Here is a 111,582-nt window from a genome sequence, read left to right as displayed (position 1 = left end):
CTGGGCTTCGAGGACCTGGGCATGCACCGGATTGAAGCCCGGCTGGATGAGCTCAACGCGGCCTCAGCGTCGTTGTGCACCCGGCTGGGCATGCGTCTGGAGGCGCGGCACATCGACAAGTGGCACTACAAAGGGCAGTGGGCCACCGAACTGGTCTACGCCGTCCTTGCCGATGAGTGGCGGATCGGGTCCTGCAGCCAGCCTTAAGCGCGGCCCTTGAGGATCAGGTTCCAGTAGATCTTGGGAAACAGGTCCCGGTCCACCACCCAGGACAGCTTGCTTTCGTTCCAGGTGGGCACGCGCGGGATGGTGGGCATGGGCCGGTAGCGGTCATCGAATTCTGCGAACACCACCGTGTCCCGGGAGACTGTGAACGGGCACACCGAGTAGCCGTTGTACTTGGCGCGCAGCGGCTTGCCCTTGCGGGCTGCCACCAGGTTCTTCGCCACCACCTTGGTCTGCTTGCGCAGCGCGCCGCCGGACTTGGAGTTGGTGGTGCCGGCGGCGTCGCCCAGGGACCATACGTTGGGATACCGGAGGTGCCGCAGCGTCTGCCTGTCCACCTCCACGAACCCGCCCGCGTCCCCGGTGGCCGGCAGGTCGGTGGCCTTGAGCCAGTCCGGTGCGGACTGGGGCGGAACAGCGTTCAGGACGTCGTACGTCAGGTCCTCAATGGTGTTCGCGGCGTTGTCCCGGATGGTGGCCCGCCGTCCGGAGGGGCTGACCGCCACCAGTTCGCTGTTGGTGCGCAGTTCGATGCCATACTCGGCGATTTTGCGGTCCAGTTCCCGGTCCACCTCAGGAACACCGAAGACGGTGGGGTACGGCTGGACCATCACCACCCGGATCTTGTCCAGGACCCCGCGGGCGCGCTAGTAGTCGCAGGCAAGGTACATGGGTTTCTGCGCGGCGCCGCCGCACTTGATGGGGCCGGCCGGCATGGTGAAGATGGCCGTGCCGGAGGTCAGGCCGCTGAGCAGGGTCCACGCCTTGGGGGCAAGGTCGAACTCGTAGTGGGACGCCCCGTAGGCGGAATGTACGGCGTCGGCGAGGCCGGGCACCGCGTTCCAGTCGTACTGCAGCCCCGGGCATACCACCAGCTGGCCGTAGCCCACCCGGGTCCCGGACGCCAGCGTGACCGTGTTGGCATTGGCGTCGATATCAACGGCGGCATCCCGGATCCAGGTGACGCCGTTTGGGGTTACCGATTCCTGCGGACGGATGGCTTCCTGGGCCTGCGCCCGGCCGCCGGCGATGTGCGAGAACAAGGGCTGGTACAGGTGGTGGTCCTTTGGCTCGATCAGCGCAACGTCCTTGACCCCATACCGCTCCAGCCGTGCCGCCAGCGACACCCCTGCGTTGCCGCCGCCAATGATCACCACCTCATGCTGGGCAGCCATGGCGCTACTTCTTCTCGGTCAGCGCGGACGCCTTGTGCGCTGCACGCGCCCCGGTCTTTCCCGATTCCACCACGTACTGCGGCTCATCCTCGCTCGCCCGGTGCGTATTGCCGTCAAGTTCGAAGTCGCTGGTCTTCTTTTCCACAATCCTGCCGTGCGTCCTGCCCTGCGAAGTGTTCCACTCCACGCGGGTTCCCTTGCTCAGTGACATGCCTGCTCCTCTGGTATTCCTGCGGAAAACAAGTGCCCAACAATAGTAAGCATGGTTAGCTTTTCCGGGTACGGCGATGGGTTACTTCACGCCCGCTCCCGGGAGCAGTTCGGTGGCGCCCAGCGCATCGGCGATGAATGCGTAGTCCCAGGCCCGTTCACGCCACTGCACGTAGCGGCCGGACGCGCCCCCGTGGCCGCCGTCCATCTCGATCTTCATCACGATGGGTTCGGACCCCGTGGTCTTGTTCCTCAGCTCCTGCACCCACTTCGCCGGTTCCACGTACAGCACCCGGGTGTCGTTGAAGGACGTGACCGCGGCAATCTTGGGGTAGGCCACCTCCCGCACGTTCTCGTAGGGGGAGTAGGACTTCATGTAGGCGTAGGCCTGGGGGTCCGTAATGGGGTTGCCCCACTCCTCCCACTCCAGCGCGGACAGCGGCAGGTCCGGGTCCAGGATGCTGGTGAGCGGATCCACGAACGGGACCTGCGCCACGATGGCAGCGTACTTCTCCGGCGCCATGTTGGCCACGGCGCCCATCAGCAGGCCGCCGGCCGAACCGCCCAGGGCCGCGATCCGTGACGGGTCCACCCAGCCGGAGGCTGCAAGCCAGTCGGTGGCGTCCACGAAGTCGGTGAAGGTGTTCTTCTTGGTGAGCTTCTTGCCGTCCTCATACCAGTGCCGGCCCAGCTCGCCGCCGCCGCGGATGTGGGCAATCACGAACACCACACCGCGGTCCAGCAGGGAGAGGCGGGCAATGCCGAATCCCGGATCCATGCTCATCTCGTAGGAACCGTACCCGTACACCAGGCCGGCCGCCGTCGAATCCTGTTTGACGGCCTTGTGCCGGAGGACGGAGAGCGGGATGCGCGTGCCGTCACCGGCAGTCGCCCACTCACGCGCAGCCACGTAGTCGCTGCTGTCATAGCCGCCCAGCACGGGGCTTTCCTTGCGCAGCAGCAATTCGCCGGCGGGCTGTTCGGGAGTGGGCAGGACAAAGTCGTAGATGCGCGACGGCGTGAAGTAGGACGTGTAGCCCAGCCGGATCACGGGGGCGTCGTAGTCGGAACCGCCCACGCCGGCTGTGTAGAGCTCTTCGTCGAACGCCGGCTCCACGGGCGCCTGCTGCGCCGGCGTCCCCAGCCCGGCCAGCCCCATCACCTGGACGCGTTCGATGGTGTCCTTGCGGATGGACACGATGAGGTGCGTGGCGGTGACGCCGGCGCCGTTGACGCGGACGTCGCGGGAATGCTCGACCACGGTCTGCCAGGCCTGTTCGCCCAACGGCTTGTGAAGCCCGGCCGGGTCCGCCAGCGAAACCATGGAATTGATGGCCCCGCGGTTGTGCGTGAGCAGGATCTTTTCTTCACCGTCAAGCAGGAAGGGCTCGGCTTCATAGAGTATGCGCTCGTCCCTGGAAATTACGGTGGTGATGGTTCCGGAGGGGTCGTCAAAGCGCAGCAGCCGGGTTTCGCTGTATTCCGAGCACCCGATGCCCAGCACCAGGTGGCGACGGTCGGCGGAGAGTTCGAAGCCGAGCCACATGGCGGGATCGTCCTCCTGGTAGACCACCTCATCCTCTGCCACGGGAGTGCCCAGGACATGCGCCTTCACCTGGTAGGGCCGCCAGGACTCATCCACGACGGTGTAAAAGAGGCGCGTGCCGTCCGGGGAGAACGCAACCCCGTAAAAGATGTTTTCGATGACGTCCGGCAGCAGTTCGCCGGTGCGCAGGTCCTTGATCCGGAGCGTGAAGCGTTCGTCGCCGGAGTTGTCCACGGCGTAGGCGTAAAGGTTTCCGTCGACGGTGACGGCCGTGCCGCCGACGGAAAAGAAGGGCTTGCCTTCAGCTTCGACGTTGCCGTCCAGCAGGATCTCCTCGCCGGGAATCCCCACGCCGGGCTCAACGGCCGGCGGAGTCCAGTCGGCCACCTTGTCGCCGGTGTCCTGCGCCTTCACGCGGCAGTGGATGCCGTACTCCTTGCCTTCGGCGGAGCGGCTGAAGTACCACCAGCCGTCCTTGCGGTGCGGGACGGAGAGGTCCGTTTCCTGGGTGCGGCCCTTGATCTCCTGGAAGATGGCCTCGCGGAGCGGCTCCTGGTGCGCGGTGACGGCTTCCTGGTACGCGTTCTCGGCGTGCAGGTGTTCAACGACTTCCGGTGATTCCTTGTCCCGCAGCCACTCGTAATTGTCCACGAACGTTTCGCCGTGGTGGGTGCGTTCGGTGGGGATTTTCTTGGCAACCGGGGGAACCGGGACGGCAGTGCCGGTGGAGTCCTGCAGGGGAGTGGAGGTCATGGATTCAATATATAGACCCCCTCCGGCAACCCCGCAGGCCGTTCGCTACCGGGGGAGCCGAAAAGGGCGAAGGACTCTGGGGCCCCGGCCCGCTGGCGGCCACGCTGGAAGCGTTGAGAGGAAAGGAGACGCCATGAAAGTCGAATCCGGACCGGCTCCCCGGGTCCAGGCCTGGCTGGCCGTTGCCCGCTGCGTGGGCAGGTCCTGCGTGATGCTGGCCCGCAGGCAGGTGCACCTCCCGAAAGACAACGTGGGGCGCGTGCTGCGGTTTGCCGACGGAAGCACGTCGCGGGTGTACCGGGAGACCGCCGTCGAACGCCAGGCCGCCGAGCCCTGCGTGCTGGTGGTGGCCTTCACACTGCGGTGGGTGCAGGGCAGGGCCCACCGCCTGTTCGAAGCGGAAAGCATCCTGAACACTCCGCTCTTCGTGGGCTTCCCGGGTTACGTGTCCAAGCTCTGGTGCGCCCACGACACGTTCGGCGCGTACCGGGGGCTGTACGAATGGGATGGCGCCGAGCGGGCGCACCGGTACGCTGCAGCCCTCTGGCGCGTCCTGGAGCTGGTGAGCGTTCCCGGGTCCATCAGTTACAAGGTGCTGCCGGGACTGCGCCGCGACGAGGTGGTGGCCAATCCTGCGCGGATGCAGGGGCTGCCGCAGTCCGACCACGCCTGGTGGCGGCTCCTCACGCAGCCGTGACGGCCGGCCCCTAATGGCAGCCGGGAAAGGCACGACGGCGGACACGGACGTCTTGGTGGTGGGCGCAGGTCCCGCCGGCCTCGCCACCGCCCTCCAGGCCCATGCGCACGGGGCATCGGTGCGGGTGGTGGACCGGCGGCAGCACCGGATCCGGCCCTCCCGGGCGATGATGCTGCATGCCCGGGCGCTGGAGGGGCTGCGTCCACTGGGCGTGACGGACGAGCTGCTCAGCCGTGCGGACACCACCCCCGAGGCGCGCATCCACTTGGGCCGGCGCACCGTCGAAGCGCTGCTTGGCCACGCGGACCTGCCGGACACCGCATTCCCGCACCTGACCCTGGTCCGGCAGGCCGACGTCGAGGACGTTCTCTGGCAGGCGCTGCAGGCCCGCGGCGTCCCGGTGGACTGGGGTGTCCAGTTCCACGGGCTGCACCGGGACAGGGTTGGGGCTTCCGGTCCGGCGCTGGTCCACGCGGAGCTCCACAGGGCCGACGGTGGGCAGGAGCAGCACCGCAGCCGGTTCCTGGCCGGCTGCGACGGTCAGTCGAGCACCGTCCGCGGCCTCATCGGGGCACGGTGGCGCGGCGGCCCGTATGGGGTGGATGCAGTCATGGCCGACCTCGAACTGGACGGCCCCCTGGACGCAGGGCTGCTGCACGTTGCGGTGGGCAGCGCCGGGCTGGTCTTCCTTTTCGCACTGGGGGAGGGGGCCGCGTGGCGGATGCTGGCCACCCGGCCGGCGGTGCCGCCGCCCGGTGCCCGTTTTGGCCAGCTGGGCTCGGCCGTCCCCGCGGAGGAGGTGGTGCGCCTGGTGCATAATTCCGGGCTGGGCGCCGTTGTCCGCGGGGTGCGGTGGTCGGCGCAGGTGCCGCTGCAGCACCGGATCGCCAGTACATTCGGAAAGGATCCCGTCTTCCTGGCCGGTGACGCCGCGCACGCCCATTCGCCGGCCGGCGGCCAGGGCATGAACAACGGCATTCTCGACGCCATCAACCTCGGCTGGAAGCTCGGGTTCGCCTCGACGGCAGGCAGGCCACTCCCGGAGCTTCTCGAGAGCTATGGGCAGGAGCGGCGGCCTGCCGCCCGGCGGGTGCTGGCCCTGACACACGTCATCTTCTTTTGGGAGGCCTCGCCCCATCCCGTGGCGCGCCTTGCGCGCAGTATCCTGCCGGCGCTTGCTCCGGCACTGCCGCTGGTGCTCCGGCAGCGGTGGCTGACGTCCAAGGGGATCCGGCTGCTGGCACAGCCGTTCGTGCACTACCGGAGCAGCCCCCTTTCAGTCGACGGTCCGCACCGGGCCGGCGGATGGCCGCGGCCGGGGGAACGGCTGCCGGATGCGCCGGCTGCGGTGGGCGGCCGGCCCACGCGCCTTCACGACCTCACCGCCGCGCCGGGGATCCACCTTTTCCTGGAGCGCGACGCCGGCCCGGTCACCCTGGGCGCAGCCCCCACCGTGCCGGTCACGGGGGAACAGGCACGGTTGCAGGGGCAACTGCTCCACGTCCACCGGCTCACCAGCCATCCCGGCCGCGGGGTGGTCGCCGTACGTCCCGACGGGTACGTGGGGTTCCGCTGCGGGGACGCGGACGCAGACCGGTTGCACCACTGGCTCCGGCTGGTGGGCGTGGCCGGGGACTGGAGGGTGGTTGCGGGCGGACGGCAAGCGTAGTCTGGTCAGTTCAAGGCACATACGCCCAGTGTGAGAGGGGAAGTTCCATGACCATCCCGCCAGTGCACGAACCAGAGCCGTTTCCGCCGGATCCCGGCCCGGAGCCCACGTCCCCGGACCCCACGCAGCCACGGCCCCCAGGGCCGCCGTCCCCCAATCCGTTCCCGGCACCGCCGGCCCCAGGTCCGCTGCCCGTGCCGGATCCGGGTCCGGCCCCGTTGCGCCCGGACCCCACGCGGGACTGAACCGCGAACCCGTGAAGGGGGCTTCCACCGCTGCACAGGCCGGGGTGGAAGGCCCCTTTTCGCTGTCCTGGGAGGAACGGAAAATCTTAAGAAATCCGTCCCGGCAGACCCTTGCGGACCTGCTTCACCAGTGCTAAAAAATCTATATCAGCCACTATAGATCGGCTGATAGGGAAATTGTGTTGGACCGTCTCTTACGAGGAGGGAAGCCATGTTGATGCGAACCGATCCGTTCCGCGAGCTGGACAGGCTGGCCCAGCAGGTCCTCGGCACGGCTGCACGCCCGGCGGCAATGCCAATGGATGCATGGCGTGAGGACCAGGAGTTCGTCGTGGCCTTTGATTTGCCCGGCGTGAAGGTGGATTCGGTGGACCTGGATGTTGAACGGAATGTCCTGACTGTGCGGGCCGAGCGCCCTGATCCCATGGGCAAGGACACCGAACTCATTGCCGCTGAGCGGCCGCGCGGCATCTTCAGCCGCCAGCTGATCCTCGGTGACACGCTGGACACCGAGCATGTGAAGGCCAGCTACGACGCTGGCGTCCTGACGCTGCGGATCCCGGTCGCCGAAAAGGCCAAGCCGCGCAAGATTGAGATCGAAACCAAGGGGGCAAAGCAGGAAATCGCCGCTTAGCTTCACACAGGCTCGGAAGGCGGGCAGATCTGTTGACTGCCTTTTTGGGGCGAATCGCCATTCTGTGCACGCCACAGCGCCAGACAGCGCATCGGCAGCTAAGGCCCTAACCTTCCGACACGACGGCCCCGGCTTCGGCCGGGGCCGTCCGCGCTTAAGCGAGCCCGGTCCCGTATATCAGACGCTGAATTCCAGCATCAGCGCCGGCAGTTCGTCGGCAAGTTCGCGGGCCAGGAATCCCAGCGGCCCCAGCCGAATGGCCAGACGGTCTGCCGCGGCTGCGTGCAGGTGGGTTCCCCAGCACGCTGCCTGGGCACCGGTGGTTCCGCGGGCCCGGAGCCCTGCGATGGCTCCGGCCAGGACGTCGCCGCTGCCGGAGGTGCCCAGTCCGCCGTATCCCGTGGTGATCTTCCACAGCGCGGGCTCATCCGGGTCCGGTCCGGGCGGCTGGGTGATCAGCCCCTGGCAGCTGACCACGGCGCCGTACCGTTCGGAAATCTCGGCCAAGTCTTTTTCGAGGTCGTCCACGTCCCGGCCCAGCAGGATCGCCGCTTCAGTGGGATTCGGGGTGAGGATCAACCGGCCGCGCCAGGGGTTCAGCTGGTCCTCCAGCGGCACCAGGGCGCCCAGGGCGTAGGCATCGAGGACGACGGCGGCGCCTCCTGCGCCCCCAGCGTCGCCGCCGGAGCCGCGGGGACCGCCGGGTCCACCGCTGGCCTCGCGCTTGAGCATTGCCTCAAGCAGTTCCCCTGCAAGGTCGGGATCATCCAGGCCCGGTCCCACCAGGACGGTGTCCGCCCGGTCCAGGTAGGAGGACATGGGGTCCAGGTCCGCCTTGACTGAGCCGCCGGCGGTCTCGGGGAGCCCGATGGAACCGCACTCCGGCAGCGCCACCCCGAGCTGCACGGAAACGGACTCTGCCACCGCCAGCGTGAGTTTCCCGGCCCCGGCACGCAGGGCCGTTGTGCCGGCCAGCAGGGCCGCGCCGGGGGTGGCGCGGGCTCCGCCGACCACCAGTACCGAGCCGCGGGAATACTTATCCGCGCCCGGCGCCGGCAGCGGCCACTCCCGCAGGAGCGACGGTGTCACCAGGGTTGCGCCGGAAGCATCACCGCGGCCGGACATTGGTATCTCCCGCATGCTGGGTGACGGTGACGCCCTGCTCCGCCAGGTGATCGGCCACATTGAAACTCTCCAGTGTCCAGGGGCCGACGCCGGAGGGACGGACGAACCGGGTCACCGAGGCATTGAGGATCGCCTCCCGGGCTGCAAGGTCCAGCAGTTCCTTCTCACTGAGTCCTTCCAGCACGTACCGGAACAGCATGATCACGGCGTCGTGGCACACCAGCATCACCCGGTGGCCGGTGCCCAGATTGTTCAGTTCCGCCAGCACGGACCGCAGCCGCAGCGCCACATCCGCCCAGGATTCCCCTCCCGGCGGCCGGTAGTACAGCTTCCCCAGCCACTCCCGGCGCTCGGATTCCTCCGGGTAGCGGTTCTCCACGCCCAGCCGGGTGAGCCGGTCCAGGATGCCCAGCTCGCGGTCCCGCAGCCGCTCGTCGATGGTCACCTGGAGCGGCCAGCCCGCCGTTTCCACCGCAATCTCAGCCGTCTGCCGGGCCCGCGCGTAGGGGGAGGACACCACCGCGTCAGGGCGGAGCTCCCTGGCAGTCCGCGCCAGCGCCGTACCCAGTGCCTTGGCCTGGTCCCTGCCGGTTCCGGACAGGTCCACGTCGGCGTCGCGGGCGGGAACCTGGATGACCTCCACGCCGGCCTCGCGGGCTTCCGTTGCCGCTACGTTGCCTTCGCTCTCCCCATGCCGGATGAGCAGGAGCTCCACCGCTCCGGCCTCCTGGACCGCTTCGGTCAGTCCGTCGTCGTTCGAAGATCCGCCCGTCAAAAAACCACCCCGTCCTCGCCGTTCACCTAACCGTGCCGGATGCCGTGCCGAATGCAGGAACACTACCAACGGCGTACCCAGGGGGCGGCGGAAAATAACGGACGACGGCGGCCGCACACCCCAGGTGCGCGCGCCGCCGTCGCGATGGCTACAGAAAGTGGCTCGGACCCGACCTACCGTTCGGGCGTCAGGACCTTGGAGAACACCGTGGCCCCGTTGGCGTTGCGGAGGCTCACCGTGAAGCTGTTGTCTTCGCCCAGCTGGACGTGGCCGAAGAACTGGTTTTCGCCGTCGCGCGGGGACTCGCCGGCAAAGCGCCCTGTCTTGGAGAACACCACCTCGGGGCCGAACGTGCCGTCCATGCTGTTGGGGCCAAAGGAGCCGGCGGCGATGGGGCCGGCCACGAACTCCCAGAACGGATCAAAGTCGGTGAAGGCGGCGCGCTCCGGGGAGTAGTGGTGGGCTGCGCAGTAGTGCACGTCCGCGGTCAGCCACACAGTGTTCTTCACTCCGTTGCGCTTGAACGCGCTCAGCACCCCGGCGAGCTCCAGCTCACGGCCCAAGGGGGCGCCGTCGTCGCGGTTGGAAACGCTCTCCTCGTTCACCGGGCCGTCCGGGACCACCACGCCCAGCGGGAGGTCGTTGGCGATGACCTTCCAGGTCGCCTTGGACTTGGAGACCTCGCTGACCAGCCAGTCCACCTGTTCCTGGCCCAGGATGGCGGTGGCGTAGGGTTCCTTGCCATCGGTGTTGGGCGACTTGTACGTGCGCATGTCCAGGCAGAAGATGTCCAGCTGCGGGCCGCGGGAAATCTTCCGGTAGATCCGGGCCGGCTGGTACTGGCCGGCGTCGTCGAACGTTCCCGGGCGCCAGATGGCGGAGCTGTCCGCGATGGGCATGTTCTCCTGCCATGCCTGCCGGCCGCGGGCGGCGAGGGTGTTCACATCACGCACGGTGTAGCGGGAGTCGTCCAGGATCTGGCCCGGGTACCAGTTGTTGTGGGTCTCGTGGTCATCCCATTGGGCGATCACCGGTACATCTGCGAACAGGGCGCGCATGTTGGCATCCATGGAGTTGTAGCGGTGCCGGCCGCGGAACTCGGTCAGCGTCTCGGCCACCTTGGAGACCTCCGGGGTCACCAGGTTCCGCCACACCTGGCCGTCCTTTTCCACCACCGATTCGGCGATGGGCCCGTCCGCGTAGATGGTGTCGCCGGAGTGGATGAAGAAGTCCGGACGGGTCTGGTGCATCGCCCGGTAGCCGCGCATGCCGCCGATCTCCTCGTTAATCCCCCACCCCTGGCCGGCAGTGTCGCCCGTCCACACGAAGCTTTGCCCTGACGACGCCGGGATGTCGCCACCGTTGCCCGTGGCACCGGTGCGTCCCTTGCCGTTGACCGTGCCGGCGTCGGGGGCCGTCCGGAAGCTGCCGCGGACCGTCTCACTGGCCGCGCCGCCGTCGTCCTCGAAGCTGATCTCCAGGGCGAACCTGGTGTTGGACGGGAGGTTCCCGGCGTGGATCTTGGCGGTGAAGTCCGAAGCCTGGGTGGCGCGGGGGCCGCGGAGGACCCGCTCAAAGGCGCCGCGCCCGCGCAGCACCTCCCCGCCGTCGTCCACCGCACGCAGGACCGCCGTCATCCGGCCGGCGCCCGAGGCCCGGGACCACAGCACGGCCGAGTCGGAGGTGACGTCGCCGGTGGCGATGCCGCTGGGCAGGGTGAGCCGGTTGCGCACCAGCGCGACGCCGGAGGGGCTTGCCTGGGCTGCGGCGGGGACGGATGCCAGGGCGGCGGCCAGGACGGAGCCCTTAACGACGGTGCGGCGTGAAACATGAAGGTTGGAGGTCATGCCCTCAGGGTTCCCGCAGCGGACGCACAAACATCATCCTGCCGGTGAACCGGAGGTAAGCCGGGGCTAAACTTCGCGGTATCAGGGGAGATTCGACGCGCGAAGCACTCCGGGACCCGCAAAGTCAGCGGCGCACGCCGAATACCGCCGCGTCAGGGAATATGCGCGTCGCGAGAAAATGGGCGCGTCCCCGCAGCCTCCTCCACCAGCGCTACGGCACGGCGAAATCTCCGATCCGTCCCTCCCTCAGCGCGGCGCCCACCGCGTTGATGCCGCCGTAATCCGGGAACACCACCGACTGGCCCGCCACCATTCCCGTTCCGGCCGTGGGCAGCGTCATGGTGCCGATCGCGTTCACGTCCAGGTTGCGCAGGCTGTAGGCGAGGATCGCGGCCTGGACGGGATCGAAGCCCTTGTCCACGGTGAGGCAGCAGGCGGCGTAGTCCACCAGCGAGCGGACGGCGTTGACGTCGTTCAGGGCGCCGCCGGCGGTGAGCCGGGCCAGGATGGCCCGGAGCATGGTGCGCTGGTTCTGGACCCGCTGGAAGTCGCCGTCGGTGAAGGCGTAGCGCTCGCGGCTGAACTCCAGCGCGGCCTGACCGTCCAGGTGGTTGATCCCCTGCGTGAAGGAGTGCTGGGTTTCGATGGTGGACTGGAAGGCGAACGGGACGTTGACGTCGATGCCGCCCAGGCCGTCCGTCAGTGCCTTGAAGCCGTTGAAGTCGAGCATCAGCGTGTGGTCGATGGTGATGCCCAGCAGTTGCTGCACGGTCTGCGTGGTCAGGTCGATGCCGCCGTACTGCAGGGCTGCGTTGATCTTTGAGCCGCCCACGCCGGGGACGTCCACCCACAGGTCGCGCATGATCGAGATGACGTAGAGGGTGTGCCGGTCCGCGGGCACATGGACCAGCATGAGGGCGTCCGAGCGCTGGTCGGAGGCTTCGCCGGTCTGCGCAGTGTGGGCGGCCTGATCGCGGGCGTTGTCGCGGCTGTCGCTGCCAATGACCAGGATGTTCATCTCCGTGGCGGGCAGTTCGGGGATAGGTGCAGGCGGTGGCGGTGGGGGCGGGGGAGTTGCGGAGGGCGTGGGAGTGGGCGTGGCGCTGGGCGACTGCGTCTGGGTGGCTGCCGGTTGCGCTTCCTTGTCCGCGCGGTTGAGGCTGAAGATTGCCACGCCGGCGGCCGCCAGGACCACCAGCGCCAGCAGGGCGGCAATCCAGCGCCTGCGTCCCAGGGCCGCCATCCAGGCAGGCCGGTGGCCGGATGCGCCGGTGGGCCCGGAACCGGGATTGCCGGCGCCGCCGGGCCCGGATGGATCAGAACCGCCTGGAATGCTCATGACGCCTCCACCTCATTGTGATTGGTGGGTTCAGTCTGCGTCGGGCAGGACCCGGTTGGCTACAGGAGTATCCAAACCGTCACCTGCCGGTTTCAGTCCTGGCAGGGGCGTTGAGGCGGGCATGGCGCAGGATGGAGACGATCGCCGGAGCCAGTTGGTCCTCCATGTCCCGATAGACCTCGGGCGCTCGGCGGTAGGGGTCCACGATGTCGTTGTCGGCCGGGTCGGCCGGAAGGGAGAGGTGCCGTACCCCGGCGGCCCGCGCCGGCAAGCCGCGCCATAGGGCGGCGTTGGCAGCCAGCAGGTGGTCGCCGTCGGACGCGTTGGCTTGGGAAGGTACGACGGCGGCGCCCCGGCTCCCCGCCAAGGCCCCCCGCTGTCCGTCGGCAGCTTCGCGGGTCTCCTGGGCGCCTGCGGCCTCGGCGGCGCGCTGGCCCAGGACATCGAGCATGCGTGCGAACTCGCGGATGGTGAACGTGCGTTTGAGCAGGGAGGCGTCCAGCTGGAGGACCTCGCCGCGGTGCCCGGACGTCATGGTCAGCACCAGGTCCACGCCGCGCAGGATCTTTGGCGTGAGCTGCCGCGCAGCGAAGCCGTCCGGGTTGCCGCCGTAGGTCCGCACTATGTCCGCGGAAATGGGCTGCATGGGCTCGCCCACCATGGCGCGGGTGCCGGCGCTGGCCACGAGGAAACCACCCGGCACCACCTGGTCCAGTCCTGCCTGCAGCAGCCGTTCGGCCACCGGCGACCGGCAGATGTTTCCGGTGCAGACGGTCAGGATTCGTACTGGTGCGGAAGTGTCCAAGGAGATGTTCTCTTTTCCCAGCTGGTGGCGGATCCGTTCGGGCCCCTGCCCTTCAACTTAACACGCACCGGCGTGGCGGCGGCTCCCTTGCGGGTGCCGCCGCCACGCCGTGAGCAGCCGCCGGACGGCTGGACTGCCGGCTAGAGCGTGGCCAGCAACTGCTTCATCCGGGTGATTTCCGCCTGCTGGGCGTCCACGATGTCATGGCCCAGCTTCACTGCATCCGGGGACTTGCCGGCGCTGATCTCCTGCTGTGCCATCTCGATGGCGCCCTCGTGGTGGCCGATCATCTGCTCGAGGAACAGCTTTGCGGCATCGGTCCCGGTGGCGGACTTGAGCTTTTCGATGCCGGCGTCGTCCACCATGCCGGTCATGCCGTGGCCGGAGTGGTCGCCCATCGCGGTGGGGGCGCCCCAGCCTGCCAGCCAGCCGGTCATCTGCTGGATCTCAGGTGCCTGGGCGGCCTTGATCTTGGTGGCAAGCGCGGCCACCTCTGCCGGCATGCCGGATTTGGCCAGGATGATGTCGCTCATCTCCACTGCCTGCGAGTGGTGGGGGATCATCATCTGGGCAAACATGATGTCCGCCTGGTTATGGTCAGCGTTGGCGCCGGTCGACATGCTGCCGGCGCTGGGCATGGCACTGGACATGGCGCCGGCGCTGCCGTGGTCCATCGGCATGCTGTTGCCGGAACCGGCGTTGGCGGCGCATCCTGCCAGGCCGAGCGAGGCGGCCAGGGCAGCAGCAATGGACAGGGTCTTAAAAGTGGTGTTCATGATTGTCCTTCAGGGGAGGTACGGGAACTGGGCCGTGATGGGTGGCGCGGTCCGGTTTACGTCCGGCTGATGGACAGTGCGCAGGGGGTGGGGCTGGGCTGCAGGTAGCCGTATGCGGAACCGGCGTTCCCGGTTGACGGCAGCAGCGGCAGGGCCGCCTGCGTTGCCTGCGGCGGGGCAACGGTGATCGGGCCGCTGGGTGCCGTTGGGATGCACGGCGCCCCCGATTCCTGCGCGCCGGGGCAGGAATCACCGCAGACAGCGGGGGCAAGCCCCTGCATGTCCGTGGCGGAGGCGCGCGGCGTGTGCAGGGCATGGGCGGCGCCGGCAGAATGCGCGACGACGGTGTGCCCTGCAGGTGCCCCGTGCGAGGCGTGGCCGGAGGTCATGACGTGCATGCCCAGCAGTCCGGCGATGACGGTCAAGGCGGCGGCGAACAGCCAGGCCCTGTGAAGGAGGGCCGCCACGGCGCGGGTGGTCATGGCGGTGCCTCCTTCCGCTCGGTCCGCAGTACTCAACGTACCTCGGAAGGGTTCAGTTTCAGGCGGCGGAGCAGCTGGGCGTTCAGCGCCACCACCACGGTGGATGCGGACATCAGTACGGCCCCTGCGGCGGGGGAGAGGACCACGCCGGCAAACGCCAGGACGCCGGCGGCCAGCGGCACGGACACGATGTTGTAGCCGGTGGCCCACACCAGGTTCTGCCACATCTTCCGGTAGCTGGCCCGGGACAGGTCCACCATGGACAGCACGGCCCGTGGATCGTTTCCTGCCAGCACCACGCCGGCGGATTCCACCGCCACGTCGGTTCCGGCGCCGATGGCGATGCCCACTTCGGCGCGGGCCAGGGCAGGGGAGTCGTTGACGCCGTCGCCCACCATGGCCACCTTCAGTCCGCGGCCCTGCAGCTCGGCCACTTTCTTGTCCTTGTCGGCGGGCAGGACCTCGGCGAATACCTCGTCGATGTCCAGGTCCGCGGCCACGGCCCGGGCAACCTGGCGCGCATCGCCGGTGACCATGGCCACCTTGACTCCGCGCCGCTGCAGGGCTGACACGGCCTGCCGCGACTCCGGCCGCACCGCATCCTCCATGCTCACGGCACCCAGGACGGAGCCGCCGTCGACCACGTGCAGCACGGCCGCTCCACGGTCCATCCATGCACGCGTCCGGATGGCCAGGGAATCGGGTTCGACGACGCCGAGCTCGCGCAGGAGGGCAGGCCCGCCAACGTGCACGCCCCGGCCGTCCACGGTGGCCCGGACTCCGCGGCCCGTCAGCGAGGTGAATTCGGTGGCCGCCGGCAGCGTCAGGTTGCGTGCCTTGGCCGCCCGCACGATGGCCCGCGCCACTGGGTGCTCGCTGTCGGACTCCACGGCGGCGGCCAGGGCAAGGACCGCGTCAGCATCGGCTCCTTCGGCCACGGCGACGTCCTTCAGCTCGGGCTCTCCGGTGGTCAGGGTGCCGGTCTTGTCGAACAGGACTACGTCGATGGTGCGCATCCGCTCCAGCGCCATCCGGTTCTTGATCAGGACACCGGCCCGTGCTGCCTGTTCCGTGGAGATGGCTATCACCAGCGGGATGGCCAGGCCAAGGGCGTGGGGGCAGGCGATCACCAGGACGGTGACGGTCCGGGTGACGGCGTCGGGGACGCTTCCCAGCAGGGTCCAGGCGATGAAGGTCAGGACGCCGGCCCCGGCGGCAAAGTAGAAGAGGAACGCCGCGGCGCGGTCCGCCAGTGCCTGGGCGCGGGACGATGACGCCTGCGCTTCCTCCACCAGCCGCTGGATCCCGGCCAGGGCGGTCTGGTCCCCCACGGCCGTGACCCTGACGCGGACACTGCTGTCTGTGGCTACGGTTCCGGCCACCACGGGGTCTCCGGCGCCGCGGGCCACGGTCTTGGATTCGCCGGTGATCATGGACTCGTCGAACTCGGCCTGGCCCTCCACTACGTTGCCGTCAGCCGGCATGCGGGCGCCGGGACGGACCAGGACCAGGTCCCCGGGGTTGAGTTCGGACACCGGGACGGTCTCGGTGCCGCTGTCCGTGATGCGTTCGGCCTCGTCCGGGAGCAGCGCGGCGAGGGCGTCAAGGGCGCCCTGCGCGGAGCCGAGGGCCCGCATTTCGATCCAGTGCCCCAGGAGCATGATGGCCACCAGCAGTGCCAGCTCCCACCAGAAGTCCAGGTCGAAGCCGCCGATCCCCAGGCTGGTGACCCAGGACGCGGCGAACGCCACGGTGATGGCCATGGCGATCAGCAGCATCATGCCCGGGGCGCGGTCCTTGAGCTCCTGCAGGCCGCCCTTGAGGAACGGCTGGCCGCCGTAGAAGAAGATGACGGTGCCCAGGACCGGCGGGATCCAGGCGGAGCCGGGGAACTCCGGCGGCATGTAGCCCAGGAGGTGGGCCATCATGGGGCTGAAGTAGACCACCGGAACGGCAAGGGCCAGCGTCAGCCAGAACTTGTTTTTGAACATGGCCGTGCTGTGCCCGGCGTGCTGGCCGTGGGTGTGGACGGTGTGGTCGTCGTCGGCGTGGTGGCCGGGCTGGGCATTTCCGGTGTGCTGGGTGTGGGCGGCACCGTGGGCCGGCGGTTCGGTAAGCGTGCCGCTGGGCGGCTGGTGGTGGGAGCCGTCGGGGTGGTGAGAGTCGTGATGGTCCTGCATTGTTCCTCCTTGGAGGCAATCGCTGGCTGTGTCAGGCGAGGGTGTAGCCGGCGGATGCGACTGCCGCGCGGACGGCGGCGTCAGACGCCGGGCCAGTGACGGCAAGCCGGGACAGGCCGCCGGGCACCAGGTCAACGGAGGCCGACGTCACGCCGGCAAGCGCGGACACGGCCGTCTCAACGGACCGGACGCAGTGACCGCACGTCATGCCCTCCACGGCGAAGTTCCGCAGGGTGGAGGCGGCGTCGGAAGGTACGACGGCGGCAGTTGCGTCCTGCGGCGCGGTTGCAGGCAGGCTTCGGGACGGCTCCACGGCCCTGGGTGGGGCGCAGCAGCTGCAGCCGGAGGCAGCGAGGGGGAGTGGGACGCGGTTCCCGATGTTCATGTCAGTTCCAATCCGTTGAAGGAATCAAGGGGTGCTGGGGTTGAACGGCTGTGAAAGGCTGGCGCGCGCACCGGCCGGGACATGCCACTTCACTGACAACACCCCCAATATACCCCCAGGGGGTATCAGCGTCAAGCGCTCTACTGCATCCATCCGCCAACTTCCATGGGACCTCCCGCACTACCTTCTGCTGTCCCGGGCGACCATACTGGAAGTAGCGAGGACAGAGCCCGCCCGCTGGGGGCTGGCCTTTGCGCGGGAGGTGGACCTGTGACGGAGCTCAGTGATTTGTATGTCTATTCGAGCGCCCTCGGGGACAGCGAAAGTGATGCCGGCATCTTCAGGGTGGACCTGGGGCCTGACGGCCCCACATTCCATTGGTCCGAGGGCATGTACCGCCTGCACGGTTACCAGCGTGGGGAAGTGGTTCCCACCCTGGAGTTGATCTTCGCCCACAAGCATCCCGATGACCGGGAGCGGTGCGAGGAAATCGTGGCGCAGGTTTCCAGTACCGGCGGGTTCTTCTGCATGTACCACCGGATCGTTGATGCGCGGGGCAGGACCCGGCGGGTGCTGACCTCGGGAGAGTCGGTTCTTGGCGCCGACGGCTCCGTGGCGGCGCTCGAAGGCGTGACCGTGGACCTCAGCCGGACGCTGCAGCGCGAAACCGAGGAGACGGCCCGGGACGCGGTGGCAGGCGCCACGGCCACCAGGACCGTCATCGACCAGGCCCGCGGCATCCTCATGGGCCAGCTGAAGCTCGGTTCTGACGACGCCTTCCAGATGCTGGTGAGCACCAGCAGCCACCGCAACGTAAAGCTGGTGGTGGTGGCGGCGGAGCTGGTGCAGCTGGCTAACTCGCCGGAGGCACGGAACTACCTGGACCGGGCTGTGCGGGCCATCCAGGTGCACGGCCGGGCGGAGCACGCCGGAGACCGCCGCGCCGGTTAGGCCCTGTGGCCCGTAAGATGGACGGAGGTGCGCCGGGAAGTCTGGTCGGCATGGATTTGTCGAACCCGGATTAAAGGACGCCTGCATGGACTCCGTAACGCCCCCTCCCAGCCGGAACAGGTTTGTTGGTTCCACCGTTTTTTCGCGTGGCAGCTACGCCGAAGCACTGCGCATCGGCGAGATCCTGCGCAAGGAGACCGTGGGCGGCGCCCTCCTGGTCCTTGCCGCTGTCATCGCCCTCATTTGGGCCAACTCCCCGGCGTCGGACAGCTACTTTGCCCTCCGCGACTTCACGGTGGGCTACGAGCCATGGCACCTTGAACTGAGCCTCGGGGCGTGGGCGGCAGACGGACTGCTGGCCATCTTCTTCTTCCTGGTGGGCCTGGAGCTCAAACGCGAATTCGTTGCCGGTGACCTGCGCCAAATCAGCAAGTCGATCGTCCCCGTGGCCGCCGCCGTGGGTGGCGTGGCGGTCCCGGCGGTGATCTACGCCCTCGTGAACCTCGCCAGCCCCGGGACACTGCGCGGCTGGGCCATCCCCACCGCCACGGATATTGCGTTCGCCGTTGCCGTCCTGGCGATCATCGGCTCCCACCTGCCCAGCGCGCTGCGGATCTTCCTGCTGACACTGGCCGTGGTGGATGACCTGATCGCCATCACCATCATCGCGTTCTTCTACTCCAGCGACATCCAGGCCACGCCCCTGCTCCTGGCGCTCATCCCGCTGGCCATCTACGCGTTCCTGGCGCAGAAGTACCGCCGGTTCTTTGGCCGCCACGCAGCCGCCGCCTGGCTGATCCTGCTTCCGCTGGGCGCGGTGACCTGGGCTCTGGTGCACGCCTCCGGCATCCACGCCACCGTTGCCGGGGTCCTGCTGGGCTTCGCCATCCCTGTGATCCGGTCGCAGGCCTCGGGCGGACCGGAAGCCGGCCCCGGGCTTGCAGAGATTTTCGAGCACCGGTTCCGGCCCATTTCCGCCGGTGTTGCCGTGCCCATTTTTGCCTTCTTTTCCGCGGGCGTGGCCGTGGGCGGCTGGGATGGCCTGGGCTCGGCCCTGGCCGATCCGGTGGCGCTGGGCATCATCCTGGGCCTGGTCCTGGGCAAGCCGGTGGGAATCCTGGCCACCACCTGGGTCCTGACCAAAGCCACCAGGGCCACCCTGGACAGCTCCTTCAAGTGGATCGACGTGTTCGGCGTTGCCCTGCTGGCAGGCATCGGCTTCACCGTCTCCCTGCTGGTGGCGGAGCTCAGCTTCGGAAACGGCAGCCTGCATGACGACCACGCCAAGGTGGGTATCCTGGCCGCGTCACTGATCGCCGCGCTGCTCGCGACGGCCGTGCTGCGCACCCGCAACCGCCAGTACCGGGCCGCCGAAGAGCTGGAGCGGGTGGATTCGGACCAGGACGGCGTCCCGGACGTCTACCAGGAACGCGCCTGACGCCTCGCCGGGCTCCAGGTGGACATCTAGGCCGGCGCGAGTGGCTTCGCCGGGGGCTGTGGCTTGGCTGGGACTTCCACCGTGACCGGGGCCGGGTCCACGTGGCGGATTTCCAGGGCCTCCGGATCCAGCAGTTTGCGCGTGCCGGTGCGGGCGTCCAGGATCCAGAAGAGTTCCAGGGCCGGGACGACGTCGGTCACCCGGCCTTTGTGGAAGAGCCTGCCGCGGTGCCACGCCTCGATCTGGTCCCCGATGCGGAGCTGGGCCGTACGTACTCCTTGTGCCTCCATGCGGGCTGCCTCCTGCTGTTGTATCCCCGTAAGCACAGCTTGCCGGGGCCAGGTTGCCGGAGTGTTTCCGCGCGGTGATTTTTCTGTGTCGGCGGTGCCGGGCCAGGGACGTCGGGGCGGTCAGTCCTCCACGGGGAACGCAACGGCTTCGCCCACGACCCGCAGGCACAGCTCCATGCCGGGCCGGGCGATCGAGGCGTTCCAGTGCCGGATGGTGATGACTTCTCCGCCACCCGGGTAGCGGTGGTCGGCGTGCTCCGCCACTTCCTGGGGCACGTTGAGCTTCAGCCGCACCGTGGTTTCGGGACCGAAGTAGTCGGTGTCCACCACCACACCGCGGATGGGGCCGTCCTCGGCAATGCGGATTTGTTCCGGCCGCAGCATCAGCTGCACCCGCCCCTGGGCCGGCGGGCGGCGGACGGGGATGCCGCCCAGTGAGCAGGTGGCCAGCGAGCCTTCCAGCCATGCGTCCAGGATGACGGCGTCGCCCAGGAACTCGGCGGTGGCCCGGTCTGCCGGGCGGGTGTAGACCACAAAGGGGTTGCCGATCTGTGCCAGTTTGCCGCCGCGCATCACGGCAACCTGGTCGGCGAAGGAGAGGGCTTCAGCCTGGTCGTGCGTGACCAGGATGGTGGTGACTCCTGCTTCCGCCAGGACCTTGGCCACGGCGCGGCGGGTGGCAACGCGCAGGCCCGCGTCCAGGGCGGAGAACGGCTCGTCCAGGAGCATCAGTTCCGGTTCCCGGGCCAGGGCGCGGGCCAGGGCCACGCGCTGCTGCTGCCCGCCCGAGAGCTGGTGGGGCCGGCGCTTGGCCATGGACGCATCAAGCGACACCATCTCCAGGAGTTCGGCCACGCGCGCGGCAACGGCGCGGCGGCCGCCGTCGAGCTTGGCCGGATCCAGGCCGAAGGCAACGTTCTGGCCCACCGTGAGGTGAGGGAACAGGGCACCGTCCTGGGCCACGTACCCGATCTGCCGCTTGTGCGCCGGAAGCCAGGCGCCTTCACCGGCCACGACTGTTCCGTTGAGGGAGATGCTCCCCGTGTCCGGGTGTTCAAACCCGGCGATCAGGCGCAGCAGCGTGGTCTTGCCTGAACCGGACGGGCCGACGATGGCGGTGGTCCCGCCCTTGGCCACGGACAGGTTGACGCCCTTCAGGACCGCCTGGGATCCGAAGTTCTTGGTGACGTCCGTAATCTGCAGGTGGCTGTTGGTGGTTGCTGCCACGGAGGGCGCCACCCGCGGCTCGGGCAGCCTGCGGGTTGATGGTGCTGTCACTGTCCGGCTACTTTCTTGGACTGTTGGAAGAGGAGATAGGTCATGGGGGCGGAAAGCAGGATCATCAGCAGGGCATAGGGCGCGGCGCCGGCGTAGTCGATTTCGCTGCTCTTGCTCCAGAACTCGGTGGCCAGGGTCTTGGTGCCGTTGGGGGACAGCAGCAAGGTGGCCGTCAGTTCGTTGGCGATGGCCAGGAACACCAGGGCCGCGCCGCCGGCAGCGGCCGGAGCGGTCAGCCGCAGGGTGACGCGGATGAAGGCCAGCAGCGGCGGCTTGCCCAGGGCCTGGGCTGCCTCATCCAGTTCCTTGGGGGCCTGTGCCAGCCCCGCACGGAGGTTCACCAGCGCCCTCGGGAGGAAGAGGAGCACGTAGGCTGCCACCAGCACGCCAGCCGTCTGGTAGATCCCCGGCACAACCCGGATGCTGACGGTGACGAAAGCCAGCGCCACCACGATGCCGGGCATGGAGCTGGTGACGTAGTTGGACAGTTCCAGGGACTTGCTGAACCAGCCGGGCTTCCGGACCGCGAGGTACGCCATGGGGAAGGCCACCACTACGGTGGCCAGGGCCCCGGCGAGTCCGTAGCCGAAGGTGGCAAGGAGGGCCGGAAGGAATTCGGCAGCAGTCCAGACCTCGGCCCCACCGGCCAGGATCCACTTCAGTACGTAGTACAGGGGGAGGCCGAACGCGAGGGCCGTCAGCGCCAGCAGGAAGATCTGGGCCGGCGCCTGGTAGGCGTGCAGCGGAAGCCGCAACGCCCTGCCCTGGACACCCGAGCCGATCCTCGCGTACCGGGCTGTGCCGCGGCTGCGGACCTCGGCCACCAGCAGGAGCAGGCAGAAGAACACCAGCACGCTGGCCAGCATGTTCCCGGCGGCCCCGTTAAACGTGGACCGGTACTGGGTCATGATGGCCGTGGTGAACGTATCGAACCGGATCATGGCGAACGCACCGTATTCGGCGAGCAGGTGCAGCCCCACCAGCAGGCCGCCGCCCGTCAGGGCAATGCGCATCTGGGGGAGCACCACCCGGAAGAAGGCCCGCCACGCGCCCAGTCCGAGCGCGGCGGCGGACTGCTCGATGGCGGGGTCCAGCCGGCTGAGGGTGGCTGCAGCCGGAATGTACACCAGCGGGAAGTAGGACAGGGTGGAGATCAGGATCCCCGAGCCCAGCCCGCCCAGCGACGGGATGGCCGAAACCCAGGCGTAGCTGTTCACGAACGCCGGGATTGCCAGCGGCGCGGCCAGCAGGACCGCCCAGATCCGGCGCCCGCGGAGGTTGGTCCGTTCCACCAGCCATGCCCCCGCCACGCCAAGCAGCAGGCACAGCGGGATAGTGGCGGCCATCAGGAGCAGGGTGTTGGCCAGCAGTTCCCCCACGCGCGGCCGCAGGATGAGGCCGACGGCGGTGTCCCACCCCGTCGCCACCGTCATGTAGACCACGTACCCCAGGGGGACGAGGGAGAAGAGGGCGATCAGCACCGCAAGGACGGACACCGCGGAAACGCCGAAAGGCGGGCGGGGGCTGGTGCCCCGGCCCGCCGTCGTCGTGCTCCGCCTGGAGGGAGCCGATAGATCGGTGGTCACGGAATTAGAGGAGTCCGGCCTGGGTCATCAGATCGCTGACCTTCTGGGAGTTGAGCTTGGCTGCGTCAACCTTGGGGGCCTGCAGGTCCTTGATGGGAACCAGCTTGTCGTTGGCGGGCACATCGGATCCGATGGCGTACTCGAAGGACGTTCCGTTCTTCAACACTTCCTGCCCCTTCTTGCCGGTGATGAACTTCAGGAATGCCTGCGCAGCGGCAGCATTTTTGGAGGACTTGAGCACGCCGCCGCCGGAGACGGACAGGAACGCGCCCGGGTCTTCGTTCTTGAAGTAGTACGGCGTGACGTTGTTGGAGTTCTCGCCGGTCTTGGCCTGGTCGCCATAGTAGTAGTAGTGGTAAATCAGCGCAGCATCAACTTCACCGGCGTTGACCGCTTTCATGGCCGTGCTGTTTCCCTTGTACGCCTTGGAGTTGTCCTTCATGGCCTTCAGCCAGTCCTCGGTGGCGCTTTCGCCCTTGAGTTCAAGCAGGGCCGAGACGATGGCCTGGAAGTCGGCGCCCGTGGGGGAGGCGGCCCAGCGGCCCTTCCACTCGGGCTTGGCCAGGTCCAGCATGGACTTGGGCAGCTGGTCCTCCGTGAGCTTGGTCTTGTTGTACACCAGGACGGTGGAGCGGGCGGCGATGCCCGTCCACTTGCCGGTGGACGGCGAGAACTGGGCAGGGACCTGGGCCAGGGTGTCCTTGTTGACGTCGGCGAACAGGCCGGCGTTCTCCACCTGAGTCATGGCGGGGGAGTTCTCGGTCAGGAAGACATCGGCGGGGGATGCCTGGCCTTCCTGGATGATCTGGTTGGACATCTCGGTGTCATCGCCCTGGCGGAGGGTCACCTTGATGCCGGTTTCCGCGGTGAAGGCGTCCACCCATTCCTTGGTGAGGCTCTCGTGCTGGGCGTTGTACACCGTGATCTCGCCGGAGGGGGCGCCGTTGGAAGCGGCGCTGTTGCCGCCGGCCGGGGTGCCGCCGCCGCAGGCGGTCAGGCCAAGAGCTGCGGTGGCGGCGAGTGCGATACCTGCCAGCGCGCTGTTGCGGATCTTCATTGAGGCTGCTTTCGGTGGGGAAAAAAGTCTGCTTGAACCTAGGTCCTATTAGGCAACATGAATGTTGCCTATGTCAGAAAACTGTAGGGTAGGCAAACCTAAGCACCAAGCTGGAAAGCGCTTTAAGTGACGAGGTTCACATCAATTACGAAAGCATGGCGTGACGTAATTCGATGCAGGGTGGGGAAGTGTGATGTGCTGCGCAAAAGCCCCGGCGCCGCCCTGATTTGGGCAGCGCCGGTGCTTTTGCGCGTCGAAAAGTGATTGCCGTGTCGCGAAGCAGCTCCGCTACTTGTTGGGGTTGGGGTCGTGGAGGTCCTGTTCGCCGATGTCGGCCGCGCCCAGGAGGCCCTCCGCGGGAGCGTCCCCGGACGGATGCACGCGCACGCTCAACTCGGGGTGGTGCAGATCCAGGGCAGGGCGCTCGGAGCGGATCCGGGGGAGCGAGGTGAAGTTGTGGCGTGGCGGCGGACAGGATGTGGCCCACTCAAGTGAGGCGCCGAAGCCCCAGGGGTCGTCCACCGTGACTTTCTTCCCGGCCCGCCACGTGATGTAGACGTTCCAGAAGAACGGGATGAGGGAGGCCCCCAGCAGGTAGGAGCCGATGGTGGAGAACTGGTTCATCCAGGTGAAGTTGTCCTCCGGCATGTAGTCGGCGTACCGGCGGGGCATGCCCAGGACGCCGAGCCAGTGCTGGATGAGGAAGGTGGCGTGGAAGCCCAGGAAGAGCATCCAGAAGTGGATCTTGCCCAGGCGCTCGTTGAGCATGGTGCCCGTGAACTTGGGCCACCAGAAGTAGAAGCCGGCGAACATGGCGAACACCACGGTGCCGAACACCACGTAGTGGAAGTGCGCCACCACGAAGTAGGAGTCCGAGACGTGGAAGTCCATGGGCGGCGAGGCCAGGATGATGCCGGTGAGGCCGCCGAAGAGGAACGTGGCCAGGAAGCCCATGCTCCACAACATGGGGGTCTCGAACGTCAGCGACCCGCCCCACATGGTGCCGATCCAGTTGAAGAACTTCACGCCCGTGGGCACCGCGATCAGCATGGTCATGAAGGCGAAGAACGGCAGGAAGATGGCGCCGGTGACGTACATGTGGTGCGCCCACACGGTCACTGACAGAGCGGCGATCGCGATGGTGGCGTAGACAATGCCCTTATAGCCGAACAAGGGCTTGCGGCTGAAGACCGGGAAGATCTCCGAGACGATGCCGAAGAACGGCAGCGCGATGATGTACACCTCGGGGTGCCCGAAGAACCAGAACAGGTGCTGCCAGAGAATGGCTCCGCCGTTGGCGGGATCGAAGATGTGCGCACCGAACTTGCGGTCCGCACCCAGGGCGAACAGGGCGGCGGCGAGCGGCGGGAAGGCCATGAGCACCAGGATGGCGGTGACCAGGGTGTTCCACGTGAAGATGGGCATCCGCCACATGGTGAGCCCCGGGGCGCGCATGCAGATGATGGTGGTGATGAAGTTGACCGAGCCCAGGATGGTGCCGAAGCCGGACAGTGCCAGCCCGAAGACCCACAGGTCTCCGCCGATGCCGGGGGTGAACGTGGTGTTGGACAGCGGTGCGTAGGCAAACCAGCCAAAGGACGCAGCACCTTGGGGGGTGATGAACCCGGATACGGCGATGGTGGAGCCGAACAGGAAGAACCAGAACGCCAGCGCATTCAGGCGGGGGAACGCCACGTCGGGGGCGCCGATCTGCAGCGGCATGATCACGTTGGCAAACCCGGCGAACAGCGGGGTGGCGAACATCAGCAGCATGATGGTGCCGTGCATGGTGAACAGCTGGTTGTATTGCTCCTTGGTCTGCAGGATCTGCATGCCGGGCTCGAACAGCTCGGCGCGGATCAGCAGCGCCATCACGCCGCCCGCGCAGAAGAACACGAATGACGCGATCAGGTACATGTAGCCGATGGTCTTGTGGTCAGTCGAGGTGATCCAGTTGACCACAATGGTGCCTTTGGGGCGCCGGACCACTGCCGGCGCAGCCGTGGCCGCGGTTCCGCCCATTCTCTGGCCTGTGGTGGTCATTGCGGTGCCGTCCTTTACTCTGCTGGTTCCGGAAGCTGCGGTGCCGGGGCTGACTGCGGCTGCCTCACGAAGTCGCTGCCGAGGCTTCCGGTATTGCCCTTTGCCCTCAAATCGGCGATGTGGCTGTCATACTCCTGCTGGCTGACCACTTTGACTTTGAAGAGCATCTCGGAATGGTATTCCCCGCATAGCTCGGCGCACTTGCCCATGTATTCGCCCGTGCGGTTGGGCGTGATGTCGATGTAGGGGTTGTACTGTTCGTGGCCCGGGTAGAGGTCGCGCTTCTGCAGGAAATCCACCACCCAGAAGGAATGCTGCACGTCACGGGACTGCAGGTGCAGTTCCACTTTCTTTCCCACCGGCAGATAAAGGGTGGGAAGCCGGTCCGGGGCACCGTAGTCGCCGGTCAGGTGGGCCTGCTGGCCCGCGTCCTCGTGGACCTGTTCCTTGACGTAGTTGAAATCCCATGACCACTGTTTGCCGAAAACATCGATCACCACGTCAGGGTTGGGATAGCGTTCGTCGATGGCCCGCTGATCCCGGTCTGTGAAAACGAACAGGACGCCGATGACGATCAGCGGAACTGCCAGGTAGAACACTTCCAGCGGAAGGTTGTAGCTCAACTGTGCGGGGAAGCCCACCGTGTTCTTCCTGCGCCGGTAGGCCACGATGACCCAAATCATGAGACCCCAGGTGATGATGCCCACCGTGAGTGCGGCGATCCAGGAGTTGACCCACAGGTCCATGATGAGCGGCGTTTTGTCTGTGGTCCCGCGGTCTCCGGGCAGGAAGCCGCGGGAGACCAGGTCCGAACAGGAGGTCAGTGCCGGCAGGGAGAGAAGGCCCGCGGCCAGTGCCGCGAACCGACGCATGCTGTGGTTTTTGGATGGTCTTCTACCCACAATGGTCCCTCCGGCATGCTCCAGAAGCCCAACTGCATGAGCCCACCACGGCCCCTGGGGGCAGCGGTTGTGTGCCCCACCCTACGCGCGGAGGATCCTGATGTGAAGAGGTTTGGCTGCGTCTGGGAATTGGCTGGGAGCACGCAGTGCCCGGGCTCGGAAACGGCGTTACGCCGTCATACCTTTTGCCGCCTGGAGGGTGAGCAGTCAGCGGGTCGCGGCCGAGGGTCAGGCGATTCCCGTGGTGCCCAGCAGGCTTCCCACCGCGAAGGTGAAGGCCATGGCCAGCGCACCGCCCACCACGAGGCGGAGGGTGGCCTTGCGCTTGGAGCTGCCGCCGATCTTGGCGCTGACAGTGCCGGTGAGGGCGAGCGCCAGGATGACGGCGACGAACGTGACCGGGATGCGGGCTTGTTCGGGCGGGAAGATGATGGCCAGCATGGGCAGGATGGCACCGACGGTGAAGGCGATGGCGGAGGCGAATGCGGCATGCCAGGGGCTGACCACTTCCTCTTCGTCAATGTTCAGTTCCGCGGACAGGTGCGCCTTCAGCGCGTCCTTCGCGGTCAGCTCTTCGGCCACGGTCCGTGCGGTGGCTTCGCTGAGGCCCTTGGCCTGGTAGATGTGGGCAAGTTCTTCGAGTTCGCCCTCCGGGTCATCCCGGAGTTCCTGGCGTTCCTTCTCAATGAGGGCCCGCTGGCTGTCGCTCTGGCTGCTCACGGACACGTATTCGCCGAGGGCCATGGACACCGCACCGCCCACCACCGCGGCGGTGCCCGCCACCAGGATGGGTGCAAGGTCGTTGGTCACGCCCGCGACGCCCACCACTGTGGCCGCCACGGAGACGATGCCGTCGTTGGCGCCCAGGACGCCGGCGCGCAGCCAGTTCAGGCGCGCTGCCACGCTGCTGTCGTGCGGCTCGTTGCGGCTCAGCTTGAGAGTTTCAGACATGCTGGCAGTAAACCACCGCGGGATTCCCTTCGCCACGAAGGTTTGCATCCCCTAACAGCCGCGGCCGGAGCGGGGGCGTCAGGCCGGGGCGTGGACTTTGGTCCGCGGGAGCCGACTTTCGGCCCTTGCTGTGGCGTGCCTGCCCGCAAGAAGCTGGAAGCGTTCCCATTGAAGGATCTGCCATGGACGTCCGCATCCTCTCGCAGGTGCTGTACCTGCGGGCAACGTGGCGCCAAAGGGACGGGTGGGACGCCGCCCGCATCGCCGCCCACCAGGAACAGGCGCTGCACCTGCTTCGCGCCGCCACCTATGCCGGATCGGAGTTTTACCGCCGCCGGCATGCCGGACTGCATGACGCGCCGCTCACAGAGTTGCCGCCCGTTACCAAAGCGGAGTTGATGGAGAACTTTGACGAAGCGGTTACCACCCCGGACTTGAGGCTGGCCGATCTCGAAGCCCATCTGCGCTTCCTCACCCAAAGCGGAGGTGACCCCGCCCGGCCGTTCAGGGGGCGATGGCGGGTTGCCGCGACAGCCGGGACCTCCGGGCGGCGGGGAATTTTTGCCTGGAACCGCTCCGAGTGGGCGTCCGTCCTGGCATCGTACGCCCGCGTCAATGATTGGGCGGGCGTCGCCACCGTCCCGGGTAAACCTGTGAAAATGGCGCTGGTCAGTTCCCGGGTGCCCACCCACCAGTCCGCCGTCGTCGGTGCATCCCTGGCCTCACGCTTCGTGCCGACGCTGCGCCTCGACGTCACCGCGCCCATGGACGAAACCGTCAGCGCCTTGAATGCCTTCCAGCCCCGGGTGCTGGTGGGCTACGCCTCGGCCTTGAGGCCGCTGGCGGCCGAACAACGGGAGGGACGGCTGCACATCGCACCCGCGGGCGTCATGTCGGCCTCCGAAGTACTCACTGCCCAGGCGGCGGCGGAGATGCAGGACGCGTGGGGAAGTGCACCGTTCGACATATACGCCGCCACCGAAACGGCCGGGATCGCCTCGCCCTGCGTTTACCGCAACCGGCATGTCTACGAGGATCTGGTCATCGTGGAGCCCGTGGACCGCGGCGGCAGCCCGGTCCCGCCGGGAACAACCGGCGCGAAACTGCTGGTGACCGTGCTGTTCTCCCGTACCCTGCCGCTGATCCGCTACGAAATGTCGGACACCGTCCGCTTGGACGGGCGTGGCTGCCCCTGCGGCCGGTCCTTCAGCCTCTTGGAGGACATTGAAGGCCGCATGGAGGACGTCCTCCAGCTGCCGGGCAGGAAGGGCAGTGCCAGCATCCACCCCAACGTGTTCCACGCCGCGCTCGACGACGTGGCCACCTCAGGCTGGCAGGTCATCCAGGACCCTTCCGGCCTGCGCGTCCTCGTCGCGGGGATCACGCCCGGGCATACCACGGCCGGCATCCGGGCGGCAGTGGCAGCAGCACTAGCCGGGGCAGGAGCGTCACCGCTTCCGATTGACGTGCAGGTGGTGGATCGGCTCGAACGGACTGCCTTGGGTAAGGCGCCCTTCGTCCGGGCACTGCGGCCACGGGCATGACCTTGAACTATAGACACAGCCAGGGCTCACCCCGGGACCGGGCTCGCCTGCTCCGGAATCATGCCACGGCCGGGTAGCTGCTGAGAATGTAGTCGGCCGCGGCGGGGCCGGTCATCCGCAGCCCGGAGTTCCGGATGTCCACGCCGCAGCGCAGCATTCCGGCACGGAAGGCCTGGTCCGGTTTGGGGGTCAGTCCGTGGAGTTCCGCCCAACTGACGTAAAGGCCGTAAAGGCAGTCGGGGCCGAGGCGTGAGTCGCCGGAGGGATCGGGGGTGGTTGCTTCATTCAGGAATTGCTGGAAATGCGAGGCGGACATGCCCATGCTCTTTCGCTCTTGCATAATATGCTGCCGTTCGGCTACAGCAGCTGCTCCCGCTGGGCCTTTGCAGAAGGGCCCGGGAGGGCGGGCGTGGCGCCCGTCACATCCCCAAATTTACCCGTGAGTAGGAGTGAAGTTCAACGGGGCCGGGCCGGCACTGCGGCCCACCGCTTTCAACGTGTTTATACGCGTGCCTATCGTGATGGTCCTTTGGTGGTGAGCAGAGTCCCTTGGGCAGGCGGCACCGGTCCGTTTGCGCGCACTTGCAAGGAAGCAAGGGAGAGGGGACGACGGCGATGGACACCTACGGCAATGACCTGACCGGCGGGGCGGGAGCAGGAGGCGGACGTTCGGAATAGAGGAGGAACTGCTCCTGGTGAATCCGGCCAACGGGGAGGCTGTGCCCATGGCCCGCGTTGCTGAACCCCGTGGGCGTCAGGGTGGCCGCGCTGGGCACCTCACCGCTGCCCGCCAACCCGCACCCCGTGCAGCTGCGGCGGTTCAAGGCCATGGCGGAGGAATACGGGCTGACGGCACGCGAACAGCTCGCAGACGGCACCGGCGCAGTCCGCCAGCTGGAGGTGCTGCACCGCACCGGGGACCTGCAGCGGTTGGTGGAGGACGCGGCGAACTGCACCGTGGCCGGGTCCTGAGCCACCCAACCAACCCAGGGACCAACCCTGGGGCCACGCTCAGTACGTGGTGGCGTTGGGCAGGATCAACGGCGGCAGCGGTGCCTGGTTGAAGTCGAAGGATTTGGCCAGGTCGCCCAGCTGCGGGTTGGCTTCGCGGACATCCGGGCGGGGATCCGGCCGGCCATCGGTGGCGGGATCGATGCGCTCGCCGCCCAGGAAGTCGTCCTCAATGAACTTGAAGTAGGCGTCCTGGCTGAGGACCTGGTGGTCGATGTACCCCTTCCTGGCGTAAGGACTGATGACCAGGGCCGGGACGCGCAGCCCGTAGCCGTTGTTGTCCACCACCGGCGGGGTTTCGTGGTCGTAGAACCCGCCCCAGTCGTCCCAGTTGAGGAAGATGGCGGTGCTGTTCCAGTCCGGCCCGCTCATGACCGCGTTGATCAGCCCTGCCACGTACGCCTGGCCGGTGCTGATCTTGGCTGGGGGATGTTCGCTGACCTTGTCCGTGGGCGACACCCAGGTGACGGCGGGCAGCGTGCCTTTCCGCGCGGCGTCGTAGAACCCGCTCAACGGCTGGACGTTGCCCTGTTCGCCATCCTCCTTGACCGTGTCGAAGTACAGCAGCGGATTCCACAGGCCCGGGGTTTTTGCGTCCTGCTTGACCGGATCACAGGTGGCGGCATCGTTGCGGCAGTCTGGTTCGGTCCCGTTGAACACGTAGTAGGCCCAGGACACCTGGTGCTTGTGGAGCAGGAATGTCAGGTCCGTCCAGGCGTAGTCCGGCAGGTCCAGCTTCTTGGCAGCCTCGGTGAGCTTCTTCTTCAGGTCCGGAGACACGGGCGCCGCATCCACTGCCGCCTGGCAGACCGCGTAGGAATCGGTGGGCTTGCAGCTGGTGCCGATCAGCTGGTCGATCTGCGCCGCGAGGGCCGGATCGATGTCGGCGGCTTCCAGCGCCTCCCGGCAGGGGTCCAGGTCCATTCCGGCCTGGCACTGTCCGATCAGGGTGTTCTTGATCATCTGCGGCTCCGGGACCGGGTCCGGGTCCTGCAGGGCGTTTACGCACGACGTCGGGTCCCCGGCCTTGCTGCACTTGGCCGACCACTCAGAGACCAGATACAGGTGCGCCGGCAGGCTCCAGGAAGCCGCGGAGGCGAACATGTGGTCCTGGAGGGTGAAGTTCTGCGCGTAGGTCCAGTAGTTGGGCAGGTCCCGCCCGTCGTGGTATCCCATCACATCATTGGGCATGTTGTCGGTGTACTGACATTTGGCGCTGCCGGCGCCGCAGCCGGACAGGCCTTTCTCCGCCTGGGCCACGAATCCGTCCATGGCCCCGCCGTTGATGTCCATCGTGGCGTCGGTATGGCTGTGTGGTCCGCCGGCATTGCTGTCCGCGGAGTTGTAGAAGGGCTTGGTGCAGCCGCCGTCGGCAGGGTCGGGAAGGCACACGGCAGGCGTCCCGTCCTTCATGGGGATCCCGTCAGCGCCCGGGTAGGTTCCGAAATAGCTGTCGAAGGACCTGTTTTCCTGGGTGATGATCACCACGTGCTTGATCTTGCCGATCCCGGTGCCGGAATCCGGCTCCCCTGCGGGAACGGCCGGTGCCACCGTGGCGGGCGATGGTGATGCGGGGAGGCCGGCGTGAAAGGCCGTGGGAAGGACGACGGCAAGGAGTACCAAAGCGAGCACTGCCGCACCTGCCAGCACGGCGGCCCGCCGTCGTCCGTTCTGCCATAACTTCACGTCAGGACTCCTTACGGTAAACGTCGTCGCCAAAGGTATTGACGCCCGGGTCGCCGGCCAGCCCCAGGCGGGGGAGGTGGAACAAGTCCTCGATGGTGGCCAGCAGGCTGTAGTGGTTGTACGGAGTGGTCGAGGAGGTACCCGCCTTGCCGAACGGGGACAGGACCAGCGCGCCCACCTGTCCTCCTGCCGTTCCACCCGCCGGGGCGCTGCCCGGATCGGTGGAATCCGTTTCGTTGCCCTCGGCCTCGTCGAAAGTGATCACCAGCATCCCGTCCTGCTTGTAGGCGGGCGAAGCCAGGATGGCCGGCACCTGCTCCTTAAGCCAGCTGTCCGCCGCCGCCAGGCCACCCTCGGAGCCGTCGATGCAGGTGTCGTCATGCCCGTCATGGCACAGGTTGGGCGAGATGTAGGCCAGGTTGGGGGTGGTGGCCACGGTTTTCAGGTCGTCATGGAGCGCGGAGAAGTTGACCACGTTCGCCGCGCAGTCCGGAGACGACGTGATGGACCGGAAGTACACGAAGGGGTTGTGGTGCGTGGAATACTGCTCCTCCGGGGTGGCCTTGATGTGGTCATCCGCCTCGCCCAGGACCGGATGCTCGCACGGCTGCTGCATGTCCTCCATGTAGCCCTTCCACGTCTTGCCCTGCGCGGTGAGCTGCCCGGCCAGGGTCTGGGTGTCCTGGGGGTAGACACAGCCGTCGCCCTGCAGAGCGCCGTCCGGGTCGGTGCCAGTGGCGATGAATTCCGTATAGGTATGGCAGTCGCCCACCGTGCTGTCGTTGGGGCGCTGTCCGGAGATCTGGGCCAGGTAGTTGGGCAACGAGTTGTGGGCCACGCCGTAGTAGTTCTTCAGCAGCACGCCTTTCTTGCGAAGCGTGCCGGACAGGTACGGGGCCGCGGAGTTGTCCCCCCAAACACTGGAGTATCCCTTGTTCTCCAGATTGATCACGAAGATGTGCCGTGGGGTCCCGGCTGCCTTTGCTGAGTCCGCGGGTTTGGTGCCGGTGCCCGCCCCGGCGGTGGAGCTTGGGGATGCCTCGCTGCCAGGCGGCGTGGTTTCACCCTGCGTCGGTGGGGCGCTGGCGGACGGGGCGGGCGAGGGCCGGGGAGCAGGGGGCTGGCAGGCGACCAGCCCGGTCAGCACCAGGGCCAGCATGGGGAGCGCCGCAAGTGACGGCAGCACGCGCCCCGGGGAGCGCCACCGCCTTTTGGCGGATGGGCGGCCTGGTCTCTGGTTCACGCGCGGCCCCTGCTGTCCGATACCGAAAATTTACGTCCCAGCGTTGGCCACACTCTTGCATACCGGAACCCCGTTTTGCAGGGGGGAGAAGCTGTGAGTTGGCAGTGAATCGGGGCAGTGCCACACGCCCTTGGCCGTAGGTCTTTCTGCCCTACAAGGTCCGTGCCGGCAGGCGTTGACTTATATCGCGGGAACCCAAGGCCCGCCGGGCGGAGCCGCACTGGGCGGCCGCCTGAACCAGAAAGGAAAGTTCAGTGAAGAAGTGGTATCGGTGGCAGGACTACGCAACGGTTGCCGCCGGACTCTTTACCGCGGTGGCGGTCCTGTTCACGCGGCAGCAAAACATGTCCACCACCCTCATGCTCGTCTTCGGCGGGCTCCTGGTGGTCAGTGGCATCATCAACCTGGCCATGCCGGGAACACCGGCCATGGAATACGTGCAGGCCATCCTCGCAGCAGGACTGGTCCTCTCGCCATGGCTCGGTTCGTACACGGGCGCGACAGGCGCCGCCTGGACGTCTTGGATCGCAGGGGCGGTGGCACTGGTGGTAACAGCGGTGGCCATTAAACCCAGCACCGACGTCCGCCGGACCTACCGCGTCTCGCATTAGCAAAGGGAATCCGCCATGACCGAAGTGCTGCGCTACGAAGTGGGATCCGGCACCGTGCTCGTCGAGGCCGCCGATGACAGCTACGGCGTGGACCATCCGGCGCGGAACGAGCAGGGGATCCTGGACACGGGACGGCGGCTGGAGGACGCGCTTGCCAGCGTCCGTCCGGCGGCCCGCGCGGCACTGGAGGCCATGGCGGAACTTACCCCCGAACACATCGAGATCGAGTTCGGGGTAAAGCTTGCGGGGGACGCAGGGGCGGTGATTGCCAGGAGCAGTTCTGATGCCCACTTCGTCCTCCGCATGTCCTGGGCTCCCGCGGCGGCTGTCCCGCCCGGTGAAGAAATCACGCATGGCGGGTGACGGTGATGGTTGTTTTTCATGACAGGTCCGACGCCGGGCGGCGGCTGGGCAAACGGCTCGCCGCCCTGCGCGGACGGGACGTGGTGGTGCTGGGCCTGCCCCGTGGCGGTGTTCCCGTGGCATTCGAGGTGGCAAAGGCCCTGGACGCGCCGCTGGACGTAATTGTGGTCCGGAAACTGGGGGTTCCCTTCCAGCCGGAGGTGGCCATGGGGGCCATCGGGGAAGGCAACGTCCGGGTCCTGGATCCGCGCACCATCTCAATGGCCCGCGTGTCCCAGGAAGACCTGCAGCAGGTGGAACGGCAGGAACGGGCCCTGTTGGAAAGCAGGGTGGCCCGGTTCCGCCAGGGACGCCCGCGCATTGATCTTGCCGGCCGCACGGTGGTCATTGTGGATGACGGCATTGCCACGGGCTCCACCGCCAGGGCAGCCTGCCAGGTGGCCCGCCACCTCGGCGCGGCGAAGGTGATCCTCGCTGTGCCTGTTGCCCCCGCCCGGGCCATCGTGGAGCTTAAGGAGCCGGACGACGTCGTCTGCCTCCTCTCGCCCCAGGAATTCCAGGCGGTGGGCTACTACTACCACGACTTTTCGCCCACGGAGGATGGTGAGGTGGTGCAGCTTCTGGACGCCGCCGCCTCTCCGCCGTCCCCACGGGGTGCGGAAGGCGGCGACGGGAGCCTGGAGGATGAGGTGGAAATCCCGTCAGGAATGGCCGTGCTGCGGGGCAGCCTCTACCTGCCGGCCAGGTGCGACGGAACCGTCCTCTTCGCCCACGGCAGCGGCAGCAGCCGGCACAGCCCGCGCAACCGCTTCGTGGCCTCCGTACTGCACGGCGCAGGCCTGGGCACCCTGCTCCTTGACCTGCTCACTCCGGAGGAGGAGGTCAACCGCGCCAACGTGTTCGACATCGGCCTGCTGGCGCAGCGGCTTTCCTCCGCGACCCACTGGCTGGAAGCGCGCCATGACGGCTCCGCGGGGCGGATCGGCTACTTCGGGGCCAGCACCGGCGCAGCGGCGGCGCTGTGGGCCGCCGCCGAGCCGGGAGCCCAGATAGCCGCCGTGGTTTCCCGCGGCGGACGGCCCGATCTTGCCGGCCCCCGGCTCGCCGCTGTAAGGGCCCCCACGCTCCTGATCGTAGGCGGCGCCGATACCCAGGTGCTGGCCCTCAACCGCCAGGCGATGGCCAGCATGCAGGCACCCACCCGGCTGGAGATCGTCCCCGGCGCCACCCACCTCTTCGAGGAACCGGGCACCCTTGCCACGGCGGCCACCCTTGCCGCGGACTGGTTCCGGCACTACCTCCTGCCGGCACCGGTGGGGCGGTCCATGCCGGAGGCCAAGGGATGAACGCCTCCCGTGACACCGGCGGCCGGTGGGCCGAGCCCCCCGCCGAACGTGCTGCCGAAGCCGCCCAGATCCGCAGCCTCGCCCACCCGCTCGCCACCGCTGACGACCTGGAACCCCTCGTCCGCCTCGCTGCCCCGGCCCGCTTCGTCTGCCTGGGCGAGGCATCGCACGGCACCCGGGAGTACTACCACTGGCGGGCCCTGCTCAGCAGGCGGCTCATTGAGGAGTACGGCTTCACCTGGATCGGTGTGGAGGGCGACTGGCCGGACTGCTGGCGCATCAACCGCTGGGTCAGGGGGGAAACCGGCCAGGACATGGACGCCCGCCAACTGCTGGCCGGTTTTGAACGTTGGCCCACCTGGATGTGGGCCAACCAGGAGGTGGCCGAATTCCTTGAGTGGCTCCGGAAATGGAACCTGCGCCTGCCGGAACACCAGCGGACGGGCTTCTATGGCCTTGACGTGTACTCGCTCTGGGATTCACTGCGGGAGATCTTCTCGTGGCTGGAGGAGAACGCCAGCGAGGCGCTTCCGGCGGCGCTGCACGCGTGGCACTGCTTCATCCCGTTCCGCGAGGACCCGCAGCGGTATGCCCTGAGCAACCGTCTTGTGCCGCAGTCCTGTGAAGCGGACGTGGTGGCACTGCTGGCCGAAGTGCGGCGGCGGACACTGCACCGGATGCAGGACGACCCGGCCGCCTTCGACGCCATCCAGAACGCCATCGTGGCCACCAACGCCGAACGCTACTACCGCACCATGGTGCGCGGCGACCAACAGTCCTGGAACATCCGCGACCACCACATGAGTGACACCATCGACCGGCTCGCCCGGCACCACGGGCCGGAATCGAAGGGCCTGGTGTGGGCGCACAACACGCACGTGGGGGACGCCCGGGCCACGGACATGGCCCGCGACGGCATGGTCAACATCGGCCAGCTGGTCCGCCAGCGGCACCCTGGCGAGGTGGTACTGGCCGGGTTCGCCTCCTACGCCGGGTCAGTCACCGCCGCCGAGTCCTGGGGCTCCCCGGAATGGGTGATGGACGTTCCGGCCGCTGTCCACGGAAGCCACGAGGAGCTCCTCAATGAGGCGCTTCGGGAGCCGGCGGTCCTGGTGTTCGGGCCGGACAGGACCGGGCCGTGGCTGGAGTCCTGGCGCGGCCACCGGGCTATCGGGGTGGTGTACAACCCGCACCGGGAGAGGGGCAACTACGTGCCCACCCGGATGGGGGAACGCTACGACGCACTGTTCTGGCATCCGCGGACCGAGTCGTTGCGGCCGCTGCACCACGAATACCAGCCCGGTGAACCGGAGCTGGAGACCGAGCCCACGGGCTTCTAGCCATGACCGGAGGAGCGCCATGACCACAGGAGTTGAGGGTTCCACCCGCTGGCCTGCCATCACCAAGAACGTGGCCGCCTTCCCGGTGCGGCCAAACCTGCTGGACTACGACGCCGCCCGCAGGGACTTCAGCTGGGACCAGGCGCGGCAGGCGCTGGCCGGGCTGCCGGGCGGCCGGGGCCTGAACATCGGGTACGAGGCCGTGGACCGCCACGTGGCGGAAGGCCGCGGCGCCAAGGAGGCGCTGCGCTTCGTAAGGGCCGACGGCGGCACCCGGTCCCTGAGCTACGGTGACCTTGCGGAGGCGTCCGGGAGGTTCGCGGCAGTGCTGCGGAGCCTGGGCGTGGGGCGCGGCGAACGCGTGTTCTCGCTGCTGGGCCGCAGCCCGGAGCTGTATGCGGCGGTCCTTGGCACCTTCAAGAACGGCAGCGTCTTCTGCCCGCTCTTTTCCGCCTTCGGTCCCGAACCCGTGCGGCAGCGGCTGCACCTGGGGAGCGGGCGCGTGCTGGTGACCACAAGGGCGCTGTACCGCAGGAAGGTGGCGCCCGTGCGGGACTCCCTTCCGGACCTCCGCCACGTCCTGCTCGTGGACGCGGACGGCGGCGGGGAACAAGTACCCGCCGAACCCGGAACCCTGGACCTGGCAGCGCTCATGTCCCAGGTGGACCCCGTCGAGGAGATCGCGGACACCCAGCCGGAGGACATGGCTCTGCTGCACTTCACCAGCGGCACCACCGGCACCCCGAAAGGCGCCATCCACGTCCATGATGCCGTGGCCGCACACTACGCCACGGGCCGCTTCGCGCTGGACCTGCACCCGGACGATGTCTACTGGTGCACTGCGGATCCGGGCTGGGTGACCGGGACGTCCTACGGCATCATCGCGCCGCTGGTGCACGGGGTCACCGCCATTGTGGATGAGGAGGAACTGGACGCGGACCGCTGGTACCGGATCCTCGCCGGGCAGCACGTCACCATCTGGTACACCGCACCCACGGCGCTGCGGATGCTCATGAAGGCCGGCGCGGAGCGCGCTGCGGGGCATGACCTCTCCGCGCTGCGGTTCATCGCCAGCGTGGGGGAACCGTTGAACCCGGAGGCCGTGGTGTGGGGCCAGGAGGTCCTGGGCCTGCCCGTGCATGACAACTGGTGGCAGACCGAAACCGGCGGAATCATGATCGCCAACTATCCGGCCATGGACATCCGGCCCGGTTCCATGGGCCGCCCGCTGCCGGGCATCGAGGCGGCGCTTGTGGCGCGGGACGCCGACGGCAAGGCGGTCATCAATGACGGCCAGGCTGTCCTGGTCACCGACCCGGACACCATGGGGGAGCTGGCGCTGCGCCCCGGCTGGCCGTCCATGTTCCGCGGCTACCTCAACGAGGAGGAGCGGTACCGCCGCTGCTTCGCGGGCGGCTGGTACCTGACGGGGGACCTGGCAAAGCGCGACGGCGACGGCTACTTCTGGTTCGTTGGCCGCGGCGACGACGTCATCAAGTCCTCCGGCCACCTGATCGGCCCCTTTGAAGTGGAGAGCTGCCTCATGGAGCACCCGGCCGTGGCCGAGGCAGGAGTGATCGGGGTGCCCGACCCCGTGGCCGGCGAAGTGGTCAAGGCCTTCGTGGAACTCAAGGCCGGCCATGAGCCCAGCGAGGACCTCCAGTTGGACATCATCGGCTTCGCACGGAAACGGCTGGGCGCCGCGGTGGCACCCCGGCTGCTGGACTTCACCGCCACCCTGCCCAAGACCCGCAGCGGCAAGATCCTCCGCCGGCTGCTGAAAGCCCGTGAGCTCGGGCTGCCGGAAGGCGATACCTCCACCCTGGAATCCCCGGCAGCGCCGGCCGCGGCAAGGCAGGACCGGCCATGACCGGCCTCAAGAACCAGGGCGTCCCGGACGCCGGACATGCCCTGCACCTCCTGCGGCAGATGCTGCGGGTGCGCCGGCTGGAGGAAAAGTGCATCGAGCTCTACAGCGCGGCCAAGATCCGCGGTTTCCTGCACGTCTACATCGGCGAGGAAGCCGTGGCCGCGGGGGTCATGGAAACTCTGGCACCCGATGACGCCGTGGTGGCCACCTACCGCGAACACGGGCACGCCCTCCTCCGCGGCGTCTCGGCGGGAGCCATCCTGGCCGAAATGTACGGCCATGCCGAGGGCTGCTGCAGGGGCCGCGGCGGTTCCATGCACCTGTTCGACGCCGCCACCCGCTTTTACGGCGGAAACGCGATCGTGGCCGGCGGCCTGCCACTCGCCGTCGGGCTGGCACTCGCGGACCGGATGGCCGGGCGCCAACGGGTGACAGTGTGCTTCTTCGGCGAAGGCGCGGTGGCCGAAGGGGAGTTCCACGAAAGCATGAACCTGGCCGCGCTGTGGCAGCTGCCGGTGCTGTTCTGCTGCCAGAACAACCTCTACGCGATGGGAACCGCCCTGGGCCGCTCCGAATCCCAAACGGACATCGCGCTCAAGGCCGCCGCGTACGAGATCCCTGCCTGGGCGGTGGACGGCATGGACGTGCTCGCCGTCGAGGAGGCCGCCCGGCGCGCCGTGGATGCCGTGAGGTCCGGCGGCGGGCCCCACTTCCTGGAACTGCGCACCTACCGCTTCCGCGCCCACTCCATGTTCGATCCCGAGCTGTACCGGGAAAAGTCCGAGGTGGCGCAGTGGATGGAACGCGATCCCATCAGCCTGCTGCAGGGCGCCATGGAGGCGGCGGGACAGCTGCCGGCGGAGGACTGGACCGCGCTGCAGGCGGACGTGGAGGCGGAGATCAGCACCGCCGTCGGATTCGCCGAAAACGGGACGCCGGAACCGGTGTCCGAACTGCTCCGGTTCGTCTACAGCGACCGGCCGGACGACGGCAACGGCGGGACAGGGAATGCAGAGGCGACAGGCAATCCAGAGGCGACAGGGAAAGGCAGGGCAGCAGGATGAAAACCACGTACCGGGAAGCCATGCGCGCGGCCCTCCGCGACGCCATGCAGCGCGACAATCGGGTGTTCCTCATGGGCGAGGACGTGGGCCGGTACGGCGGCAGCTTCGCCGTCAGCCTGGGGCTGCTGGAGGAGTTCGGGCCGGAACGGATCCGCGATACCCCGCTCTCCGAATCCGGCTTCGTGGGAGCCGGGATCGGCGCGGCGCTGGGCGGCATGCGTCCCATCGTCGAAATCATGACCGTCAATTTCAGCCTGCTGGCCCTGGACCAGATCATCAACAACGCCGCCACCTTGCTGCACATGTCCGGCGGCCAGTTCAACGTGCCCATCGTCATCCGGATGACCACCGGCGCGGGCCGGCAGCTGGGCGCGCAGCACTCGCACAGCCTGGAGGGCTGGTACGCGCACATCCCGGGCCTGCGGATCCTGGCCCCGGCCACCCTGGCGGACGCCCGCGGCATGCTGTGGACCTCGCTGCAGGACCCGGACCCCGTGCTGATTTTCGAGCACGGCTCGCTGTACAACGTGGCGGGGGAGATCGACGACGACGCCGGCGCGGTGGATATCGCCAAGGCCGCGGTCCTGCGGCACGGGGACGCCCTGACGCTCATCACGTATGGCGGGACGCTGCCCATGGTGCTGGAGGCCGCGGAACAGCTGGCCGGCGAGGGCATCGAGGCCGAGGTGATCGACCTGCGGAGCCTCCGCCCGCTCGATGAACACACCATCCTGGACAGCGTGGCCAGGACGCACCGGGCCGAGGTGGTGGACGAGGGCTGGCGCAGCGGCAGCATCTCCGCGGAGATCACGGCCAGGATCGCGGAGAAGGCCTTCTACGACCTGGACGCGCCGGTGGAGCGGGTGTGCAGTGCAGAGGTCCCCGTCCCGTACGCCAAGCACCTGGAGCAGGCAGCGCTGCCGTCGGTGGAGCGGATCATGGCCGGCGCCCGAAGGGCCGTGGGTGCCGGTGGCTGAGTTTCGGATGCCGTCCCTGGGCGCGGATATGGAGCACGGCAAGGTGGTGGAGTGGCTGGTCAAACCCGGGGACTACATCCACAAGGGCGACCTGGTGGCCGCCGTGGACACCGACAAAACCGTCATGGATATCGAGTCGTTCCAGGAGGGCGTGCTGGCCGAGTTCCTGGTGGACATCGGCGACACCGTGGACGTGGGCACCCCCATCGCCCGGATCACCGCCACCCCCGCCGAAGTCCCGCCCCCGTCGAAAGCGCCGCCACCCGAACCGCCGCCCGCCCCACACCCGCGTGCCGCGGGCGGCCTTCCGGAGCCGGGCGCAAAGGTCCCGCCGCCGGTCCGGCACCTTGCGCACACGCTGGGGGTCGACGTCGGACGCATCAGCGGCAGCGGTCCGGGCGGCGAAGTGACCAGGGCCGACGTCGAACGCGCCGCGGCCGCGCCCGTCACCGGGGCGCCTCCACGCAAGGAGGAAGAGCAGCCCGAAGCCCGCCCCACACCCGCCGAAACGCGCCGCGTCCGGTCCTCGCCGCTGGCCCGGCGCCTGGCCGCGGAACTTGGCGTGGACCTTCGGGGCATCGCGGGCACTGGCCCCGGGGGAGCGGTGACCGAGGACGACGTGCTCTCTGCCGTCCCGCCCAGAGGGCAGCCGGTCGCCCCGGTTAGCGCGGAGAAGCCGGCGGAGGCACCGCCGTCGGAAGCCGCGGAACCATCGGAACCATCAGCACCGGAACGCGTGGAGCCGCAGGAAGCGTCCCGGCGCGGCCGCAGGGAAGCCGGCAGCAAGGCGGAGAGCCTGCGGCAGGCCATCGGGGCCCTAATGTCCCGGTCCAAGAAGGACATCCCGCACTACTACCTCTCCACCACCCTGGATCTCGCGGCAGCGATGGCGTGGATGCAGGCCGCCAACCAGCAGCGGCCGGTCTCAGCGCGGCTGGTGCCGTCCGCCCTGCTGCTGAAGGCCACCGCGCTCGCGGCCAAGGAGGTGCCGGACATGAACGGCTTCTTCGCCAAGGGTGCCTTCCAACCCAGCAGCGCGGTGCACCTGGGCGTGGCGGTGGCCCTGCGGCACGGCGGCCTGGTGGCCCCTGCCCTGCACGACGCCGACACCCTGACCCTCGATGAGCTCATGGACCAGCTCCGCGACCTGGTGGCCCGCGCCCGGGCGGGCCGCCTGCAGCGTGCAGAGATGGCGGACCCCACCATCACCGTCACCAACCTGGGCGATCTCGGCGTCGAAAGCGTGTACGGGGTGATCTATCCGCCGCAGGTGGCCATGGTGGGCTTCGGCAAGGTCCTGGAACAGCCGTGGGCGCACCACGGGATGCTCGGCATCCGGCAGGCGGCCATCGCCACGCTGTCCGCGGACCACCGGGTGAGCGATGGGCTGCGCGGCGGACGTTTCCTGGCCCGCATCGACGAACTGCTGCAGGCACCGGACAGGCTGTGACCCGCCGCCCGTGACCATTGGACCCGTGAACGAGGAGGAGCCGTGAACGAACAGGACGCGCGCCAGGCGGTGGAGTCGGCGATCGGGAAAGTAGCCCCCGACGTCGAACCCGAAGACCTGGCCCCCGGGGCACGGCTGCGCCAGGACCTGGAGCTGGACTCGCTGGACTTCCTCCGCCTGGTGGAGGTCATCGCGGAGAGCACCGGCGTGGATATCCCGGAAGCCGACTATCCCGCCGTGGCCACCGTGGACGGGCTGGTCACGTATGTCGCCGGGCACGGATAGAGGATCTATCCCGGCGTGTGGTCATTCCCGCGCATCCTGACGGCGACCACCACGCCGGAGGCCGCGGTGAGGACCGCGACGGCGGCGATCGCGGTGGGGATCCCGTACAGGTCGGCGAGGACGCCGGAGAGGAGGGCACCCACGGCGAATCCGCCGTCGCGCCACAGCCGGTAGACCCCCACTGAGCGGGCCCGCCAGGTGGGGTGGGCTACGTCGCCGATGGCGGCCAGCAGGGTGGGGTAGACCATGGCGGTACCGAGGCCCAGCACGACGGCGGCGGCGAGCCAGGGCCCGAAGCCGTGCGCTGAGGCGATGATTGCCAGGGCGCCTGCCTGGACCAGCATGCCGGCCGCGATGAACCATTTGCGGCCCCACCGGTCGGAGGCCGCGCCGGTCACCAGCTGAGCGGCGCCCCAGGCGGCGGGGTAGGCGGCGGCCAGGATGCCGATCTGGCCAAGGTCCAGCCCGGCACCGGCGAACAGGACCGGGAAGAGGCCCCAGGCCAGGCCGTCGTTGAGGTTGTTGACCAGGCCGGCCTGGCTCGCGGCAGAGAGCGACCGGTCCTTGAAGCTGGTGAGGGTGAAGACCTGGCCGGTGGTGAGGCCGGCATGGGCGGTGCCCCGTCCCTTGGCATGCTGCGCGGCGTCCGCCCTGGCATGGTGGTGGGTTTCCCTCACGGCCAGGACCGTCAGGCCCAGGCCGAGGGCGATGTACGCGGCTCCCAACAGGAAGGGTGCGGGCCGGAGGCCATAGGCCGTGGCGAGGTACCCGGTGGCGAGGGCCGTGACGGCGACGCCCAGGTAGCCGGCTGCCTCGTTAAAGCCCATGGCCAGGCCGCGCTGCTTGGGGCCCACCAGGTCCATTTTCATGATCACGGCGGTGGACCAGGTGAGGCCCTGGCTGACGCCCAGCAGCACGTTGGCTGCCACGATCCAGCCCCAGGACGGGCCGAAGATGAGCATAAGCGGGACCGGCACTGCGGCCAGCCAGCCCGCGATGAGGACGGGCTTGCGGCCGTACCGGTCGGACAACGTGCCGGCGAAGTAGTTCATCGCTGCCTTGGACAGGCCGAAGGCGAGGATGTAGGTCAGCGCACCCGTGTAGAGGTCCAGGTGGAAGGTCCGGGACGCGAGCAGGGGCAGGACGGTGCGTTCCTGCCCCAGGGTGCCGCCCACCAGGGCATTGACGGCAACCAGCAGCATGAACTGCGCCAGATTTTGCCGCAGGCCCAGCACAGTTGGGGTTGATCCGGCGGTGCGGCGGGGGAGGGTATTGCCCGGCATCGGGTGCTCCGTTCCTGGTGGGGACATCGGGTGTTTCCTGGACATTAAGGTGGCCCGGGCGTGCGGGGGCACGCCCGGGCCGGGATGCCCGGGCAGGAGGGGGGTCATGCCCGGGCGGTCTTGGGGTGGTTCAGCCGTGGTCAGGCTGCGGGGACGCTGTTCCGCCAGGCGTTCCAGCCGGCGTAGCTGCCGTCGAGTTCGACGACGTCGTACCCGGCACGGCGCAGGGCGCTGGCGGCAACTGAGTTCCGTACACCGGACTGGCAGTAGGTCACGATGGTTCCGCCGATGGGCAGCTCGTCCAGGTGCCACATGACGCGGCCGCCGCTGAGCTGGTACGAGCCCGGCACGTGTCCCGCCTTGTGCTCGGTCTTATTGCGGACGTCCAGGACCATGGCGGCGTCGAAGTTGTCGAGCTCTCCGGGCTGGATCAGCTTGGGGGTGAACGTGGGCAGGCCTTCGATGCCGGTCAGGTAGCCGGCCACGTTGTCGATGCCCACGCGGACCAGGTGGTCCCACATGTCCTGGGCCTGTTCCTGGTCCTTGGCCAGGAGCACCAGCGGGTTCTTGTCCGTTTCCGGGTTGACCACCCAGGCGCCGTAGCTGGCAACGGACTTGCCGGCGGGGACGTTCAGGGAGCGCACCACGGTGCCTTCGTGGACCTCACCGTTGGAGCGGGTGTCGATGAAGGTCAGGGTGTCCTCCGCCAGGCCCGCGGCGACGGCGGCGGTGTCCAGCTCCTTCAGCGGGGCACGTTCACCCATCACGTCAGGACCCACGCGGTTTTCGCGCTTCATCCGGCCGAAGTAGGCATGCGCGTCGGGCTGGCCGTCGAGGAGTTCGTTGATGAAGCCCTGCTCGTCGTTGGCGGCGAGATAGGGGCCCCACCAGGCGTAGAGGCGTTCGTACCCGACGGTTGAGGACGGGATGGCGCCGAGGGCCTTGCCGCAGGCGCTGCCGGCGCCGTGGGCGGGGTGCACCTGGACGTAGTCCGGGAGGGTGAGGAACTTGTCACGCAGGCTGGCGAAGAGCTGCTTGGCGCCCTCGAAGCGGGTGTCGATGCCGCCGGCGGCTTCATCCAGCAGGTCGGGACGGCCCAGGTCGCCGGAGAACACGAAGTCCCCGGAGAGCAGGTAGCCGGGCTTGTCGCTGAACGCGCCGTCCGTCACCAGGAAGGACAGGTGCTCGGGGGTGTGGCCAGGGGTGTGCACTGCCTTGATGCTGATGTTGCCCAGGGCGATGGTGTCGCCGTCGTAGAGCCGTTCGCCGTCAAACTCGTACTGCCAGTCCGGGCCGCCTTCGCCGGAGACGTAGATCTTGGCGCCGGTGGCGGCGGCGAGCTCGCGGGTGCCGGAGAGGTAGTCGGCGTGGATGTGGGTCTCGGTGACCGCCACGATCTTCATGCCGTTCCTGGCGGCCAGGTCCTGGTAAACGGCGATGTCACGGCGGCCGTCCACCACAATGGCTTCACCCTTGGCCTGGCAGCCGATCAGGTAGCTGGCCTGGGCGAGGTCTTCGTCGTAAATGCGCTCGATAAGCATGTGCTGCTCTCCTTCAGTTGAAAGGGGATTGGGAAGTTGTTCTGCATTCAGTATAGATACCCCGGGGGGTATGTCGCAACGAGGGGTATGCGCCCGTTTGGAGCGACAGGTCAGGCGTGCTGGTGCCCGGCTTCGGCGCGCAGCTGGTCCACGTCCAGGTTTTTGACTGCCTGGATGACTTCCTCCAGGCCGGTGGCGTTGAGGGCTCCCGGCTGGGAGAACACCAGGGTCTTGTCCTTGAAAGCCATGAGCGTGGGGATGGCCGTGATGTTCGCTGCTGCGGCCAGCGCCTGCTCGGCTTCAGTGTCCACCTTGGCGAAGGTGATGTCCGGATGGCGTTCCGCGGCCCCGCTGAAAATCGGGGCGAACATGCGGCAGGGGCCGCACCAGGCTGCCCAGAAGTCAACGAAGACGATGTCGTTGTCCTCCAGCGTCTGGGCGAAGGATTGCTGGGTGATGTCGATGGTTGCCATGGTCTGTCGAGTCCTTTCGGGCGAATCTTTGTTGGTTTGCCCAGTGCCGCGAGGGGCGGGGCTTAGGTGGTGGGGAGTCCGGCGCGGGTCCAGGCGGTCATGCCGCCGGCCATGGTGTCTGCCTTGTAACCGGCGCCGTTGAGGGCATCGGCGACGGCGGCGCTGCGGTTACCGCTGCGGCAGACGGCGATCACGGGGACGGCCGGGTCAAGCTCACCCAGGCGGGCCTGCAGCTGGCCCATGGGGATGTGCAGGGCGCCGGGGATCATGCCCTCGGCGACCTCAAAGTCCTCGCGGACGTCAAGGATGCGCGCGTTGGAGCGGCGCTGGTCAGTTTCGGTGATGGTGATTTCAGCCATGATGGTTTCTCCTTCGAAGTGGTTGTCGGCTGGTGGTGATGTGTCTAGCGGACGGGTTCGCCGGCCTGGCGCCAGGCGGCCATGCCACCGCGCACCGAGTAGGCGTCGTAGCCCTTGGCGGCCAGCATCCGGGCCGCGGAGGCGGACCGTACGCCGGAAGCGCAGACGGCAATCACCGGCCGGGTCTTCTGGATACCGGCCGTACTGGTCTGCAGCCGGTCCAGGGGGACGTGCTTGGCCTGGGGGGCCCGGCCGGTCCGCCATTCCTGGGCGGACCTGACGTCGATCAGCATGGCACCCGAACCCAGCAGTTCCTTGGCCTGGGCCACGGAAATCGTCTTATAGGGCTTGCTGAAGGCCTTCTTGAGGGAATCGATCAATCCCATGGTGTTCTCCTCTGTGGGTAGGTCAGGCGGTGACCGTGCCGGCGGTGACCCACGCCGCGACGGCGAAGATGAGTACCGCGAATGAGATGCGGATGTGCTTGTCGTGCAGGCGGCGGGCAAACCGGGCGGCAGCCAGTGATCCCACGATCGCCGGGATGGCGAACGCCAGGGTGGTGGCCCAGTCGATGGTGTAGCCGGCTGCGTGGGCGCTGAACCCGGCAGCCGAGTTGACCACGATGATGGCCAGGGAGGTTCCCACGGCCTGCTTCATCCGCAGGCCCAGGAAGATGGTCAGTGCGGGGGTGATCAGGAAGCCGCCGCCCACTCCGAGGAGGCCGGTGAGGAAGCCGACGAGCAGGCCTACGCCCACGGCCTTTGGGGCGCAGGACCGGAAGGCCCGGTGCGGCCCGATGCTGCAGGAGCCCTCGGTTTCGCGGGGTTTGCTGAGCATCCGGATTCCCGCAATCACCATGATCGCGGCGAAGGCCAGCATCAGGATGTTCGGATCCAGCAGCTTGCCCACGGCCGCGCCTGCCCAGGCTGCCGGGATGCCGGCCGCCCCGACCAGGGCGATGACAGGCCAGTTCAAGCCCTCACGGATGCGGGGGAACAGGGCCGCCAGCGAGGAGATTCCCACCACCAACAGCGAGGTGGGAATGGCCTGGGCGGGGCTCATGCCCACGCCGTACACCAGGGCCGGAACGGCAATGATGGACCCGCCGCCGCCTACTACGCCCAGTACGACGCCGACGACGAGCCCCAAACCCAGGGCCGCGATCATGCCGCAGCGCCCTCTTCAGCCGGCTGCACGGGAAGCTGCAGGATGGCGCTTTCGCGGGTGGGCTCCTTGGCGGCCTTGTTCCACGGCATGGCAGACAGGGCCTTGCCCATGGCACAGGTGTTGGTGGCGGCCGAGAAGGTCAGCCCGGTACCGATGGCACCTGCCAGCATGCGGACCTTGGGCGAGACGAACTTGCCGCCGGCCAGGCCGAGCATCACCAGGGAGCCGGCTGCCAGGCGGACCTGCCGTTCAAGGTCCCAGCGGTCTTTGCCCTTGACCACGTCGCCGCCCGCGGCGGCAAAGCCGGGAACCCCGCCGGTGAGGACATAGGCGGTGTCCAGGCCCACGGTGGCCATCCGCTGGCGGGCCTGCTCGGCGCGGACGCCGGACTGGCAGACCAGGACCACCCGCGAGCCCAGCCGGGCGGCCAGTTCATCGGTGTGCTCGGAGAGCAGGGGCAGCGGCACGTTGTAGGAGCCGCGGATGTGCATGGACTCGAATTCGGCGGCAGAGCGCACGTCAATCACCATGAGGTCCTGGTGCTCTTTGATCCAGGACTGCAGGGTCTCGGGAGCGAGTGCGGACACGGCGCCTGCTTTGGAAGGGGAAGTCATAAGTAGCCTCTCGGGAGGGGTCTGGTGGATACCCCACCGAGTATTACAGATACCCCCGGGGGTAGTCAAAACACCCATGGGGGTATATAGTTGAGGGCAAGCCCCCCATCAATGGAGACCCCTTATGGAACTGAACCCAACCGAACTCACACCCGTGATCAACCGCCTCAAGCGCGCGCAGGGCCAGCTCGCTGCCGTCACCCGGATGCTTGAGGAAGGCCGGGACTGCAAGGACGTCGTCACCCAGCTGGCGGCCGTGTCCAAGGCCCTTGACCGGGCCGGCTTCGCCATCATCGCCACCGGACTGGAGCAGTGCATCGTCCAGAAGGACGAGACCATGGACCGGAAAGACCTGGAGAAGCTCTTCCTCTCCCTGGCATAATTCGACCCCCCGGCAGCCCAAAGGCAGCGGATCATTCGGCAACTTTAAGGAGCACCATGAGCTACACCCTGGCCACCACCGTGTCCCTCCCGTGGGCGGAAGCCGTGGACCGCACCCGTGAAGCCCTTGCCGCCCAGGGTTTCGGAATCCTGACGGAAATCAACGTCCGTTCCACCTTCGAAGCCAAGCTTGGCACTGAAGCCGCGGACGCCGTCGGCGATTACGTCATCCTCGGCGCGTGCAACCCCGCCCTTGCCAGCCGCGCCCTGGCCGCCGAACCCGAAATGGGCGCCCTGTTGCCCTGCAACGTCGTCGTGCGCCGGAACCAGTCCGCGGACGTGACCACAGTGGAAGCCATCGACCCGCAGACCATGGTCCAGCTCAGCAGCGCCCCTTCAGTTAGGGAAGTGGCAGACGACGCCGGCACGCGCCTGCGCAAAGCCCTTGCCAGCCTGGGCGGGGAAAGCAGCTGATGGCTTCGGACAGCGGACCCGCGGTGGGCGCTCCGGATGAAGGCACCCGTGGGCTGCTCATTCATGCCGCCGGCCAGCTTGGGCACGACGCGCTCACCGGCATCCTGCGCAGCGCCGCCAACGCCCGCGCCGCGCTGGGTACCGCTGCCGCCATTGAAGTAGTGGTCCAGGGCCCCGGCGTTCAACTCCTCGCCAACGGTGCGGCCCTGAACGAAGCCGTGGACGACGCCCGCCAACTGGGGGTGCAGCTCCTCGCCTGCGGCAACAGCCTCCGGTCGGCAGGGCTCGAGGACTCAGACCTCACGGCAGGGGTGCAAACGGTGCCTGCAGCCATCGCCCACCTGGCCCGGCGCCAGTGGGACGGATGGGCCTACGCCCGCCTCTGAGCCCGGCGCCGGCATCATGAGGCGCACCTGTCGTCAGCGGCCCAAGGGGCGGTGAATACCCGGGCGACGGAACACCGGCTGCGTGGTGGCATCGGCAGCAATCGCCGTGATCTACTGATAAGTAGCCTGACGATTTTGTTGCAGCGATCAAGGGAGCTCCCGCTGATGCCTGAACTGTCCGCCCTCGCCCTCATATGCACCCTGACACCTTCCCCGGAGCCGTCCAGCAGCGAACTGATGGCCCAGCACATCCTGGACGAACTGGAAGGCCACGGCGTCGCCACCGACTCACTGCGCGTCGTCGACCACGACGTCAAGCGCGGCGTCCAAGTGGACATGGGCAACGGTGACGAGTGGCCCAAAATCCACGCGAAAATCCTGGCGGCGGACATCCTGGTCCTCTCCACCCCCATCTGGATGGGCCACCCCTGCAGCGTCGCCCAGCAGGTGATGGAGCGCCTGGACGCCGACCTGTCCGAAACGGACGACGACGGCAGGCCGGTGATGTACGGAAAGGTTGCCACCGTTGCCGTGGTGGGCAATGAGGACGGGGCGCACAAGACTATTGCGGACATGATGCAGGGACTGAACGACGTCGGCTTCAGCCTTCCCGCCCAGGGCGGCACGTACTGGGTGGGCGAGGCAATGCAGACCGTGGACTTCAAGGACCTCGACCAGGTGCCGGACGCGGTCGCCGCCACCAACGCAGGTCTTGCCCGCAACGCCGTGCACCTGGCCCAGTTCCTTCGCTCGAACCAGTACCCCGCCAAGTAAGGCTGCCCCGCCAGGAAAGGCGCCGGAACAGAGCCGGAATAACGAAAGGGAAAATCATGGCCGAACCCCTGGTCATCGTCTTCGATGTGAACGAGACCCTGTCCGACATGGCCCCGCTCGGCGAAGCGTTCGCGCAGATCGGCGCGCCACGAGGACTGGCAAAACTGTGGTTCGCCACGCTCCTGCGCGACGGCTTCGCCCTCGCCGCCTGCGGGGACAACCAGGCCTTCGCCGCCATCGGAACCGATGCCCTCCGCACCCTGCTGGAAGCCGAAGGGATCTCCGGGAACCTGGACACCGCCGTCGAACGCATCATGGCGGCCATGCAGAACCTGTCCCTCCACCCGGATGTCCCTGAGGGTGTCCGCTCCCTGGCCGCGTCCGGGCACCGGCTGGTCACCCTGACAAACGGGGCAACAGCCAACACGGACAAGCTGCTGGTTGCCGGCGGCATCCGGGACAAGTTCGGGCTGCTCCTCTCCGTGGAGGACGCTCCTGCGTGGAAGCCGGCCAGGTCAGCCTATGAGTACGCGGCGACGTCCACAGGATCCGATCCGTCCGGCATGCTGCTGGTTGCCGTGCACCCCTGGGACATCCACGGCGCAGCCAAGGCCGGACTTCGGACGGCATGGATCAACCGGACTGGTGCCCGCTACCCCTCCTATTTCCAGTCCCCGGACATCGTCATCCCGGCCCTGACCGGACTGGCGGCGGTCCTCGCGGCATAAGCAGGCAGTCCCGGGCCGGTACAAGCTGGCCCGGACTAGCCACCACAGCCAGCAAATGGAGACCACCTATGGCCCGGTGCGCCGGATGCCGTGGCCAATGGCCATCCTGGAGCATCTGGCTAGCGGACGATGGTCTGCACCCGGGCTGTCAAGGGGAGTTCCGCGCGGCGGAGCCGTTCGAGTTCGACGACGTCACGCCCGAACGAGAACAGGAGCAGCGTGAGTGCCACCGCCGGAGCCGCGGCAGCAACAGTTGGCGGTGCGGCGGGGACCAGGCTCGCCAGCAGGGCGAACGGCTGGTAGGCCCCGATCAGCCTGCGGGACGGTCTGGGCTGCAGTGCCGCGCGGAGGTGGGGCAGGAAGAACCCGGCGGCCACGAAGGCGTAGTACATGGCGCCGATGCCCAGGACCCAGGGGCCAACCACCGCGGCGGACGCGAGGGAGAGCACCAGGACCAGGGCGGCGTCGGTGGCGGCGTCGAACCGTGCCCCTTCCGCCGACGAGGTTCCCGTGCGCCGCGCCACGGCACCGTCGAGCCCGTCCAGGAGGAAGGCGATGCCGCCCAGGACCAGGAGGAGGATGTTCACGCGGCCGCCGGTCAACAGCTGGGGGACCGCCAGTACCGCGCACAAGGCAACGAGGACCGCACGCAGCAAGGTGACGCGGTCTGCCGGCGTTGAGAAGCGCGGAATGCGCCGCAGGACGGATCCGACGGCAGCCCCCGCCACCAGGGCGCCGGAGGCCAGGCCGGCGAGCTGAAGCGCCGGTCCGGACGGCGACGCTGACGTCAGCCACAAGGCGGCGAGTCCGTAGATGGCGACGGTGCCCAGCGCATCGGGCAGTGCCCGTTCAGCTGCGCCCATGTGCCACCTCCTCCCGCATGCTAACAACGGCCGCGGGAATCTTCACGGGCGGCGACGCGCGGCCGTAACCCGGGTGCCGTCGTCGGACTTTCCCCTGCGGCCTGCACGGACCACGCCCGCGGCGGCCAAAAGGGCGCCCGCTCCTTCGGCAACGGCGCTGAGGGTTTTCGAGAAGAACCAGACGGGGTCGTACATGGCGGGGATGGGCCCGATGGCGGGGATGTCCACGTACCGGTACAGCACGACGGCGGCGAATGCGCTGAGGGCCACCACCAGGGCCACGGCATAGGCCGCCCTGCTGCCGCGGACCAGGACGTAGACGCCGGCCACCAGCGCGGCTGCGGCCTCGAGCAGGAACAGCGTGCCCTGGCTGACGGTGCCCGGCTGCGCGTACTGGTAGCCCGGGGCCAGGAAAAGATGGACGCCGGCATCAATGAACAGCGCAAGAGCGGTCAGTAATCGTAGTGCCACGCTTATGTATACGCCGGATGTTCCCTTCCGGTTCACCCGGTACTGGCAGGAATGTGGGTTTTATGGGGAATATTTAGAGTCCGCACAGACTTGCGCGGTTAGCAGGCAGCGAAGTCTGCGGCCCTACCAGTAAGGAGAACTGCGATGACCCTTCCCAAGGAAATCACGCCGGGAACATGGAACCTGGACATGGCGCACAGCGAGATCGGCTTCAGCGTCCGCCATGCCGGCATCAGCAAAGTCCGTGGCCGCTTTACCCAGGCGCAGGCCGAGGCACGGGTGGGGCAGTCGCTGGCGGATTCGTCGGTGCATGCCACGGTGTCCACCGCCAGCTTCGACTCCGGCGACGCCAACCGCGACAACCACGTGCGCGGTGCGGATTTCTTCGACGTGGAACAGTATCCGGAGATGACCTTCCGTGGCACCCACATCGAAGGTGACGGCGAGGAGTACACGCTCACTGGTGACCTGACCATCAAGGGCGTCACCCGGCCCGTCGAACTCGAGGTCGAGTTCACCGGCGTCGCCGTGGACCCGTTCGGCGCCACCCGCGCCGGCTTCTCCGCCGAAACCGAGATCAGCCGCAAGGAATTCGGGCTGACCTGGAACGCAGCCCTGGAAGCCGGCGGCGTGCTGGTCAGCGACAAGGTGAAGATCAACCTCGAGGCAGCGCTGGTCAAAGAGGCCTGACACGGCGGTTTTCGCTGCGCCCGTTACTTTTCGACGCGCAAGGGCGGCGGCGCTACTGGAATATCCGTAGCGCCGCCGCTTTTGCGCCGCGAGGATGAATGTGCGCAGCGCCAGCGCCTGCGGGGGGGAGAGCGGCGACCCCCTCCCAAGGGCTCACAGCGGTTCCGGCCGCACCTTCACGTTGCCCAGGGACCGGATCAGGGCGACGGCGGTGATGGATCCCGCGGCCATGATGGACGCCAGCACCACCACCTGGAACCGCCCGGCTTCCAGGGGTGAGGCACCGCCGAAGATCGCACCCACAAACGCTCCCGGAAGCGTGACCAGGCCGGTGGTCTTGGTCTGGTCCGTGGACGGGATCAGGGCCGAGTGCACCGCCTGCCGGGCCTGCAGCAGGGTGGCCTGCCGCGGTGTTGCGCCCAGGGCCAGCCAGCCCTCCACCTGGTCCCACTGCTCAATAATGGCCTCGACAAACCGCCGGCCGGCCAGGGTGGCGATGGTCATGGAGTTGCCAATCACGATCCCGCCCACCGCCAGCGCATAGCGCGGCGAGAACTCAATGGCCCCTGTTCCAAACACAATGGCCACCGTAACCAGGATGCCGGCGGCCATGGTTCCGCCCACCACGGCGAACCGCCGCCAGGACCACGTGAGCCTGCGCGCCGCGGTCACGGACGCCACGCTGAACATCACCGCCAGCGCCGCCCCCACCCACAGCGGATTGGAGATGACCCCGCCCAGCACCAGGCTGATGACCGCGAGCTGCGCCGCGCCGCGGAGGATGGCCAGGGCGGGGGAGAGGTACGACGGCGTCCGCGCGCCCCACAGGACGCCCACCGTGAGTGCCGCCAGGATGGCAACGGCCGCCAGGGTGGGCAGCAGTGCGGCAAGGGCGGGCATGCCGCCAGCTTAGCGGCCGAGCGGGCGCCGGCCCCGCAGGACGCCGGGCTAGGAGTTGCTGTCCGAAATCGCCGAGCTGACTGCCGTCGGGCTGTCATACTCCCGGTCGGGAAGGGCCTCGAGGGCGTCCACCACATTCTGGTCGGCGCCGGAGTCCTTGGCGCGCGACAGCAGGTCCTCGCGCTTGGCCGGGTAGTCGATGCCGCCCAGGAATTTCTGGATCTGGATCGGGTTGGGAGTGTCCGCCATGGTGCCGGTTTCCTTTCGATGTCGGCTGGCTGTTCGCCTTGGGCCACGTGGTTCGGGCTGCGGTGGAGCCATCGTAGTCCTGCGCCCGGCTGTGCGGAATGCCGCCATGATCCGGCCTGTCCCCGCGTGGGTTTGTTCCCGTGACAGGAGGGGATAAGACTGTGGGTATGGGACGTGGAACGCTTCGGATCTTCCTGGGCGCGGCGCCCGGGGCCGGAACCACGTACGCCGCGCTGCGGGAAGCCTGCCGGCTGCAGGCCGGCGGCAGGAATGTCGCCGTCGGTATTGCCGCCACTCGTGGGCGCCCCGAAACGCAACAGCTCCTTGAAGGGCTCCACGCCGTGGCGCCGCGCCGCGTGCAGACCGCCGCCGGAGCGCAGGCCGATGAGCTGGATGCCGGGGCCCTGCTGGACCGGCGGCCGGACGTGGCCGTGGTGGATGACTACGCCCACGCCAACAGCCCGGGCAGCAGGAACAGCCAGCGCTGGCAGGACATCGAGGAGTTGCTGGCCGCCGGTATCGACGTGCTGTCCACCCTTTGCGTGCAGCAGTTGGCGTCGCTCAGGGATGCCGTCGCCGCGATCACCGACGAAGCCGCGCAGGCGACGGTGCCGGATGAGATTGTCCGGCGGGCCGACCACATTGAACTCGTGGACATCTCCCCGGCACTCCTGCGCCAACGGGTCGCCGAAGGCAAGGTCTTTCCGGAACACAAGGTTGACGCCGCCCTGGCCAATGAATACCGGCTGGGCAATCTCTTCGCGCTGCGCGAGATCGCCCTGATCTGGCTCGCTGACCGGGTGGATGAAGGCCTGGCTGCCTACCGGGAAAGCCGGGGAATCACCGCCACCTGGCCCACGCGTGAGCGGGTGGTGGTGGGGCTTGCCGGTAGCCCGGAAGACGAGGTGCTTATCCGTCGGGCAGCCCGGATCCTGTCCAAGGCGAACGGCAGTGAACTCCTGGCCGTACATGTGCGCGGCACCCGGGCCCGGAGAGGGGCTTCCGAACAGGGGCTGGATGCGCAGCGGCGGCTCATCACTGACCTCGGCGGCACGTGCCACACGGTCTCCGGAGATGACCCGGCGCAATCACTGCTGGAGTTCGCCCGGAGCACCAACGCAACGCAGATCGTCATCGGCGCGTCACCCGGGCGCCTGTGGAGCCGCATCCTGGGGATGGGCGTGGCGTCCAAGGTGGTGCGGGAATCCGGGGACATCGACGTGCACCTGGTTTCCCATCCGCAGTCCGGGCGCGGGCTGCCCCGCAAAGCGCCCGCCGCGCTGGGCCGTGCCCGCACCGTGGCAGGCTACATCCTCGCTGTAATCCTTCCCGTCCTGGCAACCGCGGTGCTGTCGCTGGGCCAGGAACTGAACCTCGCCACCCAGGCGCTGGTCCACCTGACCGGTGTACTGGCGGTGGCGTTCATTGGCGGGCTGTGGCCGGCCGTGCTCGCCGCAGTCCTGGCCTCGCTGCTGCTCAACTACTTTGAAACGGACCCTGTGGGCACGCTGGACATCAGCGACCCGCAGAACGTCTTTGCCCTGTTGGTATTCCTTGGCGCCGGGGTTGCGGTGTCACTGGTGGTGGGCCTGTCGGAACGGCGGGCGCAGGACGCCAGCCGTTCCCGTGCCGAAGCCGCCACCCTGGCGGACCTGGCCAGGGACGCCCTGCTGGCCGACGATACCGTGGCGGGATTCCTGGACAAGGCCCGCGAAACCTTCCAGGTCCGGGCCGCCGGCCTCTTCACCCGCTCCGACGACAGGCAGGCGGGGTGGGAACTGCAGGCCTATTCCGGGGACGCGGCGCCACCTTCTCCGGATAGGGCCTCCGCGGTGACGGACAACGTGGAACTGGCCGATCCACGCACCGCCCTGGTCCTTTCCGGCCGCACACTGACGTCCGGGGACAGGCTCCTCCTTACGGCCCACGGCGCCCACCTCCTGCTGCTGCGGCAGCACGACGCCCTGCAGCGCAGGCTGAAGAGCACCACGAAGATGGCGGAGGGCAACAGTGTCCGCACTGCGATCCTCAACGCGGTCAGCCATGACCTGCGCACCCCGCTGGCCGGGATCAAGCTCGCCGTGACCGCACTCCGCCGTCAAAACCGGAGGCTGCCGGCGGAGGTGCAGGCCGAGATGCTGGCCACCATCGAGTCCTACTCGGAGCGCCTGGAGGCCCTCATCTCCAATCTCCTGGACATGTCCCGGGTTTCCAGCGGTTCCGCCTCGCCGCACCTGGCACCGGTCACGTGGCGCGATGCCATCGAGGACGCGCTGCGCGGCATTCCCACGGAGCACATCCGGGTGGAGCTCGCCCCCAACCTGCCGGCCGTCGAGGCTGACCTGGGAATGCTGGAGAGGGTCATCGCCAACATCGTGGAAAATGCGCTCAAGTATGCCCCGGGTTCCGATGTGGTCATCGTGGGGGTTACCGGCGTGGCGAACGCAGGGGACGACGGCGCCACGCCCTTTGGCGAATTGCGGATCGTCGATCACGGCGCGGGTGTGCCCGCTGCCGCCGTCGTGGAAATGTTCCAGCCGTTCCAGCGGCTCGACGATGCCCCGGACGGGCTGGGCATCGGGCTTGGCCTGGCCGTGGCGAAAGGTTTCACGGAGGCCATGGGTGGCCAGCTGGTACCCGAGCCGACCCCCGGCGGCGGCCTGACCATGGTCATCCGGCTGCCGCTTTCCACCGGCCACTACGCATCAGGCTTTCGCCGGGAAGCAGGCAGTAAAAAAGTATGAGAACTGTTCTGATCGTCGACGACGAGCCGCAGCTGCTGCGGGCCCTGCAGGTCAACCTGCAGGCCGAGGGCTACCAGGTGCTGACGGCCCTGGACGGGGCCACCGCCCTGAAGCACGCGGAGGGCGGGCATCCCGATGTCATCGTCCTTGACCTGGGCCTGCCGGACATCAACGGGGTGGATGTGATCACCAGGATCCGCCGGACCAGCAGCACGCCAATCATCGTGCTCTCCGCAAGGCACGGCTCCGTGGACAAGGTCCGTGCCCTGGATGCCGGGGCCGATGACTACGTGACCAAGCCGTTCGGACTGGACGAACTGCTGGCCAGGCTGCGCGTGGCGGGGCGGCGGAGCGCCGCCCCTGAAGCGCCCGACCCTGGTCCCGCCGTCGATGCGGGGGACTTCGAGGTGGACCTGGCCAACCGGAAGGTGACCCGCGACGGCGCCCCGGTCCGGCTCACGCCTCGCGAGTGGGCCATCCTCCAGCTGTTGGTGAAGAACCCCGGGCGGCTGATCACCCAGCAGCAGATGCTCGCCAAAATCTGGGGTCCCGGCTACGACAACGAGACCCATTACCTCCGCGTCTACATGGGACAGCTGCGCCGCAAGCTGGAGGCTGATCCGGCACGGCCGCGCCACCTGCTCACGGAAGCCGGGATGGGCTACCGCTTCGAACCGTGAGCCGCCAAAATCCGGTAGTCCCCGGCTGGACAGGGGTCAGCGGACGATCTTGAAGTTGAAGGAAGGGGTGCCCAGCGCGCCCCAAAGGCGCAGCCATACCGGCAGGAGCATCTCGGTGCCCCGGGCGGTGGTGATGTCGCCGAGGTCGATGACGTCCTGGTGTCCGAAGTCCTTCAGGAGACCTGTGACGGTGTTCTTGGCGTCCGCGTCGTTGCCGGAAACGAAGACAGTGCCGGGGTCGGCGAGCTGCGCCGGCCGTGCCATAAGGTCCGCGTTGAGCGTGTTCAGTGCCTTCACCACCCGCGCCCCCGGGAAGGCGCGCTGGATCTGCTCGCCGAGCGAGTCCGTGTCCTTGACGAACAGGGTGGGCGGCATGCCCTTGCTGAAGTCGAGCGGGTTGGCGATGTCCAGGATGACCTTGCCGTCCAGGTTGCCGGCGCCGGCCGCCGAGAGGACGTCCAGGGAGGCGCCGCCGCTGGTTGCATTGACAATGAGTTCAGCACCTGCCGCCGCGTCGGCGAAACCGGCGACGGTGATACCAGGGTTCCCGGCGGCCCAGGCCGCGAACGGGGGAGTACCCATGGCGTCGGGCTCGGTGCGGGCGAGGGTGGCCTCGGGGTCCCGGGTGCCGATGGTGACGGAATGGCCGAGTTCGGCGAGACGCGCTGCGATCGTCCGGCCGACGATGCCGGTTCCGAGGACGGAGGTGTTCATGGATGCTCCTTGTGGTCTTCGTGTCCCGTCCAGTTTGTGACGGATCGTTCTCATAACTTTGTGACGGATCGTTCCGTCTGTCAAACTGGAGGGGATGCAGGATGAGGCAAAGGAGTGTGGTTTTTGTGGTGCGCAGGACGGGCGAGGAAAACCGGCGCAATGTTCTTGACGTGGCCACCCGGCTGTTCTACCAGCAGGGCATTAGGGCCGTGGGGATGGATGCCGTGGTCAAGGAGTGCGGGGTGGGCAACGCCACCGTCTACCGGCAGTTCCCCACCAAGGACGCCCTCGCCACTGCCTACGTGGAAGGCCGGGCCGAGGCATGGTTTGAACGGATGCTCCAGGCCGCCGGCGACCAGCCCGGACCGCGGGAGAAGATACTGGCCGTCTTCGAGGTACTCGCCACGGACTGCGCCGGGGAAACCTACCGCGGCTGCCCGATGCTGAACACCAATACCGAGTTCCCGGACGGGCGGCATCCCGCCCACCTGGCAGCGGTGGGCCATAAGCAGCAGGTGCGCGACTGGTTCCGTTCGCTCGCGGCCGACGCCCGGGCCGACTCCCCGGACCAGCTCGCCGAGGAGCTGCTGATTGTCCTCAACGGCGCCTACGCCACGGCGGCCGTGCTCGACGGCGGCACGTACGGGCGGCGCGCCCTGGCCCTTGCCCGGCGGCTGGTCGACGAGGCCTGCCCCCTCCCGTAGCGGTTTGCGCACATCGGTTCGGCGGCGGGCGGGGCACCTGGGGCGGCGGCCGCCGTCGTGAATCACGCGTAAAGGATTCGTCAATAAAGGCCCTTTACGCAGGTCGGGCCTTTTCGCCGGTGCTAGCTTCGGCAGTGGTCGCGTTGCAGAGGGCAGCGCGGGAAGGCGGACATGACCACGTTAAGCAGGCCCCCGGCAGATCCATCGGCGCCGCACGCGCGCGGCCAGAAGGCCTTGAAGGACTGGCTGCTGTTCGGGCTGCAGGACAGCAAGGGTGCGCACCCCGGACCCGGGGGTGTGCCCACCAGCCATGAAAAGAAGCACGCGTGGTGGCAGGTCATGTGCCTCACGGGCGTGGACTACTTCTCCACGTTGGGCTACCAGCCCGCCATTGCCGCGCTCGCCGCAGGCGTGATCTCGCCGCTGGCCACCCTGGTGCTGGTGGGCGTGACCCTGCTCGGGGCACTCCCGGTCTACCGGCGCGTTGCAGGGGAAAGCCCCCGTGGTGAAGGCTCCATCGCCATGCTGGAACGGCTCCTTCCCCGCTGGGGCGGCAAGCTCCTGGTCCTGGTCCTGCTCGGGTTCGCCGCCACCGACTTCATGATCACCATGACGCTTTCGGCAGCCGACGCCAGCGCGCACCTGCTCGGCAACCCCGTCGCTCCGGGGTGGCTCCAGGACCAGAACGTCCCCGTCACGCTGTTCCTGCTGGCGCTGCTGGCGGCCGTGTTCCTGCGGGGATTCAAGGAAGCGATCGGCGTCGCCGTGGTCCTGGTGGTCCTGTACCTGGCCCTAAATGCCGTGGTGGTGGTTGCCACCCTGGGGCAGGTGCTCTCCCACCCCGCAGCCATGGGGGACTGGTGGACCAACTTGTGGGTATCGCACGGGAACCCCGTGATGGCGGTGGCCATCGCGCTGCTGGTGTTCCCCAAGCTGGCCCTTGGCCTGTCCGGCTTTGAGACCGGCGTCGCCGTGATGCCGCAGGTCAAGGGAGCCGAGGACGATACCGAAGAAAATCCGGCAGGCCGCATCCGCGGAGCCCGGCGGATGCTCACCACCGCGGCTGTGATCATGAGCGTGTTCCTGCTGACCACCAGCTTCATTACAGTCGTCCTGATCCCGGAGCAGGAATTCCAGCCCGGCGGCCAGGCCAACGGCCGCGCCCTGGCCTACCTGGCGCACGAATACCTGGGCGTGGGTTTCGGCAGCGTGTACGACATCAGCACCATCGGCATCCTCTGGTTTGCCGGTGCGTCGGCCATGGCCGGCCTGCTGAACCTGGTTCCCCGGTACCTGCCGCGCTACGGCATGGCCCCCGGATGGGCCAAAGCTGTCCGGCCCCTGGTGCTGGTCTTCACCCTGATCGGCTTTGCTATCACCTTCATCTTCAACGCCGACGTCGACGCCCAGGGCGGTGCGTACGCCACCGGCGTGCTGGTGCTGATGACGTCCGCCGCGGTGGCCGTGACGCTGTCAGCCCGCCGGCGCAGGCAACGGAACCTCACCTTCGGCTTCGGCGCCATCTCCGTGGTCTTCGCCTACACCACGGTGGCCAACATCTTTGAACGCCCGGAAGGCATCAGGATCGCCGCGATCTTCATCCTGGGCATCATCGTCATCTCGCTGCTGTCACGGGTGCGGCGTTCCTTTGAGCTGCATGCCACCCGGGTGCACCTGGACCAGCAGGCGCTGGAATTCATGTCCAGCACCCTGGACGGGCCCATCGCGATCATCGCCCACGAACCGCTGCGGATGACCGCGGAAGCGTACCGGGACAAACTCGAATCGGCCATCGAGGTAAGCCACCTGCCGCTGGCCGGGGAGGCCCTGTTCCTCGAAGTGGTGGTGGACGATTCCTCCGACTTCGAAACCGAACTGTTCGTCCACGGAGTTAACCGCCACGGCTACCGCGTCCTCGAAGTGCACGGACCGGTGGTTCCGAACACCATCGCCTCCGTGCTGCTGCACATCCGGGACGTGACCGGGCTGATGCCGCACATCTACTTCCGCTGGACGGAAGGCAACCCCATCACCAACCTCCTGCGCTTCTTGTTCCTCGGCGAGGGCGAGATTGCGCCCGTGACCCGGGAAGTCCTGCGCGAAGCCGTCCCGAACGTCACCCAGCGGCCCTGGGTCCACGTCGGCTGACCGGCGGTTCCGCCGGCGTCCCGACGTGCGGGACGCCGGCGGCCACCCGGGCGGCGTCCGCGAGCGTCAACGGGGCGTCCGTGCGGAAGGCTGCCTCGGCGTCGTCCTCCCGGACACCCGCCGCCAGCACCACCACATGCACCATGTCGCCGTAGGAATCATTGCAGGCCAGGATGTCGCCGGGAACTTTGTGCCCCTGCGGGCCGGCCGCCGGCCAGGGCTGGAAGATGACCCACCACGTCTCGCCGTCCTGGTCCGGGAAGAGGTAGCCGGTGGCCGACTGCAGGGCACGGCCGTTCAGTCCGCGGCCGCCGTAGCCCTCCACGGCCTCGGCTGCCGCGGCAAACTTGACCGTGCCACGGTCCTCCGGCGCCTCATCCCACCGCATCGTCGCTCCCGCCTCCACCCATGCTGCCTTTGCCTCAATCAAAGGGCCGCGCGGGCCTGATCGGGGTGGGCGGGGCGATTAATTGACGGATTATTTACACCCCCGCACCGCGCCGCCCCGGGAGGGAGGAACGCGGCTGCGGCACCATAATGGGATCCATGCGCCGCCCCGTGACCATCCGCCCCATGTGCCCCGACGACTGGGAAGCCGTCCACGCGATCTACGCTGCCGGGATCGCCACGGGGGAGGCAACCTTCGAGAGCGAGCCGCCCACGTGGGAGGCGTTCGACGGCGGCCGGCTGGCTGAACACCGGCTCATTGCCGAGGATAGTGGCCAGGTTCTGGGATGGGCCGCGGTGACCCGTGTGTCGTACCGCGAGGTGTACCGGGGCGTCGTGGAACACTCCATCTATGTGGCGCCGGAGACGCATGGCCGCGGCGTGGGCGGGATCCTGCTGGGCGCCCTCATCGGGTCCACGGAGGCGGCAGGGATCTGGACCATCCAGTCCAGCATCTTCCCGGAGAACACGGCGAGCCTGGCGCTGCATCAAAAACTGGGGTTCCGGGTGGTGGGAACCAGGGAGCGGATTGCCCGGATCAGCCACGGGCCAAAGGCCGGGCACTGGCAGGACACGCTGCTCCTGGAGCGCCGCAGCCATGTGGCGGGCACTGAGTAGCTCCTGCCTTGTCAGAGTCCAAGGACCCTGTTGGGGCGTCCGGCCCAGGCCCTAGCGTCATGGGAAACGTTTACCCGAGGACAGTACGGAGCACATCATGCAGTTCCCCGCAGCCCTGCGCCGCAGTGCAGCCGCTTCCGCCGCCGCAGCAGCCCTTATCCTCCCAGGGGCGTCCGCGCCGGCTTTCGCCGCACAGGACCCCGTCCAATACGTCAATCTGGGGGACTCCTACTCAAGCGGCTGGGGCTCGTTGGCGCCGACCGCCGCCGTCAATCCGGCGTTCGGCAGCCCGGCCTGCCTGCGCGGCGGCCCTGCCGACGTGGCGTTGTTCGACCAGCTCCAATCGGTGGCCCTCACCGGTGACTATGCGTGTGCAGGCGCGACTGTCGGAACAACAACCTCGGGTATTCCCACCATCGCCCAGCAGGCGGCCAAGGCGTCCCTTGACGGTGTGCTCAACAGCACCACAGGGCTGGTGACCCTCACAGCCGGCGGAAACGATGTCAATTTCGGCCAGATCATCGCAGCATGCGCCGCAGACACGTCGGCGCAGGCTACCGGGTGCCAGGCGGCCGCAGCCTATGGAATCGACCTGGCGAACAACGTTCCTGTCGCCGGGACGGTCCAAACAATCCGCGGGTACGCGGCAAATGCCAAGATCGTCTGGCTCGGGTACCCCCGACTGTTTGCGACGGCCGGGGAATCCACCACAGTCATCGCCGGCGGCGGTGTCATGTCCGCGGCGGCCGCAGCGGTCTTCGACCAGGGCACGGACCAGCTCAACGCGGTCCTCGCGGATAAGGCACGGGGCGCCGGCGCGCAGTTCGTGGATGTCGCCCCCAAATTCGATGGCCACGAGATCGGTTCCTCGGGCTCCTGGTTCAACCTCGGCCCCTACACGCAGTTCAACTTCCACCCGACCGCTGACGGATATTCAGAGGGCTACTACCCCGCTATGGTCAGCGCGATCAAACCTTCCCAGCTCGTGAAGGGCTGACCTGTCCCACCGTCAGGGACGCCCCGGAGTGCCGCGGCACCGTGGCGGGACTGAATAGCGCGGAAACGGCTGCGGGGCCGGGCCCGGAGCAAGCAGCCAGTACCAGTGCGGCCAAGGCGGCCGGTATCGCGAGACCGGCCCGGCCGCGGCGGGTGCAGGAACCCGGCACGATTGATTTCCTGCCCGTCATAGGACCACGACGTTCACGGCAAAGGCCACGACGGCGCCTGCAACGGTCACCAGGACTTTTCGCGGCAACGGTCGGGCGGCGGACGCTGACAGGGCCGGCGCCAGGCCGCCGGCAACCAGGCACCCGGTGTCGCCGATGCTGACCAACGGCATGAAGTCTTCGTTCAATGCCCATAAGTTCGCCAACAGCCGCCATACCAGTACTGCAACGAATGTGCCGGAGGCGGCCACGGCCAGCGGGGCAGTTGGCCAGTGGACGAACTTCGCGACGGCTGCCACCGCAAGCCCCGAAAGGACCGCTGCGAGCAGGATCAGCATAAGCGGGATCATGGGCTCCTCCTTACGACCCTTGACGGCCAGGGGATCGGACTCACCGATCTGTGAGCGCCGGGCGTTACCGCGAGGGCAGGGTCAGGATCTCGGCGCCGTTCTCCGTAATGGCGATGGTGTGCTCCGTGTGCGCCGTCCTGCAGCCCGTGGCGCTCCTCAGCGTCCAGCCGTCGTCGTCGGTCACCAGTTCTGCCGTGTCCTTCATGATCCAGGGCTCCAACGCCAGCAGCAGGCCGGGGCGGAGCTTGAAACCCCGCCCGGGGCGTCCCATGTTGGGCACGTGCGGGTCCTGGTGCATGGTGGAGCCGATGCCGTGGCCGCCGAACTGCGTGTTGACGGGGTAGCCCGCATCGGTGAGGACGCGGCCAATGGCGTAGGAGATGTCCCCGATCTTGGCATTCGGACCGGCGGCGGCGATCCCTGCGGCGAGGGCCCGTTCGGTGGTTTCGATCATCGCCAAGCTCTCCGCCGGCCGTGATTCCCCCACGAGGAAGCTGATGGCTGCGTCCGCGGCAACCCCGTTCCTGACGACGGCGAGGTCCAGGGTCAGCAGGTCGCCGTCGGCCAGTTCGTAGTTGTGGGGCAGTCCGTGCAGCACGGCATCGTTGACGCCCGTGCAGATGTAGTGGCCGAAAGGGCCGCGGCCGAACGACGGCGCGTAGTCCACGTAGCAGGATTCAGCCCCCGCCTCGGTGATCATCTCCTTGGTCCACTGGTCGATGTCCAGGAGGTTGGTCCCCACGGTGGCGCGGCTCTTCATCGCCTGCAGGATGTCGGCCACCAGGGCACCGGTTTCCCGCGCGAGGTCCACTTCAGCGGGGGTCAGGATCTCGATCATGGGGTGCCCTTCATCTGCCGGCCAATAGCTGTAGGGGCCATCCTATTTGTCCTCCCATGGGCGGCTGCAAGAAACGGGGTTGACTGCGGAATATCTGTGGATTGCCAAAGACATAGATAGGTGTAAATATTTACGTGTGTCTATGTCTTTGGAGCTGACCCCGGTTGAAGCTGTGGCGTGCTGCCCGCCGCTGGCCCGGGAACCCCTGTCCGAATCGGAAGCGGAAGGCATTGCCCCGCTGCTCAAGGCCCTGGCCGATCCGGTCCGGCTGCGGCTGATGTCCATGGTGGCCTCGCATGAGGGCGGTGAAGCCTGCGTCTGCGACCTTAACGATGCCTTCGAGCTGTCCCAGCCCACCATCAGCCACCATCTGAAGATCCTCCACGAGGCCGGGCTGCTGGACCGGGAGAAGCGCGGCGTCTGGGTCTACTACCGCGCCCGGACCGGGGCGCTGCAGAACCTGGCCGCACTGATCGGCGGGCAGGCCCAGTGAGAGTGCCGGGCCGCCGCGCCGCCGCCGAATTCACCGGCACCGCGTTCCTGGTCATGGCCGTGGTGGGCTCCGGCGTCATGGCCTCACGGCTGTCACCGGACGACGCCGGGCTGCAGCTTCTGCAGAACAGCCTCGCCACGGGTGCCGCGCTGGTGGCGCTGATTGTGGCCCTGCAGCCAGTCTCTGCGTCATTCAATCCCGTGGTGACCCTGGTGGAAAGGGCGCTGGGGATGATCGACACCGCGACGGCTGCAGGCCTCATCGCCGCACAGGTCCTGGGCGGGTTGGCCGGTACCGTCGCGGCGAACCTGATGTTCGGGCTGGACGCCGTCACGTTCTCCACCCACCAACGCAGTGGTCCCGCGCTCTGGTTGGCTGAGGTCATCGCCACCGTGGGGCTGCTGGTGGTCATCTTCGGCACCGTCCGCTCGGGCCACGCTGATCGGGTGGCGTTCGCGGTGGGCGGCTACATCACGGCCGCATACTGGTTCACCAGCTCCACGAGTTTCGCCAACCCCGCGGTGACTATCGCCCGGACCGTCACGGACACCTTTGCCGGCATCGCACCGCCGTCGGCCCCTGCCTTCATCCTGGCGCAGCTGCTTGGCGGCGCCGCCGGGTACCTCCTGGTCCGGTTCCTTTACCCAACCCTCGCAACTCCCGCCGTCGTCCCGTCTGACCGAAAGGTGCTCTCATGAGCCAGAAGCCCTCCGTCCTGTTCGTCTGCGTCCACAATGCCGGCCGCTCCCAGATGGCCGCCGCGTTCCTCACCAGCCTTTCGAAGGGCGCCATCGAGGTCCGCTCCGCGGGCTCGCAGCCGGCGGACAAGGTCAACCCCGCCGCCGTCGAGGCCATGGCCGAGGTGGGCATCGACATGTCCGCGGAGATCCCCAAGATCCTCACCACCGAGGCCGTCAAGGACTCGGACGTGGTGATCACCATGGGCTGCGGCGACGAATGCCCATACTTCCCGGGCAAACGCTACGAGGACTGGGTCCTGGAAGACCCGGCCGGCAAGGGTGTGGAGTCGGTCCGGCCCATCCGCGACCAGATCAAGGCCCGCGTCGAAGCCCTCATCGCCTCCCTTGTCCCCGTTGTGAGCTGAGAGGCGGACACCATGACATCGAAGGAGTCCCTGCCGGTTGCCGTGATCGGCGCCGGACCCGTGGGCCTCGCCGCGGCCGCGCACCTGCTGGAACGCGGGCTCGAACCGCTGGTCCTCGAGGCCGGCCCGGCCGTTGGGGCTGCCATCCGGCAATGGGGGCACGTCCGCGTGTTCTCCACCTGGAAATACAACCTGGACCCCGCCTCGGTGCGGCTGCTGGAGCGCAACGGCTGGGAAGCGCCCCGGCCCACCGCACTGCCATACGGCTCCCAGATCGTCTCCGAGTACCTGGAACCGCTGGCCGCCACCCCCGAACTCAAGGACCGGATCAGGACCGGGTCACGGGTTCTCGCCGTCACCCGGCAGGGCATGGACAAGGGCCGCAGCCAGGGCCGCGACCAGATGCCGTTCCTCCTGCGCATAGGGCACGACGGCGGCGAGGTCACCGAGGTGCTGGCCCGCGCCGTCATCGATACCTCCGGAACGTGGAGCACGCCGGCGCCGCTGGGATCATCCGGTCTGGCGGTTCCGGGGGAGTCTGAGGCCCGGGCTGCCGGGCTGGTCACCGGTCCGCTGCCGGACGTTTCCGCCGGTGGCTTCGCCGGCCGCCGCACCCTGGTCATCGGTTCCGGACACTCGGCCGCCAACATGGTCCTTGACCTGGCCCGGGTGGCCCGCGCCAACCCCGGCACCGAGGTCCTGTGGGCAATCCGCGCCGCCACCCCCGCCCGGGCCTATGGCGGGGGCGACGCCGACCAGCTGCCCGCCCGCGGCCAGCTCGGAGCCCGGCTCCGCACCGCCGTCGACACCGGGGCAGTCCAGCTCCTGACCAACTTCCACACTGCTTCCCTCGAAACCCATGGCGACTCCGTCACCGTGCACGCCGCGGACGGCCGGTCCGTATCGGTGGACCGCCTCATTCCCGCCACCGGATTCCGGCCGGACCTGGCCATGCTGTCGGAGCTGCGGCTGGACCTGGACCCCGCAGTGGACGCCCCCAAGGCGTTGGGCCCGCTGATCGATCCGGACTTCCACAGCTGCGGCACCGTCCCGGCCCACGGCGCACGGATCCTCGAGCAGCCGGAGAAGGACTTCTACCTGGCGGGCATGAAGTCCTACGGCCGCGCGCCCACGTTCCTCATGGCCACCGGGTACGAGCAGGTCCGCTCCATCGCCGCCGCCCTGGCCGGCGACACCGAAGCCGCGGACGCCGTCGAACTCGAACTGCCGGAAACAGGGGTGTGCTCCACGAGCATTCCCGGGGACGCCGGTGACGCTGCCGTAGAGGCCTGCTGCTCCGCCCCGGCGCCGGTTTCCGTGAGCATCGGGTTCCCCACCGGACTCGAGCACGGCCGCACCGGCGGGGCTGCGAACCCGTAGCGGGGCACGGCGGGACTGGCGTGGTCGGCTTGCGATGCGCCTAATCATTTTCGACGCGCATCCTCCGCTGCGCTGCGCAAATGTCGGCTTCGCTGTGGAATGTGCGCCCCGGAAATGCATTGGCGCGTCGCTAAGCCGTGGCTGCGCGGCCACCACGGCTGGCCGGCAACCGGGAATTCAGCCCAGCGACGGGTCCCCGGAGTTGATACCGATGGAGCGGCCCCGGGCGAAATGGCTGTTCGCGATGCTGTTGACTTCGTGCAGGCTCTTTCCGGGGTGGCTCAGCCGGATCCACTCGTAGTCCCACTCCTGCATGTCACGTACCCGGCCCGCCCGTTTGGCCGCGCGCACGTGGGCCGTCAGGTCGTCACCGCCGAGGGCGGGGCGGGGCGGGGCCACAGCGGGTTGCGGCCGTGGCGGGGGAACTCTGGCCGGACGTGCCGGGGCTTTCGCGGAGCGGACGAGCGCCACGGTCATGGCAACCGCGCCCAAGGCAATAAGCAGGACCCACCAGTATTGGATGATGAGGGCGATGACGATGAGGACGAGGAAGGGGGCACACCCCATAGTGCCGCCGCCCTTGCCTCCCGAGCGGCGCCGTTTTGCTGCCATGCTGGTTCCTCCAGCGACGTGATGGAACGTTAGGAATCCACTCTCGCACCAGGCGGCCGCCATGTCATGGGTATTGGCTACGCAATTTTGGTTCCTTGAGTCCGAGGTCCCCCGGGACCCGGCTGGCGACGCGCATATTCACTCCCGACGCGCATCCTCCATACCGCTGCGCAAATTTGGGCTGCGATATGGAATGTGCGCCGCGAAAATGCACTTGCGCGTCGCCGGACGGTGTCAGTCGGTGATGTCGGTGCCCGTGCTGAGCTCCTGCCACTGCTCCAGTTCGGCGCGCTGCGCGTCCGCCACCTTGCCGAAGGCACCGAACGCATCGGTCCCCAGGACCAGCAGGGCCGGCGGGTTGGGGGATTCGACGACGGCGATGATCGCCCTGGCTGCCTTGTCCGGGTCCCCGGGCTGGTTGCCGTGCGCGGTGTCGTGTTCCTTGCGGCGCTTGCCGGCGGTGTCCGCGTAGTCCCCGATGGCGGTGGTTGACTGCGTAAGCGAGCGGCCGGCGAAGTCGGTGCGGAAGCCGCCCGGTTCGATGGCGGTGACGTTGATGCCCAGCGGCTTCAGCTCGTTGCGCAGCGAACCGGACATGCCCTCCAGCGCCGCCTTGGTGGCCGCGTAGTAGCCGGAACCGGCCGGGGTGATCCGGGCGCCGATGGACGAGATGTTCAGGATGGATCCTGCCTTGACGGCGCGCATGCCGGGCAGCACGGCCTTGATCATGTCCACCGCGCCGAAGAAGTTGGTGTCGAAGAGGCGGCGGATGTCGGCGTCGTCCGCTTCCTCCACGGCAGCCCGGTAGCCGTAGCCGGCGTTGTTCACCAGCACGTCGATGCTGCCGAACTTCTCTTCCGCCTGCTTCACGGCCGCGCTGATCTGCGCCTTGTCCGTGACGTCCAGGGGGAGCGCCAGGGCTGTGTCCGGGAAACCGGCGGTAATGTCCTGGACGGTCTCCACCTTCCGGGCGGTGACGACGGCGTTGTGCCCGGACGCGAGCACGGCTTCAGCGAGTGCGCGGCCAAGTCCGGTGGAGCAGCCTGTGATGAGCCACGTTGCCATGGGTTTTCCTTTCATAGGGGAGTGGGTAGCAAGGCGACAGCGGGCGCCTAAGCCCGCTGCCGCCGTCGTGCGTGTTCCGTGAGTTCGTGGGCGCCGTAGCTGTTGTCGTCCGGGTTGACGGTGACGCCGGGAGCCACCAACTGGTCGATGCGGTCCAGGACCTCGGGGGCCAGGACGGTGTCGGCAGCCGGGAGGTAGGACTCCAGCTGCTCCATGGTGCGCGGGCCCACGATGGCCGAGGTGACGCCGGGGTGGTTGATCACGAACGCGATGGCCATTTCGATGAGCGTGACCCCGGCCCATTCGGCCACCTGCGCCAGCTCCTCCACGATGTCCAGCTTCCGCTGGTTCGCCGGCTGGCTCATATCGAACCGGGCGCCGGGCCGCGCGCTCGAGGTGGGCCGGGACGCGGAGTCCTTCCGCCACCGCCCGGAGAGCCAGCCGCCGGCCAGCGGGCTGTAGGTCAGCGTCCCCATCCCGTGCCGCTGGACCGTGGGCAGCACGTCCTCCTCAATGCCGCGGGTCAGGATGGAGTACGGCGGCTGCTCGGTGACGAACCGTTCCAGATTGCGTTCGCGGGACGCCCACTGCGCCTCCACGATCTGCGAGCCGGAGTAGGACGAGGATCCGATGTAGCGCACCTTGCCCTGGCGGACCAGGTCGGTGAGCGCGCCGAGCGTTTCCTCCACGTCGGTGTCAGGGCTGGGCCGGTGCACCTGGTAGAGGTCGATGTAGTCCGTGTTCAGCCGGCGCAGCGAGTTCTCCACCTCGCGGATGATCCAGCGGCGGGAACCGCCGCGCTGGTTGGGGTCCTCCTCGTCCATGGGCATGAAGAACTTGGTGGCCAGGAAGACGTCGTCGCGCCTCCCGGCGAGCGCGTCGCCCACGATTTCCTCCGAGACTCCGCCGGAGTAGACGTCCGCTGTGTCGATGAAGTTGATGCCGGCGTCCAGGGCGCAGTGGATGATGCGGGTGGCGTCGGCTCGGTCGTCGTTGCCCCAGGGGCCGAACATCATGGCGCCGAGGCAGAGGGGGCTGACTTTGACGCCGGTGCGGCCAAGCGGGCGGTATTCCATTGTTTCTCCTTAGGCTTCCGGGATGACCATGGCGAACCGCTCGGGCCGGGCCACATCCGGGTCCGGGCCGCTGCGGACGCCGCTGTCCAAGGCGTCGATGGCCGTGAGCTCGGCGGCGGTGAGTTCGAAGTCGAAGACGTCGAAGTTCTCGGCTATCCGTGCCGGGTTGGTGGACTTGGGGATGGCGGAGCGGCCCTGCTGCAGGTGCCAGCGCAGCATCACCTGGGCGGGGGTCTTGCCGTGGGCCTGCGCGACGGCGGCAATCGCCGGGTCGCGCATGACGTTCTTCCGGTTCTCGCCCCAGCCCGGGTAGAAGGTGATGCCCCCGATCGGCGACCACGCCTGGGTGAGGATGCCGTGGTCTTCATCAATCGTTTGGACGGCCGCCTGCTGGAAATAGGGGTGCAGTTCGATCTGGTTGACGGCCGGGACAACGCTGGTTTCCGCCAGCAGCTGCTGCAGGTGGTGCGGCATGAAGTTGCTGACGCCGATGGCCCGCACCCGTCCGTCCTTGAGCAGGGTCTCCAGGGCCTTGTATGCCGCAATCGTCTTGTCGAACCGGTCCGGGGCGGGCTGGTGCAGGATGAGCAGGTCCAGTTGCTCTACGCCTAGCTTGCCCACGGCCTTGTCCCACGCGTGCAGGGCCTCGTCGTAGCCGTAGTCGCTGACCCAGACCTTCGTTTCGATGAAGACGTCGGACCGGTCCAGGGCGGAGCGGCGGATCCCTTCGCCCACCTCGCGCTCGTTGCCGTACGCGGCGGCGGTGTCAATGTGCCGGTAGCCCACCTCGAGCGCTGTCTGGACGGCCGCCGTCGTCTCTTCCGGCGGACTCTGGAAAACGCCCAGGCCGAGCGCGGGCATGGTGACGCCGTTGTTGAGTTTGAGTTCCATAACCATGCCTTCACGCTATGCGGGCACGGGGGTTTATGGGAGGGCTTGCCAGTGCCTCCTTCGAGGCCGGCGGTGGTTCAGGCGCTGCGGCTTTCTGTGGACGGCGCACCCTGCTGTGTCCTGCCCGCAGTGAGGAGCTTGATGGCCAGCATCCCGGAAATGGCGGCGAAGGGCAGCTCAACCAGGGCAGCTTCCAGGATGGCGGTTACCAGCGGCGGGCCCTGGGCGGCGGTTGTCACGTCGAAGAGCGCATCGATGCACAGGCTCGTTGAGAACGCGGCCGCGGTAAGCGCCGCATAAGTGCTGCCCCTGAAGAGGAACACCGCCGTCAGCAATGCGGCGATGGCTTCGAATCCGTCCAGGGCGAGCCACGCCGTGCTCCAGTTGTAGGCGACCGTCACGGACGGCATGGTGCCGCTCAGATAGAAGATCCAGACGGCGTAGAACAGCACTGCCGCAGCGCCGCTGGCGATCGCCGTCCGGCGCCACCCCAGGCCCCGGAGCCGCACCAGGATCCGCCTGCGGACACGCAGGACCAGCACGATGGCCAGGAGGACGAGCCCAATTTTGAGCCCGACAAAGTGCGGCCCGACAGACCATGCGGGGTCCCGGACAGCAGGCAACGCGGCCAGTGCGGCCGCTCCGGCTACGGCAGCGATCACCCGGCCACCTTACCGTCAGACAGCAAGTTCTTCAGCCGTCTGTTCGGCCGCCGTGGCAGGAGAGGGTGCATGCCCGCGCAGCGGGACGTGCCGGATGAACAGGGCCAGGACAAAGCCTGCCGCCGCCACCAGGGACGCCCAGAAGAAGACGGACTGGATTCCATCGGTCACAGCCGTCTTGAACAGGTCCCGGACCGCCTGCGGGAGGGACTGGAGCGCCGCCGGGGTGATCTGCCCGCTCTGGTGCAGGCCGCCGCCGCCCATGGCGTCGGAAAGCCGGCCCGCGTAGATGGAGCCAAGGACCGAGATCCCCAGGGAACCGCCCATGTTGCGGGCGAAGGTGGTGGTGCCGGTGGCGGCACCGATGTCACGGATGTGGACACTGTTTTGCGCGATGAGGTTGGTGGTTTGCATCATGCAGCCCATCCCTGCCCCAAGGACGGCCATGTAGACGCCGGACTGCCACGCCGGAGTGGCAAGGCCCATGGTGGAGAACAGGAACAGGCCCGTGGCCATCAGCGCCGACCCGATGATGGGCAGTGCCCTGTAGTGGCCGGTCCGGCTGACCACCAGGCCGCCGCCCAGCGACACCACCATGGCCGCAATCATCATTGGCATCAGGAGCAGTCCGCTGCTGGTGGCCGACTGGCCCTGGACGTACTGCTGGAACTGGGGCAGGAACGTGATGCCGCCGAACATCGCGAAGCCCACGATGAAGCCCAGCGCGTTGGCGAGCGAGAAGTTCCGGCTGCTGAACAGGCGCAACGGAATGACGGGCTCTGCCGCGCGCCGTTCGATAAAGAGGAAGAGCGCCAGGCCGACGGCGGCCACGGCACCAAGGCCGATGATTTCGGGGGAGTTCCACTGGTACTGGCTTCCGCCCCAGCTGAGCATCAGCACCAGGGCCGTGATCCAGGCTGTCAGGACGGCGGATCCCCACCAGTCGATGCGGACTTTGGCGGTCCGCTCCCGGCGGGGCAGCTTGAGGGTGAACCAGCAGACCACCAGGGAAAGGAGGCCCAGGGGAAGGTTGACGTAGAACGCCCAGCGCCAGGAGGCGTTGTCGGTGATGAAACCGCCCAGCAGTGGGCCGCCAATCATGGCCAGGGGCATGACGGCCATCATGATGCCCTGGTACTTGCCGCGTTCCCGCGGCGGCACCATCAGCCCGATCGCCGCCATGATGCCCACCATCAGGCCGCCGGCACCCAGGCCCTGGAAGGCCCGGAACCCGATGAGCCCGGTCATGTCCTGGCTTACTCCGCAGAGGGCGGAACCGGCCAGGAAGACCACGATCGAGGCCATGAACGTGCGGCGGTGCCCGAAGATATCGCCAAGCTTGCCCCAGATGGGAGTAGCCACCGTCGATGCCAGGACATACCCCGTGGTGACCCAGGCGAGGTGGTCCATTCCACCCAGTTCACCCACGATGGTGGGCAGCGCCGGTGCCACGATCATGTTGTCCAACTGGGCCAGCAGCATGGCGATGACCAGTCCGCTCATTGCCGTGATGATTTGCCGGGGTGAGAGTCTGGCCTGCCCGGCGTCCTGGTCTGTCATGCGAATTTGGTCCTAGCGATTTTTGGTTTGGGGTTCACTTACCGCGCGGTTAGTATGGTACTTACCGGCCGGTTAGTTAGCAAGAGCAGCTCGGTGGCGGGCCGGACCGAAAGGACAGCAAACACATGGGATCCACCAGCGATGCCCCCGCGCCCGCTGAGGGCGGGACGCGCGAAAACATCCAGGCCGTTGCCCTGCGCCTGTTCGCCGAACAGGGCTACGAATCGACGTCGATGCGCCAGATCGCCGAGGAACTCGGCTTCACCAAAGCGGCCCTGTACTACCACTTCAAAAGCAAGGAAGACATACTCCGCGCCCTGATGGAGGCAATGCGCTCGCAGATCACCGACCTGCTGGAATGGGCGCGTACCCAGGAACCCGGACCGGAGCTGCGGCATACCGTCATTGCCCGGTGGACCGGGATCGTCCAGGCCCAGGGCCTGCGCATGTTCCGCTTCCTGGGCTCGAACTACCGTCTGCTCAGGGACATCAAGTCGGAACCCGGGCAACGTGGCGGAATGGCGGCGGCCGTGTCCGAGCTGTTTTCCATCATCACCCCGCCCGGGGCCAGCGTGGAGGACCGCCTGCGGGTCCGTTTCGCGCTGCTCACCATCAACATGCTTGGCATGGCCGCCAGGGACATCGACGCCGATGACGACGAGATCCTTGAAGCTGCGGCACGCATCTCTGCCGGGCTGCTCCCGCCCGGATTTTGACACTCCCTCACCGTCCTGCACGTCCCGCTTCCGTAATTCCTGATGGGAACTCCAAATGCCTGTGCCGATCCTGTCCACCCGCGACCTGACAAAAACCTACGGCCGCGGCCCCGACCGCTTTGACGCCCTCCGGGGTGTTTCCCTGGAGATTGACCGCGGTGACTCCGTGGCTATCGTGGGTAAAAGCGGGTCTGGCAAGTCAACCCTCATGCACCTGCTGGCGCTCCTGGACACCCCGGGCGGCGGCTCCGTCCACGTGGAGGGGACCGATGCCCGGAGCCTGAGCGGGCGCAGGCTCAACGCCCTGCGCAACCAGATGTTCGGTTTCGTCTTCCAGCAGTTCTTCCTCAACCACTCCACCACCGTGCTGGACAATGTGGTGCTTCCGCTGAAGATCGCCGGCATGGGCGCCCGGGAACGCCGGGCCCGCGGCATGGCCGTCCTGGAACAGCTGGAACTGGCGGACAAGGCACGCAACAAAGCCGGGAACCTCTCCGGCGGGCAGAAGCAGCGCGTGGTCATCGCCCGGGCCCTTGCCAACAACCCGCGCGTTCTATTCGCCGACGAACCAACCGGGAACCTTGACTCCGCCACGGGCCGCATCGTGGAGGACATCCTTTTCGACCTCAACCAAAACCATGGAATCACCCTGATCACGGTCACGCACGACCATGACCTGGCCGCCCGCTTCAACCGCCGCGTCTACATCCGGGACGGGCAGCTCATCACCACGGACGAGGAGCACGCGGCATGAAACCGCTGGAAACCCTGAAAACCGCCATCACCAACAGCTTCCGCAGCAAGCTGCGCACCACCCTGACGGTGCTGGCCATCTTCGTCGGAGCCTTCACCCTCACCATCACCAACGGGCTGGGCACGGGAATCTCCAACTACATTGACAGCCAGGTGGCAGCCGTCGGGGCAAGCAACGCCTTCACGGTGACCAGGGCCGACACCGGCTCCGGTCTGGGCTCCGGCCCGCAGAAGTACGACCCCAACACCAGGGTGCTCGCCGGCGGCGGCCGGCCCGGCTCCACCCAGGTGGCCCTCACCCAGGCCGACCTGGACAAAATCGGGGCCGTCCCCGGAATCACCGGGGTATCCCCGGTCACCCGGTTGAACACGGCCTACATCCAGTGGAACAACCAGGACAAGTACCAGCTGTCCGTGAGTGTGCTCGCGGGCGCCCAGCCGCAGCTGGACGCGGGCCAGAACCTCGACGACGGGTCCCCGGCGCCGCAGATCATCCTCCCCTCAAGCTACGTGGCTCCCTTGGGGTTCAGCGACAGCGCCCAGGCGGTGGGCCAGGACGTTACCATCGGCATCCCCGACGCCACGGGCACCATGCGGACCGTGACGGCCAGGATCAACGGCATTGAACAAAGCGCGCTCCTCAGCTCGGGCGGGGCGTTCATCAACAAGGCGCTCTCCACCGCCCTCACCCAGGCCCAGGCCACCGGGACCCCCGCCACCTCGGCCCCGGTGTACACGGCGGCCACTGCCACCTTCGCCCCCTCATCGGAATCGCAGATATCCGGGATGAAGAGCCAGCTCTCTGCGGGAGGCTACACGGCGCAAACACTTGATGACCGGATCGGGACCGTGAAGACCGTCATCAACGGCATCATCGGCGTCCTCGACGCGTTCGCGGTCATCGCCCTGGTGGCCGCAGGGTTCGGGATCGTGAACACCCTGCTGATGTCCGTGCAGGAACGCACCCGCGAAATCGGTTTGATGAAGGCCATGGGCATGGGCAGCGGATCGGTCTTTGCCCTGTTCAGCACCGAGGCAGCATTCATCGGCCTGCTCGGCAGCCTGATTGGGTCCGGCGCCGCCATAGCCTTGGGCACGGTGGTCAGCCACGCCCTGGCCCGCGGCCCCCTGAGCGATCTGGCCGGCCTGCAGATCCTGAGCTTCGCCCCGGGACCGGTGGCGGTGGTCATCGTCCTGGTGATGGCCATCGCGTTCATCGCCGGAACGCTTCCGGCGTGGCGGGCTGCCCGCCAAAACCCGATCGACTCCCTCCGCTACGAATAGGCGCTGCGCCGACGCCGGCCCCGGAGGCACTGGCAGTACCCGCGCTTGCCGGGTACTGCCAGTGCCTCCTCCGCTGGGTGGCGGCGGCGTAGCGTGGAGGCATGACCAACAGTGACGACGTACGGAAGTTCCTCACCTCCCGCCGCGCCCGCCTCACGCCCGAGGAGGCCGGGCTGCCTGTCTACGGCGGCAACCGGAGGGTGGCGGGGCTCCGGCGCGAGGAAGTGGCCATGCTCGCGGGCCTGAGCATCGACTACTACATCCGGCTGGAGCGGGGGAACCTGTCCGGTGCGTCGGACAGCGTCCTTGAGGCGCTGGCCCGGGCCCTGCAGTTGGACGACGCCGAGACGGCCCACCTTTTCGACCTGGCACGCGCGGCCACGGCTGCGCCGCGCGTGCGCCGGAAGCGGAGCCCCTTGACGGTCCGCCCCAGTGTGCAGCGCGTCATCGACGCGATTACGACGGCGCCGGCCTGGGTCCGCAACGACCGCGGCGATGTACTGGCCGCCAATGAGCTGGGCCGGGCGCTGTACCTGGACATGATGGCCGAGCCGGTCACGCCCCCGAACAGTGCACGGTTCACGTTCCTGAATCCCAAGGCGCGGGAGTTCTTCCGGGACTGGGAGCGCAGCGCGGATGACATCGTGGCGGTCCTGCGCTCCACCGCCGGCAGGAACCCGTTCGACAAGGACCTGTCCGACCTGGTGGGCGAGCTCTCCACCCGCAGCGAGGAGTTCCGCGTCCGCTGGGCCCGGCACGACGTGAAGTACCACCGCACCGGCCGGAAACGGCTGCACCATCCGGTGGTGGGTGACCTGGACCTGACCTACGAGGCGATGGAGCTCGCGGCGGACCCCGGCCTGCGGATCAACATCTACACCGCCGAGCCGGGTACGCCGTCCGAGGATGCGCTGAAGATGCTGGCCAGTTGGGCGGCCACGCAGCGTGAAACCGGACAGCCGGCCGCCGAGGTGCCCGCCCGGGAGGGCTGACTGGCGCTGCGCATACTCATCTTCGCGGCGCACCTTACATTTCGCTGCCCGCATTTGGGCCGCGCAAGTGAGCCTGCGCGTCACAGGCGGCTTTGCGCGTCGAGGACGGCAGAACGCGTACGACGCCGGGCCAACGGTCGGGTGCCCTGCTTACCATGGAGCCACAACAGTCCGCCCTTCCGGCGGCGTGTGAACTCGGGGAGATGGCATGGCAAACAACAAGCCCTTACGCGGGCAGGTGGCACTGGTTACCGGAGGCAGCAGCGGACTTGGCAAGGCAGCGGCACTGGCGCTGGCCGGGGCAGGTGCCGACGTCGCGGTTATTGCCCGGTCGGCCGATGACCTGCAGGCCACCGTCTCCGAGATCAATGGTTCAGGTGATGGTGTTCGTGCAGTGGCCGTGCCACTTGACCTGGCTGATGCGGCAGAGGTGGCCCAGGCGGTGGAGAGGGTCCAGGAGAATCTTGGACCTGTCACCATCCTGGTGAACGCCGCCGGAACCGATGTTCCGGGTTCCGTTGAGGACATCGACGCCGCCGGATGGGACAGGGTGATGAACGTCAACCTCCGGGCGGTTTTCCTCCTGGCCAAGGCGGTGTTTCCAGGTATGCGGCGGGCCGGCGGGGGAACCATCATCAATATCGGGTCGGTGGCCGGGCGCCGCGGCTGGGCCAACGCCGGAGCGTACTGCGCCTCGAAGTTCGCGCTGACCGGACTGACCCAGTCGCTGGCAGCCGAGGGCAAGGACCATGGCATCCGGGCCTGCCTGCTCTACCCGGGCGCAATGGACACGCAGTGGGGAGCATGGACTCCTGATGACCGGGACCAGGAAACCGCAGCCGCGGCACCGGCCAACGAGTCGCTGCCACCGGGCCACGTGGCGGACCTGATTGCCTGGATAGCGCAGTCGCCGCGGGAGATGGTCCTGAACGAAGTCACGGTCACGCCGCTGCTCGAAAAGGGCTGGCCCTAAACGCCGGATTCCTGGCCGGTCGCCCTTCCGGGAACCGCGCCAGCTATCGAAACCAGCTGACTCGCGCTGCGCATACTCATTTTCGACGCGCACCTTACATTTCGCTGCCCGCATTTGGGCCGCGCCAGGGAGCCTGCGCGTCACAGGCGGCTTTGCGCGTCGAGGACGGCAGAACGCGTACGACGCCGGGACAGCCATGCCGCGGCCAGCTTCCGTTCCAGGGTCCCGGGCGCCGCGAGTTCAGCCCAGTCCCACCGCACCACGTTGATCCCCATGGCACGGATCCGGTTCTCGCGCTTCTTCTCCTCCACAACCACCTGCGAAGCCGACCGACCGCCACGGAACTCGGGCTTCACGTACTTCTCCTCGCCGTCGAATTCGCCCACCACCCTGGACTCCTTCCAATAGAAGTCTGTGTAGCCCACCAGCCCCCTGGAATCGGTAAAGGGTTGCTGAAGGACCGGGGCTTCAAACCCCGCCACGTGGATCAGGGCCCTGCTCCAGGACTCCCCGGGCGAGCCCGAGGCGGGATCGGCAAAGGCAATCGCCGTCCGGATCCGCCGCGCAGCAGCAGCCGAATACTGGGCACTGATCCCGGCTTCCAGTTCAGCCTTGGCGAGCGCGGGCAGCTGCCGGTACGGGTCGGGCCGCAGCACATGATCCAGCGGCACCACCGCCTCGGTGAACGGGCTGAAGGCCGCCAGGTCCAGGACGGTCCGGAGACGGTCGGTGACAAGGAGGCCGTCCAAAGTGACCACGCTCAAACCGGCCCGCGCCGCAAAGTGGCGGCTGACCCCGGCACGCGAGCGGCCGCCGTCGTTCTTCAATGTCAGGGCCCGCACGGGGTGGTTTCCAATGGTGGGGATTCCCCAAACGCTCGCTGAGGAATGCCGGGCGAAGACAACCGGTTTTTCGAACGTTTCCGCAGCCGCCTGGACGCCGATGCGGTACTGCTCCCACGGCTTCAGCTCCCGCCACGTGGGTCCGTCAAGGTAAACACCGTGCCGGACCCGCACCAGCGCGCCGGCCCGTACCCGCTTGGCGAGGTCGTTGGCACTGAGCCCATGCAGCAGACGGTCGCGGGACAACAAAAGCGGGGGAAGGTCGGCCATGCATCCACGGTGCCCCGTGCGTTCAGGCACCTTAAGAGGCCCCCACTCCTATGTGGAAAAACCTGGCCTACGGTACCGCCGGATGCTCCATCAACCACGCCACCGCCTCGTCCAGGGACGTGAAGAAGCGGGTGGGATGCATCGGCTTGTGCCGTCCCGTGTAGAAGCCGGCGAGCGTCTGGTCCACGGGCGACGTGCCCACCACGGCCGCGCGCGTCAGCGGCCAGTACCCGGCGAATGCGAGAAACGCCCCCTGGTCGATCCACGCCAAACCGGTCATTTCCACCAGCAGCGGAAGGGGCCGCCCACCGCTAAGGGCCCTGGCGCGCTCCATCAGCGCCACCGCGTCGCTCTCCGTCACCACGTCCCCGGGCGCCCACTTCAGGTGCAGCATCTCCCCGGAAAGCTCGATGGTCCCGGTGACGTCTTTCATGACTCCTACTTTGCTTCCGTTTTAAGGAACACGCAAAAGCACGACGCGCCTTCTTCTTCCCGCGGCGCAGGTTCCACTTCGCTGCGCGGATTTGGGCCGCGCGGTGGAGGGTGCGCGTCCAGTGGGCATAAGCGCGTCGCCAACACCCCGTGAGCCTGCGCATGAAAAGCACGACGGCGGCGGCCCACCTCAGTGAGGCCGCCACCGTGTGCGTGTGCGGGCCTAGTGCCCCGCACCGTTGCGTGGCTTGCGCGTGGGAGCCACAGTGCCGCTCTTGCCGTAATCACCTTTGGGGTACCGCCCGGTTTCGGACTGGGCTGTCCGGCCTGTGGTTTCGCCGGCTTCGCCGTAGTCGGCCTTGACGTACCGTCCGGATCCCACGGTCTTGTCGCCCAGGGGTTCGGGCAGTCCGCCTTCTCTGCCGGCCCCGCCGTAGTTGCCGGCGATGTACTGGCCTTCCTCGTCCTCCGCATGGCGGCCGCGCTGTGCCCCGGCTTTGCCAAAGTTGCCTTTGACGTACCGCCCGCGCAGGTCGGGTTCCTCGGGCGTGTGTTCCGGACCGGCGGCGTTCGGGGTGTTTTCGATGGTGCCGTTGTCGTTCATGGTCGTGCCTTTCCGAACGAACTCCACGTCCCTAAGGTGCAATTCGGAGCCTGCCGGGGTGCCGCCCGTCGGGCGGAACGCGGCTCCGTGCCTGCGGAATCGGGCGCCGTTGCAGGGCTGCCCGTCGGTCGGGTTTCGGACTGTTACCCAAGGACACTTTCGGCGTAGCATGAAAGTACCCGGATTGTCAATTAGTCCGGATGACACCCAAGATTGAAGCCAAAATCGCAAAGAAGGTACTGCGATGAGTGATGTCAGTCCCCTGAGAAATGCAGTCCGCAACGGCAGCGGACTCAAGCAACTGGGCGGAACCTGGGGCGAGCTTCTTGCGGAATTTCTCGGCACGTTCGTGCTGATCGCATTCGGCGACGGCGTGGTGGCCATGGCCGTCGCAGCCCTGCCGGGCTCCGGCAGGGCTGCGAATGCCACCACCATCTTCATGGCCGCGGGCGACTGGTTGCTGATCGCCTGGGGATGGGCCCTGGCGGTGGCGCTGGCAGTCTATGTGGCCGGCGGCGTCAGCGGCGCCCACATCAACCCGGCCGTGACCGTGGCGTTCGCGGTGCGCCGGAAATTCCCGTGGCGCAAGGTTGGTCCGTATATCGCGGCCCAGGTGGTGGGGGCTTTTGCCGGGGCGGCGTTGGTGTACCTGCTGTACTACAACGCCATTGACGCCTACAACAAAGCCGTGGGCACCGGCCGTACCGACCCCAAAGGCCTCGCCACCTACTCCATCTTCGCCACGTTCCCGGCGCCCTACTTCAACGGGAACCCCACCGGCCCGCTGATTGACCAGATCGTGGGCACCGCTTTCCTGGTCATGTTCGTCGTGGCCATCATCGATATGCGCAACACCGCCGTCCAGGCGAACCTGGGCCCGTTCATGATCGGCCTGGCCGTTGCCGCCATCGGCATCTCCCTCGGCGCCAACGCCGGTTACGCCATCAACCCGGCCCGCGACTTCGGCCCCCGGCTTTTCGCCTGGCTTGCCGGCTGGGGCCAAACGGCGCTGCCTGGCACAGTGGATGGCGCCTTCAGCTGGTACTTCTGGGTTCCCATCGTCGGCCCGCTGGTGGGCGGCGTCATCGGCGTCCTGGTCTACGACTGGTTCATCGGCGACGTCCTGGATGCCCGGGCCCGGCTGCGGGAGTCCACGCCTCCGGGCCGCGCGGGCGGAGAGACGCCGCCGGCAACCGAGGCTGAGCCGGCTGCGGCGAAGACGCGGACCATCCCGAAGAGGAGGGCTGCGTAAGCGCCGGTGTCAGGCGCGGGCGCCAGAGCGGAAAAGCGCGACGGCGGCCCGCGCCTTTCGCGCGCGACAGGAGAATCCGGCGTCAGGTCCCGGTGCTGAAAAAGCCCCTGAGCTGGGTGGCTATGGCGGCGGCGGAGACCTGGTGGGTTTGGCCGTCGAGGACGCGGTATTCGCTGCCGGCTATGGCTCCCGCGATCGCCCTTTGCCCCTGCGCCATGGGGGCGCCGGCTTTTCCGCCCACCATGACGAGGGTGGGAACGGTAATGGTGGGGAGCCTTTCCAGCGGGGCCACGAAGTTGTTGGTCACCCGGGTTTCGTAGGGCAGGGTGTTTGCCGCCGCGATCTGCTTCTTCCACACCCCGGGCATGAGTCGAAGGAGGTAGGGGAGAAAGGCCGGTGCTCCCACCATTTTGACCAGGAAGTACGATACGGCGCTGCCGCGCTTGCCTTCCTTCAGCAGGGCTTCCAGGTGCTCGCGATGGCTCCCCGGCGTCCCGTCCGCACCCTGGACACCGGTGTAGGGCGCCTCATAGGTGGCCAGCCGCCGCATCGGCACTCCCGCTGCGGCAGCCTCGAGGGCCAGGGCAGCGCCGGAGGAGATCCCGTAAACGTAGGGGCTGGAGCCCGCCTCATTCAGCACGGCCTGCAGATCCTCGATCTCGCGTTCGGTGGCGTAGGGCAGAGTTTCGCTGCTGTCACCGCGTCCGCGTCGGTCGTAGAAATAGACCGTGAAGGCGTCCTTCAGTTCATTCGCCAGGGCACGTGCAGGCCCGAAATTCCGGCCGCAGAAGGCTCCGTCCACCAGGACCAGGCTGGGTCCTGTACCCATCCGCTCGACGCTGAGGGAGGTGCCGTCGGGCGACAGCACCGTGGACACGGTGCCCGTTTCCTGGGTTTTGGTCATCGCGGCGCTCCATTCAATGGCAGGTCAAGGCGCAGCCCAGCCTCCCGGGTAACGCGTGTCGAGTCAAGGGTTTTCGGCAGGGGTGTGGAAAACCGCTTCAGGCCGCCGGGTGGAACGTGCTGGCAAAACGGTGGAGGAGGCTTCCCGGTCCGCTCCAAACCCCATAGGGGCTGTCAGGCCGCGGCCAGGGGCAGCGCGAGTTCCATGGTGGTTCCGTCCGGTCCGCTGCGGACAACCTTCACGGTGCCTCCGGCTGCGGAAGCAATCTCGCGGACCAGCGCCAGCCCGATCCCAAAGCTGCGCCGGCCCTGCGCCTCGCCCGTCCCGCCGGTACGGACAAAGCGGTCGAAGATCCGGTCCGGGTCCACGCCGCTGATCCCGGATCCGGTGTCGGAAACCCGGACCAGCGCCCAGGAACCCTCAACGGCGGCGGAAACGGTGATGCTCCCGCCCGCCGGTGTATGCCCCAGCGCGTTGTCCGCCAGGGCCAGCACGGCGCGCCGGAACGAACTGGGATCGATCCGCACCAAAGCCGGGCCGCCGCCGTCGAACGCCACTTGGACGCCCTGTTGACGGGCAAGGTTCTGAAGGCTCCCGGCCACTGACCCGGCAGCCAGGGCGACATCCACCGGCTCCAGGTCCGGCACGGTCGCGGACGCGGTGGCCGCCAGGAGCAGCTCGTTCACGATCCCGGTCAGCGTGGACGCGTCTTCGCGGATCTTCGCAAGGGCCTGTGCCGGTTCCGATCCGGGTTCGGCTTTGCGTTGGGCCAGCTGGATGCGGGTGTCCAGGATGGCGAGGGGGGTGCGCAGTTCGTGGCTGGCGTCCTGGACGAACCTCCGTTGCCGGGCCAGCGCTTCCCCCAGCGGCCGGATGGCGCTGCGCGCGCTCAGCCACCCCACCAGCCCGGCCAGCACAATGCCTGCCAGGCCGGCAAGGATCATCCCCTCGATCAGGTCCCTGGAATCGAGGTAGGTGTACGGTTTCCCGGGCTCGGTGGCCCCGGGCAGGACCGGATGGGCCAGCTTGTACATCAGGAAGGCGGTGGCGGCTGCCAGGAGGATGAGGACCAGCGCGGCCACGCCGGCGCTGATCCGCAGCGCCACCTTCAGCGATGCGCGGCGCAGGATTTCCCGGTCCGGGTCGCCGGCGGCAGGGGAGGTGCTCGGCCCGGAAGTAGTCATGAGGGGTCGCCGATCTGGTAGCCAACGCCGTGGACGGTGCGGATGACGCTCCAGTCGATCTTGCGGCGAAGGTGGTGGACGTAGGTGTCGATCACGCCGGGCTGGTCCGTCTCCTGGAAGTGCGCGGCGAGCAGTTCGTCCCGGGTGAACACCCGGTCCGGCTCCGCCGCCAGTGCGGCCAGCAGTTCGGTTTCCTTTGCGGTCAGCGTGACGGTGCCGCCGTACAGTGAACGGACAGCGCGCGACGCCGGGTGGAATTCCCACGTGCCGATGTCCACCGGCCCGGCCGGACCTTCCCCCGCGGGCTGGCCATAGGTGCGCGTCAGTGCGCGGAGGCGCGCGGCCAGCTCGCCGCCGTCGAACGGTTTTGTCAGGTAGTCGTTGGCGCCGGCGTCCAGGCCGCGGACTTTTTCTGCGGTGTCGCCCAGCGCGGTGAGGATCAGGATGGGGGTGCCGATGCCCTTGGCCCGCAGGGCGGTGATGACGCTGATGCCGTCCATGACGGGCAGGCCGCGGTCGATCACCATCGCGTCCCACGGCTGCGTCAGCCCAAGGTGCAGGCCCTCCTGCCCGTTTGCCGCGAGCCGGACCGTGAAGTCGGGCTCCAGCAGCTCGGCAATCAGCGGGCCCAGGACGGGATCGTCCTCCACCAGCAGCAGGGCCAGCCCCTCACCTGTTGTCATGCCGCCTATTCTTCCGCAGCCGCCTCAACGCTTTCGTCAAGGGGCTGTTCCGCGGCGGCCTGCCGGTTCTTCCGCCGGCGCTTCAGATACTCCACGATCCACGGCACCACGGAGACCAGGACCATGATCACGGCAATGACGTCGATGTTCCTGGCGATGATCTCGTAGTGTCCCAGCCAGGTGCCCAGGAGGGTCACCGACGTCGCCCATGCCAAAGCCCCCACCATGTTCCAGAGCGTGAACGCCTTGTATTCGTACCGCGCGATTCCGGCGGTGAGCGGCGCGAAGGTCCGCACCATGGGGACAAAACGGGCCAGGACGACGGCGGCGCCTCCGTGGCGCCGGAAGAAGTCTTCCGTGACGGTCAGGTGGGAGGTTTTGAGGATCCGGGCATCGTCCTTGAACCAGCGGCGGCCGAACTTGCGCCCCAGCAGGTACCCCACCTGGTCGCCGCCGATCGCAGCTGCGGTGATGACGCCGATCAGCAGGGGGAGCGCCAGGTTCAGTTGCTGGTGCAGGAGACCGGCGGTGAAGAGGAGGGAGTCGCCGGGCAGGAAGGGGAACAGGACGCCGGATTCAATGAACACCATCGCGGCGATGATCCCCAGTGCGGCCGGGCCAAAGCCCTCCAGCAGGCCTGCGGGGTCTAGCAGCGACGGCGCCCCGGCGGCTGCCGGTGCCAGCGACATCAGAAGGCTGTGCATGGTTGCCCTTACGCCCGGCGGGAGCGGCGGAGGATCCTGGCGGGAACACGTTCCACCAGCGCGGGGGCGAAGCGGTTCCAGAGCCCTGCGAGCACGATGGCGGCAGCGCTCGCGGCGAAGAAGGACGCCGTTACGTCGGTGGGGTAGTGGACCCCCACGTAAAGGCGGGACCAGGCGACGATCAGCGCGGTGAGGGCGCCCGCCGCCGCGACCGGCTTTGCCCAGCGGGTGCCGCGGGCCAGGAAGTACAGTGCGAAGGCCAGGGCCACCGCGAAGCTGACGTGCCCGCTGGGGAAGCTGTTGGAGCCGGTCTCGGGCGCCAGCGGGTCGAACAGCAGGGCGGGGTTGGGCCGCTGCCGGGCGAACAGGAGCTTGAAGGCCTCGCTCGCCACCCAGCCCGAGCACGCGGTGAGCCCGAACGCCACGGCAGACACCAAATCGCGCCTGAACAGCCAGATGGCCAGGGCTGCGGCGGCGATGAGGGCCAGGCCCACTACCGGGCCGAACAGCAGGTTGATCCCCATGGCCACGGCGGTCAGTGCGGCAACGTGGTGCAGGCTGAGGGTTTGGTCAACACCCAGTTCTGCGGTTGTGTCGCCGGGGACCAGCTGCACGGTAAGGCCCAGCACAACGACGGCGGCGCCCAGCAGTATGCCCAGCGGCAGCCAGTGGCGGGGCTGGGGGAGTGCCCTGAACTGGATGCCGGCGGCCGGGGGTGCCGCGGGGGCGGTCTGCGGGTACGTGTGGTCTTCGTGAGCTGTTCCGAGCATTTCTTCCTTGGTGGAGTAGCAGGGCGCTGTCCGGCCCGTACTTCCACTCTCCCCGTTGGGCTTTAAGAAAGGCTTAAGAAGTGCGCGGTTCCCGGTGTCTGCGGTGGTGCTTCGCCTTCGGCCCGCGTTGTGCTTTCGACGCACAAATCCGTTTCCGGTGCGCAGGTTCCTTTTCGCGCCTCACATTTGGGTCTCGAAAGGGAGATAGTGCGTCGATGAGGCAGATGCGCATCGAAAAGTGAGCCGCAGGCTCCGGCAGCAGGAATGCGCGACGGCGGCCCGCGCCTTTTGCTCGAGAGGTGGTGGGGCGTTGGTGGATTGGCTGCGAAAGGTGGTGGGGCGTCGGGGGAGAAGGGGCAGGAGGTGGTGGGGCGTTGGGAAGGGGGAGTGGGTGCACGCTTGACGAGTTCCGCCGCGCCAACATATCCTGAACGAACGGTCGGTAAATAATTCCGAGCCGCCCATCAGGTCTTTGCATAGGAGCAACCATGGCAGCGCAGAACTTGCAGTCAGTGCCGGCTGAGCTAACCCCGGAAGAGGATGCGGCAGGCCAGGCCCACTTCGACCGGATCATCGCCGAGGACTCACGGATCGAGCCCCGCGACTGGATGCCCGCCGCCTACCGCAAGACCCTGCTGCGCCAGATCAGCCAGCACGCGCACTCGGAGATCATCGGCATGCAGCCGGAGGCCAACTGGATCACCCGCGCCCCCAGCCTGAAGCGCAAGGCCATCCTCATGGCCAAGGTCCAGGACGAGGCCGGCCACGGGCTCTACCTCTACTCCGCCGCCGAGACCCTTGGACAGACAAGGGACAAGATGATGGACGACCTCATCGCCGGCAAGGCCCGCTACTCCAGCATCTTCAACTACCCGGCGCTGAGCTGGGCGGACATGGGCGCCATCGGCTGGCTGGTGGACGGCGCAGCCATTTGCAACCAGGTCCCGCTGTGCCGCGCGTCGTACGGCCCCTACGGCCGGGCCATGGTCCGCATCTGCAAGGAAGAGTCGTTCCACCAGCGCCAGGGCTTCGAGATCCTGCTTGAACTTTCCAACGGCACCCCCGAGCAGAAGCAGCTGGCCCAGGACGCCGTGAACCGCTGGTACGCCCCGGCCCTGATGATGTTCGGGCCGCCGGACGACGATTCGCCCAACTCCAAGCAGTCCATGGCCTGGAACATCAAGCGGTTCAGCAATGACGAGCTCCGCAGCCGCTTCGTGGGCATGATGGTGGAGCAGGTCCGGGTCCTGGGCCTCACCCTCCCCGATGACCAGGTCCGCTTCAACGAGAACACCAAGAAGTGGGAGCACGGCCCCCTCGACTGGCACGAGTTCCAGGAAGTCCTGGCCGGTCGGGGTCCCTGCAACGCCCAGCGCCTTGAGCGCCGGAGGGCAGCGCACGACGACGGCGCCTGGGTCCGCGAAGCAGCTGCGGCTTATGCAGCAAAACAGTCAGCCAAGCAGCAGAAGGAATACGCAGCATGATCCCCACCGACTCCCCAACCTCGCAAGCTCGGCCGGGGACCCCGGTCGGCGTGGCCCCAGCCGGCAACCCGGAAATGCCCGCCTCGGCACCGGAACACCACGACCGCTCCGCCTGGGGCCTCTGGGAGGTCTTCGTCCGGTCCAGCCGCGGCTTGAGCCACGTGCACGCCGGCTCCCTGCACGCACCGGATGCCGCCATGGCCCTCCGGAACGCCCGCGACCTCTACACCCGCCGCAACGAGGGCGTCTCCATCTGGGTGGTCCCGGCCGACGCCATTGCCGCCAGCGACCCCGATTCCAAGGGCTCCTTCTTCGAGTCCCCGCAGGGCAAGGACTACCGGCACGCCACGTACTACACCAAGAGCGAAGGGGTGAAGCACCTGTGAGCGAGGCCAACGCGAGTGCCACAAGAATCACCCCCGGCAACGCCCTCCGCCCGGAGGACATCGCCCTCGAGGTCAAGACCGGCCTGGTCAAGCCCTCCGAGGACGTGGCCGAATACGCCCTGAGGCTCGGCGACGACGCCCTGATCCTCGCCCAGCGCCTGGGCCACTGGATCTCGCGGGCGCCGGAGCTGGAGGAGGACATCGCCCTGGGCAACATCGCCCTGGACCAGCTGGGCCACGCCCGCAGCTTCCTCACCTACGCCGGAGCCGGCATGCCCAACGAGGACGGCACGGCCAAGTCCGAGGACGACCTGGCCTACTTCCGCCGCGAGCACGAGTTCCGCAGCGTCCAGCTGTTCGAGCAGCCCAACGGCGACTTCGCGGCCACCATCGCCCGCCAGTTCGTGGTGAGCTACTACCAGTACGAGCTCTACCGCAGCCTCACCGAATCCACGGACGCCACCCTGGCCGCCATCGCCGCCAAGGCCGTGAAGGAAGTGGACTACCACCGCGACCACAGCAGCCAGTGGATCCTGCGCCTGGCCGGCGGCACGGAGGAATCCCGCACCCGCATGATCCACGGCCTGCGCCTCATGTGGCCGTACGTCGGCGAACTGTTCCGCGACGATGAGCTGACGCAGCGCCTGGCTGAGGCGGGTGCCGCCGTCGCGCCTTCCGCCCTGAAAGACGACTTTGACCGCTTGACCGCCGAAGTCCTGGCCGAAGCCGAACTGGAGGCCCCGGACGTGCCCGCAGCCCCGGGCGGCGGCCGGCAGGGCAAGCACTCGGAGTACCTGGGCTACATCCTCGCGGAGATGCAGGTGCTGGCCCGCGAGCATCCCGGAGCAAGCTGGTGACCGTCATGGACATCTACGTCAGCGACTTCGAGGCAAAGCGTACGACGCCGGCAGAACAGTCGGCGGAGGAACGCGCCTGGGACATCGCGGCCACAGTGGTGGATCCGGAGATCCCGGTGCTCACCATCGCGGACCTCGGCATCCTCCGCAAGGTGGAAGTGGCGGACAACAAAGTCACCGTCACCATTACGCCCACGTACTCGGGCTGCCCGGCCATGGACGCCATCCGGGACGACCTCTACACGGCCTTCGCCAAGGAGGGCTACGGGGACGTGCACGTGGACCTCGTCCTGGCCCCGGCGTGGACCACGGACTGGATGACCGAGGCCGGCAAGCAGAAGCTGCAGGAGTACGGCATCGCGCCGCCCAGCGGCCACTCCAAAGCGGGCGGCCACAGCGGCCCCATCCGGCTGAGCCTGGCCGTGAAGTGCCCGCAGTGCAACAGCCTCAACACCAAGGAACTCACCCGCTTCGGTTCCACGTCCTGCAAGGCGCTGTATGTGTGCCAGGACTGCAAGGAACCGTTCGACTACTTCAAAGTCCTGTAAGGAACCCCCATGCCTGTTGTCCGCCAGACCGCCGCCGAAGAGGCTGAGGTGACCGGCCGCCGTCGTCCGTCCTTCCACACCCTCGAGGTGAAGGAGGTGCGCCGGCTCACAGATGATGCCATCGAGGTCAGTTTCCATGTGCCGGCCGATCTCGCCGGCAAGTTCGACTACCTGCCCGGCCAGTATGTGGCCCTGCGCACCACGCTGCCGGATGAGAACGGCGAGCCGAAGGAAATCCGCCGCAGCTACTCCATCTGCGCCGAGCCGCGCAGCTTCCCGGACGGCACCAGCGAGATCCGTGTGGCCATCAAGAAGGACCTGGGCGGGCTGTTCTCCACGTGGGCCAACGCCGAGCTGAAGGCCGGGGACACCCTGGACGTGATGAGCCCCATGGGCGCGTTCGTGTCCAAGCACGGCCGGGACGGGCAGGCCGTGGAGCAGAACGTCATGAACTCCATGAACCACCCGGAGGAGCTGGCGGGGGAGGCGGGGAACTTCGTGGCCATCGCGGCAGGGTCCGGCATCACCCCGGTGATCGCCATTGCCCGGACGCTGCTGGCCGCCAACCCGGACACCCGGTTCGACCTGATCTACGCCAACAAGGCCGCCATGGACGTGATGTTCCTGGAGGAGCTGGCGGATTTGAAGGACAAGTACCCGCAGCGACTGGCCATCCACCACGTGCTGAGCCGCGAGCAGCGGATCGCGCCGCTGCTGTCCGGGCGCATTGATTCGGAGAAGCTGCAGCAGCTGCTGGGCACAGCCCTGCACGCGGATGATGTGGACGAGTGGTTCCTGTGCGGGCCGTTCGAGCTGGTGCAGCTGTGCCGTGACACCCTGGCCGAGCGCGGTGTGAAGCCGGAGAACGTCCGGTTCGAGCTGTTCACGTCGGGCAAGCCGGACCGTCCGGAGGGGCAGGCCGGCCGTCCCGTGGTGGTGGACGAGTCCAAGGAGACGTACAAGATCACGTTCAAGCTGGACGGCCTGCAGGGCGAGGTGGCCAGCCCCACGCACGCCCGCGAGTCGATCCTGAACGCGGCGCTGCGGGTGCGCCCGGACGTGCCGTTCGCGTGCGCCGGGGGAGTGTGCGGCACCTGCCGGGCCAAGGTGGTCACCGGCAGCGTGACCATGGACGAGAACTACGCGCTGGAGCAGGATGAGCTGGACAAGGGCTACGTGCTGACCTGCCAGAGCCACCCCACCAGCAAGGAAGTCACCGTCGACTTCGACGTGTAAGTCTTTCCCCTACTTGAGGAGTCCCATGATTTCCCTTTCCATCAGCAACGGCATCGCCGAAGTCGTGTTGGACGCCCCGCACAAGCTGAACTCGCTGGATGAGCAGGCGCTGCGGGATTTAGCACAGGCGTACGACGACGCTGCTGCCGCCGCCTCACGCGGTGAGGTGCGGGCGCTGCTGCTGAGGGGAGAGGGCCGGGCCTTCTGCGCGGGCCGGGACATTGCGGGGGTGACGCCGGAGAACGACGACGCCGCGGCGTACCTGGGCGGGCTGGTGGAGCCGTTGCTGCAGAAAATGGCTGCGTTCCCGGCGCCGACGTTCGCCGCGGCCCAGGGGGCCTGCCTGGGGGTGGGGCTGGGGCTGCTGCTGGCCACGGACGTGGTGTACGTGGCGGAGAACGCGAAGTTCGGCTCGCCGTTCGCCAAGCTGGGGGCCACACTGGATTCGGGCGGCCACTGGTACTTCACCGAGCGGCTGGGCATGCACCGCACGCTGGACCTCATCTACACGGCGGACCTGATCTCGGGCGCGGAGGCGGTGGCGCAGGGGATGTTCAGCCGGGCGATGCCTGCTGAGTCGCTGCTCGAATCCACGCGGTCCATCGTTTCGCGGGTGGCTGCTGGCGCGACCCAGGCTTTCGTGGCGTCCAAGGAATTGGTGGCGCACATCCGCGACCAGCGCCTGGGCCTGTGGCACGCTATGCAGGAGGAGAACGACGAGCAGGCACGCCTCTGCAAGACCGACGACTACGCGGAGGGTTTCCGCGCGTTCCAGGAGAAGCGCGAGCCGAAGTTCACGGGTGGATTGCTGTAAATGAGCCCAAAGAAATCTGCTTCGATTGCCGGTCTCTCCAGCAAATTTGTTAAGGTTCACCTATGACTACGGGGAAAGCTATCACCAAAGCCGTCATTCCTGCTGCCGGATTGGGAACACGCTTCCTGCCCGCCACCAAGGCTATGCCGAAGGAAATGTTGCCGGTCGTTGACCGCCCGGCCATCCAGTATGTGGTTGAGGAAGCGATTGACGCAGGACTCACAGATTTGCTGATGATCACCGGCCGCAACAAGCGCGCCCTCGAGGACCACTTCGACCGAGAGCCCGGCCTGGAGGCTGCACTGGAGGCCAAGGGCGACAAGGACAAGCTGGGCCTGGTGGAGTACGCGTCCAACCTGGGTCCCATTCACTACGTCCGCCAGGGCGAGGCCAAAGGCCTGGGTCATGCGGTCCTGTGCGCGAAGCAGCACGTGGGGGCTGAGCCTTTCGCGGTCCTGCTGGGTGACGACCTCATTGATGAGGCCGAGGACCTGCTGAGCCGCATGATGGAGGTGCAGCAGAAGACCGGCGGCTCTGTGATCGCACTGATCGAGGTTGATCCGTCACAGATCAGCGCCTACGGCTGCGCAGATATCACTGCTGTGGACGGTGAGGACTTTGTTCGCGTCAACAGCCTGGTGGAGAAGCCTGCTGTCGCTGACGCGCCGTCCAATCTGGCCGTTATCGGCCGCTACGTGCTGCACCACTCGGTGTTCGGCGTCCTCGAAAACACCGAGCCCGGCCGCGGCAACGAGATCCAGCTGACCGACGCCCTGCAGACCCTCGCCGCTGGCGAGGGCGAAGGCTCCGGCGTATACGGCGTGGTGTTCAAGGGACGCCGCTACGATACCGGTGACAAGCTGAGTTACCTTAAGGCCGTCATCACCCTCGCATCGGAACGCGTGGAGTTCGGTGAAGACTTGAAGACCTGGATGAAGGGCTTCGTCGGGTAGTCCTGACGCTCTATTGACTCTGGGAGGCCCGTTGCCGGAAGGCGGCGGGCCTCCCTTTTTGCGTGGCCAGGAGGGCCACCAGGGCGCCGACGACAGCACCTGACGTGTTGGTCATGACATCTGACGGACTTGCAAAGCGGCTGTGAAGAAACAGGAGCTGCCCCAACTCAATACAGCCGGAAACGAGCATTCCGAAGGCGCCGATTTGCCCCCATCGTTTGTTGGGAAATGCCAGGGAGGTCACAAATCCTACCGGGAGGAATAGGCTAACGTTGGCTGATTTTTCCACGAAGTCGTAGTCAAACCAGCCCGGAATTCCGTGCTGGTGGAGGAAATTCAACACGGCGGCGAGCTGCCCTGCAACGGGCTGGTCCACGGGTGTTGGCCAGAAAGCGACCAAGGCCAAGGGCACCAGCATTGCTGCGAGAATCAACTGCCATAACCGCTGGTTGTAAAGGTGTCTCAAAAGGGCCTCAGGTGATCCGCAGAATGGCGAACACGGCGGTGGCTAAAGCGCAGGCGGCCAGCAGACCGAGGAAGGCGTAGCTCACAACCTGTGCCCGGGGGAGCGGAACGGAAAAGTCATACGTTCTCGGTGCCTTCCGCCAATGTCTCCCCATAGATCAAATTGATACCACATGAAGCAAAAGGTGGGTGCTTCTCCGTTCCCGGAGAAGCACCCACCTTCGTTGGTGCCATGAAGCGCTGGAGTTATACAGCAGCTTCCGACTTTGCGCGGCGGCGAACCACTACGACAGAAGTTGCGCCGGCTGCAAGTGCGCCTGCGCCAACCAGGGTCCAGAGGACCAGGCCGGAGTCGGCGCCGGTGCTGGCGAGCCCGCCCGTGTTGGCGAGCGGAGCGCCGCCCGTGTTGGCAAGTGAAGCAGCAACCTTGACGACCACGGGACCGACAGTGACGCCGGAAGTGTTGCCGGTGGCGGTGATGGAGTAGGTTCCGGCTTCATTGATGGTCAGCGGCACAGAGATCTTGCCCTGGGCGTCAGCCGTAGCGCTGAGAGTCTGCGGAGCCTGGAATACAGGGATCTTGGCCGAAACGGCGGTGCCGCCAGTGTTTGCAGCACCAGTCGTTACGAGGGTGATGGTTATGGTGACGTTTTCACCAGGCAGGAAGCCCTGAGCTGTGAATACGAAGGTCTGGCCCGGTGCGACGGTGCCGTTAGAGACGCCAGCAGCCGGCGGAAGTGCCGGGTACGTAGTGGCCATGGCAGGGGCGGAACCGATAAGTGCAATAGAACCTGCAAGTGCGAGCGCAGCGAGTGTTTTCTTCATGTTTTGTCCCCCCGGAGACGTTTAAGTGTTGATACCCGAATTTAGGGAGATGTCCCCTCCGCACGAGACCGTGTGCAGAACTACGGATAGATATCCCAGACAGAAGATATCATCCCTTATCGCTTGTGACCAACTTCAATCCAGTCGGTTTACATAAAGTTAACGCCACATTCACTGTTCTTGCCCGCAGGACGCGTTCTCCGTTGGCAGGACAACGTCCTTCACAGGCTGAACAGTTGGTGTGACAATCACCGTAGGTTTTGTTTGCTGGACAATCTTTCCGAAGGTGAACTCGACAGTCTTGCGTTCGCCGGGGGCTAGGCGCACGGCAACTACACCGACCGGTCGGTTGCTGTGCATATATGGTGCGAACGGCGTCTGCTGTCCGTCGAGTTTAGAGGTTTCGATATTTGCCTGGACAGGCCCGTACGCCGTGATATTGGTTTGAACAGTCCCTGGTGGGACGCCGAACGTCCCGTCACCAGTGACATAGGCCGGCAGGGATGTTGCAGCGTCAGTAGCTGCCGTGTTAGTACTCGTAATTCGGACTTTGACCTGTCCGTAACCGTTATCCGTGCATTCCTGAACCAACTGGACAGTGCGCTTGACGTGATAGTCCATCTTCGCGCCGGTAGCGTCGTTGAAGTAAACGCCGAACTGGGCAGCAGGCACGCTAGGCCCAGTGATAGCGCCACTGACGGGGTATCTGCCAATTACCGATTGTTCGGTGGAGTCGGCGGACCAGAGAAGGATTCGGTGTTCTTCGACGCCTTTCTCTACTTCGGTTAGGAGTGCCTTGGCGTCACCCTTGCCTGAGGACAGAGCGGCGAAAACCTCCTTCGCCACCCCCGCGAAGTAAACGTCTTGGAGTTTAGGGTTGTTGAACTGGGCATAGGCGTCGGAAAGCAGCGTCTTGACAACATTATTGCTGGATACTTGGCTCGGAAGCTTATCGGCGCCAAGCGCGCGTAACTGCGGGTCTTCAAGGTTGACCGGTCCGGTGGCTTCCAAGATGTAGCTGAGGGCGACCGGATCCATAGAGATGGCACCGTCTAGTTTTTGACCGGTCCGTTGTTCCCACATCTTCGAGGCAGTTGCGGCGGCCGTGGGGAAGTCGGGGGTTAGAGTCACATCCTGCATGAATCTGCCCAGCCGGGTGCTATAAATGCCCTGCTGCTCGGTGTCAACCGATATAGGCGGATTGAAGATGCCAAGATCATGGGCGCTGCCTTGAGCAGTAAGGCTGATCCTGCCCTTGTCCGAACGAATCACAGCCAAGGCGCCAGGAATTCCACCAGTTGCTCTGGCTTCCGCATTGTTCTGGATCATCAGCAGGTAACTGCGGGGCGTCTTTGTCCCCAACATTTCAGGCATTATTTTCGACGCGTCGGCAGCTGCGTCCAGTGCTTCGGCAACTTCCTGGAGCCGGTCCCTGGCGTTATTCAACGGGTGAGCCACTTGGGGCATTAGGGCACTTGTATCGATACGGTTCAGCCTGTCGGCAGTAAGACGGACCGTATCAGCAGCTGCGACAATCTTCGGTGATGCTGCTTCCAGGGGCGCTAGGTCAGTGCCCGTGCTGTTCGGAAGGAGGGACTCCCATCCAACTGCACTGTAAACTTGTACGAGAGGTGCAATACCCAGGTTGGCCACATCGTCTGCAGAGCGCGCGACCTCGGCTACGGCGCTGAAGTTTGAACCGAGGACTGGGAGGCTTGTCGCCAAAGTCCACACAGGATCGTTTGCAGCTTGATGTGCCAGGGCTGAGTGGCCGCGTAATTGTTCGACAGTAGCAGCCGCTTTTGCGGGCTGGCCCTGGGATATTTCTTCTTTTAGTGCAGGAATTAAAGAGGACGCCGCGTTCAGCTCGTCACTGATGATCTTTGCTTTGTTTCCTAGCCAAATCGTTGCGACGGCCACGACGAGTACGATGACTCCTAAGGCCAGCGTTAGGAAAAGACGTTTGTTGTGTCGTTTCTTGCTCGACGTAGAGGGACTCGTACGCATGGACGAGTCGGTCACATCACCGGGGCGATTTGGTTTCGTCATTGGGAACTAATTCTCAAGAATGCGAGGCGAATCCGGGAACTGCTTCCGGCATGTTCGGCACTTAGGCAGGCGCTGTGAACTTCAGGTTGAAGCATCGTATGGAATTCCTTTCCGACGCGGTTAGTTGTCCGCAACCCAACGAATTTGGATTAGCGAGATCAGTATGCTCCAGTGCCACGGAGGACAGCGCGGACGGTTCGGAGGATGATGACGAGGTCGCCAGTCAGGGACCAGTTTTCCACATAATACAGATCAAGGCGGACTGAGTCCTGCCAGGAGAGATTTGAGCGCCCGCTGACTTGCCAAAGTCCTGTAAGCCCGGGCTTTACCAGAAGTCTTCGTCGCACGTGGCTCTCATACGACACGACTTCACTTGGGAGCGGCGGGCGAGGACCGACAAGACTCATGGACCCAGCAATGACGTTGAACAATTGGGGTAACTCGTCAAGGCTATACCGGCGTAAGACCGACCCAACGCGGGTCACTCTCGGATCATTCTTCATCTTGAACAGTAGGCCGTGGCCTTCATTGTGACTTTGCAGCGCTTCGATGTGTCTTTCCGCGCCGACAACCATTGATCGGAATTTCAGCATGTCGAATTCATTCCCCTGAATGCCAACGCGGACCTGTCGGAAGAGTGCGGGTCCCGGAGTGTCGAGGCGTACAAGTGCCGCTATCAGTAAGAGAAAAGGCGAAGCCACGATGACAAGGATTGTTGCGACCGCAAAATCAATAAATCGCTTAGCCACGCGTTGGCCGACCTCGAGGCTGGGCGTCGTTACATGGATTAATGGAAGCCCCGCGACTTGTTGTGTGTGGATGCGCGGTCCGGCGATATCTGTGAGCGCCGGTGCCACGATCAATCCCACATTGCGATTGGCTAACTCCCAGCCGAGGTGACGCAGAATTTGGGGGTGAAGCTGGACCCCGGCAGAGATAGCCACGGCGTCTGCTTTGCAGGCCTCGATGGCCGTGAGGATCGCGTACGTTGTCGGCTCGTTACCGATGACCTGTAGGCCCAGATCCTCCAGTTCCGGACCTGGATCGTTTGCCCCGGGTACATAGGCGGCAACGGGCTCATAGCCAGCATGCCGCGCCCCAATTAGAGTCCGTGTCAAGTGCGCCACCGCACTTGTTCCACCAATGAGGAGAACGCGCGACATGCGCCGCCCCTGCTGTCGGTGAACGCTAAGGTGCTGACGCAGGAGCCACCGGGTAGTTAGGAGGCCAGCGAGGCCAGCAGGCAATGCGATGCCTACGAACCCGCGGGCAGTTTCCAGTTTGAGTACATAGGAAAAGATGGCTACAAAACCGAAGAGCCAAAGGGATGCTGCGGCAACGCGTCTATACTCCTCGGGTCCTGATCCTAGTATCCGATTCTGCCGGCTGCTCCAAGCGCCCAACATTAGCCACCACGCGACAGACAGTAGAAGCGCGACCCAGGCGTAGATTACATCATGCGCTTCGGTCGATTCTGGCTCCCACCCGAAGCGGATCACGTAAGCTCCCGCAATAGCCCAAATGACGACACAGGCGTCTGACACCATCAAGAGTCGGGATGTTTGTCCTCGCCAATTTTCGTTTGATCTCACCGCGCAAGACCCTTCTCCCGCAAGCATCCCAATTGAATCAGTGCAGGTTCGCATTTTATTACACCAAGGAGGCGCAATCCTTTTGTAGGGGCTCCACTAGCCAGCAATCCTCAATATGTGAATAGACCAGATAGAAACCTGTTGAGCCGCGGTGACGCGAGATCGCGGTCCCTACCAATCCAGAGAAAGGAACTACCGCCGGATACGAGTCCAATTCCATTTGGTGAGGTTTGGCAACCCCTACATCACACAGCTGGGACCCAGGTTGGTTAATCATCGGATCGGCATAGGTTCTTCAGCTGATCGGCTCGGACGTCCCATGTGGCCACTTCAAGTAGGCGACGGTAGGCCTTATCCACCAACCCTTGGAATCTACCTGCATCTCGATGGAGATCTTCAAGAAGGTCCGGCAGATCAGAGTCTTGGACTGTGATGCCCGGTTCGAAACCAAAGAGCACTTTCATTTCATGAGGGATATGTCCGACGACCAACGTCTTGGTAGCGACGGCCTCGAGGTACCGGTGGGTCATCGATTCCCACAAACCCGTTCGTCCGGACGGGTCAGTGACACTGCCAGGGTGGCAGAGAAGAGCTCGATTGGTGTGAAGAGCCGAAACAAGGTCGGTCCGAGTTGGAAGGAAATCTTTGTCGGCGCTCTTTCGGAACATGTGGCCTGCGCCCATCGAGTCAAGCGTTAGCTCTGCCACCGCATGAGCAGTCTCATGCCGTCTTCCAATTTCCAAGAGAACAGAATTACGTTCCACTAGTAATGGGCCTGCAGGGAAAGAATCGGTGTCTATCGCTTCGGCCAACCATAAGACTTTCGTTTTCGGTAGCTCCTGCCTCCAAAAATTCGCAGCGTCTATCGAAGTGAACGCGACCAGTGGGAACTGGTGTCGGTCGAAAAAACTTCTCCAGTCGGCCTGCCTTGTCGGCCAGCAATCCCAGATGTAAGGAAAAATCTCCGTCGAGAACGTATATGGATATATTTGTCTTTCAGCCAAGCCCATCAATCCCACAACAAGTGGAGGTCTCGAATCAATTCTAATCGGATGCGAATAGCCAACTCGCCCCGCTATCCGACCTAGGATATCCCAAAAAAACGAGAATTGTTCTTTTTTCTTAGAAAAACCGTTTTTCAATAACCCGCGTTCAAAGTCCCGAACAACCATCTCGGAAAAGGCATGCCCCTTCCGCGTTTCGATAAAAGCAGGTCGATTGAAGTCAGGCAAGAAATAATCCAATCTTCTCAGGTCTGATTCGGGATATACTTTTGAGGGGCGTCTGCAAATGCACAAGGGGCGCATGGTGAGGTCGTGTGTGGCTGCCTTGGCTTTCGGGGCTGTGATACCGGCCTCTTACGTCGCAAACGCCCCGCTATCGGTCGGGGTGCCCTTCGAGACGTGTGGTCGGACACGCTGCAGTTGCACTAGCCGTCCCGTCGGATAGAAGAAAACTAGCACAGTACGAGATATCTCCGTCTCAGAATCGAAACGAGAGGTGGTCAGCAAATCGACTTGGAATCCAACGCTTTGTCATCGTCTCGTGACGCGGGCCGTTCGCACATCGTCGGGCGAGACTTCACGTTGTTGCGGTTCGGTTTCGGTTGATTGAGTAAAGAGAGGAGCAGCGTGCCTGGAAGCGTGTTGGATGGATTCGTAGCTTTGGTATCCGTAAGCATATGAATCGGGTCCCTTAGAAGGTAAGAGGTTCAAAACAACTCCCAGGAGGTCGGCCTCCACCATTGCCAGCGCAGAAAGAGATTTTTGTACGTTTTGCGCGTTCACTTTCGATGATCCGACCACCAATATCACTCCACCTACTTGCTGGGAGAGGACGGCAGCATCTGTCACGGGCAAAATTGGCGGAGCATCTATGACCACAGCGTCGAAAGCCGTTTCAAGTCTGAGGACCAACTCCTTCATGGATTCCGAACCAAGTAGTTCGCTCGGGTTGGGCGGCAGTTGGCCCGACGTCATTACATAGAGTTGGTCTTCTCCCCACGGCTGCAACACGTCGTTCACGTCGGCGATTCCCAAAAGTACGGTTGTTAGGCCGACGCTTCGTTCCAGACCTAGATAATCATCGACGCGGGGCCGACGAAGGTCCGCGTCCACCAGGAGTACAGATTGGCCCGCTTGTGCCATGGCGATTGCAAGATTTGCGGCCGTTGTAGTTTTCCCCTCACCAGGAAGCGAAGAGGTTATGAGCACCGCTTTTGAGTTGTGACTCACGTGTGCGAATTGAAGGTTAGTTCGAATCTGTCTAAATGACTCAGCCCGTGGACTCTGGGGTGCTATTTGCGTAACCAGTGGATTTTTCGGTGCGCCAGAATCATAAGAGATGCCACCAAGAATCGCAGCTTCTGTCACCCGGCGAAGATCCGCTTCTCCACGGATTTTTGTATCGAATGTAGCACGCAAGACTGCCACTCCGGCGCCGAAAGCTAGTCCAGCGAGCAGTCCTATAGCAAGATTCATAAGCATGTTGGGTGATGAAGGTTCAGTTGGGGCACTGGCCGGAGTTACAACTGAAAGTTTGACCGGGGAGGAACCCTTATCGGTTGGACTTTCGAGTTTGTCTATAGCCGCTATTAGACTTTGGCTGACGGCCTGCGCTATGGCGGCCGCCTGAACAGGCGACTCGTCGGAGGCACTAACGGAAATAATCACGGTCTTGAGGTCCGAGCTTGCTTTTACCCGGCGGCTGAGACTTGAAGATGACTCCTTGAGACCGAGGCTGTCGATTACTGGCTGTAGCACCGCAGGCGTCCCTACAGTTTCGACATATGACTGAACTCGTGCCTGGCTGAAGGTGTTCCCCTGCTGAAGATCTGAGACCGAGCCCGTGCTCTGAATCGCGACAAATAGCTGTGTCTTGGCAGTGTAGGTCGGCCTTAGAACTATCGACGCGGCCGCTCCGAGGGATAGGCCTACCAGCGTGCACGCGATCAAGACCTTCCAATTTCGGCGTAATAAGCGCAAGTAGTCGCTAAACTCCACAATGAAACCCTTCCAATCATTACGTGCTTGTTTACTGCGGTGACAGCCTTCCCAAAGTGTAGCCGGTTAGGAATTGACGCTTCGCATCTGGAACCTGAGGACGACGTTGACGCGAGGGCACCGCGGACGCTTGGGATCGATGAACACTGCTACTGGTCGGTCCGGTTCTTCCCACCACCCACCAAGGCTTGGAAATGCTACGAACTATGGATCACCACGATCGTGGATCTGGATACCGACCAAGTTCTGGGAATCGTGGACGGCCGCGACAGTGAGGGCGTCCGGATCTTCGCCCCCCGCTTGAATGGCGGATGGGTGTGCAGGTCGTTGCGATCGACCCCTCGACGGCGTTCCGCAAGGCCCTGCGGATGTGGCTGCCACGCACCGGCGTGTCTGTCGATGTATTCCACCTGGTCAAGCTCGGCAACGACATGTGCCAGACACACTTGGCCCACAGCAGCATCACGGGCTTGCCGAAACACGGGATTTCATGAAGCCGAACGCGCCGGCGTCCGTGGCCCACGGAGACGACGCCGTAGTCCGGACAACCGGTGATACGCTGGCCGGACTCGACGCCCAGGACCAGGCCCCTTCCCGTCGTCGTGCAAGAGCTGACGTGAATTCCCTCGACACCGAGCAGCGCATCCAGGCGCCTGCATCACCAGCCATTGGAACAAGACATAGAGTTATTCATGGCGGGGTCTCTTTGATTATTGGTTTGCTTGGTCGCTACCAATTCAAAGAGGCCTTGGCCTCATTCCTTCCGCACCACGCCGCACTACAAGCGGCTGCAGCTACGCCACCAGCCGTAGACCACCCTAACCATGCCCACCTGTGAAGGGCCACTTAAGAGTCTGCGGACCTTTCTGCTAGGCACTAATATGTTTCCAAGATGCCGCGCGTTATATCCAGACTCGCGAGATACATCCGAGCAAGTACGACCTGGTGGTTCGAAGGGATCTCAATGAAAGTAATTCTTACTGGCGGCAATGGCATGATGGCCCGGAATATCCAAGCCGCTTGGAACGCGTCAGGGCAGCAATTCGAGCTCGTCTCGGTAACGCGGAGCGACGCAGATCTCTCCGACTCCGCTGCAACTCTCAAGTTATTCCAGGACATTGACGCAGACGCAATCATCCACACCGCAGCTCGGGTCGGCGGAATCGCCGCCAATATCGCCCACCCAACGTCCTTTCTCACGGAGAACATCGCAGTCGACAGCAGCGTCTTCAGCGCTGCGAAAGCACTCGGAATCGATCGCCTTATCTACTTCGGCAGCTCCTGCATGTATCCGCGGGACTACCGCCAACCGCTCGAGGAGAAAGATATTTTGGCGGCGCCTCTTGAACCAACCAATGAAGGCTATGCTTTGTCGAAGATTGTGGGAGCGAAGTATTGCAGTTACGCTAATTCCGAATACGGCACGAACTATAAAGTACTAATTCCATCCAACCTCTACGGGCCCTTTGATGACTACTCCCTAGACCATGGACATTTGGTGGCAGCAACCCTTCGAAAAGCTCATGAAGCAAAGTTACGACGACAGGAAGAAATACTAGTCTGGGGCGATGGAACCGCCCGTCGCGAATTCACCTACGTACGCGATATCGCTTCTTGGCTAGTAAAGAATCTACACAGATCAGAAGTTTGGCCTACCATGATGAATGTAGGCTGCGGTGTGGACTACACAATACTCGACTTCTACCAGACCGCTCTCAAGGTAGTCGGCTATGAGTGTCGGCTTGCGTTCGACTCTACCAAGCCAACTGGAATGAAACAAAAGTTAATGGACTCAACGATATCGGCGAAATTCGGCTGGTCACCTCAGACATCCCTTCTTGATGGAATGGAAATTGCCTACCGCCACTTTCTGACTCAACAAAAAGCACACTCCTTCGATTAGGAAGATAATTTATGCTACCTTCAATCAAGTCCGAATATCCTCTAGCAACTTCCACTTGGGATGAGGATGAACTTAGTGCCCTGCAATCCGTAATCGAAAAGGGCCGGTTCACTATGGGCCCTCAAGTTGCTGCTTTCGAAAACGAATTCGCAAATTACTTTGGCGCTCAATTTGCCGTCATGGTGAATTCGGGTAGCAGCGCTAATCTCATTGCTCTTGCTGCTCTCATTTTGAACCCTGCAATTGATCTCAACCCTGGTGATGAAGTTATCGTTCCAGCCGTGTCGTGGGCAACCACATATTATCCCGTGCATCAGCTCGGACTCAAACTGAAGTTTGTGGACATTAATATCGACAGCCTGAATATAGACGTCAATTCGATTGAGCAGGCAATAACACCTCAAACTAAGGCCATTCTTGCTGTTAGCCTCCTCGGGAACCCCGTTGAGTTCGCGAAGATTTCCAAATTGTGCCGTGATAATGGAATTGTTCTCATTGAGGATAACTGCGAGTCTATGGGTGCCAGCGTTGACGGTAAGTTCGCTGGCACATTCGGAATAGTCGGGACATTTAGTTCATTCTTCTCGCATCATATTTCCACGATGGAAGGGGGCATGATTGTCACGGACGACCGATACACTTACGAGGCCATGGTCTCCCTACGTGCCCACGGTTGGACTCGGGAACTGAGCCCCGACAACTTGATTTATCCAAAGTCTGGAAATTCTTTTGACGATTCCTTCCGATTTGTTCTGCCGGGTTACAACGTGCGGCCCCTTGAGATGTCAGGGGCACTCGGCCGCCAGCAGCTCAGGAAGCTTCCAAAAATCATCGAGGGTCGGCAAGGCAATGGACTTCACTTCGTCCAGAGGTTCACCGGAGACCCAGATGTTAGAATTCAAAAGATACACGGGACTAGTAGCTGGTTTGGCTTCTCTATCGTTCTCGAAAATGAATTGGCTGGTCGTCGTGAGGAAGTAGTTCGTGCACTAACTGCAGCGAATATTGAATCGCGCCCGATTGTAGCAGGGAATTTTACTCGAAATCCGGTCATGCGTCACCTTAACGCTTCCGTCCCGGACCGGCTACCGGCTGCGGATAAAATTCACCATGATGGGTTGTTTGTTGGAAATCATCACTATGCCATTCCCGATTCCATTGATTATCTAAGGGATACACTGAATCGAATCGATAGATAGAAGTGGATTTTTCGCTGGCGCATTGCTACACAGTTTGAAATAGCTCTTGGAGCTGCTGCGAAAATTCTTGGGGGAGTCTTTGAGTATGCGTTTCGTGCGCAGTGCAAGCTCGCTCCAATATATCGCCTGTTTCTTTCCGTGAAATTGGTAATTTGTTTCCAGCGGTACGCATGGGGATCTTGCACGCTGCGTTTTCCATGCCTAATCAAGCCCCTTGAGTCACTCCCACGACCTGTCCAATTTGAGGCAGGAATCCAAGTTGGCTTAACACGAACAAGAACAGGAACACGAAGGATCAGAATATGAAAAAGGCGTTCATAACGGGAATAACCGGTCAAGACGGGTCCTACCTAACTGAACTACTCCTGCGCAAGGGCTACGAAGTACACGGACTTATCCGGCGCGCATCAACGTTCAATACCGGGCGTATTGACCACCTCTTCCAGGATCCTCACGACCCATCCGCTAAGCTATTTCTTCATCATGGGGATTTGAGCGATGGGGCTCGGCTCGTCACACTTCTCGGTGAGATTCGACCCGATGAGGTCTACAACCTCGCCGCGCAGTCTCACGTTCGCGTAAGTTTCGACGAACCTGAGCATACTGGGGACACTACTGGAATTGGTGCAATACGTCTGCTCGAAGCGGTCAGGATGCTTGGCCTTGATTCGAAGTATTATCAGGCCTCTTCATCAGAAATGTTCGGAGCGACACCTCCGCCCCAAAATGAGTCGACGCCGTTTTATCCTCGATCGCCTTATGGCGCTGCTAAGGTTTATGCATATTGGGTCACGAAGAACTATCGCGAAGCCTACGGAATGTTCGCGGTTAATGGCATCTTGTTTAATCACGAGTCCCCTCGCCGCGGAGAAACCTTCGTAACACGCAAAATTACTCGTGGCGTCGCAGCGATTCTAGCTGGCAAGCAAGAATTTCTCTACATGGGTAACTTGGACGCCGTTCGCGATTGGGGGTATGCACCCGAGTACGTTGAAGGTATGTGGCGAATGCTTCAGGCAGACACGCCGCGGGATTACATTTTAGCTACTGGCGATAATTACACCGTCAAAGATTTCATCGAACTGTCCTTTGCGCACGCTGGACTGGATTGGAGCGAGCACGTTCGCTTCGACCCCCAGTACTTGCGCCCGACTGAAGTCGATGCCCTCGTAGGCGACGCCGGTACTGCAGCACGTGACCTAGGTTGGGTGCCACAAGTTCGCACACCTGAATTAGCCCGACTGATGGTTGACGCTGACATAGCAGCCCTGGCGGCCTCCGGTACTCCTTGGATAGACGAACCGCAGGTTGAGGGTTGGAATATGGCAGCCAGATAGGAGGAGGGAGAATCAGTCACTGCCAGCAATAGAGAACTGCGCATTCAACTCTCTGCTGGTCCAGCAAGCGCTGTCCCTCAACCAAGGCCCCGCGTAGGGAATTTCGAGCGCGCGTAGGGTTGGGCATGTGTCTGTGTTGTGGAAACTTTTCGCGTTGCTTTCGCTGAGGTGGATGTGTTGTGCCCATTCATCTCAGCGGGAGTACCTGCTCTCGCGGTTCATGGGGAGCATGGATCCCTAGGTTAGCTGGACGGTGGGAAAACAGGTACCTCGATAGCGTCATCATCTTGAGGGAAGGTGTGTACCGAGTCGTACCATCTCGAACCGGATGCGCTACAAAGATTAGACTTGGTACATTTGCCATAACGTGCCGGCGGTCGCCCTGCGCGAGGTGACACGCGCCGGAAGTATCCGAGACCCTTCGTTAGCCGATTACCATATCTAAGCACCGCCCAAAATGTTCGCTGTCCCAGGCACCATCCTTGCTAGGCGGCGCTGGAAATGGCCGCGTGCAGAGATCGGTGGGTTGAACCGAACGGATATGCAACAATCAGCAGGGTGGCACTTTCGATGGATGGAAGGCTCAAAGCCGGCCTTGCAGAGAATCGCGGAGCGTTTGCTTGTCCACCAGTAAGCGCCGAATTCCCCTGAAGGAGCCACGAAGTTTGTCCAGAAAAGTTGTAGTAATCGGTACGCGGGGTTACCCGAGTTTCTACGGCGGGTTCGAAACTGCGGTGCGTCATTTGGCACCCTATCTTGCAGATCAAGGATGGGATGTCACTGTATTTGGAAGAGCTGGCGCGATCCAAGACGATGCAAGTAGGGATGCCAGGGTTCGTTCCGTCATCACAAGCGGCTTCGAAACCAAGTCATTGAGCACGCTCAGCTTCGGGTTGGTAGCGACTCTTAAGACCATTCGGATGAAGCCGGATGTTGCGCTGGTAATGAACGTAGCAAATGGTTATTGGCTACCCTTGCTTCGAATATTCCAAATCCCAACGGTCGTAAATGTTGACGGCGTTGAATGGCAACGCGAAAAATGGGGCCCGCTAGCCAAGCTGGTATTCCGAATCGGTGGGCGCCTGACGGCCTGGTTCGCGAATGAGCTTGTGGTTGATGCGGAGGCCATCGGGCAGTTCTGGCACGACAAATATGGGCGGCGGGGCATATTCATCCCATACGGCGGTGTGCAGCCCGAAGCTACTCCCGTTCCGCTGGGACTAACTAGTCGCGGATACATCCTTGTGGTAGCACGGCTCGTACCGGAGAACTCAATTGAACATTTTCTCGACGCGGCTGAAAGCCTTGCGGGGAGATACGACATTGTAATCGTTGGAAGTGCCGGATATGGGGGGGAAATCGAAGCGAAGCTCGCGGCTTTCGCTGATCGTGAGCACTCAGTGCGCTGGCTCGGTCATGTGAGTGACGACAACCTATTGGACAGATTATGGCAACACTGTGGTGTCTATTTTCATGGACACAGTGTAGGCGGAACTAATCCTGCGCTCGTCCAGGCAATGACCTGCGGCGCACCTACTATTGCTTTGGATACGACATACAACAGGGAGGTTCTAGGTAGAAGCGGCCACTTCGTTGAGCAGAGTGGAAAGTCAATTGCGGCCGCGATTGAGGCTCTAATTTCGAACGCAAAAGAACAATCCCGGTTATCGGAGTTGGCTCGATCGCGAGCACTGAAGGTCTACACGTGGACAAAAGTGTGTTCGTCCTATAATTCCCTCCTCTCAGCATTCTCCAAGGATAAACATGCGTCCAGCTAATATCGGGCAGCCCCTTTTATTTATTCACTCATCAAACGAATTATACGGCTCAGATCGAATGCTGCTTGAAGTCCTAGCGACTCTGCCACTCGCCATGCGCGATCAAGCGCTCGTATGGATACCAGATGATTCTGAAGGATCTGCTCTGACTGAAAGACTCAGTTCTCTGGGATTTGCTTGGCGGATACTGCCGTTGCCAGTTCTTCGTCGTCAGTATTTCTCTCTGCGGGGACTTTTCGGACGCCTGCGAAATGCGTTCTCGGCATGGTTGGCAATGACCCGTTTGCGTCCATCAGTTGTTTACTGTACGACATCAGCATCCTTGGGATCGGCTCCAGTCGCCAGAGCAGCGGGTGCACGACGGGTATTTCTCCATGTCCAAGAGGTGTGGTCCGGGGGAGAAGTCGGAGTTCTATCAGTTCTTGCCAGCTTAACGTCGGATCGAATATGCATCTCTCGGACCGTCGAGTCCGCTTTGCCGCGTCATCTAAGGCGGCGTTCGACCGTTATTCTGAATTCTGTACCGGATTCCGCGTTGGTTGTTCGTTCGGCGGCAGAGAATACAGGACCGCTGACGTTTCTTATGGCTAGCCGGTGGTCCCCCACAAAGGGATACGAAACCTTACTTCGAGCTTGGGTGGATGGTCCCCCTCCGGGACAGCTTCACATACTAGGAGGAATGCCTCCGAACGGGAACGGCATAGATGTGCGCAGTTTACTGAAGGACTTGGGCAGCCCCGAGACAGTGGAAGTTTTAGGTGAAGTGGAGCATATCGACCAGTACCTCGTTGCAGCCGATTTTCTAATATTCCCGTCAGATACACCTGAAGGTTTCGGCCTCCTAGCAGTAGAAGCATTTCGAAACGCGAGAGCAGTTATTGCTTCAAGGAGTGGAGGGCTCAATGAAGTGGTAAAGGAAGGGGTTACTGGTCACACATTCGCCCCTCGAGACAGCGATGGACTTAGGGCCATACTTTCCTCCTGCACGAGGTCTGAGGCTGCGAGCATGGGTAGAGCAGCAAGGATCACATATGAAACCCAATACTCCTCTGACAGATATGCTGCCGACTTCCAGACGGTGTGGAGTTCCCTCGGGATCTGCGATTAAATGCTTGGCGTAGGACGAAAATGATAGGAACTGTTGGCGCGAATATGGTAGCTCAAAGAAGACCAAAAGTCCTGGTGGTGGATCCGAATGCCGGTATCGCCACAGGCCATCATGCGCATTGGTTTGAACGGCTTAGGAAGTCGCTCGATTCATTTGGAATTAATTCACAGATGTCTGTTCACCCACGCGTCCCAGAATCTGGAACGAACGCGGAATGGTACGGGCATGCGATTCCCGACTCTATTGCGAGTGACGCCAGTCAACTCATCTTCACGTCTGGAGATGATGCGCTATTCCCTATATTGCGGCATTTGCGGAAAGTTCGAAGCTCAGGAAAACCGGTTCACATATTTCTCTTTCGTATGGCAAAGCAGCCGCGGCCATTTGGCCGACTCACGTTAGCTGCGAAGATAATGATGTTGATAATATTGAGAATTTTCGTAACTAAATGCAGAGTTTACGTTCTGCAAATGCCGATCGGCACGTCTCCAAGATGGCATACGTGGATTGGGCTGATTCCCGTGCTTGATTCATCCGGCACGGAAGTACGAAATCTACATGGTAAAACCGCTGCTAGGAGGGCCTATGACTTGTACGTACCACCCAATCATCAAGTTCTATTAGTTATTGGGATGCTGGGCCCAGGAAAACATGTGGACACTATAGTTAGGGCTTGGCAACATAGCAGAGTGGCGAACGCTTCTTTAGTCTTCGTAGGTGAGGCACCCGACGATATTCATTCTCTGTTACTTCAAGCATCCAGGGAGATTCCTTCCCTTTGCTACGTGCCGGGGCGAGCTACGGATGACGACTTTGATCGGCTAATTGAAGGTGCAGATGCCGTCGTAGCCCTGTACAGGTACTCCGCATCGAGCGGCGTTGTGCTCCGGGCGCTTGCTATGGGGACGCGGGTCTTGGTCGGCGGTTCAACGATATTCGTCCGCCAGCTGAAACACGTGGCAGGTGTAAAGGTGATCCAAAGTGTAAATGTCCTTTCGGTCAGTACGTCGCTTAGCGAGATTCTCCGTCTGCCGGTTGTCCCGTCAATAAACTTGGACTCAAATGACGCGCGCGTGTTTCCAGGGCCGCTAGTCGAGGGTGTACGAGGGCTAGAAAAATGAAACGCTTTTTTTTTAGCGGCAGTGCGCTTTTTTCTGTATCGCAAGGTTTTAGTTCCATTTCGAACCTTTTGATTGGAATTGGGCTATCTCGAAATATGTCGGCCACTCAATTTGGTTCGGTTGCACTCGTTCTGACCTTCATATATTTTGCTGTGTCATTACAACGTAGTTCAATTGGGGATTCATCGTTGATATTCTCGCCTACCCATCCCGGAATATCTCGCGCTGCAGTGAATGTGACCCTACTTACGGCAGTAAGTGTTTTTGCAATAATGACCGTCGCCCATTGTATATTTTCGTCCTTGTACCCTACTTACCTTCCGCTTCTTGGCGGTGTTCTAGTCGCCCAGGACGGATTGAGGTATGGACTCGTTGCAATCAAGAAGCGGATGGCTCTTTTTGTTGGAGACATCCTCTGGGTTGCCAATTCGGGACTCGTCCTCGTTCTCGTAGGTTCTGGAGGATTAGACTTGCGTCAAGCTATCGAGATTTGGTTGACGATAGCGTGCGGTATCTGCGTTTTCTTGTGGCTTCAGTTCAAAGCTGCGGGCCCGTCCGGCACGTCCGTGGCTGAGTTTGTGCGAATTACCTCGAGGGTTAGTGGCTGGTCTGCCCTTCAGTTCGTTCTCGGAAATGGTTCAATTCAGGCCGCACTTACGCTGTTCGCTCTGGCAGTTGGCGCGAATAATTTTGCGGGGTTCCGTGCAACTCAAATGGTACTTTCCCCCCTTATTGTCGGTACGCTGGCATTGGCTTCTCCGCTTCTGTCCTTCATTGTGTCCCGAAGGGAGACAGGTTGGTCGAAGGCTCAGGCATACGTATCGTCGGCCATACTCGGGGTTGGGGTTGGCGCTCTCGGTGCCGTCGCCGCATGGCAAGGCCGTTGGCTTATTGAACTGATACCTGGGGCGCAGTACGTCGGTTTCAGGGATTTACTGATTCCAGGCGCCGTCGCACTGGTATTCGTTGCCGCCAATGTGCCCATAGCTTCAAGCCTTTTGTCGATGATGAAGGGGAGATCATTTTTCATGGCCTCCGTGGGAGCAACAGTTCCGACGTCCGCTCTAATTGTGTGGGCGGCTGTTGTCGGCGGCTTACGGTCGGCCGCTTGGGCCATGGCCTTCCAGTATGCCGTCATTACGGTGTCCTGCGCGGTTGCTTTGGGCTTGGCCGGCAAGCGCACTAATGCAAGGCGAAGCCTTATTCAGACGGCCAGCACGACAAAAGCCCTTTGATGACTCTTCGCGGTTCGTGAGGAAAGACAAAGGGGCCCCTGGCCCTGCTGAGATGAGTGTGTCTAGCATTCAACCTGGAACAGGACCACCAGCCTTTGAAACGCTGATTCACGCGCGGCTGCCGGCGAGCCGGTGATGGGTTATGGGGCTCTTCGCGGTTGGTGGGGATTTGAGTTCGTGTCGTTGAAGACAAAAGGGCCCGTGGCCTGGCTGGGATGAGTGTGTCTAGCATTCAACCTGAAACAGGACCATGAGCCTTTGAACGAGCCTACCGGGGTCGCAGCCGACGCTGCCACCATCCTCTTCAACCTGCCCGACTACCGCGTCATCTCCACCACCATCACCGCCGGGCGGCGGCAGGTCACCATCGAAACCGACCAACCGCCGGGCTGCCCAAGCTGCGGGGTCATCTCCTCCCGACGGAAAGAGCGCCAGCTTCAGCGGCTCCGCGACATTGCCGTCGCCGAGCAGGTGGAGATGTTCTGGTCCAAGTACCGCTGGTACTGCGAAGAACCCGCGTGCGACCGGCTGTCGTTTTTCGAATCCACCCCGCAAGTGCCGCGCCGGGCCCGGTCCACCAGCCGGCTGCGGGACCAGCTCGTGGACGCTGTCATCCGCTCCGGCAGGGCCGTGTCGGAGACCGCCGCGGGCTTCGATGTGTCCTGGGTGGATGGTTCGTGGCTCTTCGTGGTAGAGCCGGGTAACCGCATTTTCGGACCAAACGTGAGTTACTTGTCGTTGCCAATTTTGACCATTGGATAACTCAATTCGCGTGACGAACCAAAAATTTGTGGGTGGACGGTGTCCATAGGCCAGCCGACCCCGTCAAAACACATCAGCACTACAGCAGCAATGAGAGCGTATGCGATATGGTCGGAGTCAGCCATTGGGCTGAACAGCAGGTCCCATGACGCTGACATCACCGCGAAGAGAGGAACGGCTCCTAGATATCTCACGGCAGAAACGCACAACGGAAACGCCTTTACAAATATCCAGGCCATAACTGCCGCGAGCGCGACACCCCCCACTCCGAAGTGGGCCCATAGATCTACAGTGTTCGAATGCAGGTCAAGGCGGTTGCCGAAAACATTAACGGTCCAATACTGGAGTGCGGTGAAGTCGCCTCCGGCGGCAGTGACGGCCCTCAAAGCATCGGACTGCATGGCATCTCCCGGCGTCACGCCTATACCAAAGCCAAACGGAGATTGTTTGAACAACTCGATGGAAGCGGCCCACTCGGATCGCCCTGAGGTCAAAAGATCCCGTCCGCCACTTGTCTGAGCTATCGTTCTGCTTTGGATCTCCAGACCAAACAAGCCGGACATCATGGACTGAACCATAACGTACGACATAATTGCAAATCCCACTGCAATACCCAAAAAGGATGTCTTCGGATGCATTCTTATCCATTTGACTCGGCGTTTTCCGATGAACGTACAGGCCAGCACAGTGATGGATATAAGAGCCATGGTTCGGGCATCATTGGCAGCACTCACGGCTGCAGAAGTGGAGAGGACCAACCGCGTCCAGAAGGACCCGTGTCTAGCGGCTAGAGCTAGGGCGAGCAGAGTAAGAGACAGCCCGATTCCAAATTTCCACGATAGATCGTTGGACTTGAGGGCAGCCGAGGTGGCTGCACCGGCGGAAAGCAGGACGAATCCCCGATAGACGTCCACGCGCTCGAAGCACCAAACGCCGGCAACGACTATGGCAGGCATCGCAGTCACCCAGCCTACCATCATCAAAACTTCTAATTCGGAACTCAGCGAATCACCCTCGTGGGTGAGGAGAAATCTCATGAAGAGGCCAACTATGGCGGCCAGCAGCGATGTGGATATAAGTTTCCCGAGATCCCTAGTCCGTTGGACGGTACCTCGAAAGAGCCCGACGGAAAGCAGGAAAAGCGCTACTACCGCTCCTGCCGGGAAAAGACTCAGGCCGGGAACTTTGAACACCATGAAGAATAGAGCGACATGGGCGACGCCCGCCTCGAAGGTGCTAGGAACGCATTCGCCGAGGTGAAAAGGCAGCCGACGACTCGCGGTGCCTTTTTTTGCGTTCAGACTCATTTGGATCTCAAATTCTCTTAGTCGTCGCAAGCAGGCTCAGGACGTGGAATGCTCTGGTCGTGCGTTCGTGCCTTCATTGTTGACTATCGGGTAGAGACGCAAGAATGCTTGTATACTTCAGAATTCTTCCGCGAATTCGCGGGTTCGTCTACTTCTGCACGATAGGACAAGCTTGCAGTCACGTCGAATGCTGCGACCAACCCGCTGCAGCTTTATCGGCATCAGGGCGGGATGTCCTGCCGTTGACTCTCTGCCAGGTCAGTCATGATTCTAAACAGAGTTGAGGGCTCCGCCAAACACGCTGGTTCTGAAACATCTCCCTGACTTCGCGTGAAGGATGGAACCTTGTCGGCGTGCATGTATTCGGACTCTTGGATCGATGCCATGGGGACTCTGCTGAATAAGGCGTATTCAACCGGTCGAAGCAACACCCGATTACGGAGGTGTTGGATGTCGGTTCGCAATCGGCAGAAGCAAGTACGGGCGTATCGAGGGCAG

At 65.3% G+C, this 111,582-nt stretch carries 112 protein-coding genes and 1 pseudogene (1 of these 113 only partly in view); 55 read left to right on the top strand and 58 right to left on the bottom strand.

Annotated features, from left to right (window positions below; all coding sequences use genetic code 11):
- A protein-coding gene (locus AB0313_RS09375; RefSeq protein ID WP_366305113.1) for a GNAT family protein crosses the window boundary here: on the top strand, positions 1–207 show its final stretch. 360 nt of this gene lie to the left of the window's left edge; the window shows 207 of its 567 coding nt (coding positions 361–567); the start codon falls outside the window, past its left edge; its stop codon occupies positions 205–207.
- On the opposite strand, the pseudogene AB0313_RS09370 reads toward AB0313_RS09375, so the two are convergent.
- The 3 genes and pseudogenes from AB0313_RS09370 to AB0313_RS09360 all read right to left on the bottom strand — a co-directional run bounded on the left by AB0313_RS09370 (position 204) and on the right by AB0313_RS09360 (position 3,909).
- Positions 204–1,400: pseudogene (locus AB0313_RS09370) on the bottom strand (FAD/NAD(P)-binding oxidoreductase). The gene AB0313_RS09375 and the pseudogene AB0313_RS09370 overlap by 4 nt on opposite strands.
- Positions 1,401–1,404: 4 nt before the next feature.
- A complete protein-coding gene (locus AB0313_RS09365) occupies positions 1,405–1,611 on the bottom strand; it encodes a DUF2945 domain-containing protein (RefSeq protein WP_307308451.1) in 207 nt (68 codons plus the stop codon).
- A gap of 81 nt (positions 1,612–1,692) precedes the next feature.
- Complete coding sequence (locus AB0313_RS09360; RefSeq protein ID WP_366305111.1) at positions 1,693–3,909, bottom strand: S9 family peptidase; 2,217 nt, start codon at positions 3,907–3,909, stop codon at positions 1,693–1,695.
- Between the two features lie 133 nt (positions 3,910–4,042).
- Between AB0313_RS09360 and AB0313_RS09355 the strand changes: the two genes are divergently transcribed.
- The 3 genes from AB0313_RS09355 (at position 4,043) to AB0313_RS09345 (ending at position 7,154) form a co-directional block, all read left to right on the top strand.
- Entirely contained in the window at positions 4,043–4,606 is a 564-nt protein-coding gene (locus AB0313_RS09355) for a hypothetical protein (protein ID WP_366305109.1), read from the top strand.
- Between the two features lie 13 nt (positions 4,607–4,619).
- The gene (locus tag AB0313_RS09350) at positions 4,620–6,275 is read left to right on the top strand and encodes an FAD-dependent monooxygenase (protein WP_366305107.1); all 1,656 of its coding nucleotides are present in this window, start codon (positions 4,620–4,622) and stop codon (positions 6,273–6,275) included.
- 456 nt (positions 6,276–6,731) lie between these two features.
- Entirely contained in the window at positions 6,732–7,154 is a 423-nt protein-coding gene (locus AB0313_RS09345; protein ID WP_141940300.1) for an Hsp20 family protein, read from the top strand.
- A 177-nt stretch (positions 7,155–7,331) separates the two neighbouring features.
- On the opposite strand, the gene AB0313_RS09340 is transcribed toward AB0313_RS09345, so the two are convergent.
- From AB0313_RS09340 to AB0313_RS09300, 9 genes are all read right to left on the bottom strand, one after another.
- Entirely contained in the window at positions 7,332–8,279 is a 948-nt protein-coding gene (locus tag AB0313_RS09340) for an ADP/ATP-dependent (S)-NAD(P)H-hydrate dehydratase (RefSeq protein WP_366305104.1), read from the bottom strand.
- Positions 8,263–9,054: a histidine phosphatase family protein gene (locus AB0313_RS09335; RefSeq protein ID WP_307308465.1), complete on the bottom strand. Its 792-nt coding sequence runs from the start codon at positions 9,052–9,054 to the stop codon at positions 8,263–8,265. The genes AB0313_RS09340 and AB0313_RS09335 overlap by 17 nt, the downstream gene beginning before the upstream one ends.
- 173 nt (positions 9,055–9,227) lie before the next feature.
- Entirely contained in the window at positions 9,228–10,901 is a 1,674-nt protein-coding gene (locus AB0313_RS09330; RefSeq protein WP_366305102.1) for an alkaline phosphatase D family protein, read from the bottom strand.
- Between the two features lie 211 nt (positions 10,902–11,112).
- Positions 11,113–12,240 (bottom strand): LCP family protein, encoded by a 1,128-nt coding sequence (locus AB0313_RS09325; protein WP_366305100.1) that lies wholly within the window; start codon positions 12,238–12,240, stop codon positions 11,113–11,115.
- Positions 12,241–12,319: 79 nt separating this feature from the next.
- Positions 12,320–13,045, bottom strand: a complete 726-nt coding sequence (locus AB0313_RS09320) for a low molecular weight phosphatase family protein (protein ID WP_366305098.1) — start codon at positions 13,043–13,045, stop codon at positions 12,320–12,322.
- 140 nt (positions 13,046–13,185) lie between these two features.
- The gene (locus AB0313_RS09315) at positions 13,186–13,821 is read right to left on the bottom strand and encodes a DUF305 domain-containing protein (protein ID WP_366305096.1); all 636 of its coding nucleotides are present in this window, start codon (positions 13,819–13,821) and stop codon (positions 13,186–13,188) included.
- Between the two features lie 56 nt (positions 13,822–13,877).
- Positions 13,878–14,303, bottom strand: a complete 426-nt coding sequence (locus AB0313_RS09310) for a hypothetical protein (protein ID WP_366305094.1) — start codon at positions 14,301–14,303, stop codon at positions 13,878–13,880.
- A gap of 32 nt (positions 14,304–14,335) precedes the next feature.
- Positions 14,336–16,483 (bottom strand): heavy metal translocating P-type ATPase, encoded by a 2,148-nt coding sequence (locus AB0313_RS09305; RefSeq protein ID WP_366305092.1) that lies wholly within the window; start codon positions 16,481–16,483, stop codon positions 14,336–14,338.
- 31 nt (positions 16,484–16,514) lie between these two features.
- Positions 16,515–16,868 carry a cation transporter gene (locus tag AB0313_RS09300; RefSeq protein WP_366305090.1) on the bottom strand — a complete coding sequence of 118 codons (354 nt, stop codon included), beginning with the start codon at positions 16,866–16,868 and terminating at the stop codon, positions 16,515–16,517.
- A gap of 270 nt (positions 16,869–17,138) precedes the next feature.
- Between AB0313_RS09300 and AB0313_RS09295 the strand changes: the two genes are divergently transcribed.
- Both AB0313_RS09295 and nhaA read left to right on the top strand, forming a co-directional pair.
- Entirely contained in the window at positions 17,139–17,819 is a 681-nt protein-coding gene (locus AB0313_RS09295) for a PAS and ANTAR domain-containing protein (protein WP_366305088.1), read from the top strand.
- An 85-nt stretch (positions 17,820–17,904) separates the two neighbouring features.
- Entirely contained in the window at positions 17,905–19,257 is a 1,353-nt protein-coding gene (gene nhaA, locus AB0313_RS09290; protein ID WP_366305086.1) for a Na+/H+ antiporter NhaA, read from the top strand.
- A gap of 26 nt (positions 19,258–19,283) precedes the next feature.
- Here the strand turns inward: nhaA and AB0313_RS09285 are convergent, their stop codons facing one another.
- The 7 genes from AB0313_RS09285 to AB0313_RS09255 all read right to left on the bottom strand — a co-directional run bounded on the left by AB0313_RS09285 (position 19,284) and on the right by AB0313_RS09255 (position 27,364).
- Complete coding sequence (locus AB0313_RS09285) at positions 19,284–19,547, bottom strand: hypothetical protein (protein WP_366305084.1); 264 nt, start codon at positions 19,545–19,547, stop codon at positions 19,284–19,286.
- A gap of 120 nt (positions 19,548–19,667) precedes the next feature.
- A complete protein-coding gene (locus AB0313_RS09280) occupies positions 19,668–20,825 on the bottom strand; it encodes an ABC transporter ATP-binding protein (RefSeq protein ID WP_174237468.1) in 1,158 nt (385 codons plus the stop codon).
- Positions 20,822–22,411, bottom strand: a complete 1,590-nt coding sequence (locus tag AB0313_RS09275; RefSeq protein ID WP_366305082.1) for an iron ABC transporter permease — start codon at positions 22,409–22,411, stop codon at positions 20,822–20,824. The genes AB0313_RS09280 and AB0313_RS09275 overlap by 4 nt, the downstream gene beginning before the upstream one ends.
- A gap of 4 nt (positions 22,412–22,415) precedes the next feature.
- On the bottom strand, positions 22,416–23,468 hold the full coding sequence (locus AB0313_RS09270) for an iron ABC transporter substrate-binding protein (RefSeq protein WP_141940312.1): 1,053 nt from the start codon (positions 23,466–23,468) through the stop codon (positions 22,416–22,418).
- A gap of 288 nt (positions 23,469–23,756) precedes the next feature.
- Positions 23,757–25,490, bottom strand: a complete 1,734-nt coding sequence (ctaD, locus tag AB0313_RS09265) for a cytochrome c oxidase subunit I (protein ID WP_366305282.1) — start codon at positions 25,488–25,490, stop codon at positions 23,757–23,759.
- Between the two features lie 35 nt (positions 25,491–25,525).
- The gene (locus tag AB0313_RS09260; protein ID WP_141940313.1) at positions 25,526–26,383 is read right to left on the bottom strand and encodes a cytochrome c oxidase subunit II; all 858 of its coding nucleotides are present in this window, start codon (positions 26,381–26,383) and stop codon (positions 25,526–25,528) included.
- A 258-nt stretch (positions 26,384–26,641) separates the two neighbouring features.
- Positions 26,642–27,364, bottom strand: coding sequence for a VIT family protein (locus AB0313_RS09255; RefSeq protein ID WP_141940314.1), 723 nt, complete (start codon positions 27,362–27,364; stop codon positions 26,642–26,644).
- 182 nt (positions 27,365–27,546) lie between these two features.
- Between AB0313_RS09255 and AB0313_RS09250 the strand changes: the two genes are divergently transcribed.
- Positions 27,547–28,908, top strand: a complete 1,362-nt coding sequence (locus AB0313_RS09250; RefSeq protein ID WP_366305079.1) for a phenylacetate--CoA ligase family protein — start codon at positions 27,547–27,549, stop codon at positions 28,906–28,908.
- A 58-nt stretch (positions 28,909–28,966) separates the two neighbouring features.
- On the opposite strand, the gene AB0313_RS09245 is transcribed toward AB0313_RS09250, so the two are convergent.
- Positions 28,967–29,224 carry a hypothetical protein gene (locus AB0313_RS09245; protein ID WP_366305077.1) on the bottom strand — a complete coding sequence of 86 codons (258 nt, stop codon included), beginning with the start codon at positions 29,222–29,224 and terminating at the stop codon, positions 28,967–28,969.
- A gap of 419 nt (positions 29,225–29,643) precedes the next feature.
- On the opposite strand from AB0313_RS09245, the gene AB0313_RS09240 reads away from it, so the two are divergent.
- On the top strand, positions 29,644–29,880 hold the full coding sequence (locus AB0313_RS09240; RefSeq protein ID WP_366305075.1) for a hypothetical protein: 237 nt from the start codon (positions 29,644–29,646) through the stop codon (positions 29,878–29,880).
- 39 nt (positions 29,881–29,919) lie between these two features.
- Here the strand turns inward: AB0313_RS09240 and AB0313_RS09235 are convergent, their stop codons facing one another.
- The gene (locus AB0313_RS09235) at positions 29,920–31,605 is read right to left on the bottom strand and encodes an alkaline phosphatase family protein (RefSeq protein WP_366305073.1); all 1,686 of its coding nucleotides are present in this window, start codon (positions 31,603–31,605) and stop codon (positions 29,920–29,922) included.
- A gap of 1 nt (position 31,606) precedes the next feature.
- Positions 31,607–32,848, bottom strand: coding sequence for an alkaline phosphatase family protein (locus tag AB0313_RS09230; RefSeq protein ID WP_366305071.1), 1,242 nt, complete (start codon positions 32,846–32,848; stop codon positions 31,607–31,609).
- Between the two features lie 254 nt (positions 32,849–33,102).
- Between AB0313_RS09230 and AB0313_RS09225 the strand changes: the two genes are divergently transcribed.
- From AB0313_RS09225 to AB0313_RS09185, 9 genes are read left to right on the top strand one after another with little or no spacing between them, the layout of a single operon-like run.
- The gene (locus AB0313_RS09225; protein ID WP_141940318.1) at positions 33,103–33,459 is read left to right on the top strand and encodes an SPW repeat protein; all 357 of its coding nucleotides are present in this window, start codon (positions 33,103–33,105) and stop codon (positions 33,457–33,459) included.
- 15 nt (positions 33,460–33,474) lie between these two features.
- Positions 33,475–33,822 carry a CU044_2847 family protein gene (locus AB0313_RS09220; protein WP_141940319.1) on the top strand — a complete coding sequence of 116 codons (348 nt, stop codon included), beginning with the start codon at positions 33,475–33,477 and terminating at the stop codon, positions 33,820–33,822.
- A 5-nt stretch (positions 33,823–33,827) separates the two neighbouring features.
- Positions 33,828–35,168, top strand: coding sequence for a phosphoribosyltransferase family protein (locus AB0313_RS09215; RefSeq protein WP_366305280.1), 1,341 nt, complete (start codon positions 33,828–33,830; stop codon positions 35,166–35,168).
- The gene (locus AB0313_RS09210; RefSeq protein WP_307310646.1) at positions 35,165–36,508 is read left to right on the top strand and encodes an erythromycin esterase family protein; all 1,344 of its coding nucleotides are present in this window, start codon (positions 35,165–35,167) and stop codon (positions 36,506–36,508) included. The genes AB0313_RS09215 and AB0313_RS09210 overlap by 4 nt, the downstream gene beginning before the upstream one ends.
- 19 nt (positions 36,509–36,527) lie before the next feature.
- Positions 36,528–38,378, top strand: a complete 1,851-nt coding sequence (acsA, locus tag AB0313_RS09205; protein ID WP_366305068.1) for an acetate--CoA ligase — start codon at positions 36,528–36,530, stop codon at positions 38,376–38,378.
- Positions 38,375–39,442, top strand: a complete 1,068-nt coding sequence (pdhA, locus tag AB0313_RS09200; RefSeq protein WP_366305066.1) for a pyruvate dehydrogenase (acetyl-transferring) E1 component subunit alpha — start codon at positions 38,375–38,377, stop codon at positions 39,440–39,442. Before acsA ends, pdhA begins: the two co-directional genes overlap by 4 nt.
- A complete protein-coding gene (locus AB0313_RS09195) occupies positions 39,439–40,419 on the top strand; it encodes an alpha-ketoacid dehydrogenase subunit beta (RefSeq protein ID WP_366305064.1) in 981 nt (326 codons plus the stop codon). Before pdhA ends, AB0313_RS09195 begins: the two co-directional genes overlap by 4 nt.
- Complete coding sequence (locus AB0313_RS09190) at positions 40,412–41,869, top strand: dihydrolipoamide acetyltransferase family protein (RefSeq protein ID WP_366305062.1); 1,458 nt, start codon at positions 40,412–40,414, stop codon at positions 41,867–41,869. The genes AB0313_RS09195 and AB0313_RS09190 overlap by 8 nt, the downstream gene beginning before the upstream one ends.
- Positions 41,870–41,911: 42 nt before the next feature.
- Positions 41,912–42,154 carry a phosphopantetheine-binding protein gene (locus AB0313_RS09185; RefSeq protein WP_141940325.1) on the top strand — a complete coding sequence of 81 codons (243 nt, stop codon included), beginning with the start codon at positions 41,912–41,914 and terminating at the stop codon, positions 42,152–42,154.
- A gap of 5 nt (positions 42,155–42,159) precedes the next feature.
- On the opposite strand, the gene AB0313_RS09180 is transcribed toward AB0313_RS09185, so the two are convergent.
- The 7 genes from AB0313_RS09180 to AB0313_RS09150 all read right to left on the bottom strand — a co-directional run bounded on the left by AB0313_RS09180 (position 42,160) and on the right by AB0313_RS09150 (position 47,591).
- On the bottom strand, positions 42,160–43,437 hold the full coding sequence (locus tag AB0313_RS09180; protein ID WP_366305278.1) for an MFS transporter: 1,278 nt from the start codon (positions 43,435–43,437) through the stop codon (positions 42,160–42,162).
- Positions 43,438–43,577: 140 nt separating this feature from the next.
- Positions 43,578–44,978, bottom strand: a complete 1,401-nt coding sequence (locus AB0313_RS09175; RefSeq protein ID WP_366305060.1) for an MBL fold metallo-hydrolase — start codon at positions 44,976–44,978, stop codon at positions 43,578–43,580.
- A gap of 110 nt (positions 44,979–45,088) precedes the next feature.
- Positions 45,089–45,451: a thioredoxin gene (gene trxA, locus AB0313_RS09170; RefSeq protein ID WP_141940327.1), complete on the bottom strand. Its 363-nt coding sequence runs from the start codon at positions 45,449–45,451 to the stop codon at positions 45,089–45,091.
- 62 nt (positions 45,452–45,513) lie between these two features.
- Entirely contained in the window at positions 45,514–45,810 is a 297-nt protein-coding gene (locus AB0313_RS09165) for a rhodanese-like domain-containing protein (protein WP_141940328.1), read from the bottom strand.
- 44 nt (positions 45,811–45,854) lie between these two features.
- Complete coding sequence (locus AB0313_RS09160; protein WP_366305057.1) at positions 45,855–46,196, bottom strand: rhodanese-like domain-containing protein; 342 nt, start codon at positions 46,194–46,196, stop codon at positions 45,855–45,857.
- Positions 46,197–46,218: 22 nt separating this feature from the next.
- Positions 46,219–46,977, bottom strand: a complete 759-nt coding sequence (locus AB0313_RS09155; protein ID WP_366305055.1) for a sulfite exporter TauE/SafE family protein — start codon at positions 46,975–46,977, stop codon at positions 46,219–46,221.
- Positions 46,974–47,591: a rhodanese-like domain-containing protein gene (locus AB0313_RS09150; RefSeq protein ID WP_366305053.1), complete on the bottom strand. Its 618-nt coding sequence runs from the start codon at positions 47,589–47,591 to the stop codon at positions 46,974–46,976. Before AB0313_RS09150 ends, AB0313_RS09155 begins: the two co-directional genes overlap by 4 nt.
- Before the next feature lie 124 nt (positions 47,592–47,715).
- Here AB0313_RS09150 and AB0313_RS09145 point away from each other — a divergent pair, with 124 nt between their 5' ends.
- The 5 genes from AB0313_RS09145 (at position 47,716) to AB0313_RS09125 (ending at position 50,334) form a co-directional block, all read left to right on the top strand.
- Positions 47,716–47,973, top strand: coding sequence for a metal-sensitive transcriptional regulator (locus AB0313_RS09145; protein WP_043452296.1), 258 nt, complete (start codon positions 47,716–47,718; stop codon positions 47,971–47,973).
- Positions 47,974–48,029: 56 nt separating this feature from the next.
- Complete coding sequence (locus tag AB0313_RS09140; protein ID WP_366305051.1) at positions 48,030–48,446, top strand: DUF302 domain-containing protein; 417 nt, start codon at positions 48,030–48,032, stop codon at positions 48,444–48,446.
- Positions 48,446–48,832 carry a DsrE family protein gene (locus tag AB0313_RS09135; RefSeq protein ID WP_366305049.1) on the top strand — a complete coding sequence of 129 codons (387 nt, stop codon included), beginning with the start codon at positions 48,446–48,448 and terminating at the stop codon, positions 48,830–48,832. Before AB0313_RS09140 ends, AB0313_RS09135 begins: the two co-directional genes overlap by 1 nt.
- Before the next feature lie 165 nt (positions 48,833–48,997).
- A complete protein-coding gene (locus AB0313_RS09130) occupies positions 48,998–49,606 on the top strand; it encodes an NAD(P)H-dependent oxidoreductase (protein WP_141940334.1) in 609 nt (202 codons plus the stop codon).
- Between the two features lie 56 nt (positions 49,607–49,662).
- A complete protein-coding gene (locus AB0313_RS09125; RefSeq protein ID WP_141940335.1) occupies positions 49,663–50,334 on the top strand; it encodes a haloacid dehalogenase type II in 672 nt (223 codons plus the stop codon).
- A 119-nt stretch (positions 50,335–50,453) separates the two neighbouring features.
- On the opposite strand, the gene AB0313_RS09120 is transcribed toward AB0313_RS09125, so the two are convergent.
- Together AB0313_RS09120 and AB0313_RS09115 are read right to left on the bottom strand one after the other, a co-directional pair.
- The gene (locus tag AB0313_RS09120) at positions 50,454–51,197 is read right to left on the bottom strand and encodes a CDP-alcohol phosphatidyltransferase family protein (RefSeq protein WP_366305046.1); all 744 of its coding nucleotides are present in this window, start codon (positions 51,195–51,197) and stop codon (positions 50,454–50,456) included.
- A 42-nt stretch (positions 51,198–51,239) separates the two neighbouring features.
- On the bottom strand, positions 51,240–51,668 hold the full coding sequence (locus tag AB0313_RS09115) for a hypothetical protein (RefSeq protein ID WP_307310615.1): 429 nt from the start codon (positions 51,666–51,668) through the stop codon (positions 51,240–51,242).
- Positions 51,669–51,812: 144 nt separating this feature from the next.
- On the opposite strand from AB0313_RS09115, the gene AB0313_RS09110 reads away from it, so the two are divergent.
- Positions 51,813–52,358 (top strand): YceI family protein, encoded by a 546-nt coding sequence (locus tag AB0313_RS09110; RefSeq protein WP_141940337.1) that lies wholly within the window; start codon positions 51,813–51,815, stop codon positions 52,356–52,358.
- A gap of 153 nt (positions 52,359–52,511) precedes the next feature.
- Here the strand turns inward: AB0313_RS09110 and AB0313_RS09105 are convergent, their stop codons facing one another.
- A complete protein-coding gene (locus AB0313_RS09105; protein ID WP_366305043.1) occupies positions 52,512–53,258 on the bottom strand; it encodes an ABC transporter permease in 747 nt (248 codons plus the stop codon).
- A gap of 48 nt (positions 53,259–53,306) precedes the next feature.
- Positions 53,307–53,507, bottom strand: coding sequence for a DUF2795 domain-containing protein (locus AB0313_RS09100; protein ID WP_366305041.1), 201 nt, complete (start codon positions 53,505–53,507; stop codon positions 53,307–53,309).
- A gap of 167 nt (positions 53,508–53,674) precedes the next feature.
- Here AB0313_RS09100 and AB0313_RS09095 point away from each other — a divergent pair, with 167 nt between their 5' ends.
- Both AB0313_RS09095 and AB0313_RS09090 read left to right on the top strand, forming a co-directional pair.
- Positions 53,675–56,251, top strand: coding sequence for a DUF4118 domain-containing protein (locus AB0313_RS09095; RefSeq protein WP_366305039.1), 2,577 nt, complete (start codon positions 53,675–53,677; stop codon positions 56,249–56,251).
- The gene (locus AB0313_RS09090; protein ID WP_141940341.1) at positions 56,248–56,931 is read left to right on the top strand and encodes a response regulator; all 684 of its coding nucleotides are present in this window, start codon (positions 56,248–56,250) and stop codon (positions 56,929–56,931) included. Before AB0313_RS09095 ends, AB0313_RS09090 begins: the two co-directional genes overlap by 4 nt.
- A 36-nt stretch (positions 56,932–56,967) precedes the next feature.
- On the opposite strand, the gene AB0313_RS09085 is transcribed toward AB0313_RS09090, so the two are convergent.
- The gene (locus AB0313_RS09085) at positions 56,968–57,645 is read right to left on the bottom strand and encodes an NAD(P)-binding domain-containing protein (RefSeq protein WP_366305036.1); all 678 of its coding nucleotides are present in this window, start codon (positions 57,643–57,645) and stop codon (positions 56,968–56,970) included.
- Between the two features lie 125 nt (positions 57,646–57,770).
- Here AB0313_RS09085 and AB0313_RS09080 point away from each other — a divergent pair, with 125 nt between their 5' ends.
- Both AB0313_RS09080 and AB0313_RS09075 read left to right on the top strand, forming a co-directional pair.
- The gene (locus AB0313_RS09080; protein ID WP_366305034.1) at positions 57,771–58,349 is read left to right on the top strand and encodes a TetR/AcrR family transcriptional regulator; all 579 of its coding nucleotides are present in this window, start codon (positions 57,771–57,773) and stop codon (positions 58,347–58,349) included.
- A 171-nt stretch (positions 58,350–58,520) separates the two neighbouring features.
- On the top strand, positions 58,521–60,497 hold the full coding sequence (locus AB0313_RS09075; protein ID WP_366305032.1) for an amino acid transporter: 1,977 nt from the start codon (positions 58,521–58,523) through the stop codon (positions 60,495–60,497).
- On the opposite strand, the gene AB0313_RS09070 is transcribed toward AB0313_RS09075, so the two are convergent.
- Positions 60,466–60,903, bottom strand: a complete 438-nt coding sequence (locus AB0313_RS09070) for a hypothetical protein (protein ID WP_366305030.1) — start codon at positions 60,901–60,903, stop codon at positions 60,466–60,468. The genes AB0313_RS09075 and AB0313_RS09070 overlap by 32 nt on opposite strands.
- 140 nt (positions 60,904–61,043) lie before the next feature.
- On the opposite strand from AB0313_RS09070, the gene AB0313_RS09065 reads away from it, so the two are divergent.
- Complete coding sequence (locus AB0313_RS09065; protein ID WP_366305028.1) at positions 61,044–61,562, top strand: N-acetyltransferase family protein; 519 nt, start codon at positions 61,044–61,046, stop codon at positions 61,560–61,562.
- Between the two features lie 97 nt (positions 61,563–61,659).
- A complete protein-coding gene (locus AB0313_RS09060; protein WP_366305026.1) occupies positions 61,660–62,559 on the top strand; it encodes an SGNH/GDSL hydrolase family protein in 900 nt (299 codons plus the stop codon).
- 186 nt (positions 62,560–62,745) lie between these two features.
- Here AB0313_RS09060 and AB0313_RS09055 read toward each other — a convergent pair whose 3' ends face one another.
- Both AB0313_RS09055 and map read right to left on the bottom strand, forming a co-directional pair.
- Positions 62,746–63,078: a hypothetical protein gene (locus AB0313_RS09055; protein WP_366305024.1), complete on the bottom strand. Its 333-nt coding sequence runs from the start codon at positions 63,076–63,078 to the stop codon at positions 62,746–62,748.
- A 64-nt stretch (positions 63,079–63,142) separates the two neighbouring features.
- Entirely contained in the window at positions 63,143–63,916 is a 774-nt protein-coding gene (gene map / locus AB0313_RS09050) for a type I methionyl aminopeptidase (RefSeq protein WP_366305022.1), read from the bottom strand.
- Between the two features lie 142 nt (positions 63,917–64,058).
- On the opposite strand from map, the gene AB0313_RS09045 reads away from it, so the two are divergent.
- Genes AB0313_RS09045 through AB0313_RS09030 form a run of 4 tightly spaced genes read left to right on the top strand, consistent with a single transcriptional unit; the run spans position 64,059 to position 66,894 of the window.
- A complete protein-coding gene (locus tag AB0313_RS09045; protein ID WP_141940351.1) occupies positions 64,059–64,409 on the top strand; it encodes a metalloregulator ArsR/SmtB family transcription factor in 351 nt (116 codons plus the stop codon).
- Entirely contained in the window at positions 64,406–65,107 is a 702-nt protein-coding gene (locus tag AB0313_RS09040; protein WP_366305019.1) for an aquaporin, read from the top strand. The genes AB0313_RS09045 and AB0313_RS09040 overlap by 4 nt, the downstream gene beginning before the upstream one ends.
- Complete coding sequence (locus AB0313_RS09035) at positions 65,104–65,514, top strand: arsenate reductase ArsC (RefSeq protein WP_141940353.1); 411 nt, start codon at positions 65,104–65,106, stop codon at positions 65,512–65,514. The genes AB0313_RS09040 and AB0313_RS09035 overlap by 4 nt, the downstream gene beginning before the upstream one ends.
- 12 nt (positions 65,515–65,526) lie before the next feature.
- On the top strand, positions 65,527–66,894 hold the full coding sequence (locus AB0313_RS09030; RefSeq protein ID WP_366305017.1) for an FAD-dependent oxidoreductase: 1,368 nt from the start codon (positions 65,527–65,529) through the stop codon (positions 66,892–66,894).
- Between the two features lie 177 nt (positions 66,895–67,071).
- Here AB0313_RS09030 and AB0313_RS09025 read toward each other — a convergent pair whose 3' ends face one another.
- The 6 genes from AB0313_RS09025 to AB0313_RS09000 form a co-directional block, all read right to left on the bottom strand.
- The gene (locus AB0313_RS09025) at positions 67,072–67,506 is read right to left on the bottom strand and encodes a hypothetical protein (protein WP_366305015.1); all 435 of its coding nucleotides are present in this window, start codon (positions 67,504–67,506) and stop codon (positions 67,072–67,074) included.
- A gap of 234 nt (positions 67,507–67,740) precedes the next feature.
- Positions 67,741–68,571: an oxidoreductase gene (locus AB0313_RS09020; protein WP_366305013.1), complete on the bottom strand. Its 831-nt coding sequence runs from the start codon at positions 68,569–68,571 to the stop codon at positions 67,741–67,743.
- Positions 68,572–68,618: 47 nt separating this feature from the next.
- Entirely contained in the window at positions 68,619–69,647 is a 1,029-nt protein-coding gene (locus AB0313_RS09015) for an aldo/keto reductase (protein ID WP_366305011.1), read from the bottom strand.
- Between the two features lie 9 nt (positions 69,648–69,656).
- The gene (locus tag AB0313_RS09010; RefSeq protein WP_366305009.1) at positions 69,657–70,538 is read right to left on the bottom strand and encodes an aldo/keto reductase; all 882 of its coding nucleotides are present in this window, start codon (positions 70,536–70,538) and stop codon (positions 69,657–69,659) included.
- Positions 70,539–70,615: 77 nt separating this feature from the next.
- Entirely contained in the window at positions 70,616–71,200 is a 585-nt protein-coding gene (locus tag AB0313_RS09005; RefSeq protein WP_366305007.1) for a hypothetical protein, read from the bottom strand.
- Positions 71,201–71,215: 15 nt separating this feature from the next.
- Complete coding sequence (locus AB0313_RS09000) at positions 71,216–72,760, bottom strand: MDR family MFS transporter (RefSeq protein WP_366305005.1); 1,545 nt, start codon at positions 72,758–72,760, stop codon at positions 71,216–71,218.
- Between the two features lie 125 nt (positions 72,761–72,885).
- Between AB0313_RS09000 and AB0313_RS08995 the strand changes: the two genes are divergently transcribed.
- From AB0313_RS08995 to AB0313_RS08975, 5 genes are all read left to right on the top strand, one after another.
- Positions 72,886–73,476 carry a helix-turn-helix domain-containing protein gene (locus tag AB0313_RS08995; protein ID WP_366305003.1) on the top strand — a complete coding sequence of 197 codons (591 nt, stop codon included), beginning with the start codon at positions 72,886–72,888 and terminating at the stop codon, positions 73,474–73,476.
- Positions 73,477–73,531: 55 nt separating this feature from the next.
- Entirely contained in the window at positions 73,532–74,230 is a 699-nt protein-coding gene (locus AB0313_RS08990) for an ABC transporter ATP-binding protein (protein WP_366305001.1), read from the top strand.
- Positions 74,227–75,513 (top strand): FtsX-like permease family protein, encoded by a 1,287-nt coding sequence (locus tag AB0313_RS08985; RefSeq protein ID WP_366304999.1) that lies wholly within the window; start codon positions 74,227–74,229, stop codon positions 75,511–75,513. Before AB0313_RS08990 ends, AB0313_RS08985 begins: the two co-directional genes overlap by 4 nt.
- Before the next feature lie 101 nt (positions 75,514–75,614).
- Positions 75,615–76,505, top strand: a complete 891-nt coding sequence (locus tag AB0313_RS08980; RefSeq protein ID WP_366304997.1) for a helix-turn-helix transcriptional regulator — start codon at positions 75,615–75,617, stop codon at positions 76,503–76,505.
- A gap of 208 nt (positions 76,506–76,713) precedes the next feature.
- The gene (locus tag AB0313_RS08975) at positions 76,714–77,478 is read left to right on the top strand and encodes an SDR family NAD(P)-dependent oxidoreductase (protein ID WP_307310545.1); all 765 of its coding nucleotides are present in this window, start codon (positions 76,714–76,716) and stop codon (positions 77,476–77,478) included.
- A 140-nt stretch (positions 77,479–77,618) separates the two neighbouring features.
- On the opposite strand, the gene AB0313_RS08970 is transcribed toward AB0313_RS08975, so the two are convergent.
- The 3 genes from AB0313_RS08970 to AB0313_RS08960 all read right to left on the bottom strand — a co-directional run bounded on the left by AB0313_RS08970 (position 77,619) and on the right by AB0313_RS08960 (position 79,626).
- Positions 77,619–78,590 (bottom strand): type IV toxin-antitoxin system AbiEi family antitoxin domain-containing protein, encoded by a 972-nt coding sequence (locus AB0313_RS08970; protein ID WP_366304995.1) that lies wholly within the window; start codon positions 78,588–78,590, stop codon positions 77,619–77,621.
- 67 nt (positions 78,591–78,657) lie between these two features.
- Positions 78,658–79,023, bottom strand: coding sequence for an STAS/SEC14 domain-containing protein (locus tag AB0313_RS08965; protein WP_366304993.1), 366 nt, complete (start codon positions 79,021–79,023; stop codon positions 78,658–78,660).
- A 222-nt stretch (positions 79,024–79,245) separates the two neighbouring features.
- On the bottom strand, positions 79,246–79,626 hold the full coding sequence (locus tag AB0313_RS08960) for a hypothetical protein (protein WP_366304991.1): 381 nt from the start codon (positions 79,624–79,626) through the stop codon (positions 79,246–79,248).
- A 244-nt stretch (positions 79,627–79,870) separates the two neighbouring features.
- Between AB0313_RS08960 and AB0313_RS08955 the strand changes: the two genes are divergently transcribed.
- Entirely contained in the window at positions 79,871–80,878 is a 1,008-nt protein-coding gene (locus AB0313_RS08955) for an MIP/aquaporin family protein (RefSeq protein ID WP_307310538.1), read from the top strand.
- Positions 80,879–80,960: 82 nt separating this feature from the next.
- On the opposite strand, the gene AB0313_RS08950 is transcribed toward AB0313_RS08955, so the two are convergent.
- From AB0313_RS08950 to AB0313_RS08930, 5 genes are all read right to left on the bottom strand, one after another.
- A complete protein-coding gene (locus AB0313_RS08950; RefSeq protein ID WP_366304989.1) occupies positions 80,961–81,782 on the bottom strand; it encodes an alpha/beta hydrolase in 822 nt (273 codons plus the stop codon).
- Positions 81,783–81,955: 173 nt separating this feature from the next.
- A complete protein-coding gene (locus AB0313_RS08945; RefSeq protein ID WP_366304987.1) occupies positions 81,956–82,966 on the bottom strand; it encodes a HAMP domain-containing sensor histidine kinase in 1,011 nt (336 codons plus the stop codon).
- The gene (locus AB0313_RS08940; protein ID WP_366304985.1) at positions 82,963–83,649 is read right to left on the bottom strand and encodes a response regulator transcription factor; all 687 of its coding nucleotides are present in this window, start codon (positions 83,647–83,649) and stop codon (positions 82,963–82,965) included. The genes AB0313_RS08945 and AB0313_RS08940 overlap by 4 nt, the downstream gene beginning before the upstream one ends.
- 5 nt (positions 83,650–83,654) lie before the next feature.
- The gene (locus AB0313_RS08935) at positions 83,655–84,353 is read right to left on the bottom strand and encodes a VTT domain-containing protein (RefSeq protein ID WP_366304983.1); all 699 of its coding nucleotides are present in this window, start codon (positions 84,351–84,353) and stop codon (positions 83,655–83,657) included.
- Positions 84,354–84,361: 8 nt separating this feature from the next.
- A complete protein-coding gene (locus AB0313_RS08930) occupies positions 84,362–85,123 on the bottom strand; it encodes a phosphatase PAP2 family protein (protein WP_366304982.1) in 762 nt (253 codons plus the stop codon).
- 488 nt (positions 85,124–85,611) lie between these two features.
- Here AB0313_RS08930 and paaA point away from each other — a divergent pair, with 488 nt between their 5' ends.
- From paaA to galU, 7 genes are all read left to right on the top strand, one after another.
- Positions 85,612–86,607 (top strand): 1,2-phenylacetyl-CoA epoxidase subunit PaaA, encoded by a 996-nt coding sequence (gene paaA / locus AB0313_RS08925; protein WP_366304980.1) that lies wholly within the window; start codon positions 85,612–85,614, stop codon positions 86,605–86,607.
- Positions 86,604–86,993, top strand: a complete 390-nt coding sequence (gene paaB / locus AB0313_RS08920; protein WP_141940376.1) for a 1,2-phenylacetyl-CoA epoxidase subunit PaaB — start codon at positions 86,604–86,606, stop codon at positions 86,991–86,993. The genes paaA and paaB overlap by 4 nt, the downstream gene beginning before the upstream one ends.
- Positions 86,990–87,850 carry a 1,2-phenylacetyl-CoA epoxidase subunit PaaC gene (gene paaC / locus AB0313_RS08915; RefSeq protein WP_366304977.1) on the top strand — a complete coding sequence of 287 codons (861 nt, stop codon included), beginning with the start codon at positions 86,990–86,992 and terminating at the stop codon, positions 87,848–87,850. The genes paaB and paaC overlap by 4 nt, the downstream gene beginning before the upstream one ends.
- Positions 87,851–87,855: 5 nt before the next feature.
- Positions 87,856–88,398: a 1,2-phenylacetyl-CoA epoxidase subunit PaaD gene (paaD, locus tag AB0313_RS08910; RefSeq protein ID WP_366305276.1), complete on the top strand. Its 543-nt coding sequence runs from the start codon at positions 87,856–87,858 to the stop codon at positions 88,396–88,398.
- A 9-nt stretch (positions 88,399–88,407) separates the two neighbouring features.
- Positions 88,408–89,634, top strand: coding sequence for a 1,2-phenylacetyl-CoA epoxidase subunit PaaE (gene paaE, locus AB0313_RS08905; RefSeq protein ID WP_366304975.1), 1,227 nt, complete (start codon positions 88,408–88,410; stop codon positions 89,632–89,634).
- A gap of 25 nt (positions 89,635–89,659) precedes the next feature.
- A complete protein-coding gene (locus AB0313_RS08900) occupies positions 89,660–90,448 on the top strand; it encodes an enoyl-CoA hydratase-related protein (protein WP_366304973.1) in 789 nt (262 codons plus the stop codon).
- A gap of 62 nt (positions 90,449–90,510) precedes the next feature.
- Positions 90,511–91,401, top strand: coding sequence for a UTP--glucose-1-phosphate uridylyltransferase GalU (galU, locus tag AB0313_RS08895; protein ID WP_366304971.1), 891 nt, complete (start codon positions 90,511–90,513; stop codon positions 91,399–91,401).
- Between the two features lie 10 nt (positions 91,402–91,411).
- Here the strand turns inward: galU and AB0313_RS08890 are convergent, their stop codons facing one another.
- The 6 genes from AB0313_RS08890 to AB0313_RS08865 all read right to left on the bottom strand — a co-directional run bounded on the left by AB0313_RS08890 (position 91,412) and on the right by AB0313_RS08865 (position 99,334).
- The gene (locus tag AB0313_RS08890; protein WP_366304969.1) at positions 91,412–91,834 is read right to left on the bottom strand and encodes a VanZ family protein; all 423 of its coding nucleotides are present in this window, start codon (positions 91,832–91,834) and stop codon (positions 91,412–91,414) included.
- 278 nt (positions 91,835–92,112) lie between these two features.
- On the bottom strand, positions 92,113–92,691 hold the full coding sequence (locus tag AB0313_RS08885) for an LPXTG cell wall anchor domain-containing protein (RefSeq protein WP_366304967.1): 579 nt from the start codon (positions 92,689–92,691) through the stop codon (positions 92,113–92,115).
- A gap of 171 nt (positions 92,692–92,862) precedes the next feature.
- Complete coding sequence (locus tag AB0313_RS08880) at positions 92,863–94,740, bottom strand: DUF4012 domain-containing protein (RefSeq protein ID WP_366304965.1); 1,878 nt, start codon at positions 94,738–94,740, stop codon at positions 92,863–92,865.
- A 158-nt stretch (positions 94,741–94,898) separates the two neighbouring features.
- Positions 94,899–96,287 carry a sugar transferase gene (locus tag AB0313_RS08875; RefSeq protein ID WP_366305274.1) on the bottom strand — a complete coding sequence of 463 codons (1,389 nt, stop codon included), beginning with the start codon at positions 96,285–96,287 and terminating at the stop codon, positions 94,899–94,901.
- Positions 96,288–96,601: 314 nt separating this feature from the next.
- On the bottom strand, positions 96,602–97,564 hold the full coding sequence (locus tag AB0313_RS08870; RefSeq protein WP_366304963.1) for a glycosyltransferase: 963 nt from the start codon (positions 97,562–97,564) through the stop codon (positions 96,602–96,604).
- A 303-nt stretch (positions 97,565–97,867) separates the two neighbouring features.
- Entirely contained in the window at positions 97,868–99,334 is a 1,467-nt protein-coding gene (locus AB0313_RS08865) for a polysaccharide biosynthesis tyrosine autokinase (protein WP_366304962.1), read from the bottom strand.
- 317 nt (positions 99,335–99,651) lie between these two features.
- On the opposite strand from AB0313_RS08865, the gene AB0313_RS08860 reads away from it, so the two are divergent.
- The 9 genes from AB0313_RS08860 to AB0313_RS08820 all read left to right on the top strand — a co-directional run bounded on the left by AB0313_RS08860 (position 99,652) and on the right by AB0313_RS08820 (position 109,777).
- Entirely contained in the window at positions 99,652–99,828 is a 177-nt protein-coding gene (locus AB0313_RS08860) for a transposase (RefSeq protein WP_366304960.1), read from the top strand.
- Between the two features lie 470 nt (positions 99,829–100,298).
- Positions 100,299–101,237 carry an NAD-dependent epimerase/dehydratase family protein gene (locus tag AB0313_RS08855; protein ID WP_366304958.1) on the top strand — a complete coding sequence of 313 codons (939 nt, stop codon included), beginning with the start codon at positions 100,299–100,301 and terminating at the stop codon, positions 101,235–101,237.
- An 11-nt stretch (positions 101,238–101,248) separates the two neighbouring features.
- On the top strand, positions 101,249–102,436 hold the full coding sequence (locus tag AB0313_RS08850; protein ID WP_366304956.1) for a DegT/DnrJ/EryC1/StrS family aminotransferase: 1,188 nt from the start codon (positions 101,249–101,251) through the stop codon (positions 102,434–102,436).
- Positions 102,437–102,738: 302 nt separating this feature from the next.
- Positions 102,739–103,773 (top strand): GDP-mannose 4,6-dehydratase, encoded by a 1,035-nt coding sequence (gene gmd / locus AB0313_RS08845; RefSeq protein ID WP_366304954.1) that lies wholly within the window; start codon positions 102,739–102,741, stop codon positions 103,771–103,773.
- Between the two features lie 665 nt (positions 103,774–104,438).
- Entirely contained in the window at positions 104,439–105,551 is a 1,113-nt protein-coding gene (locus AB0313_RS08840; RefSeq protein ID WP_366304952.1) for a glycosyltransferase, read from the top strand.
- A complete protein-coding gene (locus AB0313_RS08835) occupies positions 105,538–106,659 on the top strand; it encodes a glycosyltransferase (protein ID WP_366304950.1) in 1,122 nt (373 codons plus the stop codon). Before AB0313_RS08840 ends, AB0313_RS08835 begins: the two co-directional genes overlap by 14 nt.
- Before the next feature lie 20 nt (positions 106,660–106,679).
- Positions 106,680–107,780, top strand: a complete 1,101-nt coding sequence (locus AB0313_RS08830; RefSeq protein ID WP_366304948.1) for a glycosyltransferase — start codon at positions 106,680–106,682, stop codon at positions 107,778–107,780.
- Entirely contained in the window at positions 107,777–109,015 is a 1,239-nt protein-coding gene (locus tag AB0313_RS08825) for a hypothetical protein (RefSeq protein WP_366304946.1), read from the top strand. The genes AB0313_RS08830 and AB0313_RS08825 overlap by 4 nt, the downstream gene beginning before the upstream one ends.
- Before the next feature lie 258 nt (positions 109,016–109,273).
- On the top strand, positions 109,274–109,777 hold the full coding sequence (locus AB0313_RS08820; protein ID WP_366304944.1) for a hypothetical protein: 504 nt from the start codon (positions 109,274–109,276) through the stop codon (positions 109,775–109,777).
- On the opposite strand, the gene AB0313_RS08815 is transcribed toward AB0313_RS08820, so the two are convergent.
- Complete coding sequence (locus AB0313_RS08815; RefSeq protein ID WP_366304942.1) at positions 109,744–111,084, bottom strand: hypothetical protein; 1,341 nt, start codon at positions 111,082–111,084, stop codon at positions 109,744–109,746. The two genes, AB0313_RS08820 and AB0313_RS08815, sit on opposite strands and share 34 nt — an antisense overlap.
- Between the last annotated feature and the right edge of the window lie 498 nt (positions 111,085–111,582).

The organism is Pseudarthrobacter sp. NPDC080039 (assembly GCF_040702335.1).
GTDB classification, from domain to species: Bacteria; Actinomycetota; Actinomycetes; order Actinomycetales; family Micrococcaceae; genus Arthrobacter; species Arthrobacter enclensis_A.
This window is presented reverse-complemented; position numbering and strand designations above follow the sequence as displayed.

Bases quoted from the DNA above. Each gene is read 5' to 3' on its own strand.
- AB0313_RS09365 (WP_307308451.1), bottom strand. From the start codon at position 1,611: ATGTCACTGAGCAAGGGAACCCGCGTGGAGTGGAACACTTCGCAGGGC.
- AB0313_RS09360 (WP_366305111.1), bottom strand. From the start codon at position 3,909: ATGACCTCCACTCCCCTGCAGGACTCCACCGGCACTGCCGTCCCGGTT.
- AB0313_RS09355 (WP_366305109.1), top strand. From the start codon at position 4,043: ATGAAAGTCGAATCCGGACCGGCTCCCCGGGTCCAGGCCTGGCTGGCC.
- AB0313_RS09350 (WP_366305107.1), top strand. From the start codon at position 4,620: ATGGCAGCCGGGAAAGGCACGACGGCGGACACGGACGTCTTGGTGGTG.
- AB0313_RS09345 (WP_141940300.1), top strand. From the start codon at position 6,732: ATGTTGATGCGAACCGATCCGTTCCGCGAGCTGGACAGGCTGGCCCAG.
- AB0313_RS09340 (WP_366305104.1), bottom strand. From the start codon at position 8,279: ATGTCCGGCCGCGGTGATGCTTCCGGCGCAACCCTGGTGACACCGTCG.
- AB0313_RS09330 (WP_366305102.1), bottom strand. From the start codon at position 10,901: ATGACCTCCAACCTTCATGTTTCACGCCGCACCGTCGTTAAGGGCTCC.
- AB0313_RS09325 (WP_366305100.1), bottom strand. From the start codon at position 12,240: ATGAGCATTCCAGGCGGTTCTGATCCATCCGGGCCCGGCGGCGCCGGC.
- AB0313_RS09315 (WP_366305096.1), bottom strand. From the start codon at position 13,821: ATGAACACCACTTTTAAGACCCTGTCCATTGCTGCTGCCCTGGCCGCC.
- AB0313_RS09310 (WP_366305094.1), bottom strand. From the start codon at position 14,303: ATGACCACCCGCGCCGTGGCGGCCCTCCTTCACAGGGCCTGGCTGTTC.
- AB0313_RS09305 (WP_366305092.1), bottom strand. From the start codon at position 16,483: ATGCAGGACCATCACGACTCTCACCACCCCGACGGCTCCCACCACCAG.
- AB0313_RS09300 (WP_366305090.1), bottom strand. From the start codon at position 16,868: ATGAACATCGGGAACCGCGTCCCACTCCCCCTCGCTGCCTCCGGCTGC.
- nhaA (WP_366305086.1), top strand. From the start codon at position 17,905: ATGGACTCCGTAACGCCCCCTCCCAGCCGGAACAGGTTTGTTGGTTCC.
- AB0313_RS09285 (WP_366305084.1), bottom strand. From the start codon at position 19,547: ATGGAGGCACAAGGAGTACGTACGGCCCAGCTCCGCATCGGGGACCAG.
- AB0313_RS09270 (WP_141940312.1), bottom strand. From the start codon at position 23,468: ATGAAGATCCGCAACAGCGCGCTGGCAGGTATCGCACTCGCCGCCACC.
- ctaD (WP_366305282.1), bottom strand. From the start codon at position 25,490: ATGGGCGGAACCGCGGCCACGGCTGCGCCGGCAGTGGTCCGGCGCCCC.
- AB0313_RS09260 (WP_141940313.1), bottom strand. From the start codon at position 26,383: ATGCGTCGGTTCGCGGCACTGGCCGCGGGCCTTCTCTCCCTGCCGGCA.
- AB0313_RS09255 (WP_141940314.1), bottom strand. From the start codon at position 27,364: ATGTCTGAAACTCTCAAGCTGAGCCGCAACGAGCCGCACGACAGCAGC.
- AB0313_RS09250 (WP_366305079.1), top strand. From the start codon at position 27,547: ATGGACGTCCGCATCCTCTCGCAGGTGCTGTACCTGCGGGCAACGTGG.
- AB0313_RS09245 (WP_366305077.1), bottom strand. From the start codon at position 29,224: ATGTCCGCCTCGCATTTCCAGCAATTCCTGAATGAAGCAACCACCCCC.
- AB0313_RS09220 (WP_141940319.1), top strand. From the start codon at position 33,475: ATGACCGAAGTGCTGCGCTACGAAGTGGGATCCGGCACCGTGCTCGTC.
- AB0313_RS09215 (WP_366305280.1), top strand. From the start codon at position 33,828: ATGGTTGTTTTTCATGACAGGTCCGACGCCGGGCGGCGGCTGGGCAAA.
- AB0313_RS09210 (WP_307310646.1), top strand. From the start codon at position 35,165: ATGAACGCCTCCCGTGACACCGGCGGCCGGTGGGCCGAGCCCCCCGCC.
- acsA (WP_366305068.1), top strand. From the start codon at position 36,528: ATGACCACAGGAGTTGAGGGTTCCACCCGCTGGCCTGCCATCACCAAG.
- pdhA (WP_366305066.1), top strand. From the start codon at position 38,375: ATGACCGGCCTCAAGAACCAGGGCGTCCCGGACGCCGGACATGCCCTG.
- AB0313_RS09195 (WP_366305064.1), top strand. From the start codon at position 39,439: ATGAAAACCACGTACCGGGAAGCCATGCGCGCGGCCCTCCGCGACGCC.
- AB0313_RS09180 (WP_366305278.1), bottom strand. From the start codon at position 43,437: ATGCCGGGCAATACCCTCCCCCGCCGCACCGCCGGATCAACCCCAACT.
- AB0313_RS09175 (WP_366305060.1), bottom strand. From the start codon at position 44,978: ATGCTTATCGAGCGCATTTACGACGAAGACCTCGCCCAGGCCAGCTAC.
- trxA (WP_141940327.1), bottom strand. From the start codon at position 45,451: ATGGCAACCATCGACATCACCCAGCAATCCTTCGCCCAGACGCTGGAG.
- AB0313_RS09165 (WP_141940328.1), bottom strand. From the start codon at position 45,810: ATGGCTGAAATCACCATCACCGAAACTGACCAGCGCCGCTCCAACGCG.
- AB0313_RS09160 (WP_366305057.1), bottom strand. From the start codon at position 46,196: ATGGGATTGATCGATTCCCTCAAGAAGGCCTTCAGCAAGCCCTATAAG.
- AB0313_RS09155 (WP_366305055.1), bottom strand. From the start codon at position 46,977: ATGATCGCGGCCCTGGGTTTGGGGCTCGTCGTCGGCGTCGTACTGGGC.
- AB0313_RS09150 (WP_366305053.1), bottom strand. From the start codon at position 47,591: ATGACTTCCCCTTCCAAAGCAGGCGCCGTGTCCGCACTCGCTCCCGAG.
- AB0313_RS09145 (WP_043452296.1), top strand. From the start codon at position 47,716: ATGGAACTGAACCCAACCGAACTCACACCCGTGATCAACCGCCTCAAG.
- AB0313_RS09140 (WP_366305051.1), top strand. From the start codon at position 48,030: ATGAGCTACACCCTGGCCACCACCGTGTCCCTCCCGTGGGCGGAAGCC.
- AB0313_RS09135 (WP_366305049.1), top strand. From the start codon at position 48,446: ATGGCTTCGGACAGCGGACCCGCGGTGGGCGCTCCGGATGAAGGCACC.
- AB0313_RS09130 (WP_141940334.1), top strand. From the start codon at position 48,998: ATGCCTGAACTGTCCGCCCTCGCCCTCATATGCACCCTGACACCTTCC.
- AB0313_RS09125 (WP_141940335.1), top strand. From the start codon at position 49,663: ATGGCCGAACCCCTGGTCATCGTCTTCGATGTGAACGAGACCCTGTCC.
- AB0313_RS09120 (WP_366305046.1), bottom strand. From the start codon at position 51,197: ATGGGCGCAGCTGAACGGGCACTGCCCGATGCGCTGGGCACCGTCGCC.
- AB0313_RS09110 (WP_141940337.1), top strand. From the start codon at position 51,813: ATGACCCTTCCCAAGGAAATCACGCCGGGAACATGGAACCTGGACATG.
- AB0313_RS09105 (WP_366305043.1), bottom strand. From the start codon at position 53,258: ATGCCCGCCCTTGCCGCACTGCTGCCCACCCTGGCGGCCGTTGCCATC.
- AB0313_RS09100 (WP_366305041.1), bottom strand. From the start codon at position 53,507: ATGGCGGACACTCCCAACCCGATCCAGATCCAGAAATTCCTGGGCGGC.
- AB0313_RS09095 (WP_366305039.1), top strand. From the start codon at position 53,675: ATGGGACGTGGAACGCTTCGGATCTTCCTGGGCGCGGCGCCCGGGGCC.
- AB0313_RS09090 (WP_141940341.1), top strand. From the start codon at position 56,248: ATGAGAACTGTTCTGATCGTCGACGACGAGCCGCAGCTGCTGCGGGCC.
- AB0313_RS09085 (WP_366305036.1), bottom strand. From the start codon at position 57,645: ATGAACACCTCCGTCCTCGGAACCGGCATCGTCGGCCGGACGATCGCA.
- AB0313_RS09075 (WP_366305032.1), top strand. From the start codon at position 58,521: ATGACCACGTTAAGCAGGCCCCCGGCAGATCCATCGGCGCCGCACGCG.
- AB0313_RS09065 (WP_366305028.1), top strand. From the start codon at position 61,044: ATGCGCCGCCCCGTGACCATCCGCCCCATGTGCCCCGACGACTGGGAA.
- AB0313_RS09060 (WP_366305026.1), top strand. From the start codon at position 61,660: ATGCAGTTCCCCGCAGCCCTGCGCCGCAGTGCAGCCGCTTCCGCCGCC.
- AB0313_RS09055 (WP_366305024.1), bottom strand. From the start codon at position 63,078: ATGATCCCGCTTATGCTGATCCTGCTCGCAGCGGTCCTTTCGGGGCTT.
- map (WP_366305022.1), bottom strand. From the start codon at position 63,916: ATGATCGAGATCCTGACCCCCGCTGAAGTGGACCTCGCGCGGGAAACC.
- AB0313_RS09045 (WP_141940351.1), top strand. From the start codon at position 64,059: ATGTCTTTGGAGCTGACCCCGGTTGAAGCTGTGGCGTGCTGCCCGCCG.
- AB0313_RS09035 (WP_141940353.1), top strand. From the start codon at position 65,104: ATGAGCCAGAAGCCCTCCGTCCTGTTCGTCTGCGTCCACAATGCCGGC.
- AB0313_RS09030 (WP_366305017.1), top strand. From the start codon at position 65,527: ATGACATCGAAGGAGTCCCTGCCGGTTGCCGTGATCGGCGCCGGACCC.
- AB0313_RS09025 (WP_366305015.1), bottom strand. From the start codon at position 67,506: ATGGCAGCAAAACGGCGCCGCTCGGGAGGCAAGGGCGGCGGCACTATG.
- AB0313_RS09020 (WP_366305013.1), bottom strand. From the start codon at position 68,571: ATGGCAACGTGGCTCATCACAGGCTGCTCCACCGGACTTGGCCGCGCA.
- AB0313_RS09015 (WP_366305011.1), bottom strand. From the start codon at position 69,647: ATGGAATACCGCCCGCTTGGCCGCACCGGCGTCAAAGTCAGCCCCCTC.
- AB0313_RS09010 (WP_366305009.1), bottom strand. From the start codon at position 70,538: ATGGAACTCAAACTCAACAACGGCGTCACCATGCCCGCGCTCGGCCTG.
- AB0313_RS09000 (WP_366305005.1), bottom strand. From the start codon at position 72,760: ATGACAGACCAGGACGCCGGGCAGGCCAGACTCTCACCCCGGCAAATC.
- AB0313_RS08995 (WP_366305003.1), top strand. From the start codon at position 72,886: ATGGGATCCACCAGCGATGCCCCCGCGCCCGCTGAGGGCGGGACGCGC.
- AB0313_RS08990 (WP_366305001.1), top strand. From the start codon at position 73,532: ATGCCTGTGCCGATCCTGTCCACCCGCGACCTGACAAAAACCTACGGC.
- AB0313_RS08985 (WP_366304999.1), top strand. From the start codon at position 74,227: ATGAAACCGCTGGAAACCCTGAAAACCGCCATCACCAACAGCTTCCGC.
- AB0313_RS08980 (WP_366304997.1), top strand. From the start codon at position 75,615: ATGACCAACAGTGACGACGTACGGAAGTTCCTCACCTCCCGCCGCGCC.
- AB0313_RS08975 (WP_307310545.1), top strand. From the start codon at position 76,714: ATGGCAAACAACAAGCCCTTACGCGGGCAGGTGGCACTGGTTACCGGA.
- AB0313_RS08970 (WP_366304995.1), bottom strand. From the start codon at position 78,590: ATGGCCGACCTTCCCCCGCTTTTGTTGTCCCGCGACCGTCTGCTGCAT.
- AB0313_RS08965 (WP_366304993.1), bottom strand. From the start codon at position 79,023: ATGAAAGACGTCACCGGGACCATCGAGCTTTCCGGGGAGATGCTGCAC.
- AB0313_RS08960 (WP_366304991.1), bottom strand. From the start codon at position 79,626: ATGAACGACAACGGCACCATCGAAAACACCCCGAACGCCGCCGGTCCG.
- AB0313_RS08955 (WP_307310538.1), top strand. From the start codon at position 79,871: ATGAGTGATGTCAGTCCCCTGAGAAATGCAGTCCGCAACGGCAGCGGA.
- AB0313_RS08950 (WP_366304989.1), bottom strand. From the start codon at position 81,782: ATGACCAAAACCCAGGAAACGGGCACCGTGTCCACGGTGCTGTCGCCC.
- AB0313_RS08945 (WP_366304987.1), bottom strand. From the start codon at position 82,966: ATGACTACTTCCGGGCCGAGCACCTCCCCTGCCGCCGGCGACCCGGAC.
- AB0313_RS08940 (WP_366304985.1), bottom strand. From the start codon at position 83,649: ATGACAACAGGTGAGGGGCTGGCCCTGCTGCTGGTGGAGGACGATCCC.
- AB0313_RS08935 (WP_366304983.1), bottom strand. From the start codon at position 84,353: ATGCACAGCCTTCTGATGTCGCTGGCACCGGCAGCCGCCGGGGCGCCG.
- AB0313_RS08930 (WP_366304982.1), bottom strand. From the start codon at position 85,123: ATGCTCGGAACAGCTCACGAAGACCACACGTACCCGCAGACCGCCCCC.
- paaA (WP_366304980.1), top strand. From the start codon at position 85,612: ATGGCAGCGCAGAACTTGCAGTCAGTGCCGGCTGAGCTAACCCCGGAA.
- paaB (WP_141940376.1), top strand. From the start codon at position 86,604: ATGATCCCCACCGACTCCCCAACCTCGCAAGCTCGGCCGGGGACCCCG.
- paaD (WP_366305276.1), top strand. From the start codon at position 87,856: ATGGACATCTACGTCAGCGACTTCGAGGCAAAGCGTACGACGCCGGCA.
- paaE (WP_366304975.1), top strand. From the start codon at position 88,408: ATGCCTGTTGTCCGCCAGACCGCCGCCGAAGAGGCTGAGGTGACCGGC.
- AB0313_RS08900 (WP_366304973.1), top strand. From the start codon at position 89,660: ATGATTTCCCTTTCCATCAGCAACGGCATCGCCGAAGTCGTGTTGGAC.
- galU (WP_366304971.1), top strand. From the start codon at position 90,511: ATGACTACGGGGAAAGCTATCACCAAAGCCGTCATTCCTGCTGCCGGA.
- AB0313_RS08885 (WP_366304967.1), bottom strand. From the start codon at position 92,691: ATGAAGAAAACACTCGCTGCGCTCGCACTTGCAGGTTCTATTGCACTT.
- AB0313_RS08880 (WP_366304965.1), bottom strand. From the start codon at position 94,740: ATGACGAAACCAAATCGCCCCGGTGATGTGACCGACTCGTCCATGCGT.
- AB0313_RS08875 (WP_366305274.1), bottom strand. From the start codon at position 96,287: ATGGTGTCAGACGCCTGTGTCGTCATTTGGGCTATTGCGGGAGCTTAC.
- AB0313_RS08855 (WP_366304958.1), top strand. From the start codon at position 100,299: ATGAAAGTAATTCTTACTGGCGGCAATGGCATGATGGCCCGGAATATC.
- AB0313_RS08850 (WP_366304956.1), top strand. From the start codon at position 101,249: ATGCTACCTTCAATCAAGTCCGAATATCCTCTAGCAACTTCCACTTGG.
- gmd (WP_366304954.1), top strand. From the start codon at position 102,739: ATGAAAAAGGCGTTCATAACGGGAATAACCGGTCAAGACGGGTCCTAC.
- AB0313_RS08835 (WP_366304950.1), top strand. From the start codon at position 105,538: ATGCGTCCAGCTAATATCGGGCAGCCCCTTTTATTTATTCACTCATCA.
- AB0313_RS08830 (WP_366304948.1), top strand. From the start codon at position 106,680: ATGATAGGAACTGTTGGCGCGAATATGGTAGCTCAAAGAAGACCAAAA.
- AB0313_RS08825 (WP_366304946.1), top strand. From the start codon at position 107,777: ATGAAACGCTTTTTTTTTAGCGGCAGTGCGCTTTTTTCTGTATCGCAA.
- AB0313_RS08815 (WP_366304942.1), bottom strand. From the start codon at position 111,084: ATGAGTCTGAACGCAAAAAAAGGCACCGCGAGTCGTCGGCTGCCTTTT.